This is a genomic window from Allobosea sp. P4_C6 (genome assembly GCF_056402015.1).
In genome coordinates this window covers 53,841-163,110 of the sequence record NZ_JBFUIF010000008.1, presented here as the reverse complement: position 1 = coordinate 163,110, position 109,270 = coordinate 53,841, and the positions used below count along the sequence as shown (strand labels likewise).

The window sequence follows — 109,270 nt, the reverse complement described above, 5'->3', positions numbered from 1 at the left end:
AGCGATGTCGGTCTGGACATGCTTCAGCCTCCCATCCGTCCGCCTGCCGCGACACGGCGAGGCTGTGTCTGCAGGGGCAGGCGCGGCTCGGGCGCCATCGGGGCCGGCATCGCCCGGCGCGCATGCTGCGGCTCAACCCAGCGGGGCGCAGTTGTCGGGCGGAACGCATCGACGATCTCGCTCAACATCGCGACCTGCCCCGCGAGTTCGCCCGCGGCCTGCACGCCGCGCCCTGCCAGTTCGGCATTCTGCCGTATACCCTTGTCCACCTGAGACACGCTTCGGTTCACCCCACCCATGCCGTGGGCCTGCTTGGCGCTCACGGCTGAAATCTCGGCAACGGTCGTGGACACGCTGTTCACAGCGGCGACGATGCGGCCGAGCGTCTCGCCGGTCTCACGCACCAGCCCCACGCCTTCCGCGACCTGCCCGTTCGACGTTGCGATCAGGCCCTTGATGTCCTTGGCCGCCTGCGCCGAGCGTTGCGCCAGGGACCTCACCTCGGACGCGACCACGGCGAAGCCCTTGCCGGCATCGCCGGCACGCGCCGCCTCGACCGCCGCGTTGAGCGCCAGCAGATTGGTCTGGAAGGCGATCTCGTCGATCACCCCGACGATCTCGGAAATCCGCAGCGAGGAACTCTCGATCCGCTCGATCGCCCCGGCCGCCCGCGCCACCACGCTCTGGCCTTCCCGCGCCACGCCCATCGTGGTGCCGGCGAGATCGCTCGCCTCCCGCGAATGCGCGCTGCTGCGCCCGACCGATGCGGCGATTTCCGCCGCCGCGCCCGAGGCCTCGCCGAGATCCACGGCGATCTGGTCCGTGCGCATCGCGAGATCGGCGGCGACTGTGTTGACGTCGATGGCGGCGTGGGAGATCGACCCGGCGGTGGCGCGGATCATCTCGATCCGTTCGCCGAGCACGCCGAGCGCCTCGTTGATATCGTGCTGGATCTGGCCAAGCCGGCCCCGGTGGATGCCGCCCATGCGGCGCGTCAGATCACCCTCCGACAGCCCCTCGGCCACCTCGGCGATATCGGCGAAGGCATTGTCGAGCAACTCGTTGATCCGGTTCATGCCTCCGGCCATCCGGGCGAGCACCTCGGATTTGCCCTGCGCGCCGACGCGGCGCGAAAAATCGCCATCGAGGGCCGCCTCGATCAGCTGCGAGACCTCGGCTGCGGCGGCCAGTTCGTCGGTCAGCTCCTGCCACTCGACAGCGGTGCCGAGACTGCGGCCCTCCCCGCCTTCGATGGGCGTCAGCGCCAGGCAGATCGTCCGACGTCCGAGCGTCAGGCGGACGGACTGGCCGGCGGCGAGGCGATGCTCCCCGCGCACCCGCTCCATCACGCGCCCGAGCATGTCCTTGGCCGAGCATCCCGGGAAAGCGGCGCGGAAATCCTCCTGCGCCTCGGCGAAGAAGCGCAGAAGGCCCTTGCTGGCGTAGATGATCCGGCCTTCCGGATCGCAGATCATGACGTTGGCGCGGCCATGGTCGAGCGCTGCGCGCAGCCGCACGGCCTCCTGCCCCTGCTCGTGCAATGTGGCGAGTGCGCGCGACAATTCGGCTGCCTCGCCCGAGCCGGTCGCCGCCGGCAGCGCCCACTCACCGGCCTCCGCCAGGCGCGTCGCGGCACGCGAGACACCGGCCACGGAGCGGGTCGCGCCCCAGGCGGCGAGGCCACCGAGCAGGGCCACGGCGGAGACGCTCAGAGCCGCCATGACGGGCGTGCCTGTCGAGGCCGCGTAATAGGCGAGCCCGCCGGCAAGTGCTGCCGAGCCGGCCGCGGTCAGCGGCTGGCTGACCGAGAGTCGTGAAAAGGGGCCGAGCGCGCTGCCCATGGGGTCCGATCGTTTCTTGTTCTGGCCCGCTTGGACGCTACGCTCGGGCTTGTTCAAAAAGATGCTCAGGCAGCCCGGCTGGTCTTGAGCAGCGCTTCGCCGCCGCCGTCCCGGATCACCGCCGCCAGATCGAGCAGCGCCACGATGTCGCTGTCGAGCAGGACGAGGCCTTCGATCAGGCCATGCTCGTCGCGCTCCAGATCCGGCGCCGGGCGCACGGCCGAGACCGGCACGTCGACGATGTCAGAGACCGAGTCGACCAGCAGGCCCGCCGTCTTGTCCTCGACGTCGACGACGACGATGACATGCGTGGCGGAGGCATCGGTCACGCCCATGCCGATCGCGGTGCGCAGGTCGTAGACAGCCAGGATCACGCCGCGCAGATTGAGCACGCCGCGCACATGCGGGGCCGCATGCGGCAGCGGCGTCGTCGCCTGCCAGCCCTTGATCTCGCGGACCATGCCGACATCGATGCCGAAGGTGCGGTCGCCGACCTTGAAGGTGACGATCCGGCGCGCAGCCGATTCAGGCTGTGCGGACGAGAAGTGCTTTTCGCCGAGTTGGAGGGTCATGGTCATCCAGCCATTTTGAGGTCAGATTGAGGGTTCCGGCCGCCGGAAGCGGCGAGCCGCAGCATGGAGTCGATATCCAGGATCAGGGCGACGAGGCCGTCGCCGAGGATCGTCGCCGCCGAGGCGCCGTTGACCGCCCCGTAATTCGCTTCGAGGCTCTTCACCACGACCTGCTGCTGACCGACGATCTCGTCTACCGCGATGCCGACATTGTTGCCGCGTTCGGTCTCGGCGATGATGACGATGTTCTCGTTGGTCGTCCCCATCGAGCCCATCACGTCGCCCAGCCGGTAGAGCGGCGTCACCTCGCCGCGCCAGCGCAGCACTTCCTGGCCGAAGGGCAGCCGCTCGATCGGCGTCGACGCCAGATGCTGCGTCTCGATGACCGAGGCGATCGGGATGACGTAGCGATCGTCGCCGCAGCGGATCACCATGCCTTCCAGCACGGCGAGCGTCAGCGGCAGGGCGAGCGTGAACTTGCAGCCGCGCCCCGGCTCGGAATCGACGCTGATGCGCCCGCCGAGCGATTCGACGTTGCGGCGCACGACGTCCATGCCGACGCCGCGGCCCGAGATGTCGCTGACGGCTTCCGCCGTGGAGAGGCCAGCCGCGAAGATCAGCTGGTCGATCTCCTCCGGCTGCAGCCGCTCGTCGGCTCCGACGAGGCCGCGCGACTTGGCTTTCGCGAGCAGCCTGTCGCGGCCGATGCCGCGGCCGTCATCCGTGACCGAGATGACGATACGCCCGGCGCGATGCTCGGCGATGAGCTTGATCGTGCCTTCGGGGCTCTTGCCCGCGGCGATGCGGTCTTCCGGCGTCTCCAGCCCGTGATCCATCGAGTTGCGGATCATGTGGGTCAGCGGGTCGGCGAGCTCCTCGATGATCGTCTTGTCGACCTCGGTGTTCTCGCCTTCGAGCACGAGGCGCACTTCCTTGCCGAGCGTCTGGGCCAGTTCCCGCACCAAGCGCGGCATGCGCTGGAACACGGCCTTCACCGGCTGCGCGCGCACCGCCATGACATGGTCCTGCAGCTCGCGCGTCTGGCGCGACAGGGTCAGGATGCCCTCGGCGGTCTTGGCATGGACGTCATAGGGCAGCGAGCGCACGCATTCGACCAGCATCGACTGGGTGATGACGATCTCGCCGACGAGATTCATCAGCTTGTCGATGCGCTCGAGATCGACGCGCACGCTGACCGCCTGGCGCTGGCGCGTCGACTGATCATTGGCGGGCGCCCGCGGAGCGGCGCGAGCGGCAGCCGCCTCAGCCACAGGAGCCGGCGCGATTGCTGCCGCAACCGGCGCCACTGCCGGCACTGGGGCAACGTCGGGCTGACTCGCGGGCTCGGGAGATGCGCCGAGCTTCGCCAGGATTGCGGACAGATCCGCGGCCACGGAGCTCGATACCTCGGAGATTGCCGCGGCAGGCTCGGAGGCGGGCGTCGCTTCGATGGCCGGAGCCGTCGCGAGCATCTGGATCTCGAATTCCTCGTTGGCGAGGCTGAAATCGAAGCGGCCGTGCAGTTCCTCGACGGAAAGCTCGGTCTGCAGATCGACCTCGAAACGCATCCAGCAATCGGTGACGTCGAGGCTCTCCAGCGGCGGCACCTGGCTCAGGTCGCAGCGGATCGCGACGACATCGTCGACTGGCAACGAGCCGAGCACGACGCGCGGCTCTATCACGCGGCGGAACAGGTCGGTCTCCGGCACGATGCGCAGGCGAACGTTCTGTCCCGGCTTCACGGCGGCAGGCGCAGCCGCCACGGGCTCGTCGTCCCAGCCGTCATCGGCGGAGGCGGGCGCGGCGGTCTTCGCCTCGACCATGGCGAGCAGGTTGCCGAGCGCAGCGATGCCAATTGGGGCATCGTTGTCCGCGACAGGGGCGGCAGGCGCCGGAGCGGCGGCAGGTGCGGGTGCGGCAACGGGTGCCGCCACCGGGGCCTGCGGCTCCTTGCCGACCTGTTCAAGTGCGGCCAGCAGATCAGGCCGCTCGGTCGCGGGCTCGTCGTTGCGCGCCGCGGACACCAGATCGGCAACCGCATCGGAGCAGCGCAGGAAGAGCGAGAACGGCGCATCCTCGATCGCGACGCGGCCCGACCTCAGATGATCGAGCGAAGCCTCGAAGACATGCGCGAAGCCCACCAGCTCGGTGCAGCCGAAAGCGCCGGCGCCACCCTTGATCGAGTGGATGGCGCGAAAAGCGGCATTGACATCCTCAGGATCGGTCGAGCCCTCGTCGAGCGCCTGGAGCTTCAGCTCCAACGCCCCGTGAAGCTCTTCGCATTCCTGGAAGAAGGTCTGCTTGAGTTCTGCCAACGGATCCATCGGCCAACTTTCAGTTCTGGTAGCGCGCGACGAGGCCGAGCAGCGTATTGGGCTCGAACGGCTTGACCATCCAGGCGCTGGCGCCGGCGCGCCGGCCCTCGGCCTTGATCTCGGCGCCGTTTTCGGTCGTCAGCACGATGATCGGGGTGTTCTGGCCGGCCGGCCGCGAGCGGCAGGCGCGGGTGAACTCGATGCCGTCCATGATCGGCATGTTGAGGTCGGTGATCACGAGATCGGGCTTGAACTGGTCGAACTTGTTCAGCCCGTCCTCGCCGTTCTCGGCCTCGGCCACCTCGTGGCCGGCATTGCGCAATGTCAGGCTCAGCAGGCTGAGCAGGGTCTTGGTATCGTCGATGGCCAGGATCTTCATGCCTGTCACTCCAGAACGAGAGCGCTGTGAGCGGCATCGAAGCCGATCGCCCGCAAGGATTCGCGGCATTCCGAGGAAGCCGCCTTGAGCGTGACCGAAAGCCCCCGCGCCTTGGCGCTGGAAGCTGCGGAATGAAGGAGCTGGACCCAGAGGCTCGGCAGCGGGCCGGCCTCGGCGCATTCGACAGCGACGCTCTCCTTCTGCTCAAGCGCGACGAGCAGCTGGTTACGGAACGTCGCAGCCTCGGAACGACCGAGGAAGGGCGGAAGCGAAACGGTTATGACCATGAAGGGCGACCCAGGATTGCTCCCGGAGCATCGCAACAAACTGGTAAAAACTTCGCTAAATGCTGAGCTGCTCGTCAACACTCGTGTCGCTTTCACGACATTTGCGAGGCGATGCGGCGGGGATCAGAACATGCTGTTGCTGATGGCGCGCGGCACGAGCGTGATCTTGCCGTTCGCTTCCCGGTATTTCCGGGGCATGTTGATGATGCCCGACAGGTGCAGCCAGAGGTTGTTCGGCGAGATCGGCTTGGTGATGATCTCATGCGCGCCGAGCTTCGCCGCCTGCAGGACCGATCGGCGGTCCGGCCGTTCCATCATCACCAGCACCGGCGCCTTGGCGAAGGGCGAGGTCTTGAAGGAGCGGATGGCGGCCAGGCATTTGACGCTGCCGCCATCGGGAATGTCCCAGTCGAGGATGACGATGTTCGGCTGCTTCTGCAGGAACGTCGTCGCCGCCGACGACAGGTCCGAGGCCTCGAAGATGCGGTTGAGCTGCGTCTGATACAGCATCGTGCGGATGAGCCGCCGGTAATGCGGGCTCGGGTCGATGAGCAGCACCGACAGGTTCGGGAAGGATGGCGCGATATGCATGGCGCTGACTCGGAACTCGCTTACTCAACTCCGCGGGCCGGCATGGAATAGGCTAGACCTTCAGCCCGAACCGGAAACCGCCCCAGTGCCGACCCTTCACCAGGATCGGCGCCGACAGGTCTTCCATCACCAGGAACTGTCCGCCGCCCATGTCCCGCCGATAGCTTTGCAGCAGGAAGGGCTTGCGATTACGCGCTGCGGCAAGCCCCGTCCGGTCGTCGAAGATGCGCCGGTTGCGGCAATTGGCGTTGTTCCACACGGGATCGCCGCCCTGAGCCTGCGAATATTTGCGGTTATGCGTCGGCAGGAAGCCGTTCCGGTCCACCGCCGCGCAGAACACGATACGCCCGTTCAAGGTCAGCAGCTTTTCCTGCAACGGCGGCAAGAGACGGTCGGTCAGCGCGACGAAGCGCGTCATATGCTGGACCGGATCGGAGCCCTGTATCGGCCGATAGGCCTCGTCGAACAGGTCGGCCAGCGTCACCTCGCCGCGCGTCAGCGCCGCCTCGAACATCTCGCCGATCGTGCCGGCCGTCTCCATCACCGTCGCGATCAGCTCCGACTGCGCGGTCCTGACGCCCGAGGCGGCGATCGATCCGAGAATGCCCTCGCTGATCGCGACCAGCGCCTCGGTGCGCTGCACCGCCTGCTCCAGGATATCGGTCGAGGCATCGACCCCGGCCACCAGCCCGGCGAGGTCATGCCCCGCCTTGGCGCAGGCCTCGGCATTCTCCCGCGTCGGCCGCGATACCGCCTCGATCTCGCCGATCAGCTCGACGACCGAACGGCCGAAGCTGTCGAACTCGCTCATCTGCTGCGAGATCGTCCGGCTGCCCTCGCGGGCGCGCTGCGCGGTCTGCGCGGTCTCCTGGCTGCGGCGCGAGAGCGCGTTGACGGCCTTGACCAGCAGGTCGAGCTGGGCGGCGCTCGCCGCCGTCGCCTCGCGGGTCTGCTCGGCCAGCGCCTTCACCGCGGCGGCGATCACCGCGAAGCCCTTGCCAGCCTCGCCGCTGCGGGCGGCCTCGACGCCGGCATTGATCGAGAGGAGCTGGATTTCGCGGGTGATGGATTGGATCGCATCGCTGGAGGCGCGAGCCTTGTGGGCATCGCTGACCGCCTGCGCCAGCGCCTGCGACATCGACTGCGCCTCCTGCGACAGCGTCTCGATATCGGTCTGTGCCGCGTTGAGGCCGAGCTTGACCGAGCCGGTCACCCGCTCGAGGCCGCTGCGCACTCCGGAAGCCGCGGCCTGCGCGCCCTCCGCCGCCTGCCGAATCGCATGGTTGGCGCGCGAGACCTGCTCGACGGCGCCGACGACTCGCCTGAGCCCGGTGGTCTGGGTCTCGAACTGCTGGGTCACGTCCCCGATTCGGCCAGAAACATCGGTGATTTCGGCGCTGAGCTTGCCGAAGCGGTCGGCGATCTCGCGCACGGCACGCTCCGCGCCCGTCTCCACAACCGCGCGCGCCGGCGCGTCGAGAGATGGCGCGACCTCGGCGAACGGGGCGTCGAGGATCGGCAGATCGGCCTTGAGAGCCAGTGCGTGCATGCGAGGCGTTCCCTGAACCGACGGAATTCCTTCCAGACCGTAGTAAAACGCGGTAAACCGCTGGTTAAGAAGGCATTCCGGACGTTAAAAGCAGTCTGGCAACCGGCAGGCCCGTCACATGGCGGCCCGTCGGCGGCCCGGTGGACTGCCGTCGATCCGGGAGGCGGCACCGTGTCGGAACCCTCTCGACCTTCGAACGTAGACCCAACGATCATCACCGCCGGCGGTCGCCGGCGATGCCAGCCACGAAGCTTCACACTGGAGAACGTCATGACAGAGTTTTCGGTCTTCTCGCGCCGTGCCGTTCTCGGCTTCGGCATATCGGCCCTGACCGCAGCCGCCGCGCCGAAGGTCTGGGCGCAGGCCGCTGCGCCGGCCGCGCCGACCGGCCCCTTCTCGCTGCCGAAACGTGCTTACGAGGCCAATGCGCTCGAACCGCATATCGACGCGGCGACCATGGACATCCACTACAACCGCCACCATGCGGCCTATGTCGCCGCGCTCAACAATGCGGCCAAGGACAATGGCGTCATCGCCAAGGCCTCGGTCGGGGAACTGCTCGCCGATCTCAACCAGCTGCCCGAGAACCTGCGCACGCTCGTGCGCAACAATGGCGGCGGCCATGCCAACCACACCATGTTCTGGGAGGTGATGGGCCCGGGCGCCGGCGGCGCACCGACGGGCGACGTCGCCGCAGCGATCACCAAGGACCTCGGCGGGTTCGACAAGTTCAAGGCCGATTTCGAGGCGGCGGGCCTGCGCGTCTTCGGCTCGGGCTGGGTCTTCGTCACGGTCGACAAGGACGGCAAGCTCGCGCTGCTCGCCAAGCCGAACCAGGACAGCCCGATCATGGAGAAGCAGATGGTGCTCTTCGGCAACGACGTCTGGGAGCATGCCTATTACTTGAAGTACCAGAACCGCCGGGCCGACTACCTCAAGGGTTGGTGGAACGTGGTGAACTGGGCGAAGGTCAACGAGCGCTACGCCGCTGCCAAGGCCGGCAAGCTCGCGATCTGAACCGCAGCGGACAGACCCGTTTCAAGCAGCAAGAAAAGCGCCTGCGCGCGGCCGGTCGGCTGCGCGCAGGCACAAGGTCATCCTCAGGATGCTCGGGATCAGGCGACCCCGACGCTGCCGTAGACCATGCGGCCGCGATGGAAGGTGGCGCTGCGCTCCGGAATGCGCGCGACGGCCTCGGCCGAGCAGCTGGCCGGGACCAGCGTGAAGGCGGCATCGTCGCCGGCCTTGGGCCAGGCCCGCTTGCCGCTGTCGTCGAGCGGCAGTACGCCGCCGGTCGCTATGGCCATGGCGCGCGACAACCGGAACTCGTCGCTGCCCCGGTAGATCTGCGCGTAGAGGTTCGCCTTCTCCAGCATGTCGCCCTTGCCGAAGGGCGACCAGTGATCGACGACGCTGTCGGTGCCAGTCATCACGAAGACGCCCTTCTCGCTCAGCTGCGGCAGCGGCATCGTCAGGCTTCCCAGCGGCACGGTCGAGGCGATGGTCATCTGCTGCGCCGCCATGCGCCCGATGGTCTCCGCCAGCGCGCCGGCAGGCAGCGTGGTCAGAGCGAAGGCGTGGCTGATCGTCACCTTGCCGCGCAGGGCCGGGCTCTTCTCCACGGTGTCGATCATGTAGTTGACCGCCGCGACGCCGGCCGGATTGGTCTCGTGCAGGTGGATATCGACGCCCTTGCCGGTGTCGAGGGCGATCTGGAACATGGCGTCGAGCGACTTCTCCATCGCGCCGTCGACATTGGTCGGGTCGAGCCCGCCGACATAGGCGACGCCCATCTTCATCGCCTCCCGCATCAGGCCGTCGACCTTCGAGAGCAGCAGCCCGTGCTGCGGGAAGGCGACGATCTCGCATTCGAAGTCGTCGCGATGGTTCTCCAGCGCGCGCTGGAGATGCTCAAGGCTTTTGAGGCCGCTGACCGGATCGATGTTGCAATGGCTGCGGGCCACCGTGGTGCCCTTGGAGTGCAGCAGGGCGATCAGCGCCTCGGCACGCTGCTGCGAGGTCGGCAGCAATTGCGGAATCAGCTTCTCCTCGCGGGCGATCATGTCGAGGATCGTCTTGCCCTGCCGCGGCAGCGGCGCCTGCCATGGGCCACTGTAGAAGGTCTTGTCGAGATGGATGTGCATGTCGCGCATCGCCGGCAGGGCGAGCTGGCCATGGGCCTGGTAGCGGGGCACGCCGACAGGCAGGGTCGCTCCGGCCGGATGCAGCGCGGCGATCTTTCCGGCCTTGATCTCCAGCGTGTAGAGCGCCGTGCGCGTGCCGATGACGACCTCGCCGTCGCGCTCGAAGCCTTCCTCGAGCCGCACATCGGTGAGGCAGTAGTGCTGGTCCGTCAGTGAGCCGACACCGGCTTCGGACACCGGCCGTGCCGGGGTGGCCGCAGCCGGCGCGGCCTGGGCGGCGCCGCTCGCCAGTCCGGCGACGGCATAGGCGGTGGTGAGTTTTCCGGTCTGGCTGAGAAAGGCCCGTCGGCTGTGGTGATGCCCGGTTTCCATGGCTTTGTCCGTTGCCTCGCTGGTTGCGTTTCCGCCCCTGAATTACGCTTGGGCAGCTCGGCTTGGCAGCGATATTTGCCAATCCTGGCTATTCGAAACGGCAATACTGCGTGCCGGCAGCATCTCGCTCACCAATCCAGCCGGCAGAATCCGGCCAGCCGCTCCGCCAGCACGATGGCGGCGGCGGGCGCGTTGTCGCGATAATAGAGCGCCAGCTCGAAATCCGTGATCTCCGGCAAGCCTTCCGCCGTTCCCAGCGTTCGGTGGCCGGGCAGGCGGCAGCTCGCGGGCAGCAAGGTCACGCCCAGCCCGGCAGCGGATGCGGCGGCCAGCGCCGCGAGGCTGGCGCTGCTGTAACCCACGCGCCAGCGGATACCGAGGCCGTCGAGCGCCTGGCAAAGCTCGTCGCGGTAGAGCCCGTTGAGCGGGAAGACGACGAGCGATACCGGCGCGCGTTCGATGGCGGGGTGAGCCAGGCTGTCCAGCCACAGCAAGGGCTCCTGCCGGGCGGCACGGGGCGGCTGGCGCCGGCGCTGCTTGACCAGGATCAGGTCCAGCTCCTCGCGGTCATAGGCGCTGCGCAGGTCGGCGCTGAGGCCGCTGGTGACATCGAGCCGCAGATGCGGCTGCTCGCGGCTGAACGCGGCGAGCAGGTCGACGGTGGGCACCGTGAAGTCCTCGGGCATGCCCAGCCGCAGAACGCCGTCGCGCCAGATGCCGGTCAGCGCGTCATGCGCCTCCTCGTTCAGCGCGATGATGCGCCGCGCGTAGCTCAGCAGCCTGCCGCCCTCCTCAGTCAATTCCACCTGATGCGAGGATCGCTCCAGCAACGGCTTGCCGAGCAGATCCTCCAGTCGCCTGACCTGCTGGCTGACGGTGGATTGCGAGAGGGAGACGCGATCGGCGGCGCGGGTGAAGCTCAGGGTCTCGCACACCGCGACGAAGCTGAGCAGCAGCTGCGGGTTGAACATCGGATAGCGATTCATGCGCCCGCCGCCTGCAGCACCTCGCCGAAGATATTGGTGGGCCGGGCCGGACTCGAACCGGCACCGGCGCTGTTATGAGCAGCGAGCTCTAACCATTGAGCTACCGGCCCGTCACTCGCCTAGCATCGCCCGAGGCCGGCAAGCAAGGCGGGAGGGGCACATCCAAAAGGAAAAGGCCTCGCGGCACGCCGCGAGGCCTCATGTTCGTCCGAGCTTTCAAGCGGATCAGGCCGCCGTCGCCATGTCCGACCGGCCCTGATGACCGGCGGCATGCCCCTCGCGGAAGGTGAAGCGGGCGATGTGCTCGGTCAGCGCGCGGGTCTGCTCGTCGGTCAGCGCCAGTGCCGCGTTGGTCTCCTCGACGAGCGCCGCGTTCTGATGCGCCATCGTACCGATGCCGTCGATCTCGGTGTTGATCGCCGAAACGTCGGTGGCCTGGTTGCGGGCGGTCTGCGAGATGCCGTTCATCAGCCCCGTCAACTCGTTCACCGAGGAGACGATCGCGCCGAACATGGCCGAAGTCTCCTCGACCAGGCCGACGCCGACCTTGACGTCGCCATGCGCGGCCTCGACCAGCTTCTTGACGTCGTTGGACGCATCGGCCGAGCGCTTGGCCAGGCTGCGCACCTCGGTCGCCACCACCGCGAAGCCCTTGCCGGCGTCGCCGGCGCGAGCCGCCTCGACCGCGGCATTGAGCGCCAGCAGGTTGGTCTGGAAGGCGATCTCGTCGATCATCGCGATGACCTCGGAGATCTTGCTCGACGACTGGCGGATGCGCTGCATCGCCTGCAGGGCCGAGGCCACCACCTTCTCGCCCTGCTGCGCGCGTTCCTCCGCGCCCTGCGCCATGCCGGTCGCCTGGGCCGCCTCGGTCGCAGTCTTCTTCACCGTGCCGGCGAAGGCGCCGAGCTGGTTCGTCGCCATCGAGACGGCGTTGCTCTCCTCGCTGGTGCGCTCGGCGAGATCGGTCACGCCGTCGAGGATCTCGCTGGTCGCGCTGCGCACCGCCGAGACGGTCTCGGCAAGCCGCGCAAGCGTGCTCTCGAACTCCTCGGCAAGCGCGTTCGTGCCGTCCTTGAGCTCGGCGAAGGCGCCCTGATACAGCCCCTCGATGCGGGCCGAGAGATGCCCCGCCGAGAGCTCCGCCAGAACCTCGCAGGTCTCCGACAGACCGGCGCGCACCGTCTCCAGCAGCGTATTGACCGAACCGGCAAGCGCATTGAGCTCTGCATCGGCGAACTGCGCCGAGACCCGCTGGCTGAAATCGCCGGCCGCGGCGGCAGCCACGACCACGCCGAAGGCCTCGCCCAGCTCCTGCATCATCTGCTGGCGCTGCTCCTGCGCCCGGGCCTGATCCTCGATCTTGGCGACCTCGGCGGCGCGCAGCGCCACCGCATTATCCCGGAAGAGCAGCACACTCTTCGAGATGTCGGAGATCTCGTCATTGCCCTTGGTGTCGACCGCCGTCTCCAGCGCGCCGTCGGCGATGGCCCGCGTCGCCGACCAGAGGCGGTTGAGGCGACCCACGATCATCGGCCGGACATAGAACAGCGACAAGGCCAGCGCGATCAGCAGCGAGCCGAGCCCGATCCCGCCGAGCCAGAGCTTGCTCTGGTCGATCAGCGAGGAGGTCGCCTCGCCCGAAGAGACAGCCTCGCCGCGTGCGGTGCCGACAAGCTCGTTCACCTGGCTGCGGACGGCCTCGGCCGCGACATGGGTCTGCTTGAGGCCGGTCTCGATCGCGGCGCGGGTTGCGAGATCGCGCTCGCGGATCGCGATCAGCCCGCTCTGGCCTTCGCCGAGGTCGATCACGGCGTTGACCGCCTGGCCGCGCGCCGCATTGGGCTGCAGCTTCTGCGCCGCGGAGAGGAAGCCGCGAACCTGCCCGAGGATGGCGCTGAAGCGCGCCTTGGCGTTGTCCAGCTTCTCGCGGTTTTCGATCTGCGAGATTTCGCGCAGCAGGCCGACGAGCTCGCTCACCTGGAGCTGGAGCGCCTGGGCCGTCTGCAGCGCGGCGAGGTCCTTGTCGATGATGTTGGCCAGCGCTTCCTCGACCTCCTTGCCGGTGAGCTGCGTCGCGCTGGCGATGTTCATCTTGACGTTGAACTGCGCATCGCCCGTCTCGAAATCGGCGAGGGCGGTGAAGCCTTCGCGCGCCTTCGAGAGCTGGCCGAGCGCCTCGCCCTGCTCCGATGCATTGCGCAGGCGATCGCCGGTGAGGTCGTTGATGTCGTTGATCTGGCGCGACAGCATGTCGATCGCCGCCTGGGCCTTCGCCTTGTCGACCTTGCCCTGATCGGCGATGCGACGCAGCAGGTCCATCTGGCGGGCCTCGACCTTGTCGAGCTCACCCGTCAGCGTCGAGCGCTGCTGCACCGTCTCGACCTCGCTGAAGCGCGCCGCCAGCGCCGTCGACTGCGTGGCCGCCTGCGAGAGCTCGAGCGCGAGCTCCACGACAGGCATCTTCTGCCCGACGAGGTTGGCGAGCGTCTGGTCGACGCGGTCGTAGGAGAACCACGCGACCGAGGAGGAGACGAGGGTCAAGGCGGTCATCATGCCGAGGGCGGCATAGATCCGGGTTGCGATGCCGATCCGCAACGGCGCGCCCTCACGCGTGGGCTTGGCTTTCGTCATGAAGTCGTACTCCGGATATCCGCAACGCTGGAGAAGGAATTCAAGGGAACGGGGTCTACCAGGCCGCTGCCGGGCCACGACGGTTCGATCGCGTCATAGCAATGGGAATCCCCGCCCTCCCCTGGCCTGACGGCCAGGCGGCTGGTTCCGCACGCGGCATCGAATGGACATGGAATCCCCCGGCCGGGTCCCTCCCGGTCTGTGGAGCGCAGCATTGTCCAAGCGCGCTTAAAGAACGCTTAAAAGTGGATTCTTTTGAATCACATTGTCCGAGGGCGGCTTCACGCCCTGTTAGGAATTCGGGCGCCCCTCAATCCCCGGCCGGCTTCGGCACCGGGCGCGGGCGGCCCTCCTCGTCGATGGCGACGAAGGTGAAGGTCGCGTCGGTGACCTTCTCGTGCAGGGTCGTGCGGAAGCGCTTGGCCCAGGCCTCGACATGGATCCGCATCGACGTCCGCCCGACCGACTCGATCTCGGTGTAGACGCTGAGCACGTCGCCGACTTTCACAGGGTGAATGAAGGTCATCGCCTCGACCGCGACCGTGACCACGCGCCCCTGCGCCTGGTCGACGCCGGCGATACCGCCCGCCTGGTCCATCCGCGACATCACCCAGCCGCCGAAGATGTCGCCATTGGCATTGGTATCGCCCGGCATGGCGATGGTCCGCACGGTCAGCGTGCCGCGCGGCTCGTCTTCATGGCGCTGGTCGGCTTTGGTCATGGGTATCCTGCAAGGCATGCGGGGAGATCCGCAGTGCGATGATGGCGAGGCTGCCGCCGGCAGGCAAGTGACCCGAACCCTTTGCCTCGCCCGGCGTTACCGGCGACAATCGCCGAGGCCCCGCCAACGAGGATCGCCGCCATGCCCAGCCCCGCGCCGTCCAGCCCGGAACCAATGATCTGCATCTCGTTGCGCTATGCCGACGCCCCGCGGATGTATGACTGGCTGATCGAGGCCTTCGGCTTCGAGAAGCACGCCGCCTATTATTCGGAGGAGGGCAAGACCCTGCTCCACGGCGAGCTGCGGATGGGCGGCAGCTACATCATGCTGGGCTCGTCCGAGGGCAACGAATTCGGCAAGCTCGTCTCGCGGCCCGCCGAGCTCGGCGGCACCACAGCCTCACCCTATATCGCGACCGACGATATCGATGCGCGCTGCGAGCGCGCACGCAAGGCCGGCGCCGAGATCTGCATGGAGCCGACAGACCAGCCCTATGGCAGCCGCGACTTCATCTGCAAGGACCCGGAAGGGCATGTCTGGTGCTTCGGCACCTATCGTCCCGGCGCGCCGACGAGCTGAGCCGGCGACGAGGCCCGCCGCGACCGCAGCATCAGCCAGCAGACCACGCTCAGATTGACGAGGTTCCAGGCGAGCCCGTTCAGGAAGGCCATCCGGTACGAGCTGAAATAGTCGAAGATGACGCCGGACAGATAGCCGCCGACCGCCATGCCGAGAACCGTCACCGACATGACCAAGCCGATGCGCACGCCGGCCTGCTTCGCCGGCAGGTATTCGCGGATGATGACGGCGTACATCGGCACGATGCCGCCCTGGAACAGCCCGAAGATGGCGCTGACGACATAGAGCGACTGCAGCCCGTCGAACCAGAGATAAAGGAAGAGCGCGACGCCCTGCATGAGGGAGCCGAGCGCCAGCGTCGCCACGCCGCCGATCCGGTCCGCGATGAAGCCCGAGCCGATGCGGCTGACGATGCCGAGAAGCATCATCAGCGAGAGCATCTCGGCGCCGCGGGCGACGCCGTAGCCGAGGTCGCCGCAATAGGCGACGATATGGACCTGCGGCATCGCCATCGCGACGCAGCAGGCGAAGCCGGCGACGCAAAGCAGCAGCTGGAGCTGTCCGGCGCTGAGGCCGAGATCGCCGCGCGCGCCCGCGCTGTGCGCCTCGGCCGCCGCGAGCGTCGCGGCTGCCGGCTGGCGGCGGAAGAATGGCGCCAGCGGCAGCATGATGACGAGCGCCGCGACGGCGATACCGAAATGGGTCGCGCGCCAGCCATGATGGGCTAGTCCCCAGGTGATGATTTGCGGCCAGACCACGCCGGCGAGATAGCTGCCGGACGCGCCGCAGACCACGGCGAGCCCGCGATGCCGGCGGAACCAGTGCGACAGGTCGGAGATCAGCGGCGAGAAGCCCGCCGCGCTGCCCATCCCGATTAGCAGCCCATGCGCCGCCGCGAACTGCCAGAGCGAATGCGACAGGCCCGCCGCGGTGTAGCCGGCGGCGAGCAGCAGCGCGCCGGCGATGATCGGCACCGAGATGCCGTAGCGGTCGGCGACGCGGCCCATGACGATCTGGCCCACGCCGAAGCCGAGCATCGCGCAGGTATAGGGCAGCGAGGCGCCGGCCCGCAGCGTGTCGAACTCGCCCTGCATTGCCGGCAGCACCACCACGACCGACCAGGAGCCGACGCAAGCGACGGTGCCGACCACCAGCGCGACGGCGAGGCGCAGCCAGGCATAAGGAGAATCCGGTTGGTAGCGGTCGGCAGGCTGGGACATGTTTCCTCGGCAGCCACTCGTTCGGAGGTGACTCTTCTACCGGCAGCTTTAGCGCCTGAGGCGGGCCGGACAAGCGCACCGGAGGCAGGGCGGCCGCGCGGTCGCGGCAGGTTGGCCTGCCGGGGCGGCGCTTGACGATGCTCCGCGTTGACGGGGCACCGGAGCGGCAGGAGCGTGCGACATGGCGAGGATCTGCATCTACGGCGCCGGACTGGTCGGCTGCTATCTCGGTGGGCGCCTCCTGGCTGCCGGCGGCGATATCCGCTTCATCGGCCGCCCCGCCATCGGCGATGTGCTGCGGCGCGACGGCCTGACCGTCTCGCATTACGACGGCCGCAGCTGGCATGTGCCGCCGGAGGCGATCGTCTTCGGAACCGATGCGGCGATCGCCAAAGATTGCGACCTCGTCCTCGCCACGGTGAAATCCGGCGGCACGGCCATAGCGGCGCGGGATCTGGCCGCAACCTCGCGGCAGGCCGGCCGACGGAGATCGACTGGATCAACGGCGAGATCGTCCGGCAGGCCGGGACGCTCGGGCAGGCGGCGCCGGTCAATGCCCGGCTCTGCGACCTCGTCCACGCCGCAGAAATGGAAAATCCGCGGCCCTCATGGACCGCGGATGCGCTTTTCGGGGAATTGCGGCGAGCCGCCGCTGTCAGGCAGCGCGGCGCTCGTGGCGGCCTTCCCGGACCTCCTCGATGATCTTGGCGACGAAGGCCGGCAGGTCGTCCGGCTTGCGCGAGGTAACGACGCCCTTGTCGGTGACAACCTCGCTATCCTCCCAGCTCGCCCCGGCGTTGATGAGGTCCTGCTTGATCGTCTTGTAGGACGTCATCTTGCGGCCCTTGGCGATGCCGGTATCGATCAGCAGCCACGGGCCGTGGCAGACGGCGGCGACCACCTTGCCCTGCTCGAAGAAGGACTTGATCAGCGCCAGCGCCTTGTCGTTGCCGCGCAGCGTGTCGGGGTTCATCTGCCCGCCCGGAAGCACGATCGCGTCGTAATCCTCGGCCTTCGCCTGGTCGAGCGTCCGGTCGACCTTGACCGGCCGGCCCCAATCCTTGTTCTGCCAGCCCCTGATCTCGCCCGCCTCGGGCGAGACGATATCGACGGTGGCGCCGGCCTTCTGCAGGGCGGCATGCGGCACGTCGAGCTCAGACTGCTCGAAGCCATGCGTTGCGAGGATGAGAATCTTCTTTCCGGCCAGATCGGTCATGGCGTTCTCCTGATCGTTGGATGTGATCAGGAAACCGATGGGCCGCGGAACCGTTCCCCGGAAAAAAGGTCGCGGGGGGCGCAAAAGCGCTCAGCGGAAGATGCGCTCGCCTTCCATGTCGACGATCTGCTGGCCCTTCACCAGCGTGAAATCGGCTGCCTCGGCCTGACCCGGGAAGCGGTCCGCGCGGATGAAACGATGGCTCTTCGTCTCGCCGTCGACCACCTTCTCGATCACGCCGCAGAGCTGGTACTGCCCGGCCTCCTGATAGGGCGTGGCATGGATGGTGAAGCCGTTGTGCTCGATGCTCTTGACGGGACCTGCCGGCTTGTCGTCGGCAGGCTTGCGGCCGCCGAACAGCGATTTCAGGAAGGACATGCGGCGCTCTCCTCCGGCCGGTGATCTTCAGGAGCGGAGCAGTAGCCCCCTCGCCGGCCGCTGCCAAGTCGAACCCGCCTGTATCCGGCAAGACCAGCGTGAAAGCGGCTTGGCAGCGCCGGCCCGATCGACTATGGAGCCGCGATCGGGCTTCGAACCCGTTCGTAAGCGTCTCACGTCAGGCAACGCATCCCTTCGGCTCACGGCCGCATCAGGATGCATCCGAACGGCCTGCCACTTGCGAAAGCCTGATCCATGTCCCGTCCTACCCTCCGCTGCCTCCCCGCCCGCTACGCCGGCGTGGTGATGCCGTTTGTCCTGTCGGTGATGATGACCTTCGTCGTCTCCGGCATCTCGACGTTGAAGGCGCTCGGCCTCACCGCCGAGTTCCTGCAGACCTGGCCCGCCTCCTGGGCGCTGTCCTGGCTCGTCGCCTTCCCGACGTTGATCCTGGTGCTGCCCCTGGTCCGGCGCCTCGTCGCGCTGGTCGTCGCGCCGCCGGCCTGAGCGCGCCTCAGGCCGAGAGTTGGAGCGCCACCTCGCGCCGATGCGGCCGCGCCCGGTGTTCGAACAGGTAGATGCCCTGCCAGGTGCCGAGCGCGAGGCGGCCGCCCATCACCGGGATCGACAGCGAAACCGGCGTCAGCGCCGCCTTGATATGGGCGGGCATGTCGTCGGGCCCTTCCGCGCGATGGACGAGATAATCCATCGCCGGATCGTCGGCAGGCGGCACCAGCCGGCGGAAGAAGGCGTCGAGGTCGCGCTGCACGTCCGGGTCGGCATTCTCCTGGATCAGCAGGGAGCAGGAGGTATGGCGCACGAAGAGCGTCAGCAGCCCGCTCTCCTCCCCGCTCGCACGCAGGAAGGCGACGCCGCGGTCGGTGAACTCGTTAAGCCCCGGCCCGCGCGTATCGACCGTCAGGATCGCTTGTCGCGACATCGCCGCGTCAGCGCTCGGTCAGCGCGAGCTTGGCGCCCAGCGCCACGAAAGCGGCGGCGAAGCTGCGCCTCAGCCACGCCATCACCGCCGGACGGCCGATCACCCGGTCGCGCATCGCCGCGGCAAAGAGCCCGTAGAGCGCGAAGACGATGAAGGTCATCGCCATGAACACCCCGGAGAGCTCCAGCATGCGCGCCAGCGGGCTCGGCTCGCCCGCCGCGATGAACTGCGGCAGGAAGGCGACGAAGAAGATCGAGAGCTTGGGATTGAGCAGGTTGATCGCCAGCCCGTCGCGCTGCACGCGCCAGGCCGAGCGCGGATCGGCCCTGGTCTCGACCTTGAGCGCGCCATGTTCCCTGAGCGTCTGCCAGGCCATGAACAGCAGATAGGCGACGCCGGCGTATTTCACGATGGCGAAGGCAAGCGCGCTGGCATGGAGCAGCGCCGCGATGCCCATCATCGCCGCGATCAGATGCGGCACGATCCCGAGCGTGCAGGCGAAGGCCGCGAGCACGCTCGCCCGCGAGCCGCGCGTGAGGCCCGCCGCGATGGTGTAGAGCGCGCCGGTTCCGGGCGAAGCCACGATGATGAGCGAGGTCAGCAGGAACTCTGGGGACATAGTGCCTCCGGACAGCTGGGAGGCGCAGGAAGCCTTTTCCTGCCGGGAAGATCAAGGCCTCGCCGCTTCGCTGAAGGCGGGGGCAAGGCGTGGGAACAATTGCTGGCGCTACAGCGGACGCTCTGAGCCCGTCACCTTTCGAGGTGGACGGCGTCAGCGCGCCTGCCAGAAATAGAGCTGGCCGGAATGGTTGTTGCCGACCAGCCGCTGCTCCTGCGCGACGATGTTGGTGCCATCGAACAAGTCCCAATGGTCGCCATTCGTCCATTGCAGGAACAGGAAGGAATATTTCTTGTCGCCGGTCGTCTGGTAGCAATTCTCCAGATAGAGCACGCCCTTCCGACCGAGCACCTTGGGTGAGACGTCCTTGCAGACACCCTCGATATCGGGCTGGCCATGGGCGCGCTGGACGCGCGGCAGCAGTTCCGAAGCCCGGATGAAGAGTTTCTGGCTCAGCCCATTGAGGGGCTGTCCTGAGCCGGGCAGCACCCCGGGACGTGGCCCGCCTGCCAGTGGCGGCGCTCCCTGGAAGGATGATTTGAGATCCGCATTCATGATGGTCTGGATCGTCGCGTCATCCTGCGACGGCGTCAGCTTGAGCGTATAGCCCATACAGATCGCGCAGCGATTAGTGGCGTCGCCGATCGCGTTCTTCGCCCAGGGGCGGACCGTGGCGAAGCGCTCCTGTAGCGCGTCATAGGTGAACGGGAGCACGGGCAACCTCCGGGAGCGCAAGGCAGCGTTGTCGATGATCGACCGCCTGCTCAATCATTGAGTGGCGGCAGACTGACCAGCCGCGGGCCCGGCGGCATCCTTCGTTCACAGGAGGACTGATCCGGCGTTCGCTTCGGAGCGCGCCAAAAGAAAAGCCCGCCTCCACAGCATGGAAGCGGGCCTTGTTCTCGAGCGGCCTGCGGCGACGCAGGCTCTCGCGATCAGTTGTCCAGGAAGCTCCGCAGCTTCCGGCTCCGGCTCGGATGCTTCAGCTTCCTGAGCGCCTTCGCCTCGATCTGGCGGATGCGCTCGCGGGTGACGCTGAACTGCTGGCCGACCTCTTCGAGGGTGTGGTCGGTGTTCATGCCGATGCCGAAGCGCATGCGCAGCACGCGCTCCTCGCGCGGCGTGAGCGAGGCCAGCACGCGCGTCGTCGTCTCGCGCAGGTTGCTCTGGATCGCCGCGTCGATCGGCAAGATCGCGTTCTTGTCCTCGATGAAGTCGCCGAGATGCGAATCCTCCTCGTCGCCGATCGGCGTTTCCAGAGAGATCGGCTCCTTGGCGATCTTCAGGACCTTGCGCACCTTCTCCAGCGGCATGGCCAGCTTCTCGGCCAGTTCCTCCGGGGTCGGCTCGCGGCCGATCTCGTGCAGCATCTGGCGCGAGGTCCGCACGATCTTGTTGATCGTCTCGATCATGTGGACGGGGATGCGGATCGTGCGGGCCTGGTCGGCGATCGAGCGGGTGATCGCCTGCCGGATCCACCATGTCGCATAGGTCGAGAACTTGTAGCCGCGGCGGTACTCGAACTTGTCGACCGCCTTCATCAGGCCGATATTGCCTTCCTGGATCAGGTCGAGGAACTGCAGGCCGCGGTTCGTGTACTTCTTAGCGATCGAGATCACGAGGCGCAGATTGGCCTCGATCATTTCCTTCTTCGCCTGCCTTGCCTCGCGCTCGCCCTTCTGGACCATCAGCACGATCTTGCGGAATTCCTGGATCTCCAGCCCGGTCTCGGAGGCGAGCGTGTGCACCTCCTCGCGCAGCTGCTTGATGCGCTCGAGCTCCGACCCGACGAATTCCTTCCAGCCGCGCGAACCCAGCTTGGAGACGCGAAGCACCCATTTCGGATCGAGCTCGCCGCCGACATGCTGCTTGAGGAAGTCCTCGCGGCCGACGCCATAGCTCTCGGCGAGGCGCAGCAGGCGCGTCTCGTGGCCGATCAGGCGCTTGTTGATGTCGTAGAGCTGCTCGACCAGCGCCTCGATGCGGTTGTTGTTGAGCGAGAGCGACTTCACCGCGGTGATGATGTCGTCCTTGAGCTTCTTGTATTTGCGGTCCTGCGACGGCGAGAGCTTGGTGTTCTCCAGCCGGTTGGCGATGTCCTGGTCCTGCAGGCGGCGCAGCTTCTTGTAGTCGTCGGCGATGGCGTTGAAGGTCTCGAGCACGCGCGGCTTGAGCTCGGCCTCCATGGCCGAGAGCGACACGTTGTTCTCGAGGTCGTCATCGTCCATCTCCGGCGGGGTCTCGCCCTCCGGGGTCTCGGCCTGCTCGGCTTCCTCGGCGCCTTCCTCTCCCGGGATCGCGTCGGGGTTCTTCCCGTCCGGGCCGGCATAGGTCGCCTCGAGATCGATGATGTCCCGCAGCAGGATCTTGCCGTCGACGAGCTCGTCGCGCCAGATGATGATAGCCTGGAAGGTCAGCGGGCTCTCGCAGAGCCCGGCGATCATCGCCTCGCGGCCGGCCTCGATGCGCTTGGCGATGGCGATTTCGCCCTCGCGGGAGAGCAGCTCGACGGAGCCCATCTCGCGCAGATACATCCGCACCGGATCGTCGGTGCGCTCGGTCGGCTCGAGGTTGCGCTTGGTCTCGGTCGGCAGCGTCTGCCGCGAGGCCTCGACGAGATCACCGCCCTCGACCTCGTCGTCGTCGCTGCCGGCGGCCTCCTTGCGGTTGGCGCGCTCCTCGCCGGCCGCTTCCGGGTCCTCGTTGTCGACGACGTTGATGCCCTGCTCGCTGAGCTGGCCGAGCACGTCCTCGATCTGCTCCGAGGAGAACTCCTCCGAGGGCAGAACCTCGTTCAGTTCATCATAGGTGACATAGCCGCGCTTCTTCGCGAGCTTGATCATCCGCCGTACGGCCTGATCGGTAAGATCGAGCAACGGGCCGTCGGTAGTCGGGGGGGCATCCGGCGCGACCTGATCGGTCTTTTCCCGTTCGCTCGCTTTTGTCGCCATCAATAGYGCTCCGCATTCGTGCGCCGGACATGGCCGAGGCAGCCATATACCGACGCATAAAAGGGCGGCGCGACCGCAGACCCGGCGCGCTCACCCACCCAAATCACTGCTCGCAGATGGCACCAGACGTCGTTGACGAATCGTGAACCACCCGACACCTTGCGCGCATCAAACGGGCAACCGCCATTCGCTGGGCTATCAATCTTCGGACATGGCCTCGGTGCCGTCGATTGTCTCGAGGCGGGCCTTAACGTCCTTGATCCAGGCGAAATTGGCTTCGGTCGCGTCGTCAGCCAATGCGCGCTCGGCTGCTCTCAACTCGCTATTTAGCGTCCGCGCGCGATGATGCAAGACGATGGCCTGATGAATCGAGTCGAAAACCGATTCTGGATCAGCATCTTGCGCGAGTTTAAGYCGTTCGGCCGGCCCCGTGACCGCCATCAGCTGGTTGCGCGCCTCCTTGACCCGCGGCTGGGTCAACCGATTCGCAAGCGTCTCGCGGTCGAGCGTCTCCTCCACCGCATCGAGCAGCGCCTGCCGGAAGCGCTCGGCCGCCGATCCGTCGAGCGACATCTCCGCGATATCGTCGGCGCAACGCAGGATGAGATCGGGGTGGCTCGCCAGCGCCAGCAGGATAAAGGCCTCGCGCTGGTCCTCTCCCCGCATCTTCGCCACGATCCGTGACTGGGTCAGCGCGCTCGAAGCCTTGAGCGGACCTGCAAGCCAGGGCGGCACCTGCCGGGCGCCTCCCCGCATCGGCCCGCCCCGGCTGCCGCGCTGAAAATTGCCCTGTCCGCCACCACGCTCGGGCCGCGCCGGAGCGGCGCTGGCGAAGAGCTGGCTCAGTCGCTCGTCCATCTCGCGGCGGTAATGCTTGCGGGTCGTCTCGTCGCGGATCTGGCCCAGCGGCTCCTTCAGCCGCCGCTCGAAGGCGGCGCGCCGTTCCGGCGTATCGAGCGGCCCGGCCTCGACCTCGCGCTGCCAGAGCATGTCGACGAGCGGCCGCGCCGCCGCGACCACCTCGGCGATGGCCTGGCGTCCGCCCGAGCGGGCGAGATCGTCAGGGTCCTGGCCATCCGGCAGCAGGGCGAAGGAGAGCGACTTGCCCGGTTCGAGCATCGGCAATGCGATGTCGATCGCGCGGCTCGCGGCCTTGCGGCCCGCCTTGTCGCCGTCCAGGCAGATCACCGGCTCGTCGGCCATGCGCCAGAGCAGGCCGAGCTGATCCTCGGTCAATGCCGTGCCGAGCGGCGCCACCGTCTGCGGAAAGCCCGAGAGCGACATGGCGATGACGTCGACATAGCCCTCGACCACAATGACCTGCCCAGTGTCGTGCGAGGCCTTGCGGGCATTGTGGTGGTTGAACAGCAGCGAACCCTTGTGGAAGAGCGGCGTCTCCGGCGAGTTCAGGTATTTGGCCGCCACCTCCGCGCTCATCGCCCGGCCGCCGAAGGCGACGACGCGTCCGCGCGAATCGTGGATCGGGAACATGATGCGATCGCGGAAGCGGTCATAGGGCACGGCGATCTCCTCGCCATGCACCAGGAGCCCCGCCTCCATCATCAGCTCGGCCGGCACGCCCTTGCCGGCCAGATGGTCGCGCAGCGCGAAACGATCGACCGGGCCGTATCCCAGCCGAAAGCGCGTGCGCGCCTCGCCGTCGAGCCCGCGCGTCGAGAGATAGCGCCGGGCCGCGCCGCCACGCTCGCCCATCAGCTCGGCCTCGAAGAACTTCGCCGCGATCTCGACGACCTCGTGCAGCCCCTTGCGCTTCTCCTCCTGGACCTGCGCTTCCTGCGTGATCTTCGGCAGGATGACGCCGGCCTCGGCCGCGAGCTTCTCGACGGCCTCCGGGAAGGAGAGCCCCTCGGTCTCCATCACGAACTTGAAGATGTCGCCGTTCTTGCCGGAGGAGAAATCGAAGAAGGACGCCTTCTGGTCGTTGACGAAGAAGGACGGTGTCTTCTCGGCGTTGAACGGCGAGAGCCCCTTCCATTCCCGCCCCGCCTTCTGCAGGCGCACGCGTTTGCCCACGACCGCCGAGACAGGCAGCCGCGCCTTGATCTCCTCAAGGACGGAGGGCGGGAACTTCATGGCGTCCTGTCTGGACCCTTCGCAGCCCTGTGCCAACCGGCAAGTCTGCCTTTCCCGGCCTTATCGGCCATATCCACAGCGCGCCCCATCTGGTAAAGAAAATCGCGAAAAAGGAAGAAAGCGATGGCGCTCAACATCAAGGATCCGGAGACCGAGGAGGCCGTGCGCCTGCTCGCGCGCCGCCGTGGCCTCAGTCTGACCGAGGCAGTGCGCCAAGCCGTCAGGAGCGAGCTCGACAAGGACGAGCTATCAGACGCGGAGAAGACGCGGCGGATAGCGGAGGCCTGGGCGCGGATGGAAGAATTCTACAAGAAATATGGCATCAAGCCGGCCCAACGCTCCATGACCAAGCAGGAGATGGACGACATCATCGGCTATGATGAGAACGGTATGTGGTGAATATCGTTGTCGATACCTCTGCCGTTGTCGCCATCATCACCTTGGAAACCGAGGCCAGAGCCTTTTCTGCCGGCTTGGCCTCGGCAACGCGACGAGTCATGACCAGCGTCAACCTCCTTGAAGCACGGCTGGTCCTCAGCTTCGCCAAGGGTATGCCGCCGGAGACCGTTTCCGACTTCGTAATGCGGGAACGCATCGACATCGTCCCCTTCGACGCAGCCCTCTCCGATCTCGCCTTCGAAGCCTATGGCCGCTACGGCAAGGGCCGCCACGCCGCCCGCCTCAACATGGGTGATTGCGCCGCCTATGCGCTGGCGAAGGCACGCGGCTGGCCCCTGCTCTACAAGGGCGACGACTTCTCCGAAACGGATATCGAGCGGGCCTGAGGCCCGCCCGCTCCTGCCGGCTCAACCGCCCAGCGCCGCCTTCACCATCGGGCTGGCCTTGCCGAAATCCATCTGGCCGGCATGGGTCGCACGCAGGATGCCGATGACCTTGCCCATGTCCTTGACGGCGGTCGCGCCGCTCTCGGCGATGGCGTTGTCGATCGCAGCCTTCACCTCCTCGTCGGACATCTGCTTGGGCAGGTAGGAAGAGATCACCGCGACCTCGGCGCGCTCGCCATCGGCGAGCTCGGGGCGGGCGTTGGCGTCGTAGATCGCGATCGATTCCTGGCGCTGCTTGATCATCTTCTGGAGCACGCCGAGGATCTCGTCGGCCGTGGCTTCGCCCTTGCCGGCGCCGCGCGCCTCGATGTCCTTGTCCTTCAGCGCCGCCTGGATCAGGCGGATCGCGCCGACCCTGCCCTTCTCGCCGGCCTTCATCGCTTCCTTCAGATCGCCGGTGAAGCGCTCGCGCAGGCTCGTCATCTCGTTGTTCCTTTTTCTCTTGTGCGGCCTGCACCAACCTTGATTGACGGGCAGCGCCCGGCTCTTTAAGGCTCGCGTTCCAGACCGGCGGAGTGGATTGCCACAGCCCCGCCCCCGCTTTCTGCCGCTGGCGCGGCCTGGACCGAGACATAGACATGACCGCTTCCGAAGGAAACCCCGCCGATAGCGGCTGGACCGAACCGCGCGCGACCGCGCTCCTCGTGCTAGCCGACGGCACGGTGCTGGAAGGCTTCGGCCTCGGCGCCGTGGGCGAAGCGCCGGGCGAGGTCTGCTTCAACACGGCGATGACGGGCTATCAGGAAATCCTGACCGACCCGTCCTATGCCGGGCAGATCATCACCTTCACCTTCCCGCATGTCGGCAATGTCGGCGTGAACGACGAAGACACCGAGACCGTCAACGCCGCCGCCTCTTCCGGCGTGCGCGGCTGCGTGCTCCACGCCGTCATCACCGAGCCGTCGAGCTGGCGCTCCAACCGGCATTTCGACGCCTGGCTGAAGGCCCGCAACATCGTCGGCATCTGCGGCGTCGACACCCGCGCGCTCACCGCGCTGATCCGCGACAACGGCATGCCGAACGCCATCCTCGCCCACAGCCCGGACGGCGTGTTCGACATCGAGCGACTGAAGAAGCAGGCGGCAGGGCTGCCCTCCATGGCCGGGCTCGATCTCGTTCCGCTCGTCACCGCCGCCCAGCGCTATGACTGGGACGAGACCCCCTGGGTCTGGCCGGCCGGCTACGGCAAGCGCGAAGCGGCGAACTACAAGGTCGTCGCCATCGACTACGGCGTGAAGCGCAACATCCTGCGCCTGCTCGCCAAGGCTGGCTGCGACGTCACGGTCGTCCCTTCGACCGCCAGCGCCGAGGACATCCTCGCCCTGAACCCCGACGGCATCTTCCTTTCCAACGGCCCGGGCGACCCGGCCGCGACCGGCGAATATGCGGTGCCGGTCATCAAGGAACTGCTCGACAGGAAGGTCCCGACCTTCGGCATCTGCCTCGGCCACCAGATGATGGCGCTCGCCATCGGCGGCCAGACCATGAAGATGAAGCAGGGTCATCATGGCGCCAACCACCCGGTGCAGGACAAGACTACCGGCAAGGTCGAGATCGTCTCGATGAACCACGGCTTCGCCGTCGATCCCGCGAGCCTGCCGGCCAATGCGGTCGAGACCCATGTCTCGCTCTTCGACAGCTCGAACAGCGGCATCGCGCTGACCGACCGCCCGGCCTTCAGCGTCCAGCATCACCCGGAAGCTTCCCCCGGTCCGCAGGACAGCCACTATCTCTTCAACCGCTTCATCGATCTGATGGCGGCGGAGAAGGGCAAGAAGGCGGCCTGAGGGCCGCCACTGTCGACGGAGACGGGCATGATCCACCAGTTGCGCATCTACGAGATCTTCGAGCGCAACAAGGCGGCGTTCCACGCCCGCTTTCGCGACCATGCCGCACCTATCATGGCGCGGCACGGCTTCCGGATCATGGCTATGTGGGAGACGGCGAGCGCCGGGCGCATCGAATTCGCCTACATCCTCGCCTGGCCCGACAGCGAGACGAAGACGCGGGCCTGGACGAGCTTCATGGCCGATCCCGAATGGATCGAGATCAAGCGCGTGACCTCGCTGCAGCATGGCAGCCTGGTCGGTGCGATCGAGGATCGCATCATGAGGCCGACCGACTACTCGCCGAAGCTCGGTTGACAGCGCCTCGCCTTCGGCGCTTTAAGCAGCTCATGACCAGCCTGATGGCCCTTCAGCAGAGCTATTACACCCCGTCCTCATAGAGGCGGTGGCATTCCCATGTTCAACCGCCGCGCTGGCGGTTGAATTCAGGCAAGTCACCCGGCATCGCGGCTCCCCACCGGACCAGAGCGATGCAATCCAAGATCAAGACCATCACTTCCATCGGCATCATGGGCTTCGGCGCCTTCGGCCGCCTGATGGCTCGTCATCTCCAGCCGCATTTCGCGCTCCGCATCTGCGACCCCGCTCATCCACCCTCGCCCGATACGACCGGCAAGGGCCTGCGGCCGGCGACGATCAGTGAAATCGGCAGTTGCGACCTCGTTGTCCTCGCCGTGCCCGTCGCGGCGACCCCCGAGGCGGTCGCGGCGCTTAGGCCCCATCTGAAGGCCGGCGCGATCGTGCTCGATGTCGGCTCGGTCAAGATCGGCCCGGCGCGCGTGCTCGCGGAAGGCCTGCCCGGGCATGTCGAGATCATCGGCACGCATCCGCTCTTCGGCCCCCAGAGCGCCCGCAACGGGCTTGCAGGACTGAAGATCGCGCTCTGCCCGATTCGAGGCAGCAGCACGCCACGCATCGCCGCCTTCCTGCGCCATGTCCTCAAGCTGAAGGTCATCGCGACCACGCCTGACGCCCATGACCGCGAGGTTGCGATGGTGCAGGGCCTGACCCATCTCATCGCCAAGATCCTGGTGCGGATGGAGCCATTGCCGCAACACATGACCACCGCGAGCTTCGACCTGCTGATGCAGGCTACGGAAATGGTCCGACACGATGCGCCGAACGTCTTCATGGCGATCGAGCGCGCCAATCCGCATGCCAAGGCGGTGCGCGACCGCTTCTTCGCGCTGGCCGAGGAGATGCGGATGTTTCTGGAGAATGGCCGTCAGGACATGGTCCAGACTGAACCGGCCCTGCCTCACAAAGTCGCAGACGCGGTACCGGCCTAGCCTTCACCGCCCGCCCCGCCGACAATACGGGAAACCTCGAATGTCCCAGCGATGACCGACAACCCCCTCACCCATCCGGGCGCCGCCCACCCCGATCTGCGCGAGCCGATGATCGGCCTGCTCGTCCGCACGTTCTACGAGCGGGCGCGGCAGGACGACGTGATCGGCCCGGTCTTCGCGGCGGCCGTCGAGGATTGGGACGACCATATCGCCAAGATCACCGATTTCTGGAGCAGCGTGATGCTGCGCACCGGGCGCTACAACGGCCGGCCGATGCGCCCGCATCTGATCCTCCCGCTGGAGGGCCGGCATTTCGACCGCTGGCTCGACCTGTTCGAGGCGACGGCACGGGAGGTCTGCGAACCGGAGATCGCGGAGGCCTTCATCGTCCGGGCGCGGCGCATCGCAGACAGCTTCGAGATGGCCCGCGCCAGCCAGCGCGGCGAATTTGCTGCGCCCCGGCATAGCTTGCGATAGATTCAGTCCGTCATTCTCGGGCTTGACCCGAGAATCTCATGACAGGCGCAGGAGCCTCATCTTCCGGAGATGCTCGGGTCAAGCCCGAGCATGACGCGGATCACGCCGCCCTCGCCTCGCGGCTTAAGAATGCCTCAATGTCAGCCGGCGCCGCGCCGGCCTCGCCTGCGATCCGCTCGGCCAGCGCCGCCGCGGAAGGCCTCAACGTCCCGAACGGCCGGTCGAGCCAATAGGAAACCGGGTTCAGCGCCTCGCGCTCATCCGCCCGGACGATCCGCCCGGCCGCCAGTTGCTCGCGTGCCAGGGGCGGACGCGCCAGGGCGATGCCGAGGCCATGGGCGGCGGCATCGAGCACCAGATTGTAATCCTCGAAACGGCGGTCCTGCGGGCGCGGGCGATAGTCCAGCCCCTGCGCGGCGAACCAGGCCTTCCAGCCGGCAGCGTCGGAATCATGGATCAGAGGCTGGGCCAAAAGACGCTCCGGCGCGCCCACGCCAATGGCCGCCGCAAGCTGCGGCGAGGCGATCGGGAAGCACCATTCCTCGAACAGCTTGAGCGAGAGCCGATCCGGCGCCCCGCCCCGCCCGCAACGGATGCCGAGATCGACGCCCTCCTCCTCGAAATCGACCCTGCGGTGCTCGACCTGCAGCACGATGCGCAACGAGGGCATCCCCGCCTCCAGCACCGCGAGGCGCGGCATCAGCCAGAGCGAACAGACCGAGGGCGGCGCGCTGACGCGCACCACCGAGGCGCCGCGTACCTCGCGCCAGCGGTCGGAGGTGTCGGCGATCAGCGCGAAGGCTTCCTGCGTGCGCTGGAGCAGGCGCTGCCCCTCCGGCGTCAACGAGACACCGCGTGCCTGCCGCAGGAAAACGCGCAGGCCCAGCCAGTGCTCGAGCTTGGCGATCTGCCGGCTGACGGCGCCATGCGTCAGGTTCAGCGCCTCGGCGGCGGAAGAGAAGCTGCCGGTGCGGGCGGCCGCCTCGAAAGCGCGCAGCGTGTCCAGCGGGGGCAGGTTCGAGCTGTGATCCATCCTCACAGCTCATGCGCGAATTGTTCGTTTGTCAATCAGCTCGCCGAGGCGTCTATCGAGAGCAACCTTTCGTCACCGATGGATCGACGCCATGTCCTCCTCAAGTTGCACGTCACCCGCACTGGCCACCCCGAGCACCCGTCTCGACCCGACGCTGGTCTTCACCGTGACCTTCACGGTCCTGGCCTGGGCCTCCTCCTTCCCGGCGATCCGTGCCGGGCTCGCCGGCTTCGGCCCGGCCGAGATGGCCTCTTTGCGCTTCGCGCTCGCCGGCGTGCCGGCCGCGCTCTTCCTCATCGCGACGCGGGCCAAGCTGCCCGAGCGCGCCGATATCTGGCGCTTCCTCATCGGCGGCGTGATCTTCATCGCGGGCTATGCGCTGTTGCTGAACTTCGGCCAGCGCGTGGTGCCGGCCGGCCCCGCCGCCTTCATCATCAACACCAATCCGATCATGACGGCGGTCCTCGCCATGATGATCCTGGGCGAGCGCTTCAGCCTGACCGCCTGGCTCGGCACGGCGCTCTCCTTCGCCGGCATCGGCGTCATCGCGCTCGGCAAGGGTCTCGACGTCGAGATCGGGATGAGCGTGCTGCTGATCCTTGGCGCCGCCTTCTGCAACGCCATCACCACGGTCGTGCAGAAGCCGCTCTTCGCCCGCTATAAGCCGCTCCAGGTCGCGGCCTGGAACATGGCGATCGGCGGCTTCGTGCTCCTGCCCTTCCTGCCATCCGCCATCTCGCAGGCTCAGGCCGCGCCGGCCGTCTCCTTCTGGTCGGTGGTCTATCTCGCCGTCGTGCCGAGCCTGATTGCCTACGGCACCTGGGCCATCACCCTCTCGCGCCTGCCGGCTGCCCGCGCGTCCAACTTCCAGTACGCCGTGCCGCCGATGGCGATGCTGATCGGCTTCCTCTGGCTCGGCGAGGTGCCGACGCTGTTCGGACTGATCGGCGGCGTCATGGCGCTGGCGGGTGTCGTGGTGGTCAATCTGAAGCGCTGAACCCGCTCGGCGCTCGGAAAACCGCCGTCATCCCGGGCAAGCGCAGCGCAGACCCGGGATCCATCGGAGGGCTCTGCGCTCGACGATGGATCCCGGATCGGCGCCGCTTCGCGGCTTGTCCGGGATGACGTTTCGCGGGTGGAAAGGGCGCCGCGACAGAGCAGCCTCAAAACCCCTTCGCCTCGAGTGCCTTCTCCTCATCCGCGATGTAGTCCCGGATGACCGGGACGGCGCTCTTATGCGGGCCCAGCAGCAGCTGGAACACCATGTCACCGCCGATGTCGAAGGAGATCGAGCAGGCGCAGAGGTAGAACTCCCACATCCGGGCGAAACGCTCGCCCATCATCGCGACCACCTCCTCGCGCCTCGCCATGAAGCGCTCGCGCCAGGCTTCCAGCGTCCAGTGGTAGTGCCGCCGCCAGAACTCGCAATCGGACGACCAGAGCCCGGTCTGTTCCACCGCCCCGAACACCTCCGACAGCGCCGGCGCATAGCCGCCGGGGAAGATGTACTTTTCGAAGAAGGGGCCGGTGAAACCGGGCGGCCCGGCGCGGCCGATGCAGTGGACGAGCGCGATCCCGTCCGGCGTCAGCAGATCGCGGATCTTCTCGAAATATTCGAGATAATGCGCGAGGCCGACATGCTCCATCATCCCGACCGAGACGATGCGGTCGAAGCTGCCGGTCAGCTCGCGATAGTCCTTGTTGATGAAAGTCACGGCATCGCCGACGCCGGCCGCCTCGGCGCGCTTCTGCGCGGCGGCCATCTGGTCGGGCGAGACGTTGAGGCCGGTCACCTTCGCCCCACAGGCCTTGGCCAGATAGATCGCGAGTTCGCCCCAGCCCGAGCCGATGTCGAGCACGCTCATGCCGGGCTCGATGTTCAGCTTGGCGGCGATGTGCCGGAGCTTGGCCTTCTGCGCTTGTTCGAGCCCCACGTTCGGCGAATGCCAGTACGCGCAGGAGTACGTCATCGTCTCGTCGAGCCAGAGCCGGTAGAAATCGGTCGGGATGTCGTAGTGATGCTTGACCTTCTTGCCGGCGACGCCGAGCGGGTTGTGCATCTGCCAGCGCCTGACCTTGAAGCGAACCTGCCGGATAGCCTTCTGCAGCGGGTGCTTGCGCATCTCCTTGCGCTGCATCCAGAACAGCGTCAGCAGATCGTGGATCGTGCCTTCCTCGAAATCGATCCGCCCGTCCATGTAGCCTTCGGCCAGCGCAAGCTCGGGATTGAGGAAGAGTTCGCGCTCGATACGGTCGTCATGGAAGCGGACCGTGACGGCCGGCGCCATCTTGCGCACGCCGGCGAACAGCATCTCCGCCGGCCCCGGGCCGAAGATGTGACGCTTCCCATCCGGCGTGATGACGGTCAAGCGCCCCTGCCGGATGAACCGTTTGAGCAGCCGCGGCAGCAGAAGCATCGATTCCCCCTTGAACGCCATCTTGAGTCGGGTGGCGCCTCCACGAGTTAAGCGGAAACGGATGGGTGCCGAAACCCCTGCCTGTTGCGGAGCCGCCCTGCTTGCGTTTAGTCATCGAGGACGGCTGCATTCGGCCCGGAGGATCGAACCTACCCATGTCCTGGCGCGATTTCTGGAACGGCGAGCATTCGATCTACGTCTCGCCGCGCCACAAGGCCCTGCATTACCGCGCCATCGCAACCGACCTGATCGGCCACATCCCGGCGCCCAACGGCGTCGTGCTCGACCATGGCTGCGGCGAGGCGCTGGATGCCGGCCGCGTCGCCTCGGCTTGCGGCAGGCTCTATCTCTGCGAAGCCGCACCCAACGTCCGGGAGAAACTGCGCGCCCAGTTCGGCCGCAGGGAGAACATCACCGTGGTCTCGCCGGAGGAGGTCGAGGCCCTGCCCGAGGCGACGCTCGATCTCGTCGTCGCCAATTCGCTGGTCCAGTATCTCTCCCGCGACGAGCTGAAGGCACTGCTCAAAACCTGGCGCGGCAAGCTCAAGCCGGGCGGCGCGCTGGTGATCGCCGATGTCATCCCGCCGGATGTCAGCCCGCTCACCGACGCCTCGCAGCTGCTCGCCTTCGCCTGGCGCGGCGGCTTCCTGACTGCGGCGCTCGCCGGCCTGGTCCGCACCGCCTTCTCCGATTACCGCAAGCTGCGCGCGCAATACGGGCTATCGACCTACACGCCGGAAGCCGTCACCGAGCTGATCCGCGAGGCCGGATTCACGACGATCGAGCGACCCGCCAATTTCGGCCACAACCCCCACCGCATGACCTTCAAGGCGACGAAGTCCGCGTGACCGACGAAAGCGCAGGTCCGAGCCGGTAACCGCGCGGAGTTGTACTAAAGTTCCGTAGCTGAAATCTGCCGGACATCTTGATCTGGCGAAATAAATATGGCTTTGAGCGCGGCTTGCCCGAACGGCGCGAGATCTCCGTGCAGGAACACTTCGTCTGTCCCTATTGCGATGCCGCGCTCAACAGGGGCGTGCTGTCGTGCCGGTGCTGCGGACGGGACCTCACCCCCGTGCTGCCCCTGCTGCGCCGTCTCGATACGCTCGAGGAGCGGCTTGCGGCCTTCGAGAAGCGGGCCGAGGAAGACCGTGCCGCGCTCGCCGCCCGGCCGGCTCCGGTCGCCGAAACCGTGGACTCCGAGCCTGCCGAGGCCCAGCATGCGGCCGCGCCGACCGTTCCGCATGGCACGCGGCGGCGCTTCTGGGTTCTGCCCTTCGGCCTGGTGCTGCTGCTGCTGGCCTATTGCGGGGTCGTGCTCTGGCTCGATCTGCCGCTCTGGGCGCTGCGCCTCGCTTCGATCGCGATCCCCTTCCTCACCGGCCTGATCTATTTCGGCATCCGCCCCCGGCTGATCGCCTTCGATATCGGCATCGCGGCCGCCTTCGCGATTTTTTCTGTCGTGACAATGAACGCGTTGCTTGGTTGGCACGACAATATACCGCTCCTTCCGCAGGGGCCGGCAGCCTGGCGCGAGACTTCGTTCTACGCGCTGAGCATCGGCGCCTCCATGTTCTCGGGGATGTTGCTGCGCGTGACGCAGGCTGCGCTTGCCGCGCGTGGCCTCGTCTCGCTGCCGGAACTGCGCAAGGGGCTGCTGGCCGTGCATGGCAAGGTGCCGATGGAAACGTTGAAGACCATCGAAACCACCATCCTGATGGCCGGCACCGCCATTTCTGCCATCGCCGGCCTCGTCGCCGCAATCCTGGGAGTGAAATAGGAACGATGATCATGACTGTGCTCGTCCGGCACATTATGCCTGCCGTTCTCGCCGTTGCCGCCACGCTGACGGCCGCGCAGGCCGCCGACCCCGTCCAGCTCATCACCCGCGAGGAGGCCGGTCTCCCGACCGCCGCCAAGGCGGCGGCGAGCACGCGCAACCTCACCCGCGGCCCGGGAATCGATACGCTGCCGACGCCTGACAAGGGCGTGGACGGCAAGCCCTTCCGCCTTGCCGTGCGCTTCATGCCGAGCAACGGCGTGCCGATCGACCCCGGCACCGTTCGCGTCTTCTACCGCCGCCAGCCCCCGGTGGACATCACCGAGCGGATCAAGCCCTTCATCACCCCGGCCGGGATCGACGCTCCTTCCGTCATCGTCCCGAGCGGAAGCCACGTCATCGAGATCGAGGCGACCGACAAGGAAGGCCGCATCGGCCGCAGGCAGATCACGCTGACGGTCGATCCGCCGAGGTAGAGGAAGCTGGCGGGTGGCGGCCCTTTACGCCGCCCGATCGGCGAAGCTGAAGAACTTGTGGCCGAGGAACGAGAAGACCATGACCACGCCCGTGGTGACGATCTGCATCGGCAGATAGGGCAAGCCGGCCCGCGTCACGAACAGATGCATCAGGATGCCGGTGAGCACGAAGCCGCCGGCCGCGATCACGGCGAAGCGCCAGCCGGCCTGCGCATGGCTGCGCGTCGCATCGAAGGTCATCCAACGATTGAGCGTGTAGGAGACTAGCGCGCCGACGACGAAGCCGGCGAGCGTGGCCGGCACGGGGTCGATTCGGCCGAGCTCGACGAGCCCGATCAGCACGCTGTAATGCGCGACGGCCGTCAGGCCACCGGCGATGACATAGGCCACGAGCTGGCGGAGCTGGCGCGGATAACGGCGAAACGGCATCCGCGCTTCCTAGAGCATTTTCGAGCGAAGTGGATACCGCTTCGCGTGAAGACAACGCGATAAAACAAAAGGCTGGGGGCTGGCCCGCTCAGCCCGCGTCGCTGCCGGCGAGATTGGCCGGCAGGCCGCCGACCGGCATGTCGAGCCCCTGCTTCAACGTGTCGAGATGATATTCGCGGATGCGCCCGTTGGTGGGATCGCTGACGAAGGCGCTGCCGCCGATCACGGCGAGGCCAGGCGTCGGCGTTTTCGCGCCATAGGCGCAATCGAAGGCCGCGACGGCGTCGAAGGAAGCGATCTCCTTCCAGGCCGGCGCGACCGCGTACACCCTGAGCTTGCCGTCCGGCGTCAGGTTGGCGAGGCGGTTGCCGGTGCTGCTGAGTTCGAACTGGCAGGCGGCCTGCCCGCCGGGGATCGCAAGCACATCCGCCGTCGAGAGCGCCTTGGCGTCGGGGTCGATCCGCAGCAATGCGTCATAGGGCGCCTTCAGCCCGTAATTGCCGACGAGATGGCGCCCGCCGTCGCGGGATTTGAGCGCGCTGATGCGCCGCTCGTCCGGATAGGCCAGCTTGCGCGCGCTCCATGCGGCCGCGGTGCCCTTGCCTGTTTTCGAGAGCACCAGCAGCTCGCCGCCGTCGCCCTCGGCGCAGCCGAAGAGGTGCCGCCCGCCGCGTGCCGGCGCATAGCCGTGATAGAGCTTGCAGGAGGCATCGGCCCGCGCCGGATCGTTGAAGCCCGCGATCCGCTTCCAACCGCCGTCCTTCTGTGAGGGCTTGCCCTGCTCCAGGACCTCGAAGCCGTTGGGGCGCGGCGAGGCGCTGCGGTCGTCGCCCTTGGCATAGGCGGGGTTGGGCACCGAGATCAGCCATTGCCGGGCACCGAGCGGCACGGCGATGCCATGCTGCGGGGCGGGGCTCGGCCAGACCGTCACCGCCGGATCGGACTTCGCGAGGCTGTCGATCCCGACCATCACGACGCGTGGCTCGCTCTTGCCCTCCCAAGGGCGCAGGCCGTCATAGAACAGCGCGAGCTGTCCCTGCCCGGAGATGACATGGGCCGGCCGGTCGCCCTTCGTCATGAAGTCGATGAGCTTCGGCTCGGCCTTGTCGAGATCGACATGGTCGCCATGCGATTCCGCGATCAAGCCGGTATCGAGGATGCGCAGTGTCCCCGCCTCGTCCCCGGTCTTCACCACGACGAAGCGGCCGCCGGATACGCCTGCAAAACCCGGATTGGCCTTCGGCACATCGAAGCTGTGCGTGACCTCGCCGCTGTCGAGATCGAGGATGCGGACGACCGGCTTGTCGTGATCGGCGAAGACGAGGCGCCCGCGCAGCGGCGCATGGTCATGCGCCTGCACGGCGGAAGCGAGCAGGCAGCCGGCGAGGCCGAGGCCGACGGCTTGAAGGCGAAGAGAAGTCACGAGGAGGCTCCGTCCAAACGAAATAATGCAATACTATAACATTACATCATCATCGAAAGAGCTCAACCCGTGCACGGTGTCGATCAGTGGACAGCTCGCAAGACGGGGGCGTCCCGGCGGATGGCACGCCCCTCGCTCTGCGTCTTGGTCGTCGCCAGCCCCCAGCAGGCTCAGGCCCGCACCTCGAACACCATGTTGAACGGCGTCTCGGTCGCGCGCCGGAAATGCGAGAAGCCGGCATCCATGGCGACCTTGCGCAGCCGCATCTCCCCGGCCTGCGCCCCCAGCCCCAGCCCCACCTCCTGCGAGAGCGAAGCCGGTGTGCAGATCATGGTCGAGGCACCGTAGAAGATCCGCCCGACGGGATTGAGGTTGTCCTTGAGATGGTCGTGCGCGAAGGGCTCGACGATCATCCAGCTGCCGTCCCGCGCCAGCGATTCCCGCACATGCTTTCCGGCGCCGACCGGATCGCCCATGTCATGCAGGCAATCGAACATGGTCACGAGATCGTACTTCCTCTCCGGGAAGTCCTTGGCCGAGGCGCGCTCGAAGACGATGCGGTCGCCCACGCCGGCCCTGTCCGCCGCCTCGCGCGCCCGCTCGATCGACGGTCCGTGATAGTCGAAGCCATAGAACCGCGATTGCGGGTAGGCCTGCGCCATCAGGATGGTCGAGGAGCCGTGCCCGCAACCGACATCGGCGACGGTCGCGCCATCCTTCAGCTTGGCTTCCATGCCGCCCAGCGCCGGAATCCAGCTGGCGATCAGATTCGCGTTGTAACCCGGCCGGAAGAAGCGCTCGGTGCCCCGGAACAGGCATTTGCTGTGCTCGTGCCAGCCGAGGCCGGCGCCGCTGCGGAAGGCCTCCTCGACCTTCGGCTCGTCGACCCACATCGACTGCACGATCTCGAACGCGCCGGCGAAGAAGGCGGGACTGTCTTCCTCCGCGAAGGCCATGGCCTGTTCCGGCGAGAGGCTGAAGCTGTCGCTGCCCTCGTCGTAATCGACATAGCCGGCCGAGGCCTGCCCGGCGAGCCATTCGCGCAGATAGCGCTCCTTGAGGCCCGTCTTCGTGGCCAGTTGCTGGGAGGTGACGGGCTCGCCGTCGGCCATCGCCTTATAGAGGCCGAGCTGGTCGCCCAGCACGATCAGAGCGCCGGTGACGGAGGCTCCGACATCGCCGACGAGACGTCCTACCAGGGCATCGAGTTTCTGAGGGTCGGCTGCACGCATGGCCATGCTCCTCGGGTTAGGGCGTGGCCGGTGCTTCTCGCGCGATCCGGCTCGACGCCATCGCGGAAGCCATGAACGCTAAACCCGTGGAAAGGCCTGTCAACGAGATAAAATCTGACCTTGCGTCTACCCGCCGTCCGAAAGCCAATCGGACCCGAGGCGCGGCAGGTTCGGATCGCGCCGCGCCGTCTCCACAACGCTGTCGAGCAGCCCCGGAAAGCGCTGGTTCAGCTCGTCGCGCCGGATGCTGAGATAGCGCGAGGTGCCCTCCACCCGCATGCGCGTGATGCCAGCCTCGCGCAGCTTCCCGAAATGGTAGGACAGGAGAGAGGGCGAGGCGAAGGCGGTGAAGTGGCTGCAGCGCGCCTTGTCGACCTCGCTGACATCGGCGAGCGCCACGAGGATGCCGAGGCGGATCGGATCGGCCAGCGCCGCGAACACGTCGGCGGGCGCGACATCCTCGATATCGGGATGGAAAACCGGCTTCATGTCCTCCGAGATAGGCGATGCCACCGCTCCTGACAATATTCAATATTTGTTGAAATTACCCTTGCGGTCAGTGATGCGCGATCTTAAAATTCAACGGTCATTGAAATTTTGAAGCTCGCCTTCGAAACAGCGATCATCCGCAAGGATCAGTCCCATGGATACGCGCCTTCTCTCGCTCGCCGGCGGCGCCTTCGCCATCGGCACGGGCAGCCTGATCGTCACCGGCATCCTGCCCCATCTCGCCTCCGGCCTCGGCGTCTCCGTCGATGCCGCCGGCCTGCTCATCTCGATCTTCGCCCTCGCCTATGCGATCGGCTCCCCCATCCTCTCGACCGTGCTCGGCGACGCCGACCGCAAGACGGTGCTGGTCGGCGCGATGACGGTGTTCGGCCTCGCCAATCTCGGCGCTGCCTTTGCCAGCGATTTCTGGGTGGTGATGGGCGCGCGGATCGTGATGGCGCTCGCTGCCGGCGTGTTCATGCCGGCTGCCAACGCCGTCGCGGTCGCGGTCTCCGCGCCGGAACGGCGCGGCCGGGCCATCGCGCTCGTCACCGGCGGCATGACCGTCTCGCTGATTCTCGGCATACCCATCGGCACCGCGGTCGTCGGCTTTGGCGGCTGGCACCTCGCCTTCCTGATCGTGGCGCTGTTCAGCGTGCTCTCGTTGGCGGGCCTTCTCGTCAAGCTGCCCAAGGGCCTGCCGCGCGGGACCAACACGCTGCGCGAGCGCCTCCAGGTCGCGGGGCGCAGCAACGTGCTGCTGGCGCTGGCCACGACGATGCTTTGGACCACAGGCGCCTTCGTCCTCTACACCTACATCGCGCCCTTCCTGACCAACCATGCCGGCATCGCCGGGCCCTGGCTCGCGGTGACCCTCGTCGTCTCAGGCATCGGCTCGGCCATCGGCAACCAGCTCGGCGGCATCGCCAGCGACCGCTTCGGTCCCGAGCGCACGCTCACCGTCGTGCTGAGCGTGCTGGCGCTGGCGCTGCTGACGGCCTCGCTGATCGCGGTCGGCCTGCCGCCGGCGCTCGCGATCTACCCGATTCCCTTCGTGCTGCTGGTGTGGAGCGCGGCCGGTTGGGCCGGGCACCCCTCGCAGATATCGCGGCTCGCCGCGATGGCGCCGGACGCGGCCGTGGTCGCGCTCTCGCTCAACGCCTCCGCCCTGTATTTCGGCATCGCGACCGGCGCGGCGCTGGGCCAGCAGGTGATGCGCCATGCCGGGACCTGGCCGCTCGGCTTCGTCGGCGCGGCCTGCGAGGTCGCGGCGCTCGCCGTGCTCTTCGTCGCGATGCGCCGCAAGCGCCGCGTGCCGCGTCCGCTGGAGATCGATCTCACCATGCCGGCACCACGGCCTGTGCGTTGATCGGGGGCGGAAGCGGTTTTAGCTTCCTTCCGCCGCCTTGCCCGTCTATAGCGAGCGCCTAGCATTCATTCAGACGCTCGCCAGGCCTCCGCTCGCCCGATCGGACCGGCCTTGCGCGCGCCCGCAAGACCGGTCGAGATCATGCCCAAGCGCACAGACATCAAGTCCATCCTGATCATCGGCGCCGGCCCCATCATCATCGGACAGGCCTGCGAGTTCGACTATTCCGGCACCCAGGCCTGCAAGACGCTGAAGGCCGAGGGCTACCGCATCGTCCTGGTCAACTCGAATCCGGCGACGATCATGACCGATCCGGATCTGGCCGACGCGACCTATGTCGAGCCGATCACGCCGGAGATCGTCGCCAAGATCATCGAGAAAGAGCGCCCGGACGCGCTGCTGCCGACCATGGGCGGCCAGACCGCGCTGAACTGCGCGCTCTCGCTCAAGAAGATGGGCGTGCTGGAGAAGTTCAACGTCGAGATGATCGGCGCCACGGCCGAGGCCATCGACAAGGCCGAGGACCGCGAACTCTTCCGCGAGGCGATGACCAAGATCGGCCTCGACACGCCGCGCTCGCACCACATCAAGACGCTCGGCCAGGCGCTCGACGCGCTCGAGGATATCGGCCTGCCCGCCATCATCCGCCCCTCCTTCACCATGGGCGGCACCGGCGGCGGCATCGCCTACAACAAGGGCGAGTTCATCGACATCGTCGAGCGCGGCATCGACGCCTCCCCGACCAGCGAAGTCCTCATCGAGGAGAGCGTGCTCGGCTGGAAGGAGTACGAGATGGAGGTTGTCCGCGACAAGAAGGACAACTGCATCATCGTCTGCTCGATCGAGAACTTCGATCCGATGGGCGTCCACACCGGTGATTCGATCACGGTCGCCCCGGCGCTGACGCTGACCGACAAGGAATACCAGATCATGCGCGACGCCTCGCTGGCGGTGCTGCGCGAGATCGGCGTCGAGACCGGCGGCAGCAACGTGCAGTTCGCGATCGATCCTGCCACCGGCCGCATGATTGTCATCGAGATGAACCCGCGCGTCTCGCGCTCCTCGGCGCTGGCCTCCAAGGCGACCGGCTTCCCGATCGCCAAGGTCGCGGCGCGCCTCGCCGTCGGCTACACGCTCGACGAGATCGAGAACGACATCACCGGCGGCGCGACGCCGGCCTCCTTCGAGCCGACCATCGACTACGTCGTCACCAAGATCCCGCGCTTCGCCTTCGAGAAGTTCCCGGGCTCCGAGCCGACGCTGACCACGGCGATGAAGTCGGTGGGCGAGGCCATGGCCATCGGCCGCACCTTCCAGGAAAGCCTGCAGAAGGCCCTGCGCTCGCTGGAAACCGGCCTCGACGGGCTCGACGAGATCGAGATCGACGGCTTCGGCCATGGCGACGACCGCAACGCGGTCAAGGCGGCGATCTCGACGCCGACGCCGGACCGCATCCTCCACGTCGCCCAGGCCATGCGCTTCGGCTTCAGCGACGAGGAAATCCACGAGAGCTGCAAGATCGATCCCTGGTTCCTCGCCCAGATGCGCGGCATCGTCGAGACCGAGGAGAAGATCCGCAAGTTCGGCCTGCCACAGACGCCGGGCGCCTTCCGCCAGATCAAGGCGATGGGCTTCTCCGACAAGCGTCTCGCCGCAGTCTCGGGCAAGAACGAGACGGAGGTGCGCGCGCTGCGCCACGCGCTGGAGGTGCGCCCGGTCTACAAGCGCATCGACACCTGCGCGGCCGAGTTCGCCTCGCCGACCGCCTATATGTATTCGAGCTATGCCATGCCCTTCGCCGGCAAGGTCGCGGACGAGGCCAACCCCTCCGACCGCAAGAAGGTCGTTATCCTCGGCGGCGGGCCGAACCGCATCGGCCAGGGCATCGAGTTCGACTATTGCTGCTGCCATGCCTGCTACGCGCTGCGCGACGCCGGCTACGAGACCATTATGGTCAACTGCAACCCGGAGACGGTCTCGACCGACTACGACACCTCCGACCGGCTCTATTTCGAGCCGCTGACGGCGGAGGACGTGCTCGAGATCCTCGATACCGAGAGGCGGAACGGCACGCTGCTCGGCGTCATCGTCCAGTTCGGCGGCCAGACGCCGCTGAAGCTCGCCAATGCGCTGGAAGAGGCGGGCATCCCGATCCTCGGCACCTCGCCTGATATGATCGACCTCGCCGAGGACCGCGACCGCTTCAAGCGCCTGCTCGACAAGCTGCACCTGAAGCAGCCGAAGAACGGCATCGCCTACTCGGTCGAGCAGTCCCGCATCATCGCCGGCGAGCTTGGCCTGCCCTTCGTCGTCCGCCCCTCCTACGTGCTCGGCGGCCGCGCCATGGCGATCATCCGTGACGAGGTGATGTTCGAGGACTACCTGCTCGGCACCCTGCCCTCGCTGATCCCCTCCGAGGTCAAGGCCAAGTACCCGAACGACAAGACCGGCCAGATCAACACGGTGCTCGGCAAGAACCCGCTGCTGTTCGACCGCTACCTGTCGGATGCGATCGAGGTCGATGTCGACTGCCTCTGCGACGGCAAGGACGTCTTCGTCGCCGGCATCATGGAGCATATCGAGGAAGCCGGCATCCATTCCGGCGATTCGGCCTGCTCGCTGCCGCCGCGCTCGCTCAGCCCCGAGACCCTCGCCGAGCTGGAGCGCCAGACCAAGGCGATGGCGCTCGCGCTCGATGTCGGCGGGCTGATGAACGTCCAGTACGCCATCAAGGACGGCGACATCTACGTGCTCGAGGTCAATCCGCGCGCCTCGCGCACCGTGCCCTTCGTCGCCAAGGTCATCGGCCAGCCGATCGCCAAGATCGCCGCCCGCATCATGGCCGGCGAGGCGCTGGCGGGCTTCGGCCTGAAGCCGTCGAAGCTCGACCATGTCGGCGTCAAGGAAGCCGTCTTCCCCTTCGCGCGCTTCCCCGGCGTCGACGTGCTGCTCGGCCCGGAGATGCGCTCGACGGGGGAGGTCATCGGCCTCGACCGCTCCTTCGACACCGCCTTCGCCAAGAGCCAGCTCGGAGCCGGCTCCAAGGTGCCGGTCAAGGGCACCGTCTTCGTCTCCGTGCGCGACGACGACAAGCCGCGCATCGTTGCATCGGTGCGCATCCTGGCCGATCTCGGCTTCCGCATCCTCGCCACCGGCGGCACGCTGCGCCTGCTGCAGGAACAGGGCATCGACGCGGCCCGGATCAATAAGGTTCTGGAAGGCCGGCCGCATGTCGTCGACGCGATCAAGAACGGCGAGATCCAGCTGATCTTCAACACCACCGAAGGCCCGCAGGCACTTGCGGATTCCCGTTCGTTGCGGCGGACGGCCCTCTTGCACAAGGTTCCCTATTATACCACCTTGGCCGGAGCGATCGCCGCGGCGGAGGGCATAAAGGCCTATTGCAGCGGCGATCTCGAAGTACGATCGTTGCAGTCATATTTCGAACGCGCGGCCTGAGGCCGTACGCGGCGGAGTAGAGAGACGAAGCGGAAGCGCGGGGACGCCGGCAGCCGATTTGCCGCTGGCGAGCCGCGCTTTCGGAGCTTATGGGACGGAAAGAATGGAAAAGGTTCCAATGACCGTGGGCGGCTTCGCCGCTTTGGAAGCGGAGTTGAAGCACCGCCAGCAGGTCGAGCGTCAGCGCATCATCACCGCCATCTCCGAGGCACGCGCCCTCGGCGACCTCTCCGAGAACGCCGAGTATCATGCGGCGAAGGAAGCGCAGTCGCTGAACGAGGGCCGCGTCCAGGAACTCGAATCGCTGATCGGCCGCGCCGACGTGATCGACGTGACCAAGCTCGGCGGCGACACGATCAAGTTCGGCGCCACCGTCAAGCTGATCGACGACGATACCGAGGAAGAGAAGAGCTACCAGATCGTCGGCGAGCCGGAATCGGACGTGAAGTCCGGCAAGGTTTCGATCGGCTCGCCGATCGCGCGCGCGCTGATCGGCAAGAAGGTCGGCGATTCCGTGCAGGTCAACACGCCCGGCGGCGGCAAGTCCTACGAGGTCGTCAGCATCGCCTTCCGCTGACGCAGAGCGTCATACTCGGGCCTTGGCCCGGGTATGACGCCTCCTCCCTAGCCCGCCAGTACCACCTTTATCGCCTTAATGATGCCGTCCACGGCGACGCTCGCCAGGATGAGGCCCATCACCCGGCTGATGACGCTCGCCCCCGCATTGCCGATGATCGCGATGATGCGCGACGCGCAGAACAGCAGCACGAGCAGCATCGCGAGGATGATGACGATCTGCACCACGGTCTCGGCCTGCTCTGCGAGGCTGATCTTGGAATTGTCCGTGACCGTCATGACAGTCAGCATCGCGCCGGGGCTGGCGATGCTCGGAATCGCCAGCGGATAGACCGCCTTCTCCAGATCGGCGGAGCGCAGCAGCTTCTGATCTTCCTCCAGCTTCGATTCGCCGAAGATCATCGTCAGCGCGAACAGGAACAGTACGATGTTGCCGGCGATCTGGAACGAGCTCAGCTCGATATCCATCGCGGTCAGCAGGACCTGGCCGAGCAGCACGAAGAACAGCAGCACCAGGAACGCGACCAGCGTGCCGTGCAGCGCGATCCGGCGCGCCGCGGCGGCGCTCAGGCCGGCGGTCACGGCCAGGAAAACCGGCAGCGTGCCGATCGGGTCGATCACGACCCAGAGCTTTATGAATTCCGTCAGCCAGCGTTCCATGCAATCCCCCTTCGATACCGCTCAATAGAACAGGCTGCGGCGGCAGCCCATATGCGGCCGCCGTCGATACCGCTTGGCAACCATGATCGGCAGATGATGGCGCGCGGGCCGGCAGCCATGGACTATCGCTGCTTCGCTCCTACATTGAAGCGACGAGCCTCTGGAGATCCCGGCCATGATCACGCGTCGACATTTTCTGGCTTCCTCGCTCGGCGCCGCGGCGCTGGCTGTGTTGCCGGGCGTTTCGTCCGCTCTCGCTCAGGCCGCGCCGATCGGCTCGATCAAGATCGAATTCGCTCCGACCGTCACCCACGCCTGGGGCGCCAACATTGCGATCGTCAGAAGCGAGCTCGAACGCACGCTCGTCGACCTGCTCGGCCCCTCGCTCCAGCGCGGAGCCGGCACGCGCCTCGTCGTCAACATCAGCAGCGTCTGGCTGGCGAGCTATGCCGGTGGCGGCGGTGGCGGCAAGCCCAGCGATGGCGGCGCCAGCAACGACTATCTCGAGAGCATCGCGACGCTCTATGATCGCAGCGGCCGCGAGCTCGCGAGCTATCCGATCCTGTCGACCGAACTCTCGGGCGGCGCCGGCGCCTGGTATCTGCCGGATGTCGACCAGCGCCGGCTGCGGGCGCTCGCGCGCAACAACGCCTACTGGATCAAGCGCTACGTCGGCTGAAGCCTCAGCCGAACGGTACGATCGGCTCGTCCTTGACCCGGTCGAGCGCGAGCGCGGTGCGCACGTTGCGGACATTCGGCAAGGCCGTGAGTTCGCCGACGAAATCCTGGAACGCCTTCAGATCCGGCGCCACGCATTTCAGCACGAAGTCGATGTCGCCGGAGAGCGTCCAGCACTCGCGCACCGTGGACCAGTCGCGGATACGGCTCTGGAAGGCGGCGAGATCGGCCTCGGCCTGGCTCGCCAGATGCACGAAGGCAAAGCAGACGACCTCGAAGCCCAGCTTCCGCTCGTCTAGATCGGCATGGTAGCCGCGGATCAGCCCGGCTTCCTCCAGCGCGCGCACGCGCCTCAGGCAGGGCGGCGGCGAGATGCCGACGCGGCTCGCCAGCTCGACATTGGTCATGCGCCCATCGGCCTGGAGTTCCCGCAGGATGCGCAGGTCGATATCGTCGAGTTTCGGACGCACGAAGATCCCCGGAGGCAAAATATCCTCAAAGTAAAGCCGCGCTGGTGTAGACGGCGGCGACGGGCGATACAAGGCGCATGCCGCAGACGCAGACAGCCATGCACGAGAATCCGAAGCCGACCGTCTGGGTCCTGACCGACGGCAAGGCTGGCGACGAGCTTCAATGCCTTGGTGTCGCCGAGCGGCTGGGCGTTTCGCCGGAGATCCGGCGCGTGAAGCCCCGCAAGCCCTTCGCCTGGCTGATGCCGCGCGGGCCCATCGACCCGCGCGAGGCGCCGGATCGGCCGGGAAGCCCGCTCCGCTCGCCCTTCCCCGACATCGCCATCGCCTCCGGCCGGCGCGCCGTGGCCTATCTGCGCGCGCTGAAGAAGGCCTCGAACGGCGCGATCTACACCGTCTTCCTGAAGGACCCGCGCACCGGAACCGGCGCGGCCGACCTGATCTGGGTCGCCGGGCACGACCAACTGCGCGGCGACAACGTGCTGGTCACCACCACCTCCCCCCATCGCCTGACGCCGCAGAAGCTCGCAGCCGCGCGCGCCGTGCCACCCGCGACCATCGCTGGCTTGTCAGCTCCGCGAGTCGCGGTGCTCGTCGGCGGCGACAGCCGGCACCATCGCTTCACGGCGGCAGACATCGAGCGCTTCGCCGGGCAGCTCGATGAATTGGCCCGATCGGGGGCGGCCCTGATGGGTTCCCCCTCCCGGCGCACCTCGCCAGCCCTCGCCGCCGCCGTCGCCGCCGTCTTCGCCCGCCATGGCGGCTGGTGGTGGGACGGCTCCGGCGAAAACCCCTATCCCGCCCTCCTCGCCAACGCCGACGCCATCGTCGCCACCGCCGACTCGACCAACATGATCGGAGAGGCCGCCGCGACCGGCTCCCCCGTCCTTGTGTTCGAGCCACAGGGCGGCCACGACAAGATCGCCGCCCTGATCGCTGGGCTGGAACATGAGGGGGTTGTGCATCGCTTCTGTGGACGCCTTGAAGGCGAACGCTACGAGCCGATAGACTCCACGCCGATCATAGCCGATGCGATATGGCAGGGCTGGCAGCGCCACCGGGCCGATTTCGGCCTGACGGACGGTTGAGCCCGGAGGCTCTTGTTTCGGCGCCGCGCCGGCGTATCTGACGGAACGAAGCTGCGGACCACGACCGCAGGAGAGGAATTGAGACGATGGCCCATACCCACGCCCGCGTCATGATCGTCGGCTCCGGCCCGGCCGGCTACACCGCCGCCATCTACGCCGCCCGCGCCATGATGGAGCCGGTGCTGATCTCCGGCCTGCAGGCAGGCGGCCAGCTGATGATCACCACCGATGTCGAGAACTATCCCGGCTTTGCCGACGTCATCCAGGGCCCCTGGCTGATGGAGCAGATGCGCGCCCAGGCCGAGCACATGGGGACGAAGATGGTCACCGACCATATCGCCCGCGTCGATCTCTCGCAGCGCCCCTTCCGGCTCTGGGGCGATGGCGGCGAGACCTATTCCTGCGATGCGCTGATCGTCGCCACCGGCGCCCAGGCGAAATGGCTAGGCCTGCCCTCCGAGCAGGCCTTCCAGGGCTTCGGCGTCTCGGCCTGCGCGACCTGCGACGGCTTCTTCTTCCGCAACAAGGAAGTCGTGGTCGTAGGCGGCGGCAACACGGCGGTAGAGGAAGCGCTCTACCTCGCCAATCTCGCCAGCAAGGTCACGCTGGTGCATCGCCGTGACAGCCTGCGCGCCGAGCGCGTGATGCAGGAGCGCCTGTTCAAGCATCCGAAGATCGAGGTCGTCTGGGACAGCGCCATCGCCGAGATCTGCGGCGGGACGCAGCCGCCGAACGTCACGCATCTGCGCCTGACGAACATGAAGACAGGCGTCGAGAGCGAGCTGAAGGCGGACGGCGTGTTCATCGCCATCGGCCACAAGCCGGCCACCGAGCTCTTTGCCGGCCAGCTCGCCATGAGCGAATCGGGCTACCTCGATGTCGAGCCTGGCACGACCCGGACCAATGTCCCCGGCGTCTTCGCGGCCGGCGATGTCACCGACGAGCATTACCGTCAGGCGGTCACGGCGGCTGGCCTCGGCTGCATGGCCGCGCTCGATGCGGAACGCTGGCTGGCGGCCAGCGCATTGGACCGTCGCGAAGCTGCGGAATGAATGGTTCGGCGCAACCTATCACCAATTCTGATAGGTTGTGTCACCAGATTCAGTGCGAATAATAGGTGCTACCTGCCACACAGACATTGACGCACAAGCGCTTTATCCCGCATCATGCATAAAACGCATAACGGGGGAAGCGCGGTGGATTGGGACCGCATTAGAATATTTTATACGGTCGCGGAGTCAGGCAGCTTTACGAAAGCTGGCGATGTTCTCGGCTTGAGTCAATCAGCCGTCAGCCGGCAGATCGGTGCGCTCGAGCGTGAGCTGCGCGCGCCCCTGTTCCACCGGCATACGCGCGGTCTGATCCTCACCGAACAGGGCGAACTGCTCTGGCGGGCGGCCCGCGAGATGACCCAGCGGCTGGAGCGCACGCGCTCGCAGCTCTCGGAGACGCGCGAGCATCCCTCCGGCGAGCTCAAGGTCACCGCCACGCGCGGCCTGGGCGGCCATTGGCTGACGCCTCGCCTTGCCGAGTTCCTGGATCTCTACCCCGACATCAGGGTCGAGCTCATCCTGACCGATGAGGAACTCGACCTGTCGATGCGCGAGGCCGACATCGCGATCCGCCTGCGCCAGCCGCAGCAGCCGGACCTGATCCAGCGCAAGCTCTTCACGGTGCACTTCCACGTCTACGCCTCGCCGGCCTATGTGAAGCGCTTCGGCGAGCCGAAGAGCTACGACGATCTCGACAACCACCGCATCCTGTCCTTCGGCGGCACCTCGCCCTCCTATCTGACGGCGGTGCACTGGCTCGGCACGATGGGGCGCGACCAGCGCAACCCGCGGCCGATCCATCTGACGGTCAACAACATCACCGCGATGAAGCGCGCGGTGGATTCGGGCGCCGGCATCGCCGTGCTGCCGGACTACCTGATCGAGACTGGCTCGCCGCTCGTGCAGCTCATGCGCGAAACCGAGATGCCGCAGCTCGAGAGCTATCTGGTCTATCCGGAAGAGATGAAGTCTGTGGCCCGCGTCCAGGTCTTCCGCGACTTCCTGATCCAGAAGGCCCAGCGCTGGACCTACTGACAAGTCGGACCACTCGAATACATGAATCGGGCGCCTCAGGGCGCCCGATTGCTTTTTGGCTGTTTTGTGACCACTGGCGCACTTCGCATGCGCCAAATTCGAACAGCACCGTCCGAAATCGCTTTTTAACCGCGGGAATTCGACTGCGAGAGGGCCTTAGCAGCCTCTCCGTGCCGGCCGCATCCTGCAATGAACGCATATTTCTCAATCATTTAGGCTCAAATTCGCGCCATCTGCCCTTAGTTCATGCAGCCAGCGCATGGCGGACCCAAGCTATGTTGCATTGCAAAACGGCAAGTCATGCTCGATATTGTACTCACGGTTGTTCGGAACGGGCTCCGCAATCTCCTCCCGGCGTTGAGTTCGTTTCAGCCGTTCCCCTCTGAGATGTTTGGCGTTTCGCCAGATGTTTCAAACTTTCAAGGCCGGCTCCCCTCGGGGACGCCGGCCCTTTTTTTGTCCATTCCAGTATTCCTGATCGACCGCGGCGCTGCGCCTCGGAGGCCCGACAAAAGAAAAGGCACCGCCCATAAGCGGTGCCTTCCGATTGCGTGCGGCGGTCTCGTCGCTCAGGCGGCGAGCTTGCCGGCGATTTTGGCGAAACCGTCGAGGAAGCCCTGCAGGAAGCTGCGCGTCCCCTCGTTGGTGATCTCGTGGTTGGAGTCGATCAGCTCTTCCTTGAAGGTGATGAAGACCTGCCCGCCGACCACGACGCCGGCGAGGTTGGTCATGATCATCCGCAGTTCGTTCTGGGCGACGGCGGTGCCGACGGCGCCGCCGCTCGTGCCGGTCACCGCCACGGTCTTGCCGGCCCAGGAATTCTTGCCATAGGGGCGCGAGGCCCAATCGATCGCATTCTTGAGCGCGGCCGGGATCGAACGGTTGTGCTCGGGGGTGACGATCAGGATGGCGTCAGCTGCCTCGATCTCTCGCTTCAGCCGCAGCGTCGGCTCGGGGCGGTCGGCTTCCAGGTCCTGGTTGAACAGGGGAAGATCGTCGATCCGCACGAAGGAGGGTTCGAAGGCATCCGCTCCCAGCTTGGCCAGAGCCTCCGCCAGCTTGCGGTTGATCGACTCGCAGCGCGTGCTGCCGACGACGATGGCGAGCTTCAACTTGGCCATGGTATTCCTCGTTACTGGGCGGAAAGTGCCGCGACAGTAGAGGCCTCGGCGATCCCGGAGCAAGCCGGTCGCCTGCAAGGGCACCATTGCAGCAATTCAAGCGCGAAGGCCGAGTTTCCACCCAGCCGCATTACTGCCGCGGCGGCCGGGCAGCGAGCGGCAGCGCGTCGAACAGGCTGGGCTCGGCGGTGGTGCGCGCCTTCTCGATCGTCAGAATCCTGAGCTTGGTTTCGACGCCGCCATCGGCCGAGAAACCGCCCGTCTTGCCGCCGGCCGCGAGAACGCGGTGGCAGGGCACGATGATCGGCCACGGGTTCTGGCCGAGCGCCACGCCGACGGCCCGCGCCGCGCCGGGATCGCCGATGCGAGCCGCGACCTCGCCATAGGTCAGCGTCTCGCCAGGCGGGATGGCGAGCGCGACCTCATAGACCTTGCGGTTGAAATCCGAGACCGCCTCGATCGCGATCGGAAGGTGCGAGAGATCGCGCGCCTCGCCGGTCAGCAAAGCCCGGATCGATGCCACGGCATCGGCGACGAAGCTCTCCGCCCCGGCCTCCTCGGCCTCGGGAAAGCGCCGCGCCAGCCGCCGACGCGCCGCCACCTCGTCGCCTTCCGGCAGTTGCGCCCCGATGAACCGCTCGCCTTCCCAGGCCAGCGCGCAGGTGCCGATCGCCGTCTCGAAGAGATGGAAATGCTGGGTGGCGATGGTCGCTCTCCCGGTCCGCTGCGTGGACGGAACTGATCTAGCATGCCGGATAGCGGCCAGGGCACCCGAAAGCTGGCAGCAGAGGCCGGCTCACATGAAGAGCTTCTCGCCCTCCAGCCCCTTGTAGAGCCCTGCGACCTGCTCGCCATAGCCGTTATAGATCAGAGTCGGCCGCCGGTCGCGCGAGCCCAGCACTTGCTCGCTCGCCTGGCTCCAGCGCGGATGCGGCACCGCCGGGTTCACATTGGCCCAGAAGCCGTATTCCGAGGCCTGAAGCCCCTCCCAGAAGGTCTTCGGCCGCTCCGCCACGAAGCTGATCTTGCGGATCGATTTCACCGATTTGAAGCCGTATTTCCACGGCGTGATCAATCGGATCGGCGCACCGTGCTGCGTCGGCAGCGGCTTGCCGTAGATGCCCGTCACCAGCAGCGGCAGCTCGTTCGTCGCCTCCGCGATGGTCAGCCCCTCGGTATAGGGCCAGGGATACCAGCGCTGGCCCTGGCCGGGCGCCACGCGGGGGTTCAGGAAGGTCTCGAAGCGGATATACTTCGCTGAAGAGAGCGGCTTGGCGAGCGCGACAAAGGATTTGAGCGGGATTCCGGTCCAGGGCACGGCCATCGCCCAGGCCTCGACGCAGCGGAAGCGGTAGAGCCGCTCTTCCAGCGGCAGCTTGCGCACGAGATCGTCGAAGCCGATCTCGAAGGGCTTCTCGACCATGCCATCGACCTGGATCGACCAGGGACGCGTCGCGAGCCGCCGCGAGGCGTCCACGATGTCCTTCGACATACCGAATTCGTAGAAGTTGTTGTAGTTCGCGGCGTCCTCCTCAGCCGTCAGCGCCACATCGATCTTGTAGGCCTCGTTGCGCTTGGCCGGATAGAGATCGAGCGTCGGATCGGGCGTCTGCGCCATCGCGCTTCCCGGCAGCGCAGCCCCCACGATCAGCCCCGCCCCTGCGCCAATCAACTGGCGGCGGTTGAGGAAGGCGCCCTCCGGCGTGGCCTGGCTTTCCGGCATTTCCCAGCCGGCACGGCGCTTGATCAGCATGACGGACATACTCCGTTTCGATGGCCGCTGTTAGGCCACGAAAGCGGGGTCACGGCAATTCACGAGGGGGAGAGGTTTCCCCAGCCGGTCATGGTCGGGCTTGACCCGACCATGTCTGGAAGAATTTGGCTGGTTTACGAGATGGTCGGGTCAAGCCCGACCATGACGCAGATATTCTCAGCCCCGCGCTTCCAGCGCCTTGATGATCGCCTGGCCCATCTCGCTGGTCGAGACGGCGTTGGCGCCCGGTGCGGCGATGTCCTTGGTGCGGGTGCCCGAGCCGAGCACGTCGGCGATCGCGCCTTCGAGCCGGTCGGCTGCCTCGCCGGCGCCGAACGAATAGCGCAGCGCCATGGCAAAGGAGCCGATCATCGCGATCGGGTTGGCAAGGCCCTTGCCGGCGATGTCCGGCGCAGAGCCATGGACGGGCTCGTAAAGCGCCTTGCGCTTGCCGGTGGCCGGGTCTTCCGCGCCCAGCGAAGCCGACGGCAGCATGCCGAGCGAGCCGGTCAGCATCGCCGCGACGTCGGAGAGGATATCGCCGAAGAGGTTGTCGCAGACGATGACGTCATACTGCTTCGGCCAGCGCACGAGCTGCATGGCGCAATTGTCGGCGAGCACATGCTCGAGCTCGACATCCGCATATTCGGCGGCATGGAGCGCGGTGACCGTCTGCTTCCAGAGCACGCCGGTCTTCATAACGTTGTGCTTCTCGGCCGAGGAGACCTTGTTGCGGCGGGTGCGCGCCAGTTCGAAGGCGACGCGGCAAATGCGCTCGATTTCCGGGGTCGTGTAGATCTGGGTGTCGACGCCGCGCTTGGAGCCGTCCTCCAGCGTGACAATCTCCTTCGGCTCGCCGAAATAAACGCCGCCGGTGAGCTCGCGCACGATCAGGATGTCCAGGCCTTCGACGACCTCGGGCTTGAGCGACGAGGCCGAGGCTAGCGCCGGGTAGCAGATCGCCGGGCGCAGATTGGCGAACAGGCCGAGATCCTTGCGCAGGCGCAGCAGCCCGGCTTCCGGCCGGTGCTGGTAGGGCACATCGGCCCATTTCGGCCCGCCGACGGCGCCGAAGAGCACGGCGTCGGCATCCTGCGCCAGCTTCATGTCGCCTTCCGAGATCGCGGCCTTGTGCGCGTCATAGGCCGCGCCGCCAACGAGACCCTTCTCGATCTCGAAAGAGCCGAGGCCCTGCTTGCCGAACCAGGACACGATCTGTTCGACCTGGCCCATCACCTCGGGGCCGATGCCGTCGCCGGGGAGCAGCAGGAGCTTGTGGGTTGCCATGATCGTGAAGCCTCGTGTCCAGGTCGTTTCCTGCGCAGGCTGATAGGCGGCGGGGCGCCGCCATGCAAGCCGAAGCCCCGCAGAGCCGCCACGCAAAAAGCCCGCCCCTGTCGGGGCGGGCCTTCTTGACCGTCAGGCCGCGAGTGCCGCTCGCGACGCGGCGGTCACTCGATGATCTGGATGACGCGGCGGGTGCTGGGCTCGACCAGCACGGCGCGGTCGTTCACCACGGTATAGCGGTAGTTGCTGACGCCGTATTCGGCCGGCACCTCGCGATAGACCACGCCCTGCTGCGGCAGCACCGTGCCGACTGCGAGCGGCTGGGCGTAGGTGAAGGAGGTCGGGCGCTGCGTGATGACGTATTCCTTGAAGCGCGGCGCAAGCTCGCTGCGCATCGACGGCGCTTCCGGCAGGCCGTTGGGCTGGCCCTGGCCCTGCGCCATGACGGCGGCGGGCAGCAAGACGAGGCCGGCGGCGAAAACGATATTCCTGAGCATCTGGATGTCCTTCATCTGCGACGAAGCCGAAGGTCGCCCTTTGCTATCCCTATGCTCGAAGAACGGCCCGGCCGGCATGAGGTTCCGCAGAAAATGCGAAAGCCGGGGATGCCCGCCCGAGGAGGCGCTCAGCTCCGCAGCCGCGCCGTCACCTCGATCTCGACCTTCATTTCCCGCTTGAGCAGCCCGGCGATGACATAGATTCCGGCGGCCGGCCGGATTTCGCCGAAGACCTCGCCGCAGACGCCGAGCACCGGCTCGCAATAGCTGCGGTCGGTGACGAAATACTGGGCCCGGACGATCTGCGACAGCGACGAGCCGGCCTCATCCAGCACCGCCCCGATCGTGCGGAAGATGTTGCGGGTCTGCTCGGCCGGATCATCCGGCATCGCCATGGTGACGTAGTCATAGCCGGTCGTGCCGGAAACGAAGACCAGGTCGCCGTCGATCACGGCCCGCGAGTAGCCGAAGGAGCGCTCGAAGGGCGAACCGGTGGAAATGAGGCGGCGCATGGCCAATTCTCCAAGAACCAAAGCGGGTCATCCCGGACGACCGAAGGAAGACCCGGGATCCATGCCTGAAGATTCCCCGAAAGGCTCAGGCATGGATCCCGGATCGGCGCCGCTGACGCGGCTTGTCCGGATGACCAGCCATTCATGCAGCATGGCCGCGGACGCCACCCGTTTTCTGGAAAGCTGCGCCTGGAACCTGCTGATTTTGACATGGAACCACGCCGTCATTCCGGGGGGCCGTAGGCCCGAGCCCGGAACCCAGAACCGACACCCTCTGCCGGAAGGGCGGCTGGGCTCCGTTTCCTTGCCGACACGCCGCATCGGTTCTGGGTTCCGGGCTCATTGCTTCGCAATGCCCCGGAATGACGGCGGAGTTCCAGATCCATCAATGCGTCTAGACCCGCCCGCCCTTCAGCGCGCGCAGCACCTTCTCTCCGGGCCGGCCGGTCTGCGGCATGCCGATCTTTCCCTCGATCTCCTTGATCGCGGCCCGCGTCAGCGCGCCCACCGCGCCATCGGGCTCGCCGACATTGTAGCCGCGCGCGATCAGCAGGCGCTGCAGCTCGCGCCGCTGCTCGCGCGACAGCGGCAGATCGTCGGTCGGCCAGTCGCCCTGCACGCCCGGCCGGCCGCGCAGCCGGTCGGACAGGAGGGAGATGGCGAGAGCATACGAGTCCGCGCCGTTGTAGCTGTAGGCGGCGTCGTAGTTCTTGAAGACGAGGAAGGCCGGTCCGTTGCGGCCGGCCGGCATCAGCAGGCCGGCATTGCCGGTGCCGTTCAGCGCCGAGCCGTCGTATTTCACGATGCCACGCGCTGCCCAGGTCGAGACGGGATGCTTCGGGTTGCGCCCGGTCGGCCCGGAATAGCCGTCCGGCACGCGCACCTCGTAGCCCCAGGTCGCGCCGGTGACCCAGCCGGCCTTGGCCATGAAGTTCGCGGTCGAATGCAGCGCGTCGGGAATGGAATCGACGAGATCGCGCCGGCCGTCGCCATCGCCATCGACCGCGAGGCGCAGATAGGTCGAGGGGATGAACTGGGTGTGGCCGAAAGCGCCGGCCCAGGAGCCGAACAGCCGCTCGGGCCTGACATCGCCGCGCTGGATGATCTGCAGCGTCGCGATCAGCTCGCCCTTGAAGAAGGCGTTGCGGCGCGGCGCCAGGCAGGCGCCGGTCGAGAGCGCCTGCACGAGCGGCATCTTCCCGCGCGCCTTGCCGAAATCGCTCTCGACGCCCCAGACGGCGGCGATGGTGTGGCGGTCGACGCCGAAGCGCTGCTCGGCCGCCGCCAGCGTCGAGGCGTGCTGGCGCATCATCGAGCGCCCTTCCGCGACCTTCTCGTCATCGACCAGCGTGCCGAGATAGTCCCAGATCGGCGTCTTGAACTCCGGCTGGTTGTTCATCGCCTCGATGACCTTCATGTCCGGCTCGACGCCGGCCATGGCCCGATCGAAGGTCGCGCTCGATACGCCCTTGGCCGCAGCCGCCGAACGCAGGCCGGCGAGGCAGGATTGGAAGTCCGCTTGAGCCGGGGCGGCGGAAGCAAGCAGGACGAGTGGCAAGGCCAATGTGATTGCGCGCATGGGTCTCCACCGAATCGCATGAATGACGCGAAGCTAGGCCGCTGTGGTTAATGGAGGTTAACGATCGAGAGTGGCGGCACGAAGAAGCGAATTCGGCTATGGGAAAACCACCATCCCTCCCGCGATTCGCCCGCCATGTCGCCAGCCGCCATCGAGCTCCTCGGCTTCGCCGCAGCCACGCTGACCAGCCTGTGCTGGCTGCCGCAGGCCTGGCGCACCATCCGCACCCGCGACACCCGCGCGATCTCGCTGTGGACGCAAGGGCTTTTTGCCGCAGGCACCGCGCTCTGGCTGAGCTACGGCATCCAGATCCTGTCCTGGCCGGTCATCGCCGCCAACGCCCTCACCCTTCTCCTCGTTCTCGTCATCATCTCGATGAAGCTTCGCTTCGGCTGAACGCCGGAACCGTTGCGCCGAACGCCCGTTGTCAGCCGTCGCCCAAACAAGCCGTCGCGAAGAGAGCCCCCCGGCATGCCCTCCCTGACCACCGCCCATATCCTGCCGATCGCGATGCTGTTCGGCTCCAACATCTTCATGACCTTCGCCTGGTACGGGCACCTCAGCTACAAGAGCACCGCGATCTGGCTCGCCATCCTCGCGAGCTGGATGATCGCACTGCCGGAATACATGCTGGCCGTGCCGGCCAATCGCGTCGGCTCGGCCGTCTATTCCGCCGCCGAGCTCAAGACGATGCAGGAAGTCATCACGCTCACGGTTTTCGCCGGCTTCTCGGTGTTCTGGCTCAAGGAGTCCTTGACCTGGAGCCATGCCGTCGGCTTCGCCCTGATCGCGGCCGGCGCCTTCTTCATCTTCCACGCCAAGGCCTGAGGACGCGACCTCCGGCCGATATCTCCAACGACAAACCGACCAGGAATACCTGCCTTGAACAAGACGGCACTGATCCTCTGCGGCCTCCTGCTCGCCCCGGCGGCGGCGATGGCCGGCCCGACCTGCAGCCCGAGCAGCGAGCGCGCGCGCATCCTCTCCGCCGCCTCGCCGAACGCGATCCACCGCAACTGGCAGGGCGGCAAGCATCTCGGCTATGGCTGGTCGCTGCAGGTCGAGCGCAGCACGCATGACGCGGCTGGCACCGAATACTATGTCGGCGACCTCTACGATCCGGACGGCCAGCTCGCGACGCGGAAGGTATTCGCCGTCGAGAGCGAGTGGGATTGCGGGCCGTAAGACGCCCCCGCAGAGCGTCATTCTCGGGCGAAGCCCTCGGGTCCGTTCTTCGATCGGCCCAAGGATAAACTCCGCGGAGACCTGAGAATCTCCGGCAATATGAGGCTGGAGGAGCCTCTTTCGGCGAGAGATGCTCGGGTCAAGCCTGAGCATGACGCGCCTTCATGCTCACCTGGCCGGTCGCACCCTCAGGATCTTGCCGTTGGCATCGTCGCTGAGCAGGTAGAGGAAGCCGTCCGGCCCCTGCCTGACATCGCGGATGCGCTCGCCGATCGTGGTCAGCAGGCGCTCTTCGCCGGTCACCTTTTCGCCCTCGGTGGAGAGCCTGACCAGCATCTGGCCGGCGAGCGCGCCGACGAAGAGCGAGTTCTTCCAGGCCGGCCAGACAGGACCGGTGTAGAAAGCGGCGCCTGACGGCGCGATCGACGGGTCCCAATAGAACAGCGGCTGCTCCATGCCGGGCTTCGCCGTGCCCTCGCCGATCTTCGTCCCGGAATAATCGATGCCGAAGGTGATGACCGGCCAGCCATAGTTCAGCCCGGCCTTCGGCGTGTTGACCTCGTCGCCGCCGCGCGCGCCATGCTCTGCCGTCCAGAGCTGGCCGCTCTCCGGATGCAGTGCCGCCCCCTGCACGTTGCGGTGACCGATCGACCAGATTTCCGGCGCCCAGCCCTGCTTCTTGGGATTATCGGCCGGCGCGCCACCCTCCGGCCTGATGCGGATGACCTTGCCGAGATGGTTGGCGGGGTTCTGCGCCTGGTCGCGCTCGCTGTAACGGTCACCCACGGTGACGAAGAGCGCGCCCGTCCGGTCGAAGACGAGGCGGGAGCCGAAATGCATGTTCGAGCTGATCGTCGGCATCTGCCGGAAGATCACCTCGACGCCGGTCAGGGCGGTGCCCTGCTCGTTCAGCTTCCCCCGCCCGACGCTCGTGCCGTTGCCGCCCGAGCGCGGCTCGGCGAAGGAGAAGTAGACGAAGCGGTTCCGTGCGAAGGCGGGATCGAGCGTCACGTCGAGGAGCCCACCCTGCCCGCGCGCCATCACGCTCGGCACGCCCGTGACTGGCCGCGACAGCTTGCCGTCGGTCTCCACGATCCTGAGCCGGCCCGGCCGCTCGGTGACGAGCATGCGCCCGTCCGGCAGGAAGGCGAGACCCCAGGGGTTTTCCAGCCCGCTGGCGACGGTCTCGACGACGAGTTCGCCTGCGCTCGACGGAAAGCGCTGCTGGGCTATGGCGGATTGCGACAGGAACGCCCCGAGCGTCCCCGTCGCAAACGTCAGTCCCGCAAACACAAACCGCATCGTCGTCTCCCATCCATCGTCCGGCCCTGCCAGAGATAGAGGTCAACGTCGCGGATCACCAAGCCGTTGCGACGAGCTCACGACGAAGTGAGGCGTTTACGGCGACGAAAGGGCACCTTCGTTCCGGGCGCGCCACTGAGACGGCCTGCCCGGAACGGCGGGGGAGATACCGCTTATTCCGGCTTCACGCCGGCGTCGGCGATGATCTGCTTCCAGGTCGCGATTTCCTGGATGTGGTAGGGCTTGAACGCGGCGGGATCGCGCACCTTGAGCGTGAAGCCGAGCTTCAGGATGGCATCGCGGGTCGCCGGCTTGTTCAGCGAGGCGATGACGGCCTTGGACAGCGTGTCGAGCACGTCATCCGGCGTCTTTACGGGAGCGAAGAAAGCCGCCCAGGAATCGGCATCGGCATTGCTGACGCCCTGCTCGCGCAGCGTCGGAATATTCTTGGCGCTCGGGTTGCGCTCCGGGCTTGCGATGGCGAGCGCCCTCAGCGTGCCGGCATTGATCTGCTCCAGCACGCTCGGCAGCGTCGAATTGGCAATGTCGATGCGGCCGGCGATGATCTCCTGCACCAGCGGCGCGGCGCCCCTGAACGGCACATGCGTCATCTTGATGCCGGTGCGCTGCATGAACAGCTCCATCGCCAGATGCGAGCCGGAGCCGACACCGGTCGAGCCGTAGTTGAGCTTGCCCGGATCGGCCTTGGCGAGCGCGATCAGCTCCGGGATGGTCTTGGCCGGCAGGTCGTTGCGGACGACGAAGGCGTGCTCGAAGGCGCCGACGCCGGCGAGCGGCGCGAAATCCTTGACCGCGTCGTAGCCGGGCTCCTTCAGCAGGAACATGTTGTTGCCATGCGTCTGGTTGTTGCCGAAGACGATCGTGTAGCCGTCGGGGGCAGCATGAGCGACGGCACGCGTGCCGACCGCACCCGAGGCACCGGCCCGGTTGTCGACGACGACGTTGTGCCCGAACGCGACCGTGAGGTCTTGCGCCACGAAGCGCGCGATGGCGTCGGTCGGCCCGCCCGCCGGATAGGGCACGACCAGGGTGATGACCTTGCTGGGGAAGCTCTGGGCCCGGGCCACAGACGGAGCGAGGACGGCGCCGGCCATCAGGCCGAGCGTGGAACGGCGGGTCAACGACATGAACTTCCTCCCGGACGCCCGCCTGTATGGCGGTGCTGATTTCGCGGCAGATTTACGGGCAAAGGCGACATGCGTCCAGCGCCAGATATGCGCCGGCTAAAGCAGGGTAGCCTGCGCCATGAACAGAGGAGGACAGCCGATGACGGTACGCATCGAGAGGCAGGGCAAGGTCGCGACGGTCGTCCACAGCCGGCCGGAAGCGCGCAACGCCATGGACCCCGAGAGCGCCGAGGCGCTGACACGCGCCTTCCTCGAACTCGACGGCGATGAGGAGACCGCCGCGATCGTGTTCTGGGGCGAAGGCGGCGCCTTCTGCGCCGGCTGGGACCTGAAATACGCCCAGGCCTTCACCGATGCCGAGCGTTTCGAACGCGAGATCGTCGAGAGCCTCGCCTTTCCGCCCGCCGGTGCGGAGCCGCGCGGCCCGATGGGCCCCTCGCGATTGGAGATGAGCAAGCCGCTGATTGCCGCGGTCGAAGGCCCTGCCGTGGCCGGCGGCATGGAGTTGGCGCTGTGGTGCGACGTCCGCGTGATGGCGGAGGACGCCTATTTCGGCGTCTATTGCCGACGCTGGGGCATTCCGCTGATCGATGGCGGCACGGTCCGCCTGCCGCGCCTCGTCGGCCAGGGCCGCGCGCTCGAGATCATCATGACCGGCCGGAAGGTCGAAGCCGACGAAGCCCTGCGCATCGGCCTGTGCGAGAAGGTCGCGCCAAAGGGGCAGGCACGCGCCGTCGCGGAGGCGATGGCACAGGAGATCGCGCGCTTCCCGCAGGGCGCCGTCCGCGCCGACCGCGCCAGCGCCATCGCCGGACATGGCCTGAGCGTCAGGACCGCGCTCGAACAGGAATGGAAACAAGGCGTCCACACCATCACGACGGAAGGCGCGGCCGGTGCCGGCCGTTTCGCCGCCGGGAAGGGACGCGGCGGCGATTTCTCGGAAATCTGACGCGTCAGGGCGCGAGCCCGGCCCGCTTCAAGCGCTGGATCGCGAGGTCGAGCGCCTGCAGGAAGGCTGAGCGATCCTTCGGCGAGAACGGCTTCGGCCCGCCGCTGGCCGCGCCCATCGCCCGCAGGTCCTCCATCATGTCCCGCGTCGCCAACGCCATGCCGATCGAGGCCTCTGTGAACGGTTTGCCGGTCGACCCGATGACGTCGGCGCCAGCCTTGATGCAGCGATCGGCCAGCGGGATGTCGGCCGTCACGACGATCGACCCGCGTCCGACGCGCTCGGCGATCCAGTCATCGGCCGCATCGAAGCCGCCAGAGACCGTCACGCGTTCGATCCATGGCTCGCGGGGCACGTTGATGAAGCTGTTGGCGACGACGAAGACCTTGACCCGGTGGCGCTCGGCGACGCGGTAGATCTCCGGCTTCACCGGGCAGGCATCGGCATCGACATAGATCGCGATGGTTGCGGCTGTGCTCGTCATTCCCCGGCCTTCGCATGCTCGGGCTGCGGGATCAAACGGCGGAAATTCATGACGCTTCTGCAAAACATCAAGCAGTTGCGCTTGCGATCATGGCCGGCAGGTCATAGACCACGCGCGCGCCTGCTGCGGCGCATCCTTTCCGCTCCCCGGAGATCAGTCCCATGGCCTTTCTTGCCGATGCCCTGAAGCGCGTGAAGCCCTCAGCGACCATCACGATCACGCAGAAGGCCCGCGACCTGAAAGCCCAGGGCAAGGACGTGATCTCGCTCTCCGTCGGCGAGCCCGATTTCGACACGCCGGACAATATCAAGGAAGCGGCCATCGCCGCGATCCGGCGCGGCGAGACCAAGTACACCCCGGTCTCCGGCATCCCGCAGCTGCGCGAGGCCGTCGCCCGCAAATTCAAGCGCGAGAACGGCCTCGACTACAAGGCGAGCCAGACCATCGTCTCGACCGGCGGCAAGCACGTCATCTACAACGCGCTGCTCGCCACGCTGAACCCCGGCGACGAGGTGATCTGCGTCTCGCCCTACTGGGTCAGCTATCCCGAGATGGTCGCGCTCTGCGGCGGCACGGCGACCTTCGCCGAGACCTATCTCAAGAACGACTTCAAGCTGCAGCCGGAAGACCTCGAGAAGGCGATCACCCCCAAGACCAAGTGGGTGATCCTGAACTCGCCGTCGAACCCCTCGGGCGCCGCCTACAGCCACGCCGAGATGAAGAAGCTCACGGATGTGCTGATGCGCCATCCCCATGTCTGGATCCTGACCGACGACATGTACGAGCACCTCGTCTATGGCGACTTCCAGTTCGTCACGCCGGCGCAGATCGAGCCCGCCCTCTACGAGCGCACGCTGACCATGAACGGCGTCTCGAAGTCCTATGCGATGACCGGCTGGCGTATCGGCTACGCCGCTGGCCCGCAGCAGCTCATCAACGCCATGGACCTGGTCCAGGGCCAGCAGACCTCGGGCACCTCGGCGATCTCGCAATGGGCCGCGGTCGAAGCTCTCGACGGCACGCAGGATCACATCCCGGTCTTCAGGAAGGCGTTCGAGCGCCGCCGCGACCTCGTCGTTTCCATGCTGAACCAGACCCGCGGCCTGAAGTGCCCGGTGCCGGAAGGCGCCTTCTACGTCTATCCCGACTGCTCGGAGCTGATCGGCAGGAAGCTGCCGAGCGGCAAGGTGATCGAGACCGATGAGGATCTCGTGATGGGCCTGCTGGAGACGGAAGCCGTCGCGGCCGTGCACGGCTCCTCCTTCGGTCTCGGCCCGAACTTCCGCATCTCCTACGCCACCTCGGACGAGAAGCTGGAAGAGGCCTGCCGCCGCATCCAGCGTTTCTGCGCCGAGCTGCGCTGAGACGATGGCGACCGGCGCCGCAACGCGCCGAATCTTTCTGGCCGGGAGCCTCGTGCTCCCGGCCTCTTTCGTTTTCGGGCAGAGCGCGAACACCCTCTCCCCGCGCGAAGCGTTTGAAGCCGCTCAGGCAAAGCGAATCCTGCTGATCGATATCCGCAGCGCGGAGGAATGGGCCGATACCGGCCTGCCGCAGGGCGCCCTAGCGTTCGATGCCGATGCGCCGGCCTTCGAGGTCCGCCTCGCCGGGCTTCGCCTCGACAATCCCGGCAAGCGCATCGCGCTGATCGACCGCACCGGCGCGCAGGCCGTGGCCGTCGCGCAGAAGCTGGCCGGACGCGGCTGGCGCGATCTCGCGGCGGTGCGGGGCGGCGTGCTTGGGCCGGGTGGGTGGCTGGCCGAGAAGCTGCCACTGACGCCGCCGTAGAATCCTTCTCCCTTCGGGGAGAAGGTGTCTGCGAAGCAGACGGATGAGGGCCGTCATCGCCGGCCTTGCCTCATCCGTCAGCGCTTCGCGCTGCCACCTTCTCCCCCGCGGGGAGAAGGATTCAACAGGTCCGGCCTTCTCTCCCGCGTGATCGTCTCCGCCTGCTGGCGTCGCCATTTCGCGATGCGGGCATGGTCGCCGGAGAGCAGCGCCTCCGGCAGGCCCCTGCCTTCCCATTCGCGCGGGCGGGTGTAGTGCGGATATTCGAGCAGGCCGTTCTCGAAGCTCTCGTCCTCGCCCGAGGCTTCCTTGCCCATCACGCCGGGAATGAGGCGCACGCAGGCATCGAGCAGCGTCAGCGCCGCCATCTCGCCACCGGAGAGGATGTAGTCGCCGATCGAGACCTCGATCAGGTTGCGCCCCTCGATGACGCGCTCGTCGACGCCCTCGAAGCGCCCGCAGATGATGACGAGGCCGGGGCCATCAGCCCATTCGCGCACTTGGCGCTGCTGAAGCGGCCGCCCGCGCGGAGACATCAGCAGGCGCGGGCGTTCATCCTCGGCCGGCACGGCGGCATCGATCGCCGCCGCCAGCACGTCGCAGCGCAGCACCATGCCGGCGCCGCCGCCGGCCGGGTTGTCGTCGACATTGCGATGGCGGCCGATGCCGTGCTCGCGAATCTGGTGCGCATCGAGCGCCCACAAGCCCTTGCGCAGCCCCTCGCCCGCCAGCGAGATGCCCAGCGGGCCCGGAAACATCTCCGGGTAGAGCGTCAGGATCGAGGCATGGAAGGGCATGGCTTAGTCCAGTCCAGCGTTTGAAAAACCGCCGTCATCCCGTGCGAAGCGAAGCGCAAACGCGGGATCCATGCCTGAGCGTAATCGAAAAGAGTTCAGGCATGGTTCCCGGATTGGCGCGGCTGCGCCGCTTGTCCGGGACGACACACCGATTGGAAGCTAACTGAAGCGCAGTGCCGGCAACCCGTCCAGCGCCGTGAAATCGCGAACCGAGGCGATCAGGTTGCCATAGGCCGCGAAGCCGCCGGCATCGAGCATCGTGAGCAAGGCGATGGCGCGCATGCCGGCGCGATGCGCGGCCTCGACACCCAGCGGCGCATCCTCGAAGACGATGCAGTCGGCGGGCTGAACCTTCATGCGCTCGGCCGCGGCCAGGAACATGTCCGGATGCGGCTTGCCGCGGAAACCCTGGCTCGGCGAGACGATGGTGGCGAAGCGCTGGCGCAGGCCGAGCGTGTCGAGCACCACCTCGATATTCGCTGGCGGCGCGGCGGTCGCCACCGCCATCGGGATGCCGGCCGCTTCGGCGCGCGCGATCAGGTCGAGGAAGCCGGCGTTTGCGGCGACATGCGGCAGGTAGGCCTCCCGATAGAGCGCCTCCTTGGAATCGCTCATCGCGTCCAGCTCGGCGACGGCCGCCTGCGGGAAATAGGAGGAGATGATCTCGTTGCCGGCCATGCCGGCAGTGCGCGCGGCAAAAGTGTTGCGGTCGAATGGCAGGCTGTTGCTGACGTGCCAGCTTTCCCAGGCATCGTCATGGAAGCGCATGTTGTCGACGATGGTGCCGTCCATGTCGAAGATCAGCGCGCGGGCCGGCTTATCGCTTGGCATCATCTGGTTGACCGTCGTCGGGTTCGAACAATCCAGCCGGCGGCTCGGCCTCGATCCGCCTTGCGGCGATGTCGATGCGCGGCACGACAGCTTTGGTGAAGGGTATCAGCACCGAGCGCCCGTCCGGCGTCTCGACATCGAGCAGGTCGCCCGCGCCGTAATTCTCGACCGTCGTGACGGTTCCGAGCGTCGCCCCATCGGGGCCGATGACGGTGCAACCGATCAGATCGGCATGCAGGAACTCATCCTCATCCTCGCTCGCGGCCAGCTTGTCGCGCGCGACGAGCAGCTCGACGCCGTTCAGCGCTTCCGCCTGCTCGCGGGTCGTCACGCCCTTGAGCCGAGCGACGACCACCTCCTTGGCGGGGCGGACGTCATCGATCTCGTAGGTTCGGCCCTTGCGGTCGACCAGCGGGCCGTAACCGGCGATCGCGAGCGGATCGCCGGTGAAGGTCTTGATCCTGACCTCGCCGCGCACGCCATGCGGCGCGCCGACGATACCGAGCAGGATGAGTTGATTGTCAGACATGGCTCGTCATTCCGGCCAAGCCGCAAAGCGGCGCAGCGCCGGAATCCATCGAAGGGCGGTGACGCTCTACGATGGATTCCGGGTCTCCCTTCGGTCGCCCGGAATGACGGAGCCCCGTCTTCAAGACAAGCTCACGCCTCGGCGGAGGCTTCGGCGGCCGGGGCAGCAGCCTTCTCGGCCTTCTTCTCGGCGCGCTCCTTGGCCTTCTCGCCCGGAACGGCCTTGTTCGGGTTGTTGCGGGCCGGGCGCTTGGCGATGCCGGCGGCATCGAGGAAGCGCAGCACGCGGTCGGTCGGCTGGGCGCCCTTGGCGAGCCAGGACTGGACCTTCTCGAGGTCGAGAACGACGCGCTCGGCCGAATCCTTCGGCTTCATCGGATCATAGGAGCCGATCTTCTCGATGAAGCGGCCATCGCGCGGCGAGCGGGCGTCGGCGACGACGATGCGATAGTAGGGGCGCTTCTTGGCGCCGCCGCGGGTCAGGCGAATCTTGAGGGACATTGTCTTCTTCCTTTGGTTTGAAGTTTGAAGTCGTGTTGAATGGTGAAGGCTACTTCTTCTTGCCGAACGGTCCGCCCAGCCCGGGCAGCCCGCCGCCGCCGAGGCCCGGCAGCTTCGGCATCATGCCGGCCGGGGGCGTGATGCCCTTCGGAAGCCCTGGGAAACCGCCAGGGGGCATCGACGGCAAGCCACCGCCCGCGCCGAGCTGCTTCTGCAGTTCGGCGAGCTGGGCAGGATCCATCTTCGACGGGTCGGGCATGCCGGCGGGAAGACCGCCGCCGAGCCCAAACATGCTGCCGAGCTTGCCGAGCATGCCGCCCTTCTGCTTGCTCATCATTTTCATGGCGTCGGCCATGCCGCGATGCATCTTGAGCAGCTTGTTGATGCTCTCGGCCGAGGTGCCGGAACCGGCCGCGATGCGCTTCTTGCGGCTGTTCTTGAGCAGGTCGGGGTTCTTGCGCTCGGCCGGCGTCATCGAATCGATCGCGGCGATCATGCGCTTGAACATCTTGTCGCCGACGCCCGCGCTGGCGAGCTGAGACTGGGCCTGCTTCATGCCGGGCAGCATGCCCATCACGCCGCCGATGCCACCCATCTTCTCCATCTGCTGAAGCTGCGCGCGCATGTCGGAGAGGTCGAACTGGCCCTTCGCCATGCGCTGCGCAGTCGCCTGCGCCTGCTCGGCATCGATCGTCTCGGCCGCGCGCTCGACGAGGCTGACGATATCGCCCATGCCGAGGATGCGGTTCGCGACGCGCGAGGGATGGAAATCCTCGAGCTCGCCGACCTTCTCGCCGGTGCCGACCAGCTTGATCGGCTTGCCGGTGACGGCGCGCATCGAGAGCGCCGCGCCACCGCGCGAATCGCCGTCCATGCGGGTCAGCACGATGCCGGTGAGGCCAACGCGGGCATCGAAGGCGCGCGCGGTGTTGACCGCATCCTGGCCGGTCAGCGCATCGGCGACCAGCAGCACCTCGTGCGGGTTCGTCGCGGCCTTCACCTCGGCGACCTCGGCCATCAGCGTGTCGTCGAGCGTGACGCGGCCGGCGGTGTCGAGCATGACGACGTCGTAGCCGCCCAGCCGCGCCGCCTCGATGGCGCGCTTCGCGATCTGCACGGCCGACTGGCCGGCGACGATCGGCAGCGTCTGCACGCCGACCTGGGTGCCGAGCACCGCGAGCTGTTCCATGGCGGCCGGGCGTCGCGTATCGAGCGACGCCATCAGCACCTTCTTCTTGTTCCGCTCCGTCAGCCGCTTGGCGATCTTCGCGGTCGAGGTCGTCTTGCCGGAGCCCTGCAGACCCACCATCAGGATCGGCACCGGCGGCACGGCGTCGAAGCCGATGCCCTCGCCCTCCCCGCCGAGCGTGTCGATCAGGACGTCGTTGACGATCTTGATGACCTGCTGGCCGGGCGTGATCGACTTCAGAACCTCGGCGCCGACGGCCCGCTCGCGCACCTTGTCGGTGAAGCTGCGGACGACCTCGAGCGCGACGTCGGCCTCCAGCAGCGCACGGCGAACCTCGCGCAGCGCGGCGTTGACATCCTCCTCGGTCAGCGCACCCCGGCGGGTCAGCCCCGAGAGGATGCCTGAGAGTCTGTCGCTGAGCGTGCCGAACATGCGGACCTGCCTGCTTGCCTCAAGAAGCCTTCACGGCCGAGCCTCATCGCCAAACGGTTTCGCGCCCGAGGGCGCAGACGCGCTGTCGGGCGTTGACCTCCGGGCTCATGGAAGCGCTAGGCGCGGCCCGGTCGGCGGATGTGGTTTCGGCGATGTCGGCGAAACGAATGCGGTCTTAAAGCCGAAGACCATGGCGAAAGTCAAGTTTTGGGGGAATGCGTGCCGGCTGGCCGCACCCCCTGGTTGCAATTTCATGCGCGCTGCCGCATTCCTGTGCCCAGTCCTGCGTCTTCCAGACCGGGCCGATCGCCGGGGGATTCTAGTCCGCAAGGCCTTCTGCCGGGTTATCGACGGCGCGCGGTGCGGCTGAGGTCTTTCGGCCCCAGAAAGGCCCATATCGGGCGGCATCGCTCGCCTCCCTGTTCGCAACGATGCTGGTCCATGAAACGCTCCTCCGTCCTCGCTCTCCTGGCCCTGTCCTGTCTGCTCGCGGCCTGTGCCGGCGGTCCGCGCCAAGACGGTCCGCCGAATCCCAGGACAGTCGAGAAGATCGCCGCCGTCTCGCTCGATCCGGCATCGGCGGGGCGCATCCTCAACGCCTATCGCGCCAGCAACGGCCTCGGCCCGGTCAAGCCCGATCCGCGCCTGATGGCGATGGCGCAGCGCCAGGCCGATGCGATGGCCGCGCAAAATGCGCTCTCGCATGATGCCGGCGGCAGCTTCGGCGCGCGCGTGCAGGCTGCGGGCATCGACAGCGCCCGGGCGGCCGAGAATCTCGGCGGCGGCTACTTCTCGACCGAGGAAGCCTTCGCCGGTTGGCGCCAGTCCTCTGGCCACAACGCCAATCTCCTGATGAAGGAGGCGACCCGTTACGGTATCGCCCTCGCCAAGGATCCGCGCACGAGCTACGGGGCCTGGTGGGTGCTGGTGGTCGCCGCCGACCCCGAGCGGCGCGTCACGCTCGACACCGGGCCGCTCGTACCCGTCCAAAGGCGTTGACGAGCGAAATTCCGAGATGACAGGCCGTGGCCCTTGCGGCTAGCAATGACGTCCTTTTCAAAGAGGATACATACTGCAATGGCCAAATTGTCTGGAATAGCATTCGCTCTAGCTGCCCCGTTGCTGATCGCAGGCGTGACTGTGGGTCAGGCACAGCCTTGCGTGACGAATTTCAACTCTGCCGGCGTGCCGATGGTCTCGCAGATTACCTACAAGACCTGGGATCTCTTCAAGAAGCCGCCGGCCGCTGTGCTGCCCGCGATCGCCAGGGCGATCCAGGCCGATGGCGACTTCATGGACATCCGCACCGACAAGGCCAGCGGCACGATCTCCGCGATACAGGAGGTGACCGGCTCCGGCCGTCCGCAGCTCCTGAAAGTGACCACGCGCAAGCAGCCGACCGGCACGCGCGTCGACATCGCCTTCACCGTGCAACCCGGCCAGATGTCGCCGGAAGGAGCTGTCCGGACAGCCCTCTGCGACTTCCTCGACAGCGCGCGCTGAGCCATCGCGAGCCCGAGAACACGGGGCTCGCCGAAAACGCCGGGCACCGATTTCCAATCCTGGGGCCCGGCTCTTTACAAGAGACCGCATTTGGTGATGGCTCTGGTTTTTACGGAGCCTCCCATCATGACCTTCGAAGCCTGGGCCGCCTTCGCCGCCGCCACCGCCGTCCTCCTGGTCATTCCCGGACCGACGATCCTCCTCGTTATCTCCTATGCGCTCGGCCAGGGCTGGCGCACCGCCTTCCCGATCGCCGTGGGCGTCGCGCTCGGCGATTTCACGGCGATGACGCTCTCCATGCTCGGCATCGGCGCCTTGCTCGCCACCTCCGCCATGGTCTTCACCGCGCTGAAATGGATCGGCGCTGCCTATCTCATCTGGCTGGGCATCAAGCTGTTCCGGGCCGGCGGCACGCTCGACGCCAAGCCGCGAGAGGATGCCGCCCCCGCCTGGAAGATGCTCGGCCATGCCTGGCTGGTGACGGCGCTCAACCCCAAGAGCATCACCTTCTTCGTGGCCTTCCTGCCGCAGTTCCTCGACACGAAGGGCGATTTCTGGACGCAGATGCTGATCTTCGAGGCGACCTTCATCGGCCTCGCCTTCGCCAATGCCATGGGCTACGCGCTGGTCGCCTCCCGCGCCCGCGCCGTCGTCAGCGATCCCCGCGCGATCGGGCTCTTCAACAAGGCCGGCGGCACGCTGCTGATCGGCGCCGGCGTCGCGACGGTGGCGATCCGCTCCGGCAGCAACTGAACGAACGGCCTCCGCGACCATGACGGCGAAAGACCTGTCGACGCTCGGCTTCTACGCCGCCGAGGCGGAAGCCTACGCCGCGCGGAAGCGCGAGCCGGAGCACCGACGGATCGATCTTTTCGCCAGGACGCTACGCCCCGGCGCCCGCATCCTCGAGCTCGGCTGCGGCGGCGGCCAGGACAGCGAGGCGATGCTGGCGCGGCTTCGACCTGTTTCCGACCGATGGTTCGCCGGAGCTGGCACAACAGGCCGAGCAGCGGCTCGGCCGCCCGGTCGGTGTGCTGCTTTTCGAGCAGTTGGACGAGGTCGAGGCCTATGACGGCATCTGGGCGCATGCCTGCCTTCTGCATGCGCCGCGCCCGGCCCTGCCCGGCATCATAGACCGCATCCATGACGCCTTGCGGCCGGGCGGAATCCTCTATGCCAGCTTCAAGGCGGGAGAGGCAGAGGGGCGGGACGGTCTCGGGCGCTATTTCAACTATCTCTCGACCGACGAGTTGCAGCTGGCCTTCGGCGAGAAGCCTCGCTGGCAATCTCTGCGGATCGAGGAAGACATGGGTTCGGGCTATGACGGCATGGCCGCGCGCTGGCTTCACGCCTTGGCGATCAAATCGCAGGAGGCTTGACGCTGCGTCGCGGCGTCCTACTTCTCCTTGGCCATGAACCGTCGCAAGCTTCTCTCATTCCTCGGCCTGGGTGCCCTGCTGGCCTCGACCGGCGCGGCCTGGGCGGCGATCTCCCGCTCCCGCAATCCTTATTATCAAGGCCCCGTCAGCGACCATTTCGACGGTGTCCTCTTCAGCGACGGGCGCACCGTCAGCAAGGGTCTGCTCGACGTGCTGCGCTGGCAGACCGGCAAGCGCGAGCGCGAGGCCTTCCCGCTAGCCTATGGCACCCCACCGCAGGACAAGCCGCCGGCCCGCGTCGACGGCGCCCGCATCGTCCATCTCGGCCACGCCTCGTTCCTCTATCAGGTCGGTGGCCTCAACCTGCTGATCGACCCGGTCTATTCCGAGCGCGCCAGCCCCTTCTCCTTCATCGGGCCGAAGCGGGTGAATGCGCCCGGCGTCGCCTTCGACGACCTGCCGGCGATCGACGCCGTCCTCATCACCCACAACCACTACGACCATCTCGATATCGAGACGCTGGCACGCCTCCACCAGCGCGATCGGCCGCGCCTGATCATGCCGCTCGGTAACGACTCGATCGTCAGGGCCCGCATCCCGGATGCACGCACCGAGGCGCATGACTGGAACGAGCGGCTGCAGCTCTCCGATACCGTCGCGGTCACGCTGGTGCCGAGCTACCACTGGTCGGCGCGCGGCGCCTTCGACCGGCGTATGGCGTTGTGGTGCTCCTACATTATCGAAGCTGCGGGCACGAAGATCTTCCACATCGGCGATACCGGCTATCACGACGGTTCGCTCTATGAGCGGCTTGGCCGCGAGCACGGGCCGTTCCGCCTCGCCGTGCTGCCGATCGGGGCCTACGAGCCGCGCTGGTTCATGTCCGACAACCACATGAACCCGGACGAGGCCGTGAAGGTGATGCTGGCGCTCCGCGCCGAGCAGGCGATCGGCCATCACTGGGGGACGTTCCAGCTCACCGACGAAGGCGTAGAGCGCCCGCCCGCGGCGCTGAAGGCCGCGCTGGCTGAGGCCGGGCTGCCGGAAGAACGCTTCAGGCCGATGCGGCCGGGGCTGAGCTGGATAGGGTAGGCGCCGCGCCGTCATTCCGGGGCATCGCGCAGCGATGAGCCCGGAACCCGGAAACGATGCGCTTTCCGCAACAGTCCTCGATCGCAAGGGCCCTTCCGATGGGCGGCTTCGGTTCTGGGTTCCGGGCTCACGCCTTCGGCGCGCCCCGGAATGACGCGCCGGAAACTCAGCCCCTATTTCGGCTGCACGTAGACGTTGATTTCGAGGTTCGGATCGCCGGGATCGTTGAGCTCGCTGACATATTCCTCGAGGAAGGAATCCTTCACGACAATGCTCTTCGCTTCGAGATAGGCGGTGATCGTCTCGTAGGTCGAGTCGATGTCGTCATAGGGCGCCTGATGCAGGAAGCGGAACGCGCGGCCTGCCGGTGACGTCCCCATCCTGAAATCGGGGCTGAGCGAGGGCGCCTGTCCACCGGCGGGAATTGCGACCGGCAGCATCGCATCGAAGCGGAAGCCGTCATCGGTCGTCTCGACGAAGAGCGTGAGCGGGCGCCCGGCGACCGCCAACCCACTTCTCTGGGCCTCGGCGCGCAGGGCCTTGAAGCTGTCCGCCAGCTTCTGGAACCCCTGGTCCCAGGTCGCCTGGCCCGACATCGTCAGGACAGGCTTGGGCGCGAGAGTCACCTCGGCGACATCGCTGCTGTCGGAGCCCTTGCCCGCCAACGTCGCATTGGGATCGGGCACACCGGTCTGCTGCTGCGACGGAGCCGGCGGAAGCGGCTGGCCCGGCGCAGGCAGGGTCGGCGGCGGCTGCACCGGCTGCGGCTCTAGCGGCATGGATGGTGCCGGCTGGACAGGCTGGGGCGTCACCGGCCCGGGAAGCGAAGGAGCAGGTTGTACCGGCTGCGGACCGGGCTGCGCCTCGGGGACAGCAGTCGGCGGCGTCTGAGCCGGAGCCGAAGGCACTTGTGCAGGCGAAGGAGCCTGCGCGGGGGCAGCGCCGGGCGGCGGCGCGAGCGGCGCTGACTCGACGGGGCTCGGCGGGGCCACGCGCCCCTGCGCCAAAGCCATATTGCTGGATACGCTCGCCATGCCGGCGAACGCCAGAACACAAATCCGGGAATACCGCCGAGAATCACGCATTGTCACGGCCCTGAGTTTCACGCGATTCGCGCCCTTGGAGCGCAGCATAGAATGTCCACCTTCTCGCAGGAACGGGGATGAGGGTGGCTTTTTCACGTCGCCTCGGCCATAGACCCCGTATTCATGGGACGTGTGACCAAATGAACGCTCTGGCTCATCGCCGGTTCCTGAAAATGAACGGGCTCGGCAACCAGATCACGGTGCTCGACCTGCGCGGCACCAGGCATCGCGTCAGCGAGGCCGAGGCCCGCGCCATCGCCTCCGAGCCCCGCGCCCGCTTCGACCAGCTGATGGTGCTGCACGACGCCGTGACGCCCGGCACGGACGCCTTCGTGCGCATCTACAATACGGACGGTTCCGAGGCCGGCGCCTGCGGCAACGGCACGCGCTGCGTCGCCTGGGCGATGATCGCCGATCCCGAGATGGGCGATCCCGCGAAGAGCCGCCTTGCCCTACAGACAAAGGCCGGCCTGCTGCCCACGATCCGCGACGGCGAGACCCTATTCACCGTCGACATGGGCGCGCCGCGCCTGGCCTGGGACGAAATCCCGCTGGCCGAGCCATTTGAGGATACCAGCCGCTTCGAATTGCAGATCGGCCCGATCGACAACCCGATCCTGCACACCCCCTGCGCCGTGAATATGGGCAACCCCCACGCCGTCTTCTTCGTCGAGGACCCCTACGCCTACAATCTCGAGCAGATCGGCCCGCTGCTCGAGAACCACCCCATCTTCCCCGACCGCGCCAATATCGAGCTCGCGGCGGTGAAGGCGCCCGATCACATCGTGCTGCGCGTCTGGGAACGCGGCGCCGGCATCACCCAGGCCTGCGGCTCGGGCGCTTGCGCGGCGCTGGTCGCGGCCGTCCGGCGCGAACTTTCCGCCCGCAAGGCCACGGTCAGCCTGCCGGGCGGCGACCTCACCATCGAATGGCGCGAGAGCGACGGCCATGTGCTCATGACCGGCCCGGTCGAGTTCGAATGGGAAGGCACGCTCGATCCGGTGCTGTTCGCGAGCGCCGCCTGATGCCGCTGGAGGTCGTCACCTTCGGCTGCCGCCTCAACATCGTCGAGAGCGAGGCGCTGAAGCTCCAGGCGGATGCCGCCGGGCTGAAGCACGCCGCCATCGTCAACTCCTGCGCCGTGACCGCCGAGGCGACGCGGCAGGCGCGGCAGGCCGTGCGCCGTCTCAAGCGCGAGCAGCCCGACCGCCCGGTCATCGTCACCGGCTGCGCCGCCCAGATCGAGCCCACACGCTTTGCGGCGATGCCGGAGGCGGATCGGGTTCTCGGCAATGACGAGAAGCTGCGCCCGGAAAGTTGGGCCGCGCTTGTCCGCTCGAACAGCCTCGGGAACGCCGATGCTCCGGCCGAGGACAAGCTCGACGTCGGCGACATCATGGCGCGCACGACGCTGCGGGCGCCGGTGACGGGCCGCTTCGCCGGCCATACGCGCGGCTTCGTCCAGGTCCAGAACGGCTGCGACCACCGCTGCACCTTCTGCGTCATCCCCTTCGGCCGCGGGAATTCGCGCTCGCTGCCGGCGAGCGACGTGATCGCCCAGTGCCGCCGTTTGGTGGAGGCAGGCGCACAGGAGATCGTGCTGACCGGCGTCGACCTCACCAGTTACGGGCGCGACTTGCCGAATGAGCCGACATTGGGCGCGCTCGCTCGGGCGATCCTGAGGGCCCTGCCCGAGCTGCCGCGCCTGCGCCTTTCCTCCATCGATGCCGTCGAGGTCGACGACACATTGCGCGATCTGCTCGCGACCGAAGCGCGGCTGATGCCGCATCTGCATCTATCGCTGCAGGCCGGCGACGATCTCATCCTCAAGCGCATGAAGCGCCGCCACAGCCGCGAAGATGCCGTCCGCTTCTGCGCCGATATCCGCGCCCTGCGCCCCGATATCGTCTTCGGTGCTGACCTCATCGCCGGCTTCCCGACCGAGGACGAGGCGATGTTCGCCCGCTCCGTCGCGCTGGTCGAGGAATGCGGGCTGAGCTTCGTCCATGTCTTCCCTTATTCCGCCCGCCCCGGAACGCCGGCGGCACGCATGCCGCAATTGCCCGGCTCGGTGGTTGCCGAGCGGGCGGCGCGTCTGCGGATGGCGGCGGGCGCCGCGCATGAGCGGCACCTCGCCGAGCGCGTCGGGCGGCCGCTCAGCGTCCTGACCGAGCGCGGCAACACCGGCCGGGCCGAGGATTTCACCCTGGTCCGTTTCGATCGCGACATCGCGGCGGGCGAGATCGTGGCGGTGACCGGCCACGCGGCCGATGGGAAGGCCCTTCTCGCGGCATAGCTTCTTAATTGAAACGCATGTCATCCCGGACGCAGCGAAGCGGAGATCCGGGATCCATGCCTGAACCTTCAACGGAAGCGCTCCGGAATGGATCCCGGGTCAAGCCCGGGATGACGGCGTGGTTCCGTACAAGATCAGCGCGCTATGATTTTGGCGAATGGGAGTAGCCGCCCCGGTCGCCGATGGGAGGGAGGAGGAGAGACCGGGGCGGCGGAGCCTTGCCGAAGCGGCGGGCCCGGACATTAGACGCGGCAGCGCCGAAAAAGGTTCAAATCTTCAAGCAACCGCGGAGCCGCGCACGCGCTGCACCTGATTATTGCAGTAACCGCGCGGATTCCAGACAATTTCGAGAGGCTGGCTGTTGCCGGCAACGTCGTGCGCCCGCGCCATGATCACGAACGGGCCGGCCCGCTCGGCGGAAATCTCCGTCTCGAAGCGCCGCCAGGCAAAGACCCCCTCGCCCGGCTGCAATGGTATCTCCTGCCAGCTCTCGCCGCCGTCGCTGGAGAGCTGGACCGAAGCGAGCGGAATGGCGCCGCTCCAGGCAAAGCCGCCGACCGTCAGACGCTCGCCGGATTTGACACTGAAGCCATCGACGGGCGTCGTGATCAGCGATTTCACCGGCATATCGGTGATCACCGCGAAATTCGCCGGTTCGAGTGCATCGCCCGGGCGCATCGGCTGGATCGGAAGCCGGTAATCCGTCCCGCGCATCTTCTCGCCGTCATGCTCGATGGGGCGCAGGCTGACCCGGTCGAGCCATTTCTGCCAGGCCGAGCCGGGATAGCCCGGCGCCACGATCCGCAGCGGGCCGCCATGCAGGCGGGGCAGCGGCTCGCCATTCATCGCGAAGGCGATCAGCGTCTCCGGGGCCAGCGCCTTGGCCATCGGCAGACCGCGCGAGAGCGCAGCTTTCTCCGGCTTCCCGATCTGCCGGTCGGGCGCATGATGCGCGGTATAGACGGCGCTCGGCTTCGGCCCCGCATGTTCGAGCACATCCGCCAGCCGCACGCCGGTCCAGCGCGCGCAGCCGACGGCGCCGAGCCGCCATTGCAGCCCGTCCGTTGCCGGCGAGAACTGCGAACGGCCATTGCCGGCGCATTCGAGGACGGCGGTGACCGTGACCTCCTCGAAGCGCTGGCGCAGCCCCGCGACGGTCCAGACGGTCGGCCGCTCGACCTCACCGTCGATCGTCAGCGTCCACTCGCGCTCGTCGCCGATCTCGGGCAATTCGCCGTTGTTGCGGATGAAGAAGGAATCGATCGGCGTGATCGACTCGTCGAGCAGCGCGAGCCCCGGCTCGGCGTTCAGGGCCTCTTCCTCGTAGACATGGAGCCCGGGCTTCAGCCGGCGCAGCAGCGGTAGTTCGACGAGACGACGAGGCAAACGGCGATCTTCTCCGTGGCGGACCCGCGGCGGCGATTCAGCCCCGCGGCGGCCGGCACAGAAGACACATTGTTCCCCCGGCTGTCGACCGCCTCGCGCGTCGCAGCCTCTCAGCGCTTGGCGACGACCTCTTCGCGGAGCGCCCGCCGCAGCACCTTGCCGACATTGGTCTTCGGCAGGGTCTCCCGGAAGAAGATCTGCTTGGGCACCTTGTAGCCGGTCAGATTCTCCTTGCAGTAGGCGCGCAGCTCATCCGCCGTCAGGGTCTGGTCCTTGCGCACGACGAAGGCCGTGACCGCCTCGCCCGAATGCTCGTCGGGCAGGCCGATCACCGCCGATTCCAGCACGCCCGGATGCGCGGCGAGCACGTCCTCGACCTCGTTCGGATAGACGTTGAAGCCGGAGACCAGGACCATGTCCTTCATCCGGTCGACGACCTTGACCTGACCGTCCGGCAGCATCACGCCGATGTCGCCGCTGCGGAAATAGCCGTCAGCCGTCATCGCCTTGGCGGTCTCGTCCGGACGGTTCCAGTAACCCACCATCACCTGCGGCCCGCGGATGCAGATCTCGCCGGCCTCGCCCAGCGGCATGTCGCTGCCCTCGGCGTCGCGGATGGCGATCTGCGTGGAGGGGATCGGATAGCCGATGGTGCCGCTGAACTCCTGGATGTCGGGTCGGTTGATCGTCGCGACCGGCGAGGTTTCCGAGAGCCCGTAGCCCTCGATGATCGGCCGCCCGGTCACGGCCTTCCAGTGCTTGGCGACAGCGGCCTGCGTCGCCATGCCGCCGGCGACGGCGAAGCGCATCTCGGTGAAATCGACGTCCTTGATCTCCGGATGGTTGGCGAGGGCGTTGTAGAGCGTGTTGACCCCGGAGAAGAGCGTGAAGCGGCTCGCCTTCAGCGTCTTGATGAAGCCGGGAATGTCGCGGGGGTTGGCGATCAGCAGGCTCTTGGCGCCGATCCGCAGCAGGAACATGCAGCAACAGGTCAGCGCGAAGATGTGGTAGAGCGGCAGCGCCGTCACCATGACGTGCTGATAGTCGCTGCGGCCGAGCGGCGGCTCCAGCATCCACTCCAGCCACAGGCCGGCCTGCTGGACATTGGCCGCGACATTGCGATGCGTCAGCGTCGCGCCCTTGGCGATGCCGGTCGTGCCGCCCGTATACTGCAGAAACGCAACATCCTCCGGCGCTACGGCCACGGGCGTCATCGCCGCACCGCCGTGGAGGATCTGCTGGAGAGGAATCGCTTCGGGCAGGTTGAACGGCTTGACCACCTTCTTGATCCGCCGCGCGACGAAATTGACGATCTTGCCCTTGAAGCCCATCAGATCGCCCGCCGTGGCGATGACGACGGAGTCGATCTTCAGGTTCGGCTTCGCCTCCTCGACGACATGGGCAAAGTTCTCGATCACCACGAGCACCCGCGCGCCGGCGTCGTTGACCTGATGGGTCAGCTCGCGCGCCGTGTAGAGCGGATTGACGTTGACCACGGTGAAGCCGCCGAGCAGCGTGCCGAAGATCGCCGCCGGATAGGCCAGGATGTTCGGCATCATCAACGCGACGCGGTCGCCCTTCTTCAGCCCCTGCGCCTGCAGCCATCCCGCGAACGCCTCGGCCGCGGCCTGCGTCTCGGCGAAGGTGATCGTCTTGCCGAAGCTCTCGAAGGCCGGCCGGCTGCCATAGCGCGTGCAGGCGGAGCGGATCAGGTCGGCCAGCGTCCCGATCTTGGCTTCGTCCAGCTCCGGCGGCACCGCCGGCGGATAATGCGCAAGCCACGGGCGTGAATCAGTCTTGGCCTGCGTGGCGCCGATCGCGTTCATCGTCCCTCCCTCTCACCCGGTTACCGGCCTGTGGCCGGCTCCGAGCCTTGTCATCGTCATAGAGTGCGGAACGGCGGGCGAAGGCGCAAGCGCCGGCTATCCGCCCCGCAATGTTCATATATAAACTGTTCGAAAGAGGCGAAAGCAAGCAAAACCGGAAGCCGCACGGCTTCCGGTTCGGCTTTCTCGCGAAAGGCGCGGGCGTCAGCGCCCCTGGGCCACGGCCAGAGCGTGGGCCGAGACGACCGCCTCCGCAGGTTTGCCCGCAAGCTCGGCCAGATGATCGAAGCGAGCGCTGAAGGAGCCAACACCGGAGGTGGCCGAGCGCAGCTCGACGATCAGCCCCATCATCTCGGCCTCCGGAACCAGCGCCCTGATCTGGTCCCAGCCGCGCCAGCCGGGCCGCGTGTCATAGCCCAGGATCTGCCCGCGCCGGGCGGAGATCAGCGCGGAGGCGCGCGACATCGCCTCCGAGGGAATGACCACATCGACGGACAGGATCGGCTCGAGCAGAACGGGCTTCGCCTGCGGCATCGCCTCGTTCATCGCCAGCCGCGCCGCCTGCCGGAAGGCCATGTCGGAGGAATCGACGGTGTGGTAGGAGCCGTCGGTCAGCGTGACCGCGAGATCGACGACCGGGAAGCCGAGCGGCCCCTTGTCGCAGAAATCCCGCATGCCGGCCTCGACCGAGCCGATATACTGGCGCGGCACCACGCCACCGGCGATCTTGTCGACGAAGCGGATGCCCTCCCCGCGCGGCAGCGGCGCGACCTCGATCACGACATCGCCATACTGGCCATGGCCGCCGCTCTGCTTGCGGTGCCGGCCCCGTGCGCCGGCCTGGCCGCGGATGGTTTCGCGGTAGCCGACCTGCGGCGGCCGGCTCGCCACCGCCACGCCATAGCGGCCCGCGAGCTTCTCCAGCGCGACACGCAGATGCATCTCGCCCTGGCCGGACAAGCGGGTCTCGCCGAGCTCCGGCACCTGGGTGACCGAAAGCGCCGCATCCTCCTCGGTCAATCGCTGCAGGGCGGCCGCAAGCCGGACATCGTCCTTGCGTTCCTTCACCGCGATCGCGACGGCATGGACCGCCTCGGGCGGCGCGATCGCGCTGACGACGCTTGCACGCTGCTTGCCGAGCATGAAGGAATCGCCGGTCTCGATCCCCTCCAGCTTGGCGAAGGCCGCGACCTCGCCCTCCTCGGCCGCGGGCTTGCGGCTCTGCTCCGCGCCCTTCAGCGCCAGGACGCCGGCGATGCGGGCCTCGACCCCGGCAGACGAGGTCACGACATCCCCTTCGGCCAGGCGCCCGCGCATGACCCGCGCCAGCGAGAGCTTGCCGCCCTGGCTCGAATGCCAGGTCTTCATCACCTGGGCGAGCGGCGGTCCCTCCGGCAGGATACCGGTCCGCCCACGCGTCTCGGCCAGGCCCGGCGCCTCGTGGCGGAGCGCCTTGAGCAGCCGCGTCACGCCATTGCCGCGTTCCGCCGCGCCGATCAGCACCGGCACGACATGGCGATGCTGCAGCTCGCGGGCGAGATCGTCGAAGATGCGGTCGCGCGGCGGCTCCATGTCGCCGAGCAGTTCCTCCATCAGTTCGTCGTCGTAATCGGCGAGCCGCTCGAGCATGGAGAAACGCGCTTCCTTCTCGCGGTCGCTCTCGTCGATCGCCAGCGGCACGACCTCGCTCGGCGCATGCTCGCGATAGATGAAGGCCCGCTCCAGAGCGAGATCGATGAAGCCGACGGCGATGCCCTTTTGCCAGATCGGGATCTGGCGCAGCAGCAGCGGGGTGCGCGACGCCCGCTGCAGGATGCCGAGCGTCTCGCGCACACGGCGCGAGGCCGTGTCGATCTTGTTGAGGAAGAGGAAGCGCGGAATGTCGGCCTCCTCGAGCTCGCGCAGCACGAGCTCCAGCGCCGGCGCCTTGCGGTCATCCGCCTCGCAGACCACGACGGCGGCATCGACCACCGGCAGGACATGCCGCATCTCGTGCAGGAACTCGACCGAGCCGGGACAATCGATGAAATGGAAGATGTCGCCGAGGAAATCGACCGTCGCGACGCTGGGCTCCGTGCTCATCTGGTGGGCGCGGGCCTCGGGCGCGGCATCGCCGACCGTATTGCCGCCCTTGACGGAGCCCGTGCGCGAGAGCGCGCCGCACCGCATCAGGATGCTTTCGAGCAAGGTGGTCTTGCCGCTCTGAAAGGGGCCGACGATCGCGATGCATCGCGGCCCCGCGCGTCGGGTGCCGCGGGCTTCGTCTCCCTTGCCGTTCTGTGCTGCCATGACGTCCTCCTGCGGGTTGGGCCGCGTGGAGGGCTGGAGCCCGTTCCGGCGCGGCTGGAGGCCGGCGCGGCGGGAAAGCGAAGCCGAGACGCCGGTCGGGCGGCGGTCGCACCGGCCCGAGCAGGTCGGGCGGCCGTCGAGAGGCTATCGTGCAGGAAGGTTCGCGCCGTTCCGCGGTCGGTGCAAGGGAATTGTCTGCTGCGCTGCGACGATGCGGAGGAGACGACAGGGCGTCATGCGCGGCCTCACGGCTGCGACAGGCGCTCGGCATCCGGCAGTTTCCAACTCTTGTCGAAGAGCGGCTTCTCCGGTCCGTAAAGCCGGAACAGCAATTCGAACTTGCGGTTCGGGTCGGTCGGCACCCAATTCGCTTCCTTGCCGGCCGGCGCCTGTGGACCGAAGAACACGTCGACCGAACCATCCGGATTCTTCTGCACCCCGGGGCCGATCGAGGCGAGGCTGGCCCGGTTCATGTTCTTGACGAGGGCGTGGGTTTCCCGGTCGTAGACCGTCGCCGACCAGTATTGCTTCACCGGCGCGTTGGGCGGCACGGTCAGCCTGTAGCTGGCGCCGCCGTCGAACGGGTTGCCGTCCTTGTCCTTGTTTGCCATCAGGTAGAACTGCGCGGTACCGATCCGCTTGATGCCGGTGAAGCCGAGCGTATAGGTCACGCCGCGCGCATCGACGGGATAGAGGTCGATATCGGCGTAGCCGTTCTGGACCGCCTTGATGACCTCTGGCATCGCGGCTGGAAACCAGCGGATACCCTGGTTGATGACGGGGAACCCGGCCTCGTAGCGCTGCGAGAGCAGCGCGCGGGCTTCCCTGGCGCCCGCCTCGAGAGCGTCCTGCGTCTTCGCATCGGGGGTGAAGGGCTTGCCCTTCTCGATGCCGAGCGTCTTGAGCTGGTCGATCATCGCCCGGTCGCGCTGCAGCCAGGGTTCGTTCTGCACGACGCGGTCGAGGTTGCGATAGAAGCTGGCGTCGTACTTGATCGTCGAGTCGAACATCACGTCATAGGCGTCGACGAAATTCGTCGCCGGCGGGCTCGCGGCGCGCGACAGCGGGTAGATTCTGACCTGCTTGCCATAGGCGACCGATTTCGCGATGTCCGCCGCGCTGTGGCTCGGCAAATTGGCGCGCAGCAGTGCAAAGCCGCTATAGCTGTCGGACGGCAGATGGAAATAGCCTGCCGGAACCCTGCCCTTGTAGCCCGGCGGCGTGATCAGGTACTTGCCGCCTGTGCCCCTGTCCGCCCCTTCCGGCGGCATCCTCGAGCGGCATCTGCCAGATGGTGACGATGTTGCCGGCGATCGATCCACCCTTTGCCGGAGGAATCTGGATGACGACCGGGCCGTCCTTCACGTTCCAGAACGACATGAAGTAGATCGAATCCGGGTTCGGCGTCAGCGTCTGGTTCTTCCAGTTCACCGGCTGCGACCAGAAGACGATATCGTTGGGCTTCGCCTTGGTCTTGCTGAGAGCCTCCTGAAGCATCAGATCGGTATTGACCGCAGGCATGGCCCAGATCATGGCCTCTGTCGCACGCCGTTCGACGCTGCGGCGCGCCAGCTCGTCCGCAGGGACTGTCTGAGCTTGAACCGCAAGCCCGTGCAGGGCCAGCATCGCGCCACCAAACCAGCTTAACCGCATCGTCCTCTCCCGCGCAAAGGCTTGGATCGGCAACTTCGCACGCCTCCCCGACCTGTCGATGCTGTAACGGTTACAAGCGCATCGCCCGCGCGCCGCTTTGGGGATGATGCGGGGCAATGGCCTGCCGCGCCGCGACAGCGGCTCCTGCGCACGCCGCCGAACGGCAAACTGTTCAGGACCGAATAGGCGGGAAACTGGACCGATCCACCGAGGCCACAGTCCGTCAGGCCGGATTGCCGGCGCGATAATGGGCCACCAGCGCATTGGCATGGCCGTGCCCCATCGTGTGCTCCGCCTTGAGCACCGCGACCATCTCGGAATGCTTCTTCTCCTTCATCCCATCGATGATCGAAAGCCAATGATCGATCGACTGGCCGTAGGTCTTCTCGATAGAGGGGAAATACGAGCCAGGGCCTTTGACCTTTTCGGCAGACATCTTGACCTCATTTCCTTTTTTGCTCAGCCCCGCCTGTGCGGCAACACGAAGACCGCCGGATGAAGACACAACCGACCTCGCCTACAGGTTCCGTCGCTCGCCGCGCAGCGTGGCGAGACCGATGCCGACCGCGTCGAAGCCGCCATCGACGGCCAGCACCTGCCCGGTGATGTAGCTCGCCTTGTCCGAGCACAGGAAGAAGATCGACTCGGCCAATTCCTCCTCCCGCCCGTAGCGGGCGAGCGGAATGGCGTCGCGATAGTCGGCGCGGATCTCGGCGCTGTGCACGGCCTTGGCCATCGCGGTCTCGACAGGGCCCGGCGCGACCGCGTTGACCCGGATGCCGAGCCCCGCGAGCTCCGCCGCCTGCTGCTTGGTCAGATGCGCCAGCCCCGCCTTCGAGGTGCCGTAGGCGACGCGCAGGGTCGAGGCGCGCAGGCCGGAGATCGAGGTGATGTTGACGATGGCGCCGCCGCCATGGTCGGCCATCAGCGGCGCGGCGAGCTGCGTCGCCAGGAACGGGCCGGTGAGATTGACCGCGAGCACCCGCTGCCACTCCTCATAGGTCGTTTCCAGCAGCGGCTTGAACACCGCGGTTCCCGCGTTGTTGACGAGCGCATCGAGCCGCCCGAAACGCTTGGTCAGCCCGGCGAAGGCCGCTTCGAGCTGCGCGGGCACGGCCACGTCGCAGGGCAGCACCAGCGTCCGCTCCGGCTCGGCGATCTCCGCCGCCGCTCGCTCCAGACCGGCCCCGTCGATGTCGAGCAGCCCGACCTGCCAGCCTTCGGTCAGGAAGCGCTTGGCGGTGGCAAGCCCGATGCCGCGCGCGGCGCCGGTGACGAGGGCGGTCTTCGTGGTCGTCTCGGTCATGGCCTGTCGTCCCGCTGGTATCTCGGTTCCGGCAAGGCTATGCATATCGCCATTGTCGCCAACAAGCGGTTCCTCGCCGGCGCGCTTTGCCGGCATTGCCGCTCGACAAATGCACGGGTGTCCTGTATGGCCCCGCACTCAACTGAAAACAGCGCGCCGTAACGCCCGCGTGTCCACACGCGAACACGGCCATGGAGAGACCCATGAACATCATCGAACAGCTCGACCAGGAGCAGATTGCCAAGCTGAGCGAGGGCCGCGAGATTCCGCAGTTCCAGCCCGGCGACACCGTGCAGGTCAACGTCAAGGTCAAGGAAGGCGAGCGCAGCCGCGTCCAGGCCTATGAGGGCGTCGTGATCGCCCGCAACGGCGGCGGGCTCAACCAGAGCTTCACCGTCCGCAAGATTTCCTATGGCGAGGGCGTCGAGCGCGTCTTCCCGCTGTTCTCGCCGAACCTCGATTCGATCAAGGTCATCCGCAAGGGCAAGGTGCGCCGCGCCAAGCTCTATTACCTGCGCGATCGCCGCGGCAAGTCGGCCCGTATCGCCGAGCGCGTCGATGCCAAGCCCGCCAAGGGCCAGAAGGCCGCCGGCAAGTAAGCCGCAGCCTCAGCGCGAGAAGATTGGAACGCGGTCCTTCGGGACCGCGTTTTTTTGTTGCCTGGAATGGTCCCCGGAATCTGCCGGCGTCGCACGGAGACGCGCCGTCATCCCGGKCTTGACCAGGAATCCATGCCGGAGCGCTTCCGGTCGAGGTTCAGGCCTGGATCCCGGATCTCCGCTTCGCTCCGTCCGGGATGACACGCTCGCCGACGCATCAACCCCAAGACATTCTAAAAACGCATCTCAAGGCTCAGTTTTGTCGGTTGATATGCGTCCTAGTCAGATATAAGTATGCCAATCATTAGCATGCTACTTATGTTCGCCCTATGGATCACGCACAGCTTCAGGCCGCCTTCACTGCCGAGCTCGCTTCCGTCAACCGGAAGCTGAGGGCGCTCGTCGACGAGCGTGCCCGCGGCATGGGGCTGACCCTTGCCCGCGCCCGCCTGCTGATGGAGCTCGCCCGCGAGGACGGCCCGATTCAGTCCGATCTCGCCGACTTGCTCGACATCGAGCAGCCGACGCTGGTGCGTCTCCTCGACGGTCTCGAGCGCAACGGCATGATCGAGCGCCGAGCCGTCGAGGGCGACCGGCGCGCGCGCCGCGTCTTCCTGACCGAGACAGCTCGCGCCCAGGCGCAGGACATCCTGAACTTCCTCGCCGAACTGCGCGCCGGCATCCTGCAAGGCATCGCACCGGCCGAGCTGGAGACCGCGCTCGACGTCCTGCGCCGTACCTCGCGCAACATCGTCGCCGGGCGGAGCGCCGCCCCATGAGCGCGACCGAAACGACGATCGCTCCCACCGCCGCGCCTCCGGCCGGGCTCACCATGCCGCCCGCCCGCGCCCTCGCCTACATGCTCGCTTCGGTGACGCTGGCGATGACGCAGCAGATCGGCCAGAACATCGTCAACACGAACGTCTACCAGATCCAGGGCGAGCTCGGCGCCACCATCGCCGAGACCAACTGGCTGATCGCCGCCTATATGGCGCCGAACGTCTCGCTCTCGATCGCGCTGATCAAGATCCGCATGCAGTACGGACTGCGCAATTTCGCGGAGATCAGCCTCGCCGGCTTCGTCCTCGCGGCGCTGCTCAACTTCTTCTTCGTCCACGATTTGCAATCGGCCGTGATGGTCCGCTTCATGAGCGGCATGGCGGCGGCGCCGATGTCCTCGCTCGCCTTTTTCTACATGATCGAGCCCCTGCCCCCGCAGAAGAAGCTCACCGTAGGCATCTCGCTGGCGCTGACCAACACCACGCTCGGTATCCCGGTGACGCGGCTGATCTCGCCCTGGCTCCTCGATATCGGCGGCTTCCATGGCCTGACCCTGTTCGAGGCGGGGCTCGCCATGGTCGCCTTCGGCTTCGTCTACGCGCTGCCGCTGACCTCGCCGCCGCGGGTGAAGTGGATCGGCCCGCTCGATCTCGTCAGCTATCTGTTCATCGCGATCGGCTTCGGCTCGATCGCGATCGCGCTCAGCCTGGGCCGGATCTACTGGTGGTTCGAGGCGCCCTGGCTCGGCTGGCTCCTTGCCTGTGCGGTCGTCTGCCTGATGCTGGCCGCGATCATCGAACTGCACCGCGAAAGCCCGCTCATCGATATCCGCTGGCTCACCAGCCCTGCGACGCTGCATTTCGCCGGTGCCTTGCTTCTGCTGCGCGTCGTCCTGGCGGAGCAGACGGTCGGCGCCTCCAACTTCTTCCAGGCGCTCGGCATCCAGAACGAGCAGACCCTGTCGCTCTACGGCGTGATCCTCTGCACGATCCTGGCGGGAGGGCTGACCTGCGCGCTTTTGCTGCGCCCCGGCCGCGAGAACTGGTTCTATGGCACGGCGCTGGCCTGTGTCGCGCTCGGCGCCTGGCTCGACAGCGGCGCCACCAGCCAGACCCGGCCGCACGACATCTATCTCAGCCAGGCGTTGGTCGCCTATGGCTCCGCGCTGTTCCTGCCGGCGGCGATGGCACAGGGGCTCGGCGGGGCGATCGCGCGCGGGCCGATCTACATTCTGAGCTTCATCACCGTCTTCCTGTTCACGCAGAGCATCGGCGGCCTGCTCGGCTCGGCGATCTTCGGCAGCTTCATCACCCTGCGCACCAGCTTCCACTACCATGTGCTGGCCGAGCGTTTCGCGATGTCCGACCCGCTCGTCGCCCAGCGCATCAGCCAGCTCGGCGGCAGCTACGGCCATGTCCTGACCGACACGACGCTGACGCGGGCCGAAGGCGTGACGCTGCTCGCCCAGCAGGCGACGCGGGAGGCGACCGTGCTCGCCTATAACGATGCCTTCCTGCTGATCTCGCTGATCGCCGGCCTGGCCTTGGCCGGCCTCCTCCTCCACCTTGCCGTCCTGCGCTTCAGGGCGCGCTTCACCACCGCCCCTGCCCCGGCAGCCGGCTGACCCAACGTATCGACCATGACCCGCGTCTTCCGCTCCGTCTCGACCTATATCGCCCTGGCCATCGGCCTCGCCGGCCTCGCCGTGATCCTCTACGCATGGCGGCTGCCGCCTTTCGCCAGCGCCATCGAGACCACCGAGAACGCCTATGTGCGCGGTCAGGTCACGATCATCGCGCCGCAGCTCGCCGGCTATGTCGCAGAGGTGCCGGTGCAGGATTTCGCGACAGTGAAGCAGGGCGACCTGCTGCTGCGCATCGATGACCGCATCTTTGCGCAGAAGCTGGAGCAGGCCCGCGCCAGCCTCGCCGCCCAGCGCGCCGCACTCGCCAATTCCGAGCAATCCCGCGCTGCGGCCGAGGCGCGGCTGCGCGCCAGCGAGGCGAATGTCGCCAGCGCCGAGGCCGCGCTACGCACCGCCGAGGCGAATTGGGGCCGCATCGAGCCGCTGCGCGAGCGCGGCGTCGTCAGCCAGACCAGCACCGACCAGAGCCAACAGGCCCTCGACCAGGCCCGCGCCGCGATCGCCGCCACCAACGCCGCCGTCGACGTCGCCCGGCAGGACATCCAGACGGCGATCGTCAACCGCCAATCATTGGAGGCGGCGGTCCAGGGCGCCGAGGCCGCCGTCCATCTCGCCGAGATCGACCTGCAGAACACCCGCGTCACCGCCCCGCAGGACGGGCGCCTCGGCGAGGTCTCAGCCCGGCTCGGCCAATATGTCTCGGCCGGCACGCAGCTCATGTCGCTCGTGCCCGCGCAGATCTGGGTGATCGCCAATTTCAAGGAGACGCAGCTGCCGGGCATGCGCGTCGGCCAGCCGGTGAGCTTCACCGTCGATGCGCTGCGTCATGCCAGGCTGACCGGCAGGATCGAGCGCTTCTCGCCGGCGGCAGGCTCCGAGTTCAGCATCATCCGGGCCGACAACGCCACCGGCAACTTCATCAAGATCGCCCAGCGCGTGCCAGTCCGCATCGCCGTCGATCCGGGCCAGCCCCTGGCGGAGCAGCTGACGCCCGGCATGTCCGTCGTCGTCAGCGTCGATACCTCGCGGCGCTGAGCGCGGAGCCTCAGGCCAGCGTTGCAAGCCGCTCCAGCAGAAGCCGCGCATCATCAGCGTTCTGATAGAGGCCGAAGCCGAGGCGCAGCCGGTCGCCGCGCAGGTCGACGGTGATGCCTGCACGCGCCAGCCGCTCGTGCCAGAGCGGCGCATCGCCGTGGCGGAAGGTCAGGAAATTGCCGCGCGCCGGCTCGGAGAGCGGCAGGACGAGGTTCTCGGGCGCGAGCACGCCGCAGGGCCGGCGCTCCAGCCCCTCGACCACGATCGCCTGCAGGGCGTGCGCATGGGCATGGATCGCCGCCGCGTCGAGCCCTTCCGCGTCGAGCCAGTCGAACACCGCACCCATGCGATAGAGCCCCGAGGGATCGAAGGTGGCGCCCATGAAGCGCCAGCCGTTCTCGGCATAGCCGACGCCGCCCTGCGGCCCGGAAAGCGCGCCGAAGGAGGCATACCAGCCGGTGTCGCGCGGCCGCGTCGCGAAGCCGGGCGGGCAGTGCATGAAGCAGGCTCCCTCGCCCGCCATGGCGTATTTGTAGCCGCCGGCGATGTAGAAGGCCTTGTCGGCGATGGCCGAGAGATCGGTCGGCCGTGCCAGGAAGCCGTGATAGCCGTCGATGACGACGAGCCGGTCCGGCGCGCCGACCCCGGCGACCAGCCCTTCCAGATCGGTCAGCGCATAGCCGGAGTTGAACTGCACCTGGCTGACGAAGACCATGTCGGGATTGCCAGCCCTCGCCGCCGCGACGAGCCGCTCCGTCAGGCCGGCGAAGGGCTCGGCCGGCACGACGGTGAGCTCGATCAGCCCCTCCTCCGCCAGCCGCTCGATCTGCCGGCGGAATGAATGGAACTCGGCGTCGCTCGTCAGGATGCGCGGCCTGCGCTCGCGCGGCAGGCAGGAGAGCAGCCGGTTGACGAATTCATGGGTGTTGTTGGCGGGAACGAGCCCTTCGATGCCTGGCAGGTGGAGGCGTTTCGCCACGCCCTGCGCCACCTTCCGCCAGACCGGGCCAAGAACCTCCTCCCACTTGCCGTCGACGAGGCGGGCGGCATCGTCCCAGCAGCGCAAATGCGCCTCGCGGGTGACGTCGGGCCAAAAATGGTGGCTGTGAGCGGCGAAATGCAGCTCGTCCGGCCAGTTTCGGCGGAAATGCGAGAAGGCGGCAGTGAGGTCGAGGGGCGGCCGGCCGAGCGCCGCGGGAATATTCGTCGCCTGATCGGTCGCCATTGTCATGTCCCGTCAGCCTTGTTCGCGCGGCAAAATACTTTAAGCTTAAAATATATGGCGCCTTCCCTTCGTCAAGGCGCATGGCAAGCGAGGGCAGAGCGATGGGCACCGGCACAGGGGATCATCAGAGCCGCGTCGAACCGGGCATGCAGACCGACTTCAAGGAGCGCATGGACTACGCCTCCTATCTCGGCCTCGATCTCCTGCTCGCGGCGCAGAAGCCGCTGAGCGACGCGCCGGACGAACTGCTTTTCATCACCATCCATCAGATACAGGAACTCTGGCTGAAGCTGGCCGCGCATGAGCTCGACGGCGCCACCGCAGCGATCCGGGCCGACCAGCTGCAGCCGGCCTTCAAATCGCTGGCGCGGGTTTCACGCATCCAGTCCCAGCTCGTCAGCGCCTGGGACGTGCTCTCGACCATGACGCCGGCCGACTACCTCGCCTTCCGCGACGCGCTCGGCCAGTCGTCGGGCTTCCAGTCCTACCAGTACCGCGCGCTGGAGTTCCGCCTCGGCGCCAAGGACCCTCGCATGATGGCGATGCACCGGCACGATGCCGGGCACCATGCGCATCTGCAGGCGCTGCTGGAGGCGCCGAGCCTCTATGACGAAGCCCTGCGCCTGCTCGCCCGGCGCGGCCTGCCGATCCCGGCCGACTGCATCGAGCGCGACTGGAGCGTGCCGCATGTCGCGAGCGATGCCGTGAAGGCGGCATGGCTTACGATCTACCGGGACACGCCGCGCTACTTCGATCTCTACGAGCTCGCCGAGGAACTGGTCGACGTCGAGGACCAGTTCCAGCAATGGCGCTTCCGCCACATGAAGACGGTCGAGCGCATCATCGGCTTCAAGCCGGGCACCGGCGGCTCCAGCGGCGTGAAATTCCTGAGGACCGCCCTGGAGCGCTCCTTCTTCCCGGAACTCTGGCAGCTGCGCAGCGAGCTCTGACGCGGCCACTGCCAGCTCTCCGGCCGCCCCGGCGCCTCTGCGTCACATTGATGACATGGCTGCGATGGCGTCGATTGTCCGGCTTCATTGGAACTGCTACATAGTGCCCATGTCGCCGTGTGAGCATCAGTTCCAGCGCTTCTGCGCCGTGCAGGGAGAGGGCCATCTGCCGCCCCTGCCGACGACGCAGGATTTTGTCGCGCTGGATGATCATGCCCGCCTGCCGTGGCGCTTCTTCGGCCGCTTCACAGCCTCCATCGCCGCGGGCCTTACCAGCGCCTGAGACCGGCCGCTCTCGCGGCCGGCGACAGGCGCTTGACCCAACGCGTCGGAATGACCGGCGCGGCGATGCACCGAATTTCCAAGTCACAGTTTTAAAGACCGAGACCAAGCCATGACTGCGTCAACAGGCCCCCGCACGCTCTACGACAAGATTTTCGACGATCACGTCATCGACCGGCAGGATGACGGCACCTGCCTGCTCTACATCGACCGCCACCTCGTCCACGAGGTCACCAGCCCGCAGGCGTTCGAAGGCCTGCGCATGACCGGCCGCAAGGTCCGCAGCCCCGAAAAGACGCTTGCCGTCGTCGACCACAACATCCAGACGACCGACCGCTCCAAGGGCATCCAGGAAGAGGAAAGCCGCATCCAGGTCGAGGCGCTCGCGAAGAACGCCAGGGACTTCGGCGTCGAGTATTTCAACGAGCTCGACAAGCGCCAGGGCATCGTCCACATCGTCGGCCCCGAGCAGGGCTTCACCCTGCCCGGCACGACCATCGTCTGCGGCGACAGCCACACCTCGACGCATGGCGCCTTCGGCGCGCTCGCCCACGGCATCGGCACCTCCGAGGTCGAGCATGTGCTGGCCACGCAGACGCTGATCCAAAAGAAGGCGATGAACATGCTCGTCCAGGTGGACGGCACGCCTGCGCCCGGCGTCGGCGCCAAGGACATCACGCTCGCCATCATCGGTGAGATCGGCACGGCCGGCGGCACCGGCTCGGTGATCGAATATGCCGGCGAGGCCATCCGCGGCCTGTCGATGGAAGGCCGCATGACGGTCTGCAACATGTCGATCGAGGGCGGCGCGCGCGCCGGCATGGTCGCGCCGGACGAGAAGTCCTTCGCCTATCTCAAGGACCGCCCGAAGGCGCCGAAGGGCTCAGCCTGGGAGGCCGCCGTTCGCTATTGGGAGACGCTGTACACCGAGGACGGCGCGCATTTCGACCGCGTGGTCACGCTCGACGCCGCCAACCTGCCGCCCATCGTCTCCTGGGGCACCAGCCCGGAGGACGTCATCTCGGTCACCGGCGCCGTGCCCGATCCGGAGCTGATCGCCGACGAGGTCAAGCGTGCCTCGAAGAAGCGCGCGCTCGAATATATGGGCCTCTCCGCCGGCACGAAGATGACCGAGATCCCGCTCGACGTGATCTGGATCGGCTCCTGCACCAATGGTCGCATCGAGGATCTGCGCACGGTCGCCAAGATCGTCGAGGGCAAGAAGATCCATGAGAGCCTGGACTACGCCATGATCGTGCCGGGTTCGGGCCTGGTGAAGATCCAGGCGGAGCTGGAAGGCCTCGACAAGATCTTCCTCGCCGCCGGCTTCGAATGGCGCGAGCCGGGCTGCTCGATGTGCCTGGGCATGAACCCCGACCAGCTCAAGCCCGGCCAGCGCGCCGCCTCGACCTCGAACCGCAATTTCGAGGGCCGTCAGGGCTATCGCGGCCGCACGCATCTGGTCTCGCCGGCCATGGCGGCAGCGGCGGCCCTGACCGGCCATTTCATCGACGTCCGCACCCTGGGCTGAGCGGCAAACGCGGGGAGCCGATCATGACGAACGATCCCCGCGGAGCCTCTCGGGAGGCCGAGGCCAAGGCGGCGCTGGAGCGGGTCAAGCGCGACAGCGAAACCGTGCTCGGCTCCTCGATGAACCGGGCGGCACAGCATTTCTCGGGCGCCGACGCGCCCGATGGCGACAGAATCGAGCTCTGGGGCCGGCGCATCGGCCGCACGCTCTCGCTGCTGGGCGTCGTCGTGCTGGCCTGGTGGCTCGGCCATCAGCTGAAGGTTTGGTGAGACAGGTTATGGACGCCGTGGCGACGAGAAGCACGGAGATCGACTGGGACGGAGCCAAGGCGCCGTCGCAGGACGCGTTCGAGGTGCTGGCGCAAGCCGCCTTCGACCGCCTGCCGGAGGAGTTCCGCGCCTTGTGCTCGGACGTGATCTTCAACGTCACGGAGTTCCCGGAGGACGACGTGCTGAAGGAGTTGGAGGCGGAGAGCCCGTTCGACCTGCTCGGCCTGTTCAGCGGCGTCGGCCTGCCCCAGCAGGGCTTCGGCCCGCAGACGGGCCAGATGCCCAACACCATCCATCTCTATCGCAGGCCGATCCTCGACTACTGGGCCGAGCATGACGAGAGCCTCGGATCCATCGTCACCCATGTCATGGTCCATGAGATCGGCCACCATTTCGGCTTCTCCGACGAGGACATGGAAGCCATCGAAGCCGGAGCGCTGGACGATGCTGGATGATTTGATCCGCCATCTGCCCAATCTGGCGCTGGTCTATTCGGCCTTCTTCCTGGCGGTCGCCAGCCCCGGCCCGAGCAACCTCGCCGTGATGGCGACGTCGATGGAGCGCGGCCGCAGCGCCGGCGCCACCCTGGCGCTCGGCGTCACCGCCGGTTCCCTGACCTGGGGCGTTCTCGCCGCCATCGGCGTCACCGGCTTGGTCGTGGCGCATCCCGGCGCGCTCTACGCCATCAAGATCGTCGGCGGCGTCTACCTGCTGTTTCTGGCCTGGCGTTCGGCGCGATCGGCGTTGCGCGTCGACATGCCACCAGCAAGGGCCGCCGTTCCCGGGCATCGCGCCTTCCTGCGCGGCTATCTCATGCATCTCACCAATCCCAAGGCGATCCTGAGCTGGACGGCGATCATCGCGCTCGCCCTGCGGCCGGATACGCCGCCGGTCGTGCTCTACGCCATCATCGGCGGCTGCATGCTGATCTCGCTCGCGATCAACCAGTTCTACGCCGTGCTGTTTTCGACGGCCTCGATGATCGCGGGCTACCGCCGGATTCGTCGCCGGGCCGAAGCCTGCCTCGCCGCCTTCTTCACCTTCGCCAGCTTTAAGCTGCTGACCTCGCAGCTCTGAAACCCTCATCGTCATACCGGCAAGAACATCGCAAAAAGGCCCATCGGAGTTTCCGCCATGCAGCCCTTCACCACCCTGACCTCGACCCCCGCGCCCATGAAGGTGGTCAATGTCGACACCGACATGATCATCCCGAAGCAGTATCTGAAGACGATCAAGCGCACCGGCCTCGGCACCGCGCTGTTCTCGGAGATGCGCTACAAGGAGGACGGCTCGGAAAACCCCGATTTCGTGCTGAACCAGCCGGCCTATCGCAAGTCGCAGATCCTGGTCGCCGGCGACAATTTCGGCTGCGGCTCCTCGCGCGAGCACGCGCCCTGGGCCCTGCTCGACTTCGGCATCCGCTGCGTGATCTCCACGAGCTTCGCCGACATCTTCTACAACAACTGCTTCAAGAACGGCATTCTGCCGATCAAGGTCACGCCCGAGCAGCTCGACGCCCTCTTCGACGACGCCGAGCGCGGCTCCAACGCCACGCTGACCATCGACCTCGAGAAGCAGACGATCCAGGGGCCGGATGGGGGCACGATCACCTTCGAGCTCGACCCCTTCCGCAAGCACTGCCTGCTCAACGGCCTCGACGATATCGGCCTGACCATGGAAAAGAACGCGAAGATCGACGCGTTCGAGGACAAGCTGAAGCAGCGCGAATGGGCCTGACCGGGCTCCGCTGAGCCCAAGCGAAAGGCCGCCGCTTCCTGCGAAGCGGCGGCCCCTGCGAATGGTCGTCGCGATCGCCCGCCTCTACATCGCCGGTAGAGCGGCGACGTCTCGTACCGGCGCGCTGAGACCGGCGACCTTCCCGACCATCGTAGCCTTGCCCGTGGCGAGATCCACCTTGTGGAGTGCGCCATCCGCCAGCAGCCAGCCCGTATTCGCGCCGTCCGCCCCGGTCTCGATATCGAAGGCGATGGCCTTCGCCGTCACGCCGAGCTTGCCGACCGCGCCGAGCATGCCGTCATTCGGCGGCGCCTGCTTGATCAGCCCGCCGATCTTGCCGTCGATGTCGTAGAGCGCCGTCTCCTTGGCGCCCTTCATCGAGTTGGTATAGGCGCCGGCCACGATCATCGGCGCCTCGCCCTTGTGCATGTCGGTCTCGGCGAATTTCAGCTTGCCGTCGACGGTCGTCTTGCCGTCCTCGACATTGACGCGGAGATTGGTGCCGTCAGAGCCGATGACGCGCAGTCGGTCGGCGGCGGGGTTGAAATCGACGGTCGCCATGGCATCGGCGGCGAGCACGGTGTCCATCTTCGACTTCATCGTCGCCTTGCCGGCGGTATCGACCGTGTAGATCGTGCCGTCCGTCGCCAGCGCATAGAGCATGCCGTCGGCCGGGCGCACGTCGATGCCGGCGATCTTGCCGTCGATGCCGGTGACCTTCATCGACTTGCCGGCCTTCATCGTCGCCGTGTCGATCATGGTGAGGGTGTTGTCGCCGCTCAGCGCCGCAAGCGTTCCCGCCTGGGCCAGCCCGGCCAGCGAGCCGGCGCTCAGGATGGTCGTGGCCGTCAGCGCGATGCGCATTATCCTGGTCATGTCGTCGTCCTCCGCTTGTGTTTCGCGGCGCCGCCGGGCCTGTCGGAGGCTCGCGGCGCTCGGAGGGGTTAGACGCCAGGGGAGTGCCCGGATGCGCCGGGAAAAATAAAGAAAATCGCTGCATCCATGATCGTTTCCAGCGTGTAACCTTTCGCTGGACCGTGCCGAGGCGCGGCTGGCCGATCAGGGAGACGAGGATGGCGGGCGACGCCGCGCGACCGGAAATGACGATCGCGATCGAACAAGCGCTCCTCGCCTGCGCCGGCGGCGATAAATCGGCATTGAAGCGCATCTACGAGGCCGAGTCGCCGCGTATGGTCGGTGTGGCCCTGCGCATCCTGAAGCGCCGGGCGCTGGCGGAGGAAGCGGTGCAGGACAGTTTCATCCTGATCTGGCGATATGCGGCGCGGTTCGATCCGCAGCGCGGCAGCGGCCTGACCTGGATCTACGCCATCCTGCGCAACCGCTCGCTCTCGATCCTGCGCGATGAGAAGCGCACCGAAACGAGCGACAGCCCGCTGGCCGAGGACACCCCGAGCGAGGAGGACGATCCCGAAACCGTCATGGCCAAGCTCTCCGACGCAAAAGCCCTGCAGGGTTGCCTGGAGGCGCTGCCGGCCCAGCGACGCGGCATGGTGCTGCTCGCCTTCGTCCAGGGTCTGACCCATGGCGAGATCGCCGGGCGCCTGGGCATGCCGCTGGGCACGGTGAAGTCCTGGATCAGGCGCTCGCTGATCACGCTGAAGGAGTGCCTCGGATGAGCCCGGTCTCCGGCATGATCCCGACGCCTGAGGACCGCGACGCGCTCGCAGGCGAATATGTGCTCGGCCTGATCGAGGGCGTCGACCGCGAGCGCTTCGAGCAGCGCCTCGACAACGACAGCGACCTGTCCCTGGCCGTCGCACGCTGGCAGGCCCGCCTCGCGCCGATCGATGCCACTGCCCCGGCCATCCCGCCCTCGCCTGCCTTGTGGCCGGCCATCGAGGCAGCGATCGCCATGGCAGCGCAGCCCGGCCGTCGGCCGGCAGCCCAAACGCGCAGCCGCTTCGCCGGTTGGTGGGAAAGCTTGCCGGTCTGGCGCGGCGCAGCGCTGGCCGGCGCGTTCGCTACGCTCCTGCTTGCGGCGGGCCTGATCGGCGCGCTCGACCGGGCGCGGCGCCAGCCGGTCATGATCGCGGTGCTGCTCACGGACACGAGCGTGGCCGCCGCCGTGGTCAACACCTTCGCCGACGGTCGCGTCGAGATGGTGCCGCTACAGAACATCGCGGTTCCCGAAGGCAAGGCGCTCGAGATCTGGACGCTGTGGGATCGCGCGGTCGGCCCCCGCTCGGTCGGGCTCATCGATCGCGCCCGCAGCACGCCGCTGCGGCTGGATCAATTGCCTCTGGGTCGCGACCAGCTCTTCGAAATCACGCTGGAACCGTCGACAGGCTCGCCGACAGGCCGCCCGACAGGCCCCGTCATCGCGAAGGGTACGACGGCGCAGGCTTTGTGACGGATGAGTCGACGTTTGGAAGCGGCCATCCGGATGAAGGCTGCTGGCCCGAGTCGCGCCTCGAATATGTTTGCTTCCGGATGTCGCCGTCGTGCCTGCCGTGATGTGACAGCGAAACCCGGTGTGTCGATATGCCTTCGTAGATTGTCCCCAGGGACAGCTTTCAGCTTGAAGGTCGTACGAATAGTAGGCGAAAAGCCGAGCTGTCCGAAGAGGACGTCCGGCGCTGGTTCCGGAATGCAACAATGGAGTTCGCTGTGCTGAAACGATGTGTCACCGTGGTGTTCATCCTGCTCGGGCCGGTCGGTTGTGTCACGCAAGATACCGTTCCCAGCAAAAGAGCGGATGGGCCTGCCTACACGCAGCCTGGCGTTGGCGCGCCTGCTCGCCAGACCGACATGTTTGGGAATGCCTTTCGCTAGTCGAAGAGCGGCGAAGGCGACTGCGCAACTCTGATCCGTCAGGTGCGGCAGGCCGGCTTTCCAGGCGGCGCCATCACTCAGCGATCCGAACGAGGCGATTTGCGCTTATGCCGCGTACCCTTAGCCGCAAGCAGCGGCGTTCGCTTGGAGCCTGCTGCGTTTTCGTGGAAGCGCCGGTCATCCCGGACGGAGCGAAGCGCAGATCCGGGATCCATGCCCGACGATCCGTCCGACAGGCTCTGGCATGGATCCCGGGTCAAGCCCGGGATGACGGTGTGGTTCCGTACAAAATCAGCAAGCTTTAGAGCCAGTCCGCCAGCGCTTCCCACTCAAATAAGACGTCGCCCGAACGCGCTAAACCACCACCGTGATCGTCTCCGCCGCGCGTGTCAGTCCCGTATAGAGCCAGCGCGCCCGGTGCTCGCGGAAGGCGAAGCTCTCGTCGAAGAGCACGACGTCGTCCCATTGCGAGCCCTGCGATTTGTGCACCGTCAGCGCGTAGCCGAAGGTGAACTCGTCGGTGTGCTTGCGCAGCTCCCAGGGGATTTCCTCCTCGGTGCCGTCGAAGAAATTCGGCATCACCGACACCTTCACCGCCTTGGCGCCGGTGTCGTCCTCCGGCGTCACCCGCATGGTGACGAGCCCCTTCTTCGAGGTCTTGATCTCCTGCACGATCCAGGAGCCCCCATTGAGCAGCCCCTTGCTCTTGTCGTTGCGCAGGCAGACCAGCTTCTCGCCCGCGACCGGGCTGTTGTCGGTGCGGCCCATCAATTGGCGGATGCGGGCATTGTAGTTGCGCCGCGTCTTGTTCATGCCGACCAGCACCTGGTCGGCACCCATGACGATCTCGGGATTGATCTCGTCGCGCCGGATCACCCGGCTCGGGCCGTACTCGCCGAGTTCGAGCCGCCCGCCCTCGCGCACGATCATCGACATCCGCACGATCGGGTTGTCCGCCGCCTGGCGATGGACCTCCGTCAGCATCACGTCTGGCTCCTGCTCGGTGAAGAAGCCGCCGCCCTTCACCGGAGGGAGCTGGGCGGGATCTCCGAGCACCAGCACCGGCGTGCCGAAGGAGAGCAGGTCGCGCCCCAGATCCTCGTCGACCATGGAGCATTCGTCGATGATGATAAGCTTGGCCTTGGCGGCCGCGCTCTCGCGGTTGAGCACGAAGGTCGGGCTCTCCTCCTCGACGCCGCGCGAGCGGTAGATCAGCGAATGGATGGTCTGCGCGCCATCGCAGCCCTTGTTGCGCAAGACGAGCGCAGCCTTTCCGGTATAGGCGGCGAAGACGACCTCGCCGTCGACCGCCTCGGCGATATGGCGCGCCAGCGTGGTCTTGCCGGTGCCGGCATAGCCAAACATGCGGAAGAGCTGAGGCTCGCCGGCCTGCAGCCAGCGCGCAACGGCGGTCAATGCCGCATCCTGCTGAGGCGACCAGCTCATCGTAATGGGACCGTCGAAGAAGGCATGGCGCAGATGGGGCCGAGTCGCGCGCCGAAGGCAAGCGCGACGATGCGGAAACAGCTCAGGCCGCGCGCAGGCGCCGCACGAAGGCACCGGCCTCCACCTGCAGCGCATGAATCCGCCGGTCGAGCTTGCCGGCACTCGCGGCGCCCATATCGGCCTGCCCAACAGTCTGCAGATTGGCGGCCGCGATCTCGCTCATCGCGATCGCCGCCGTGGCGGTGACGTCGGAGATGCGCCCCACAGTCTCGCCGAGCGAACCCAGCAGTTCGACATGCGAATTCACCATCGTCGCGATCTCGGTTCCAGTCTGCTCGACGGCGGCAACGCTCGTTCCGATGGACGAGACGGCTCCCGCCGCATGGGAAAGGGCTTCCTCGGCCTGCGCGATACGACCCACGATCCGTGCAGCCGCCTCAGAGGCCTGGTTCGCCAGCGTCTTCACCTCGGCGGCGACCACGGCGAAGCCGCGGCCATGGGTGCCGGCCCGCGCCGCCTCGATCGTGGCGTTGAGCGCCAGCATGTTCGTCTGCCGCGCGACCGCCTCGATGATGCCGACGACATCGCGCATCTGGGCGGCATTCTCGGTCAGCCGCGTCACCAGCGCGTGGGTCCCGGCCGCTTCATGCGTCGCGGCGGTCGCCATCTCCGAAACCCGCCTCACCTCGGCATTGATCTGGCCGATGACATATTCCATGCGCAGCGCGGCCTCGCTGGAGCGACGCGCTTCGATGCCGGCTCCGTCGACGGAGCCCGCCGCGGTCTCCGTGCTCCTCGATACCTGATGGACCCGTACCGCCGCGTCCTGCAGCGCCATGCGCAGCACTTCGCTCTCCCTGCCGATCTCTCCGAGCAGGAGGCCGAGCCGCGCTTCGAACTCGTCGGCGATGCGGGCAAGCTCCGCGCTGCGCATCTGCTCATGGCGGCGCGCGTCGCCTGCTTCCGCCTCGCGCGTCACCAGCGTCGCCCGCACCTCGCTGAACTGGCGCACGATGCGGGCGAGCTGGCCGATTTCATCGGCCCGCCCGCGATAGGGCACCTCGATCACCTGATCCGATGCCGCGGCCTGCCCGATCGCCGTCATGAGGCTTCGCAGCGGCCGCGTCAGGTGGCTGCGCAGAAGCAGCAGCGCCGCCAGTCCACCGGCGAGTGGCAGCAGGCAGGCGAACAGGATGGTCCAGAGCCGGACATTGCCGGCGCGCTCCCCGGCACGGGCTGCCGTCTCGGCCGCACGGCGCGCAAGCTGGTCGCGCAGGGCCGATGTCGTGATGATGATCTGGTCGACATTGGTCCGTGCTTCATCGGCTCCCGCTTCGAGGAGGGCGGCCTTCGCCGAAACGCGGCGGCCGATATCGACGATGCCGCGCTGAAAGGCGATGAAGGTCCGGATCCGGGCGTCGAGCGTCGGGTTGGCCTCGCGTAAGGCGACAGGCAAGGAGGAGATCAGATGCGCGCGGGCCGCGTCGACCAGCTCGACGGCGCCGTCGAGCCGCTCCAGCATCGTCTCGACCTCCCGCTTGGGCATGTCGGCGTCGACACTGCTGGGCAGGGCTGCGGCTGCGACGCGGCTGGAAAGCAGCGAGGCGCTGCTGGCCAGTCCGATATCGGCGAAGGCGGCGGCATCGATGCGCCGGGCCTCGTCGAAACCCTGCAGCGCGCTGACGAGGCCAAGCGCCCCGGCGAGGCTCAGCAGCGCGAAGAATGCCATGATCTTCGCCGTCAAACCCAGTCGTCGCATGGTCGTCACCGTCTCGTAGCCACGGCCCGTTTCGCAGACGCGAACGAACGGGAGGTTAACAGCAGCTTCATATTACAACAAAATCAACAACTTAGCCGATTACATAAACTTGCACCTCCTGGCGCGGCGCCTGCTTTGTCAGCGGCGTTGCCCACGGACGAGAGGCAGCCTAGCTTCGCACGATGAGACCACGCGCGACCCGGATTCTCCTGCTCTGCCTCGGCTTGGCGCTCGCGGCCTATGCAGCCTTCGTCCTGTCGCCCTGGCCTTCGGCCCTGCTGACCCGAATGGCTTTCGCCTACGGTGCTTCGAGAACCAATGCGGCCCTGGCCAAGCACGTTCCGGCCTCGCTTCGCGAGCGACTCGATATTCCCTACGGCAAGGCCGAGGAGGCGCGGCTGGATGTCTACCTGCCGCAGGGCGGTGCCCAGCCCGGCCGTCCGACCATCGTCTGGGTACATGGCGGCGGCTTCGTCGGTGGCGACCGGAAGGATGTCGGACCTTACCTGAAGATCCTGGCCGGGCGCGGCTATCCGGCCGTTGCCGTGGGCTACACCCGCGCGCCGACCGCCCGCTACCCCGAGCCCGTGCTGCAGGTGAACGAAGCGCTCGGCTTCCTGCAGCGCGAGAGCCAGCGCCTCGGCCTCGATCCCTCGCGGATCGTGCTCGCCGGCGATTCCGCCGGCGCGCATATCGCGGCCCAGCTCGCCGCCGGCCTGACCGGAAAGGACTATGCCGAGCTGCTCGGCCTCAAGCCCACCGTCGGGCCCGCCACCCTGCGAGGCGTCGCGCTGTTCTGCGGGGCCTTCGACCCGACGGCGCTAGACTTGTCAGGGCCGTTCGGAAGCTTCATCCGCTCCGTACTCTTCGCCTATTTCGGGGTGTCGAACCCGCTGGAGAGCGACCGCATCACCGAAGCCGCGGTTCCGCGCTATGTGACGGAAACCTTCCCCCCGAGCTTCATCACGGTCGGCAATGGCGACCCGCTGGCGCCGCAATCGGTGGTGATGGCTCAGGCTCTGCAAGACCGCGGCGTCAAGGTCGACACGCTGTTCTTTCCGCCCGAGACCGAGCCGAAGCTGCCGCACGAATACCAGTTCGACCTCGACAGGCCCGAAGGACGGCAGGCGCTGGAGCAGCTGACGGGTTTTCTCGGCAGGCTGAGGAATTGAACTCCCGGATACGACAATCATGCACGTTACCGTGAACGGGGTTCGCCTCTACGTCGATACCGAGGGAGCTGGGCTGGTCCCGGACGGGCCTCGAATGCGCGAGACGCCGACACTCGTGCTGCTTCATGGCGGCCCGGGCGCTGACCATAGCCTCTACAAGCCCGCTTTCTCTGCTCTGCGCGACATCTGCCAGATCGTCTACTACGACCATCGCGGCTGCGGACGCAGCGAAGACGGACCACGAGACCTGTGGACGCTCGCCCAATGGGGTGACGACGTTAAGGCGCTTTGCGACGCGCTCGGCATCAACAAGCCGATCGTGCTCGGAACCTCCTTCGGCGGTTTCGTCGCCCAGGCTTATGCGACGCGCCATCCGGGCCATGCCGCAAAACTGATCCTCGTCAGCGCGGCGGCAAAGGTCGATTTTCAGCAGATCTATGCGGCCTTCGAACGGTTCGGAGGCGCGGAGGCGGCGGCTGCGGCGCGAGCCTATTGGTCAGCCCCGTCCGACGCGACCCGCGCGGCCTATCGAGAGGTCTGCGTCCCGCTCTACGCGCCTCGCAACCAGAGGCATGACGGGTTGTGGGTTGCCCGCGCCATCATGCGCAACGAAACTGGCGTCCACTTCAACGGTCCCCGCAACGAGCACGGCCGCTTCGACTTCAGGGATGCGCTCGCGCGCGTGTCCTGCCCGGTTCTCGTCATGGCCGGAGACAAGGACCCGATCACACCGATCGCCTTCAGCGAGCAGATCGCGGCAAGCCTCCCACCTGAACAAGTCCGCTTTCAGCGCTTCACCGATTGCGGCCACGGTATTCTCGCCGACGATCGGGATGGCGCCTTACAGGCGATCCGCGACTTCATCCTCGCATAGAGCGAAACCCGTTCTGCCTACAGTATCAGCCTGAGTAGCGGCCGCCCCGGCTTCTGCCGGGCCACCTCGACGAAGCCCGCGCGCAGGAACACGCTTTCCGGCCCGACATAGAGCCCCTCCGCGCTGCGCTTGTCCTGGTTATCCATGGCAGCCGCCTCGATCAGCCGCGCGCCGCTGTCCCTCGCGAACGCAACGGCTCCATCAACCAGCGCGCCGGTGACGCCCTTGCCGCGAAATCCCCTGCGCACGAAGAAGCAGGAAGCCGCCCAATTGCTGATGTCCTCGGCCGCCGCGTCCGGCAGCGGCGTCGAGGCGCGGCGCGGATTGTTCCATTCAGGGATATGCGCCCGCGGGCCAATCTGCAGCCAGCCCACGGCCTTGTCCTCCGCATAGGCCAGCACGCCCGGCGGCGGCCCGTCCCGCACCCGCTCCTCGAACAGCCGGCGCGCTCCCTCGCCGAGCAGAGGCTTGCGCAGGCGCTGCGGCATGCGGAAATGGTTGCACCAGCAGCCATAGCAGGGGCCCTGCGGGCCGAAGAGGTCCTCCAGATCGCCCCAGCGCTCCGGCGTCAACGGCCGCACGGCAAAGCTGGCATCACCCATCGCGAACCTCTCGTTTCGGCGACTGCGAAGGGACTGGACACCCGTTCGGCATCGGCAGATCACTAGGCGATACACCCGGAGGCCCGCGCCATGTCGCTCGAAGTCTATGCCGCCTATCTGCTCGCCTGCATCGTCATCATCATCGTTCCCGGTCCGACGGTCACGCTGATCATCGCCAACAGCCTGAAGCACGGTACCCGCGCTGGCCTCCTCAACGTGGCAGGAACCCAGGCCGGCCTCGCGATCATGGTCGTCGTCGCCGGCATCGGCCTCAGCTCCGTCATCGCAGCGCTCGGTCACTGGTTCGAGTGGCTGCGGCTGGCGGGCGCCGCCTACCTGATCTGGCTGGGCTGGAAGATGTTCCGTTCAGCCGGCGCAGACCTCGACGGCAGCGCCCCGACCAAGGCGCCGCGCGGCGGCTTCTTCCTGCAGGGCGCGCTGGTGGCGCTCAGCAACCCCAAGACGCTGCTGTTCTTCGGTGCCTTCTTCCCGCAGTTCCTCGACCCGGCGCGCGACCACGTAACCCAGATCGCGATCATGGGCGCGACCGCGCTGGCCTTCGCCGCGCTCAGCGACAGCGCCTATGCCGTGCTGTCCGGCCGCGCCGGCCATCTGCTCTCGCAGCGGCGCGTCCGGCTTCTGTCGAAGTTCAGCGGCGGCCTGTTGGTCGGCGGCGGCCTCTGGCTCGCCTCGACGCGGGCGAGTTGAGCAGACGCCGCCCTTACCAGGCGATCTTTTCGCCCGTGTAGTCGCGGAAGCTGTTGGTCTCGGCCATGCCGGAGGCGTCGATGGTGAGGATCAGCCCGCCTGCGCTTTCGGCAGGGGTGATGTCGGCCCCGCCGCCGCCCATGTCGGTCTGGACCCAGCCCGGATGGAACAGCAGCACGCTGACATTGCGCTCGCGCACCGCGTTGCCGAACACGACCATCGCCATGTTCACCGCAGCTTTCGACGAGCGATAGATCAGCGCATTGCCGGGATTGGCGGCGATCGAGCCCATGCGGCTGGAGATCGTCGCGATCTTGCGCGCCTGCCCGGCCTCTATATTGGGTAGGAAGGCCTGCGCCACCCGCACCGGCGCATAGACATTGACCTCGAAGACCTCGCGCCATTCGTCGAAATCGACATCGAGCCCGCTCTGCCGGTCGCGCGGGCCGTAGAGGCCGGCATTGTTGAGGAGAACATCCACCGGGCGCCCCGCCAGCGCGTTCTTGGCGGCCGCCACGCTCTTGTCGGAGGTGACATCGAGTTCGAGCGGCGTCAGCGCCCCGGCATGTTCGGCTGCGAGATCGCCCAGCGCCCCGCCCCGGGGGTTGCGCGCCGCGGCGACGACATGGTCGCCTCGCCGCAGCAATGCGTTGGTGAGCGCGAGCCCGATGCCGCGATTGGCACCGGTGATCATCCAGGTCTGGGGCATGTCCGTCTCCATGGTCGAGAGACGGAGCTAAGCCTCAACCCTCGGCTTTTCCATAGCCCCCGGCCGTCGGCGTGATCACCGTCACCGCTTCCCCGGCCTGCAGCAGCGTCTGGTCGGACGGCTTCAGCTCCTCGATCGCGCCGGAAAGCCTGCGCACCAGCGTCTTGCCGAGCTGGCCGGGCTCGCCGCCCTTCACGCCGAAGGGCCTCACCTTCCGGTGCGAGGCGAGGATCGCGCAATCCATCGTCTTGAGAAAACGGATGGTGCGGCTGGTGCCGTCGCCCGCCGTCCATTCGCCCTTGCCGCCGGAACCGGCGCGGATGTGGAAATCCTCCAGCACGACGGGGAAGCGCGTCTCCAGTATCTCCGGATCGGTGAGCCGCGAATTGGTCATGTGGACATGCACGCCCGACGTGCCGTTGAAGCCCGGCCCCGCCGGCGAGCCCGAGCAGATCGTCTCGTAATACTGATACTGGTCGTTGCCGAAGGTGAGGTTGTTCATCGTGCCCTGCGAGCAGGACATCGCCTGGAGCGCCCCGAACAGCGTGTTCGTCACCGCCTGCGACACCTCGACATTGCCCGCGACGACGGCCGCCGGATAGCGCGGTGCCAGCATCGAGCCCTCCGGCACGACGATTTTGATCGGCCTGAGGCAGCCGGCGTTCATAGGGATGGCATCGTCGACCATGACGCGGAAGACATAGAGCACGGCGGCGCGGGTGACGGGCGCCGGCGCGTTGAAATTGTCCGGCCGCTGCTCGGAGGTGCCGGTGAAATCGACCGTTGCCTCGCGCTTCTCGCGGTCGATGGTGATCTTCACCTTGATCGCGCAGCCCTGGTCCATCGGGTAGGTGAATTCGGAATCGTGCAGCTTGGTCAAAAGCCGCGCCACGCTCTCGGCCGCATTGTCCTGCACGTGGCCCATATAGGCCTGCACGACATCGAGGCCGAAGGAGCCGATCATCTTCTTCAGCTCCGCCACGCCCTTCTCGTTGGCGGCGATCTGCGCCTTCAGGTCGTTGACGTTCTGCACGACGTTGCGCACCGGATAGCGCGCCCCGGTCAGGAGCTTGACGAGGTCTTCCTCGCAGAAGCGGCCCTGATCGACGATCTTGAAGTTGTCGATATAGACGCCCTCTTCCTCGATGTTCGTCGCCAGCGGCGACATCGAGCCCGGCGCCGTGCCGCCGACATCGGCATGGTGGCCGCGGCTCGCCACCCAGAACAGGATGTCCCTGTCCTCGGCATCGAAGACCGGCGTGCAGACCGTGATATCCGGCAGATGCGTGCCGCCATTATAGGGCGCGTTGAGGCAATAGACGTCGCCCGGCTTGATGACCGGATTGTTGGCGATCACCGTCTCGACCGAACGATCCATCGAGCCGAGATGCACCGGCATGTGCGGCGCATTGGCGACGAGCGCGCTGGTCTGGTCGAACACTGCGCAGGAGAAGTCGAGCCGCTCCTTGATGTTCACGGAATAGGCGGTGTTCTGCAGCGTCACGCCCATCTGCTCGGCGATCGACATGAACAGGTTGTTGAAGATCTCGAGCATCACCGGATCGGCCTTGGTGCCGATCGCCGCCAGCTGCACCAACGCCTTGCTACGCACGAGGACGAGATGGTCCTTGGCCGTGAGTTTGGCGCTCCAGCCATCCTCGACGACGACGGTCTGGTTGGGTTCGATGATGATTGCCGGCCCCGCGACGCTCTGGCCGGGCCTGATCGCTTCGCGCCGGACGATGGCGGCATCGTGCCATTCGCCCTTGGAGAACAGCCGCGTGCGCTCGGCGATCGCCGGCTCGCCAGCCTCTTCCGCGACTGAGGCCTCCTCGAACTTGGCGCCGCCACCGACCGCCTCGACCTCGACCGCTTCGACGACCAGCGCCTTGGTCTCGTCCATGAAGCCGAAGCGCGCCTTGTGCGCAGTCTGGAAGGCCTCCTGCATCGCAGCCCGTGTCCCAGCCGGGACCGCGATCGCGGTGTCGGTGCCGGCGTAACGGATATGGGCTCTGGTATGGATGGCGATGTCGCCCGCGGCCACACCCTGCCCCGCGACCTCCGAACGGGTCTCGGCAGCGAGCTTCCCGGCCACGGCCTCGATCGCTGCTTTCGCCTCGCCATCGAGCGGGACATCCAGCGCCGCCGTCCGCGTCGAGCGGATTTCGGCGAGGCCCATGCCATAGGCCGAGAGCAGCCCGGAGAAGGGATGCAGCAGCACCGTCTTGATGCCGAGCGCATCGGCGACGAGGCAGGCATGCTGCCCGCCGGCACCGCCGAAGGAATTCAGCGCATAGCGGGTGATGTCGTAGCCGCGCTGGACCGAGATCTTCTTGATCGCCTCGGCCATGTTGGCGACCGCGATCTGGATGAAGCCGTCCGCGACCTCCTCGGCCGAGCGGCCGTCACCGACCTCCGCCGCAAGCGTCGCAAACTTGGCCCGCACCGTCTCGACGTCGAGCGGCGCATCCTGCTTCGGCCCGAAGATCGCCGGGAAATAGGACGGGATCAGCTTGCCGACCATGACGTTGGCGTCGGTCACCGCGAGCGGCCCGCCGCGGCGATAGGCGGCCGGACCGGGATTGGCGCCGGCCGAATCCGGGCCGACGCGGAAGCGCGCGCCGTCATAGTGGAGAATGGAGCCGCCGCCGGCCGCGACCGTATGGATCAGCATCATCGGCGCGCGCATGCGCACGCCGGCGACCTCGGTCTCGAAGGCGCGCTCATACTCGCCGTCGAAATGCGCGACGTCGGTCGAGGTCCCTCCCATATCGAAGCCGATCACCTCGGCGAAGCCGGCCGAGCGGCCGGTCTCGGCAAGACCGACGACGCCGCCGGCAGGGCCCGACAGGATCGCATCCTTGCCCTGGAACAGCTCGGCGGCGGTGAGACCGCCCGAGGACATCATGAACATCAGTCGCGCGCCGGTGCGGGCGACATCGAGTTCCTCCGAAACCTGCTGCACATAGCGGCCAAGGATCGGCGAGAGATAGGCATCGACCACGGCGGTGTCGCCACGCCCGACCAGCTTGATCAGCGGCGAGACCTCATGGCTGACGGACACCTGCGGAAAGCCGATCTCGCGGGCGATGCGCGCCGCCGCCTGCTCATGCGCCGCATAGCGATAGCCGTGCATGAAGACGATGGCGACGGCGCGAAAACCGGCATCGTACTGCGCCTGCAGCGCCGCGCGGACCGTCGCCTCGTCAAGCGCGTGCTCGATCGTGCCGTCGGCGAGCACACGCTCCTCGACTTCCAGCACGTCTTCATAGAGCTGCTCCGGCTTGACGATCTCCTTGGCGAAGATGTCGGGCCGCGCCTGGTAGCCGATGCGCAGCGCGTCGCGGAAACCCTTGGTGGTGACGAGCAGCGTGCGGTCGCCCTTGCGCTCCAGCAGCGCATTGGTGGCGACGGTCGTGCCCATCCTGACCTCGCCGACCGCACCGGCAGGGATCGCCTCGCCCGCCTTCAGACCGAGCAGGTCGCGGATTCCCTGAACGGCCGCGTCGCGATAAGCGCCGGGATTTTCGGAGAGCAGCTTCCTGGCATGGAGATTGCCAGCCGGATCACGTCCGATCACGTCGGTGAAGGTGCCGCCGCGATCGATCCAGAAGTCCCAACACGCCGCCGACATCAGACGTTCTCCCCACCGTCATGCCAGCGACGGATCACGCTGACGTTTTATCGATAAATCGTCGATGAGTTATTGACAAGACAATTTCGGCGGCTACCATCCCGATTGTGGCTGGAACATGGCTGAGGGGCCGGGCCGGCACGAAAGCGGAGAATGCGACGATGCGAGCAGTCCTGGCAATCGGGCGCTCATGCGCCACTCACCGGCGGGAGCGGCGCGCGCCATGATTCGCCGCACGCTCGACGCGCTCTACCTCTGGGCCGGCTACGCGGCCGGGGTCTTCCTCATCCTGATCTTCGTGCTGATGATGCTGATGTCGATCGGCCGCGAGATCGGCCTCAACATCCCCGCCGGCGACGATTTCACCTCTTGGTGTATGGCGGCGATGGCCTTTCTCGGGCTCGCGCACACCTTCAAATCCGGCGACATGATCCGCGTCGGATTGCTGATCGACCATTTCAAGGGCCGCAAGCGCTGGTTCTTCGAGGTGTTCTCGCTGGTGCTCGGCCTCGGCTTCTCCGGCTTCTTCGCCTGGCATGCCGCAGTGATGACCTGGCAGTCCTGGGAGTTCAACGACATCGCCGGCGGCGTCGTGCCGATGCCGCTCTGGATTCCGCAGCTCGGCTATTCCGGCGGCCTCGTCATCCTCTTCATCGCGATGGCGGACGAGTTCGTCCATGTCGTGATCCGCGGCCAGGAGCCGCGCTACGAGAAGCCGCCCGCGCAATCCGACGAGGAAATCGTCGAGCGCGCCATGGCGAGCGGAGTGTAACGCCATGGCGATGATCGAGATATCCGGGCTTCTGCTCCTGCTGCTCGTCGTCTTCCTGGCCGGCGGCGTCTGGATCGCCATCTCGCTGATGGCCTGCGGCTGGGTGGCGATGCAGTTCGTCGGCGGCGGCATCCCGGCCGGCTCCGTGCTGGCCACGACGATCTGGGGCAACAGCGCCTCCTGGACGCTGGCCGCGCTGCCGCTCTTCATCTGGATGGGCGAGATCCTCTACCGCACGAAGCTCTCCGAGGAGATGTTTCGCGGCCTCGCGCCCTGGCTCAACTGGCTGCCGGGCCGGCTGATGCACGTCAACGTGCTCGCCTGCGGCATCTTCGGCTCGGTTTCCGGCTCCTCGGCCGCGACCTRCGCCACCGTCGCCAAGATCGCCCTGCCGGAGCTGAAGAAGCGCGGCTACAACGAGAAGGTCGCGCTGGGCTCGCTGGCCGGCGCCGGCACGCTCGGCATCCTGATCCCGCCCTCGATCACCATGGTGGTCTATGCGGTGGCGGCCAACGTCTCGATCATCCAGATCTTCCTCGCCGGCTTCCTGCCGGGCCTGCTCGTGATGGTGCTCTATTCCGGCTACATCGCCATCTGGCACATGCTGAACCCCAGCCAGTCGCCGCCGCCAGAGCCGAAGATGAGCCTGCGCGAGAAGCTGCGGGAATCGGCGCAGCTCGTCCCCTGCATGCTGCTCATCCTCCTCGTCTTCCTGTCGCTGCTGCTCGGCTGGGCGACCGCGACGGAATGCGCCGCCTGGGGCGTGCTCGGCTCCTTCGGCATCGCCTGGTGGTCGGGCACGCTGACCAGGGAGGCGTTCTGGCAGAGCGTGATGGGCACGACCCGGATCACCTGCATGATCATGTTGATCCTGGCCGGCGCCTCCTTCATGTCGACCTCGATGGCCTATACCGGCATTCCGGCGGCGCTGGCCGCCTGGGTCGACAGCCTGCACCTGTCGCCCTACGCGCTGATCGCGGCGCTGACGGTGATGTACATCGTGCTCGGCACGGCGCTCGACGGCATCTCGATGATCGTGCTGACCACCGCGATCGTCATCCCGATGATCAAGACCGCCGGCTTCGATCTGGTCTGGTTCGGCATCTTTCTCGTGCTGATCGTCGAGATGGCCGAGGTCTCGCCGCCGGTCGGCTTCAACCTCTTCGTCCTGCAGACCATGTCCGGCAAGGATTCGAATACGGTCGCGCTGGCGGCGCTGCCGTTCTTCTTCCTGCTGGTCGCCGCCGTCGCGATCATCACCATCTTCCCGCAGATCGTGATGGTCTTGCCCCAGATGGCCTTTCCGCCTCAATGATACCGCATCAAAACCAAGGGAACGGAGACAAGACCATGCATCGCAAGGACTTCATCAAGGGCCTTCTCGTCGCCGGCGTCGCCGCCGGGGCGCTCGCCTTCGGCTCGTTCGGTGCGGCGGCGCAGACCAAGTGGAACCTGCCCAACGCCTATCCGGCGGATAACCCGCACACGGAAAACCTCGTCCTCTTCGCCAAGGATGTCGAGGCGGCCACCGGCGGCAAGCTGTCGATCACGGTCCACGCCAATGCCGCGCTGTTCAAGGCGCCGGAGATCAAGCGCGCCGTCCAGACCGGCCAGGCCCAGATGGGCGAGATCCTGATGTCGATCCATGAGAACGAGGATCCGGTCTACGGCATCGACGTCGTGCCCTTCCTGGCCACGAGCTTCGCCGACTCGCGCAAGCTCTACACAGCCTCCAAGGCTGCGATCGAGAAGAAGCTCGATTCACAGGGTATCAAGCTGCTCTTCATGGTCCCCTGGGCACCGCAGGGCGTCTACGCCAAGAAGGACATCAACACGATCGAGGACATGAAGGGGCTGAAGTGGCGCTCCTACAATGTCGGCACCGCCCGCCTCGGCGAATTGCTCGGCATGCAGTCCGTGACGATCCAGGCGGCCGAGCTGCCGCAGGCGCTGGCGACCGGCGTCGTCAACTCGTTCATGTCGTCCGGCGGCACCGGCTACGATTCCAAGGTCTGGGAGTCGCTGACGCATTTCTACGACACGCAGGCCTGGATCCCGAAGGATGCGACCTTCGTCAACAAGGCGGCGTTCAACGCCCTCGACCAGGCGACGCAGGACGCGATCCTGAAGTCTGCCGCCGCTGCCGAGGAGCGCGGCTGGAAGATGTGGCAGGAGAAGGCCGGCTGGTATCTCGACCAGCTCAAGGCCAAGGGCATGAAGGTGCAGGCGCCCTCGCCCGAACTGGCCGCGGGCTTCAAGAAGGCCGGCGACACCCTGACCGCCGACTGGCTGAAGAAGGCCGGCGCCGATGGCCAGGCGATCGTCGACGCCTATAAGAAGATGTGAGGCGGGCCAACTCGCCACAGGTCAAATCGAGATAGCGGTCATCACGGGCGACCGGAGGGAGACCCGGGATCCATGCCGGAACGGTTCAGGCATGGGTCCCGGATCGGCGCCGCTATCGCGGCTTGTCCGGGATGACCGCGCGTTTTTATTCAGGATAATGGAGCGCGATGACCTCTCCCGCCCCCGACCACC

At 66.9% G+C, this 109,270-nt stretch carries 111 protein-coding genes, 1 tRNA gene and 3 pseudogenes (2 of these 115 only partly in view); 55 read left to right on the top strand and 60 right to left on the bottom strand.

Annotated elements, in window-relative coordinates:
- The 8 genes from AC1DVA_RS08530 to AC1DVA_RS08495 form a co-directional block, all read right to left on the bottom strand.
- Positions 1 to 20, bottom strand: the 5' portion of a protein-coding gene (locus AC1DVA_RS08530; RefSeq protein WP_265054217.1) for a CheR family methyltransferase. Its footprint begins 859 nt before the window's first position; only the first 20 of its 879 coding nucleotides appear in the window; the start codon lies at positions 18 to 20; its stop codon lies off the left edge, out of view.
- Positions 21 to 23: 3 nt separating this feature from the next.
- Positions 24 to 1,841, bottom strand: a complete 1,818-nt coding sequence (locus tag AC1DVA_RS08525; RefSeq protein ID WP_265054218.1) for a methyl-accepting chemotaxis protein — start codon at positions 1,839 to 1,841, stop codon at positions 24 to 26.
- Positions 1,842 to 1,906: 65 nt separating this feature from the next.
- A complete protein-coding gene (locus AC1DVA_RS08520; RefSeq protein ID WP_265054219.1) occupies positions 1,907 to 2,419 on the bottom strand; it encodes a chemotaxis protein CheW in 513 nt (170 codons plus the stop codon).
- Positions 2,416 to 4,737: a chemotaxis protein CheA gene (locus AC1DVA_RS08515; protein WP_476805597.1), complete on the bottom strand. Its 2,322-nt coding sequence runs from the start codon at positions 4,735 to 4,737 to the stop codon at positions 2,416 to 2,418. The genes AC1DVA_RS08520 and AC1DVA_RS08515 overlap by 4 nt, the downstream gene beginning before the upstream one ends.
- Positions 4,738 to 4,747: 10 nt before the next feature.
- Complete coding sequence (locus AC1DVA_RS08510) at positions 4,748 to 5,107, bottom strand: response regulator (RefSeq protein ID WP_265054221.1); 360 nt, start codon at positions 5,105 to 5,107, stop codon at positions 4,748 to 4,750.
- Between the two features lie 5 nt (positions 5,108 to 5,112).
- On the bottom strand, positions 5,113 to 5,394 hold the full coding sequence (locus AC1DVA_RS08505; protein WP_476805596.1) for an STAS domain-containing protein: 282 nt from the start codon (positions 5,392 to 5,394) through the stop codon (positions 5,113 to 5,115).
- Positions 5,395 to 5,517: 123 nt separating this feature from the next.
- Entirely contained in the window at positions 5,518 to 5,985 is a 468-nt protein-coding gene (locus AC1DVA_RS08500; RefSeq protein WP_265054223.1) for a response regulator, read from the bottom strand.
- A 52-nt stretch (positions 5,986 to 6,037) separates the two neighbouring features.
- The gene (locus AC1DVA_RS08495; protein ID WP_476805595.1) at positions 6,038 to 7,534 is read right to left on the bottom strand and encodes a methyl-accepting chemotaxis protein; all 1,497 of its coding nucleotides are present in this window, start codon (positions 7,532 to 7,534) and stop codon (positions 6,038 to 6,040) included.
- A 270-nt stretch (positions 7,535 to 7,804) separates the two neighbouring features.
- Between AC1DVA_RS08495 and AC1DVA_RS08490 the strand changes: the two genes are divergently transcribed.
- On the top strand, positions 7,805 to 8,551 hold the full coding sequence (locus AC1DVA_RS08490) for a superoxide dismutase (RefSeq protein WP_265054225.1): 747 nt from the start codon (positions 7,805 to 7,807) through the stop codon (positions 8,549 to 8,551).
- 98 nt (positions 8,552 to 8,649) lie between these two features.
- Here AC1DVA_RS08490 and AC1DVA_RS08485 read toward each other — a convergent pair whose 3' ends face one another.
- From AC1DVA_RS08485 to AC1DVA_RS08465, 5 genes are all read right to left on the bottom strand, one after another.
- Complete coding sequence (locus AC1DVA_RS08485) at positions 8,650 to 10,050, bottom strand: amidohydrolase family protein (RefSeq protein ID WP_265054226.1); 1,401 nt, start codon at positions 10,048 to 10,050, stop codon at positions 8,650 to 8,652.
- Positions 10,051 to 10,178: 128 nt separating this feature from the next.
- A complete protein-coding gene (locus AC1DVA_RS08480) occupies positions 10,179 to 11,036 on the bottom strand; it encodes a LysR substrate-binding domain-containing protein (RefSeq protein WP_265054227.1) in 858 nt (285 codons plus the stop codon).
- A 34-nt stretch (positions 11,037 to 11,070) separates the two neighbouring features.
- Positions 11,071 to 11,146 (bottom strand) — tRNA-Ile (locus AC1DVA_RS08475).
- A gap of 115 nt (positions 11,147 to 11,261) precedes the next feature.
- Positions 11,262 to 13,670, bottom strand: a complete 2,409-nt coding sequence (locus AC1DVA_RS08470) for a methyl-accepting chemotaxis protein (RefSeq protein ID WP_265054228.1) — start codon at positions 13,668 to 13,670, stop codon at positions 11,262 to 11,264.
- A 310-nt stretch (positions 13,671 to 13,980) separates the two neighbouring features.
- The gene (locus tag AC1DVA_RS08465; RefSeq protein WP_265054229.1) at positions 13,981 to 14,391 is read right to left on the bottom strand and encodes an acyl-CoA thioesterase; all 411 of its coding nucleotides are present in this window, start codon (positions 14,389 to 14,391) and stop codon (positions 13,981 to 13,983) included.
- 141 nt (positions 14,392 to 14,532) lie between these two features.
- Here AC1DVA_RS08465 and AC1DVA_RS08460 point away from each other — a divergent pair, with 141 nt between their 5' ends.
- Positions 14,533 to 14,970, top strand: a complete 438-nt coding sequence (locus tag AC1DVA_RS08460; protein WP_265054230.1) for a VOC family protein — start codon at positions 14,533 to 14,535, stop codon at positions 14,968 to 14,970.
- Here the strand turns inward: AC1DVA_RS08460 and AC1DVA_RS08455 are convergent.
- Positions 14,943 to 16,190, bottom strand: a complete 1,248-nt coding sequence (locus tag AC1DVA_RS08455) for an MFS transporter (RefSeq protein WP_265054231.1) — start codon at positions 16,188 to 16,190, stop codon at positions 14,943 to 14,945. The two genes, AC1DVA_RS08460 and AC1DVA_RS08455, sit on opposite strands and share 28 nt — an antisense overlap.
- 181 nt (positions 16,191 to 16,371) lie before the next feature.
- On the opposite strand from AC1DVA_RS08455, the pseudogene AC1DVA_RS08450 reads away from it, so the two are divergent.
- Positions 16,372 to 16,641 (top strand): annotated as a pseudogene (locus tag AC1DVA_RS08450) (2-dehydropantoate 2-reductase N-terminal domain-containing protein); the annotation flags it as partial.
- Positions 16,587 to 16,892: a ketopantoate reductase C-terminal domain-containing protein gene (locus tag AC1DVA_RS08445; protein WP_476805594.1), complete on the top strand. Its 306-nt coding sequence runs from the start codon at positions 16,587 to 16,589 to the stop codon at positions 16,890 to 16,892. The pseudogene AC1DVA_RS08450 and the gene AC1DVA_RS08445, both read left to right, overlap by 55 nt.
- Here AC1DVA_RS08445 and AC1DVA_RS08440 read toward each other — a convergent pair.
- Together AC1DVA_RS08440 and AC1DVA_RS08435 are read right to left on the bottom strand one after the other, a co-directional pair.
- Positions 16,846 to 17,406, bottom strand: a complete 561-nt coding sequence (locus AC1DVA_RS08440) for a type 1 glutamine amidotransferase domain-containing protein (RefSeq protein WP_265054233.1) — start codon at positions 17,404 to 17,406, stop codon at positions 16,846 to 16,848. The genes AC1DVA_RS08445 and AC1DVA_RS08440 overlap by 47 nt on opposite strands.
- A 90-nt stretch (positions 17,407 to 17,496) precedes the next feature.
- Positions 17,497 to 17,784 (bottom strand): HlyU family transcriptional regulator, encoded by a 288-nt coding sequence (locus tag AC1DVA_RS08435; RefSeq protein ID WP_265054234.1) that lies wholly within the window; start codon positions 17,782 to 17,784, stop codon positions 17,497 to 17,499.
- Between the two features lie 255 nt (positions 17,785 to 18,039).
- On the opposite strand from AC1DVA_RS08435, the gene AC1DVA_RS08430 reads away from it, so the two are divergent.
- Complete coding sequence (locus AC1DVA_RS08430; RefSeq protein ID WP_476805593.1) at positions 18,040 to 18,291, top strand: DUF2798 domain-containing protein; 252 nt, start codon at positions 18,040 to 18,042, stop codon at positions 18,289 to 18,291.
- Positions 18,292 to 18,298: 7 nt separating this feature from the next.
- On the opposite strand, the gene AC1DVA_RS08425 is transcribed toward AC1DVA_RS08430, so the two are convergent.
- The 5 genes from AC1DVA_RS08425 to dnaG all read right to left on the bottom strand — a co-directional run bounded on the left by AC1DVA_RS08425 (position 18,299) and on the right by dnaG (position 24,388).
- The gene (locus AC1DVA_RS08425) at positions 18,299 to 18,724 is read right to left on the bottom strand and encodes a secondary thiamine-phosphate synthase enzyme YjbQ (RefSeq protein WP_476805592.1); all 426 of its coding nucleotides are present in this window, start codon (positions 18,722 to 18,724) and stop codon (positions 18,299 to 18,301) included.
- A 7-nt stretch (positions 18,725 to 18,731) separates the two neighbouring features.
- Positions 18,732 to 19,343, bottom strand: coding sequence for a LysE family translocator (locus tag AC1DVA_RS08420; protein ID WP_476805591.1), 612 nt, complete (start codon positions 19,341 to 19,343; stop codon positions 18,732 to 18,734).
- A gap of 153 nt (positions 19,344 to 19,496) precedes the next feature.
- The gene (locus tag AC1DVA_RS08415; protein WP_476805590.1) at positions 19,497 to 20,057 is read right to left on the bottom strand and encodes a hypothetical protein; all 561 of its coding nucleotides are present in this window, start codon (positions 20,055 to 20,057) and stop codon (positions 19,497 to 19,499) included.
- 221 nt (positions 20,058 to 20,278) lie between these two features.
- Positions 20,279 to 22,294, bottom strand: coding sequence for an RNA polymerase sigma factor RpoD (rpoD, locus tag AC1DVA_RS08410; protein ID WP_265054239.1), 2,016 nt, complete (start codon positions 22,292 to 22,294; stop codon positions 20,279 to 20,281).
- Positions 22,295 to 22,492: 198 nt separating this feature from the next.
- The gene (gene dnaG / locus AC1DVA_RS08405) at positions 22,493 to 24,388 is read right to left on the bottom strand and encodes a DNA primase (RefSeq protein WP_265054240.1); all 1,896 of its coding nucleotides are present in this window, start codon (positions 24,386 to 24,388) and stop codon (positions 22,493 to 22,495) included.
- 123 nt (positions 24,389 to 24,511) lie between these two features.
- On the opposite strand from dnaG, the gene AC1DVA_RS08400 reads away from it, so the two are divergent.
- Both AC1DVA_RS08400 and AC1DVA_RS08395 read left to right on the top strand, forming a co-directional pair.
- Entirely contained in the window at positions 24,512 to 24,787 is a 276-nt protein-coding gene (locus AC1DVA_RS08400; RefSeq protein WP_265054241.1) for a type II toxin-antitoxin system VapB family antitoxin, read from the top strand.
- Complete coding sequence (locus AC1DVA_RS08395) at positions 24,781 to 25,173, top strand: type II toxin-antitoxin system VapC family toxin (RefSeq protein ID WP_476805589.1); 393 nt, start codon at positions 24,781 to 24,783, stop codon at positions 25,171 to 25,173. The genes AC1DVA_RS08400 and AC1DVA_RS08395 overlap by 7 nt, the downstream gene beginning before the upstream one ends.
- 21 nt (positions 25,174 to 25,194) lie before the next feature.
- On the opposite strand, the gene AC1DVA_RS08390 is transcribed toward AC1DVA_RS08395, so the two are convergent.
- Positions 25,195 to 25,656, bottom strand: a complete 462-nt coding sequence (locus AC1DVA_RS08390) for a GatB/YqeY domain-containing protein (protein ID WP_265054243.1) — start codon at positions 25,654 to 25,656, stop codon at positions 25,195 to 25,197.
- Between the two features lie 155 nt (positions 25,657 to 25,811).
- On the opposite strand from AC1DVA_RS08390, the gene carA reads away from it, so the two are divergent.
- From carA to AC1DVA_RS08370, 4 genes are all read left to right on the top strand, one after another.
- Positions 25,812 to 27,020: a glutamine-hydrolyzing carbamoyl-phosphate synthase small subunit gene (carA, locus tag AC1DVA_RS08385; RefSeq protein WP_265054244.1), complete on the top strand. Its 1,209-nt coding sequence runs from the start codon at positions 25,812 to 25,814 to the stop codon at positions 27,018 to 27,020.
- A gap of 27 nt (positions 27,021 to 27,047) precedes the next feature.
- A complete protein-coding gene (locus AC1DVA_RS08380; protein WP_265054245.1) occupies positions 27,048 to 27,377 on the top strand; it encodes an NIPSNAP family protein in 330 nt (109 codons plus the stop codon).
- Between the two features lie 173 nt (positions 27,378 to 27,550).
- Complete coding sequence (locus AC1DVA_RS08375) at positions 27,551 to 28,369, top strand: prephenate dehydrogenase (RefSeq protein WP_265054246.1); 819 nt, start codon at positions 27,551 to 27,553, stop codon at positions 28,367 to 28,369.
- A 51-nt stretch (positions 28,370 to 28,420) separates the two neighbouring features.
- The gene (locus tag AC1DVA_RS08370; protein WP_265054247.1) at positions 28,421 to 28,846 is read left to right on the top strand and encodes a group III truncated hemoglobin; all 426 of its coding nucleotides are present in this window, start codon (positions 28,421 to 28,423) and stop codon (positions 28,844 to 28,846) included.
- Between the two features lie 100 nt (positions 28,847 to 28,946).
- Here the strand turns inward: AC1DVA_RS08370 and AC1DVA_RS08365 are convergent, their stop codons facing one another.
- Positions 28,947 to 29,879 (bottom strand): LysR substrate-binding domain-containing protein, encoded by a 933-nt coding sequence (locus AC1DVA_RS08365; RefSeq protein WP_476805588.1) that lies wholly within the window; start codon positions 29,877 to 29,879, stop codon positions 28,947 to 28,949.
- A gap of 91 nt (positions 29,880 to 29,970) precedes the next feature.
- On the opposite strand from AC1DVA_RS08365, the gene AC1DVA_RS08360 reads away from it, so the two are divergent.
- Positions 29,971 to 30,876: a DMT family transporter gene (locus AC1DVA_RS08360; protein WP_265054249.1), complete on the top strand. Its 906-nt coding sequence runs from the start codon at positions 29,971 to 29,973 to the stop codon at positions 30,874 to 30,876.
- A 166-nt stretch (positions 30,877 to 31,042) separates the two neighbouring features.
- Here the strand turns inward: AC1DVA_RS08360 and AC1DVA_RS08355 are convergent, their stop codons facing one another.
- Positions 31,043 to 32,296, bottom strand: a complete 1,254-nt coding sequence (locus AC1DVA_RS08355) for a class I SAM-dependent methyltransferase (protein ID WP_476805587.1) — start codon at positions 32,294 to 32,296, stop codon at positions 31,043 to 31,045.
- Positions 32,297 to 32,451: 155 nt separating this feature from the next.
- On the opposite strand from AC1DVA_RS08355, the gene AC1DVA_RS08350 reads away from it, so the two are divergent.
- The 3 genes from AC1DVA_RS08350 to AC1DVA_RS08340 all read left to right on the top strand — a co-directional run bounded on the left by AC1DVA_RS08350 (position 32,452) and on the right by AC1DVA_RS08340 (position 34,552).
- Complete coding sequence (locus tag AC1DVA_RS08350; RefSeq protein ID WP_265054251.1) at positions 32,452 to 33,144, top strand: class I SAM-dependent methyltransferase; 693 nt, start codon at positions 32,452 to 32,454, stop codon at positions 33,142 to 33,144.
- A 137-nt stretch (positions 33,145 to 33,281) separates the two neighbouring features.
- Complete coding sequence (locus tag AC1DVA_RS08345; protein ID WP_265054252.1) at positions 33,282 to 34,076, top strand: hypothetical protein; 795 nt, start codon at positions 33,282 to 33,284, stop codon at positions 34,074 to 34,076.
- A gap of 11 nt (positions 34,077 to 34,087) precedes the next feature.
- A complete protein-coding gene (locus AC1DVA_RS08340; protein WP_476805586.1) occupies positions 34,088 to 34,552 on the top strand; it encodes a hypothetical protein in 465 nt (154 codons plus the stop codon).
- A 24-nt stretch (positions 34,553 to 34,576) separates the two neighbouring features.
- On the opposite strand, the gene AC1DVA_RS08335 is transcribed toward AC1DVA_RS08340, so the two are convergent.
- The 4 genes from AC1DVA_RS08335 to AC1DVA_RS08320 all read right to left on the bottom strand — a co-directional run bounded on the left by AC1DVA_RS08335 (position 34,577) and on the right by AC1DVA_RS08320 (position 38,125).
- Entirely contained in the window at positions 34,577 to 34,981 is a 405-nt protein-coding gene (locus AC1DVA_RS08335) for a GtrA family protein (protein ID WP_265054254.1), read from the bottom strand.
- A gap of 88 nt (positions 34,982 to 35,069) precedes the next feature.
- Positions 35,070 to 36,404 (bottom strand): hypothetical protein, encoded by a 1,335-nt coding sequence (locus AC1DVA_RS08330; RefSeq protein ID WP_476805585.1) that lies wholly within the window; start codon positions 36,402 to 36,404, stop codon positions 35,070 to 35,072.
- A 170-nt stretch (positions 36,405 to 36,574) separates the two neighbouring features.
- Positions 36,575 to 37,636, bottom strand: a complete 1,062-nt coding sequence (locus tag AC1DVA_RS08325) for a class I SAM-dependent methyltransferase (RefSeq protein WP_265054256.1) — start codon at positions 37,634 to 37,636, stop codon at positions 36,575 to 36,577.
- 126 nt (positions 37,637 to 37,762) lie between these two features.
- A complete protein-coding gene (locus AC1DVA_RS08320; protein WP_265054257.1) occupies positions 37,763 to 38,125 on the bottom strand; it encodes an ArsR/SmtB family transcription factor in 363 nt (120 codons plus the stop codon).
- Between the two features lie 154 nt (positions 38,126 to 38,279).
- Between AC1DVA_RS08320 and AC1DVA_RS08315 the strand changes: the two genes are divergently transcribed.
- The 3 genes from AC1DVA_RS08315 to greA all read left to right on the top strand — a co-directional run bounded on the left by AC1DVA_RS08315 (position 38,280) and on the right by greA (position 43,530).
- Positions 38,280 to 39,494 (top strand): MFS transporter, encoded by a 1,215-nt coding sequence (locus AC1DVA_RS08315; protein ID WP_476805584.1) that lies wholly within the window; start codon positions 38,280 to 38,282, stop codon positions 39,492 to 39,494.
- Between the two features lie 141 nt (positions 39,495 to 39,635).
- Positions 39,636 to 42,953, top strand: a complete 3,318-nt coding sequence (gene carB, locus AC1DVA_RS08310; RefSeq protein WP_265054259.1) for a carbamoyl-phosphate synthase large subunit — start codon at positions 39,636 to 39,638, stop codon at positions 42,951 to 42,953.
- A gap of 103 nt (positions 42,954 to 43,056) precedes the next feature.
- Positions 43,057 to 43,530 (top strand): transcription elongation factor GreA, encoded by a 474-nt coding sequence (gene greA / locus AC1DVA_RS08305; RefSeq protein WP_265054260.1) that lies wholly within the window; start codon positions 43,057 to 43,059, stop codon positions 43,528 to 43,530.
- A 47-nt stretch (positions 43,531 to 43,577) separates the two neighbouring features.
- On the opposite strand, the gene AC1DVA_RS08300 is transcribed toward greA, so the two are convergent.
- Positions 43,578 to 44,189 (bottom strand): MarC family protein, encoded by a 612-nt coding sequence (locus AC1DVA_RS08300; RefSeq protein ID WP_265054261.1) that lies wholly within the window; start codon positions 44,187 to 44,189, stop codon positions 43,578 to 43,580.
- A 175-nt stretch (positions 44,190 to 44,364) separates the two neighbouring features.
- On the opposite strand from AC1DVA_RS08300, the gene AC1DVA_RS08295 reads away from it, so the two are divergent.
- The gene (locus AC1DVA_RS08295; RefSeq protein ID WP_265054262.1) at positions 44,365 to 44,868 is read left to right on the top strand and encodes a twin-arginine translocation signal domain-containing protein; all 504 of its coding nucleotides are present in this window, start codon (positions 44,365 to 44,367) and stop codon (positions 44,866 to 44,868) included.
- Between the two features lie 4 nt (positions 44,869 to 44,872).
- Here the strand turns inward: AC1DVA_RS08295 and AC1DVA_RS08290 are convergent, their stop codons facing one another.
- Positions 44,873 to 45,337 (bottom strand): Lrp/AsnC family transcriptional regulator, encoded by a 465-nt coding sequence (locus AC1DVA_RS08290; RefSeq protein ID WP_265054263.1) that lies wholly within the window; start codon positions 45,335 to 45,337, stop codon positions 44,873 to 44,875.
- Positions 45,338 to 45,414: 77 nt separating this feature from the next.
- On the opposite strand from AC1DVA_RS08290, the gene AC1DVA_RS08285 reads away from it, so the two are divergent.
- The 3 genes from AC1DVA_RS08285 to AC1DVA_RS08275 all read left to right on the top strand — a co-directional run bounded on the left by AC1DVA_RS08285 (position 45,415) and on the right by AC1DVA_RS08275 (position 48,512).
- Positions 45,415 to 46,425, top strand: a complete 1,011-nt coding sequence (locus AC1DVA_RS08285) for a mitochondrial fission ELM1 family protein (protein WP_265054264.1) — start codon at positions 45,415 to 45,417, stop codon at positions 46,423 to 46,425.
- Positions 46,426 to 46,511: 86 nt separating this feature from the next.
- Positions 46,512 to 47,477, top strand: a complete 966-nt coding sequence (gene trxB, locus AC1DVA_RS08280) for a thioredoxin-disulfide reductase (RefSeq protein WP_265054265.1) — start codon at positions 46,512 to 46,514, stop codon at positions 47,475 to 47,477.
- Between the two features lie 144 nt (positions 47,478 to 47,621).
- Positions 47,622 to 48,512 (top strand): LysR family transcriptional regulator, encoded by an 891-nt coding sequence (locus AC1DVA_RS08275; protein WP_061969317.1) that lies wholly within the window; start codon positions 47,622 to 47,624, stop codon positions 48,510 to 48,512.
- Between the two features lie 569 nt (positions 48,513 to 49,081).
- On the opposite strand, the gene AC1DVA_RS08270 is transcribed toward AC1DVA_RS08275, so the two are convergent.
- The 7 genes from AC1DVA_RS08270 to AC1DVA_RS08240 form a co-directional block, all read right to left on the bottom strand.
- Complete coding sequence (locus tag AC1DVA_RS08270; protein ID WP_476805583.1) at positions 49,082 to 49,633, bottom strand: NADPH-dependent FMN reductase; 552 nt, start codon at positions 49,631 to 49,633, stop codon at positions 49,082 to 49,084.
- Between the two features lie 130 nt (positions 49,634 to 49,763).
- A complete protein-coding gene (locus AC1DVA_RS08265; protein WP_265054874.1) occupies positions 49,764 to 50,339 on the bottom strand; it encodes a methylated-DNA--[protein]-cysteine S-methyltransferase in 576 nt (191 codons plus the stop codon).
- A 90-nt stretch (positions 50,340 to 50,429) separates the two neighbouring features.
- Complete coding sequence (gene msrP, locus AC1DVA_RS08260) at positions 50,430 to 51,386, bottom strand: protein-methionine-sulfoxide reductase catalytic subunit MsrP (RefSeq protein WP_476805582.1); 957 nt, start codon at positions 51,384 to 51,386, stop codon at positions 50,430 to 50,432.
- Between the two features lie 177 nt (positions 51,387 to 51,563).
- Complete coding sequence (gene leuB / locus AC1DVA_RS08255) at positions 51,564 to 52,673, bottom strand: 3-isopropylmalate dehydrogenase (RefSeq protein ID WP_265054268.1); 1,110 nt, start codon at positions 52,671 to 52,673, stop codon at positions 51,564 to 51,566.
- Between the two features lie 164 nt (positions 52,674 to 52,837).
- On the bottom strand, positions 52,838 to 53,170 hold the full coding sequence (locus AC1DVA_RS08250; protein WP_265054269.1) for a DUF1236 domain-containing protein: 333 nt from the start codon (positions 53,168 to 53,170) through the stop codon (positions 52,838 to 52,840).
- Between the two features lie 128 nt (positions 53,171 to 53,298).
- A complete protein-coding gene (locus AC1DVA_RS08245; protein WP_265054270.1) occupies positions 53,299 to 53,682 on the bottom strand; it encodes a RidA family protein in 384 nt (127 codons plus the stop codon).
- Positions 53,683 to 54,076: 394 nt separating this feature from the next.
- Positions 54,077 to 55,261, bottom strand: coding sequence for a lytic murein transglycosylase (locus tag AC1DVA_RS08240; protein ID WP_265054271.1), 1,185 nt, complete (start codon positions 55,259 to 55,261; stop codon positions 54,077 to 54,079).
- Between the two features lie 135 nt (positions 55,262 to 55,396).
- Here AC1DVA_RS08240 and AC1DVA_RS08235 point away from each other — a divergent pair, with 135 nt between their 5' ends.
- The 3 genes from AC1DVA_RS08235 (at position 55,397) to AC1DVA_RS08225 (ending at position 56,446) form a co-directional block, all read left to right on the top strand.
- Positions 55,397 to 55,657: a SemiSWEET family sugar transporter gene (locus tag AC1DVA_RS08235; protein ID WP_265054272.1), complete on the top strand. Its 261-nt coding sequence runs from the start codon at positions 55,397 to 55,399 to the stop codon at positions 55,655 to 55,657.
- A 75-nt stretch (positions 55,658 to 55,732) separates the two neighbouring features.
- A complete protein-coding gene (locus AC1DVA_RS08230; RefSeq protein WP_265054273.1) occupies positions 55,733 to 56,089 on the top strand; it encodes a DMT family protein in 357 nt (118 codons plus the stop codon).
- Between the two features lie 54 nt (positions 56,090 to 56,143).
- Positions 56,144 to 56,446, top strand: coding sequence for a hypothetical protein (locus AC1DVA_RS08225; RefSeq protein ID WP_265054274.1), 303 nt, complete (start codon positions 56,144 to 56,146; stop codon positions 56,444 to 56,446).
- A 168-nt stretch (positions 56,447 to 56,614) separates the two neighbouring features.
- On the opposite strand, the gene AC1DVA_RS08220 is transcribed toward AC1DVA_RS08225, so the two are convergent.
- Positions 56,615 to 57,748: a PQQ-dependent sugar dehydrogenase gene (locus AC1DVA_RS08220; protein ID WP_265054275.1), complete on the bottom strand. Its 1,134-nt coding sequence runs from the start codon at positions 57,746 to 57,748 to the stop codon at positions 56,615 to 56,617.
- A gap of 173 nt (positions 57,749 to 57,921) precedes the next feature.
- Positions 57,922 to 58,896, bottom strand: coding sequence for a Bug family tripartite tricarboxylate transporter substrate binding protein (locus tag AC1DVA_RS08215; RefSeq protein ID WP_265054276.1), 975 nt, complete (start codon positions 58,894 to 58,896; stop codon positions 57,922 to 57,924).
- A 139-nt stretch (positions 58,897 to 59,035) separates the two neighbouring features.
- Between AC1DVA_RS08215 and AC1DVA_RS08210 the strand changes: the two genes are divergently transcribed.
- Positions 59,036 to 59,845 (top strand): crotonase/enoyl-CoA hydratase family protein, encoded by an 810-nt coding sequence (locus tag AC1DVA_RS08210; protein ID WP_476805581.1) that lies wholly within the window; start codon positions 59,036 to 59,038, stop codon positions 59,843 to 59,845.
- A gap of 4 nt (positions 59,846 to 59,849) precedes the next feature.
- On the opposite strand, the gene AC1DVA_RS08205 is transcribed toward AC1DVA_RS08210, so the two are convergent.
- On the bottom strand, positions 59,850 to 60,329 hold the full coding sequence (locus AC1DVA_RS08205) for a YaiI/YqxD family protein (RefSeq protein ID WP_265054278.1): 480 nt from the start codon (positions 60,327 to 60,329) through the stop codon (positions 59,850 to 59,852).
- A gap of 161 nt (positions 60,330 to 60,490) precedes the next feature.
- On the opposite strand from AC1DVA_RS08205, the gene AC1DVA_RS08200 reads away from it, so the two are divergent.
- Complete coding sequence (locus AC1DVA_RS08200) at positions 60,491 to 61,693, top strand: pyridoxal phosphate-dependent aminotransferase (protein ID WP_265054279.1); 1,203 nt, start codon at positions 60,491 to 60,493, stop codon at positions 61,691 to 61,693.
- Positions 61,694 to 61,745: 52 nt separating this feature from the next.
- Complete coding sequence (locus AC1DVA_RS08195) at positions 61,746 to 62,117, top strand: rhodanese-like domain-containing protein (protein ID WP_265054280.1); 372 nt, start codon at positions 61,746 to 61,748, stop codon at positions 62,115 to 62,117.
- A 77-nt stretch (positions 62,118 to 62,194) separates the two neighbouring features.
- Here the strand turns inward: AC1DVA_RS08195 and trmD are convergent, their stop codons facing one another.
- The 5 genes from trmD to ffh form a co-directional block, all read right to left on the bottom strand.
- Positions 62,195 to 62,914 carry a tRNA (guanosine(37)-N1)-methyltransferase TrmD gene (trmD, locus tag AC1DVA_RS08190; RefSeq protein ID WP_265054281.1) on the bottom strand — a complete coding sequence of 240 codons (720 nt, stop codon included), beginning with the start codon at positions 62,912 to 62,914 and terminating at the stop codon, positions 62,195 to 62,197.
- Between the two features lie 159 nt (positions 62,915 to 63,073).
- The gene (locus AC1DVA_RS08185) at positions 63,074 to 63,748 is read right to left on the bottom strand and encodes an HAD family hydrolase (RefSeq protein ID WP_265054282.1); all 675 of its coding nucleotides are present in this window, start codon (positions 63,746 to 63,748) and stop codon (positions 63,074 to 63,076) included.
- A complete protein-coding gene (gene rimM, locus AC1DVA_RS08180) occupies positions 63,732 to 64,274 on the bottom strand; it encodes a ribosome maturation factor RimM (RefSeq protein ID WP_265054283.1) in 543 nt (180 codons plus the stop codon). Before rimM ends, AC1DVA_RS08185 begins: the two co-directional genes overlap by 17 nt.
- Positions 64,275 to 64,405: 131 nt before the next feature.
- Positions 64,406 to 64,774: a 30S ribosomal protein S16 gene (gene rpsP / locus AC1DVA_RS08175; RefSeq protein ID WP_265054284.1), complete on the bottom strand. Its 369-nt coding sequence runs from the start codon at positions 64,772 to 64,774 to the stop codon at positions 64,406 to 64,408.
- 49 nt (positions 64,775 to 64,823) lie between these two features.
- Positions 64,824 to 66,395 carry a signal recognition particle protein gene (ffh, locus tag AC1DVA_RS08170; protein ID WP_265054285.1) on the bottom strand — a complete coding sequence of 524 codons (1,572 nt, stop codon included), beginning with the start codon at positions 66,393 to 66,395 and terminating at the stop codon, positions 64,824 to 64,826.
- 441 nt (positions 66,396 to 66,836) lie between these two features.
- On the opposite strand from ffh, the gene AC1DVA_RS08165 reads away from it, so the two are divergent.
- The 5 genes and pseudogenes from AC1DVA_RS08165 (at position 66,837) to AC1DVA_RS08145 (ending at position 70,369) form a co-directional block, all read left to right on the top strand.
- Positions 66,837 to 67,394 (top strand): CAP domain-containing protein, encoded by a 558-nt coding sequence (locus tag AC1DVA_RS08165; protein ID WP_265054286.1) that lies wholly within the window; start codon positions 66,837 to 66,839, stop codon positions 67,392 to 67,394.
- A gap of 162 nt (positions 67,395 to 67,556) precedes the next feature.
- The gene (locus tag AC1DVA_RS08160; RefSeq protein ID WP_265054287.1) at positions 67,557 to 67,898 is read left to right on the top strand and encodes a hypothetical protein; all 342 of its coding nucleotides are present in this window, start codon (positions 67,557 to 67,559) and stop codon (positions 67,896 to 67,898) included.
- A gap of 126 nt (positions 67,899 to 68,024) precedes the next feature.
- Positions 68,025 to 68,651 carry a LysE family translocator gene (locus AC1DVA_RS08155; RefSeq protein WP_265054288.1) on the top strand — a complete coding sequence of 209 codons (627 nt, stop codon included), beginning with the start codon at positions 68,025 to 68,027 and terminating at the stop codon, positions 68,649 to 68,651.
- A gap of 19 nt (positions 68,652 to 68,670) precedes the next feature.
- A pseudogene (locus tag AC1DVA_RS08150) lies at positions 68,671 to 69,277 on the top strand (class I SAM-dependent methyltransferase).
- A 33-nt stretch (positions 69,278 to 69,310) separates the two neighbouring features.
- The gene (locus tag AC1DVA_RS08145) at positions 69,311 to 70,369 is read left to right on the top strand and encodes an MBL fold metallo-hydrolase (RefSeq protein WP_265054875.1); all 1,059 of its coding nucleotides are present in this window, start codon (positions 69,311 to 69,313) and stop codon (positions 70,367 to 70,369) included.
- 173 nt (positions 70,370 to 70,542) lie between these two features.
- Here AC1DVA_RS08145 and AC1DVA_RS08140 read toward each other — a convergent pair whose 3' ends face one another.
- Positions 70,543 to 71,148, bottom strand: coding sequence for a GyrI-like domain-containing protein (locus AC1DVA_RS08140; protein WP_476805580.1), 606 nt, complete (start codon positions 71,146 to 71,148; stop codon positions 70,543 to 70,545).
- A 446-nt stretch (positions 71,149 to 71,594) separates the two neighbouring features.
- Here AC1DVA_RS08140 and dapF point away from each other — a divergent pair, with 446 nt between their 5' ends.
- On the top strand, positions 71,595 to 72,479 hold the full coding sequence (gene dapF, locus AC1DVA_RS08135; protein ID WP_476805579.1) for a diaminopimelate epimerase: 885 nt from the start codon (positions 71,595 to 71,597) through the stop codon (positions 72,477 to 72,479).
- Complete coding sequence (gene mtaB / locus AC1DVA_RS08130; RefSeq protein WP_265054291.1) at positions 72,479 to 73,750, top strand: tRNA (N(6)-L-threonylcarbamoyladenosine(37)-C(2))-methylthiotransferase MtaB; 1,272 nt, start codon at positions 72,479 to 72,481, stop codon at positions 73,748 to 73,750. The genes dapF and mtaB overlap by 1 nt, the downstream gene beginning before the upstream one ends.
- Before the next feature lie 276 nt (positions 73,751 to 74,026).
- On the opposite strand, the gene AC1DVA_RS08125 is transcribed toward mtaB, so the two are convergent.
- The 7 genes from AC1DVA_RS08125 to AC1DVA_RS08095 all read right to left on the bottom strand — a co-directional run bounded on the left by AC1DVA_RS08125 (position 74,027) and on the right by AC1DVA_RS08095 (position 82,210).
- The gene (locus tag AC1DVA_RS08125) at positions 74,027 to 75,136 is read right to left on the bottom strand and encodes a sulfite oxidase (RefSeq protein ID WP_265054292.1); all 1,110 of its coding nucleotides are present in this window, start codon (positions 75,134 to 75,136) and stop codon (positions 74,027 to 74,029) included.
- 110 nt (positions 75,137 to 75,246) lie between these two features.
- Positions 75,247 to 76,962, bottom strand: coding sequence for an AMP-binding protein (locus AC1DVA_RS08120; RefSeq protein ID WP_476805578.1), 1,716 nt, complete (start codon positions 76,960 to 76,962; stop codon positions 75,247 to 75,249).
- A gap of 204 nt (positions 76,963 to 77,166) precedes the next feature.
- On the bottom strand, positions 77,167 to 79,251 hold the full coding sequence (locus tag AC1DVA_RS08115; protein WP_265054294.1) for an elongation factor G: 2,085 nt from the start codon (positions 79,249 to 79,251) through the stop codon (positions 77,167 to 77,169).
- Between the two features lie 245 nt (positions 79,252 to 79,496).
- The gene (locus tag AC1DVA_RS08110; RefSeq protein WP_476805577.1) at positions 79,497 to 80,522 is read right to left on the bottom strand and encodes a DUF1214 domain-containing protein; all 1,026 of its coding nucleotides are present in this window, start codon (positions 80,520 to 80,522) and stop codon (positions 79,497 to 79,499) included.
- Positions 80,410 to 81,021 (bottom strand): DUF1254 domain-containing protein, encoded by a 612-nt coding sequence (locus AC1DVA_RS08105; RefSeq protein ID WP_476805576.1) that lies wholly within the window; start codon positions 81,019 to 81,021, stop codon positions 80,410 to 80,412. The genes AC1DVA_RS08110 and AC1DVA_RS08105 overlap by 113 nt, the downstream gene beginning before the upstream one ends.
- 106 nt (positions 81,022 to 81,127) lie before the next feature.
- Positions 81,128 to 81,340, bottom strand: coding sequence for a DUF4287 domain-containing protein (locus AC1DVA_RS08100; protein WP_476805575.1), 213 nt, complete (start codon positions 81,338 to 81,340; stop codon positions 81,128 to 81,130).
- Between the two features lie 81 nt (positions 81,341 to 81,421).
- Complete coding sequence (locus tag AC1DVA_RS08095) at positions 81,422 to 82,210, bottom strand: SDR family NAD(P)-dependent oxidoreductase (RefSeq protein ID WP_265054297.1); 789 nt, start codon at positions 82,208 to 82,210, stop codon at positions 81,422 to 81,424.
- 203 nt (positions 82,211 to 82,413) lie between these two features.
- On the opposite strand from AC1DVA_RS08095, the gene rplS reads away from it, so the two are divergent.
- From rplS to AC1DVA_RS08075, 4 genes and pseudogenes are all read left to right on the top strand, one after another.
- Complete coding sequence (gene rplS / locus AC1DVA_RS08090; RefSeq protein WP_265054298.1) at positions 82,414 to 82,809, top strand: 50S ribosomal protein L19; 396 nt, start codon at positions 82,414 to 82,416, stop codon at positions 82,807 to 82,809.
- Positions 82,810 to 83,138: 329 nt separating this feature from the next.
- Complete coding sequence (locus tag AC1DVA_RS08085; RefSeq protein WP_265054299.1) at positions 83,139 to 83,588, top strand: MarR family winged helix-turn-helix transcriptional regulator; 450 nt, start codon at positions 83,139 to 83,141, stop codon at positions 83,586 to 83,588.
- On the top strand, positions 83,585 to 85,213 hold the full coding sequence (locus AC1DVA_RS08080; RefSeq protein WP_265054300.1) for an efflux MFS transporter permease: 1,629 nt from the start codon (positions 83,585 to 83,587) through the stop codon (positions 85,211 to 85,213). The genes AC1DVA_RS08085 and AC1DVA_RS08080 overlap by 4 nt, the downstream gene beginning before the upstream one ends.
- Before the next feature lie 15 nt (positions 85,214 to 85,228).
- Positions 85,229 to 86,334, top strand: a pseudogene (locus AC1DVA_RS08075) (HlyD family secretion protein).
- On the opposite strand, the gene AC1DVA_RS08070 reads toward AC1DVA_RS08075, so the two are convergent.
- On the bottom strand, positions 86,280 to 87,494 hold the full coding sequence (locus AC1DVA_RS08070) for a cysteine desulfurase (protein ID WP_265054301.1): 1,215 nt from the start codon (positions 87,492 to 87,494) through the stop codon (positions 86,280 to 86,282). The pseudogene AC1DVA_RS08075 and the gene AC1DVA_RS08070 overlap by 55 nt on opposite strands.
- Positions 87,495 to 87,595: 101 nt before the next feature.
- Here AC1DVA_RS08070 and kynA point away from each other — a divergent pair, with 101 nt between their 5' ends.
- From kynA to leuD, 7 genes are all read left to right on the top strand, one after another.
- Positions 87,596 to 88,444, top strand: coding sequence for a tryptophan 2,3-dioxygenase (gene kynA / locus AC1DVA_RS08065; RefSeq protein ID WP_476805574.1), 849 nt, complete (start codon positions 87,596 to 87,598; stop codon positions 88,442 to 88,444).
- Between the two features lie 64 nt (positions 88,445 to 88,508).
- A complete protein-coding gene (locus AC1DVA_RS08060) occupies positions 88,509 to 88,727 on the top strand; it encodes a hypothetical protein (RefSeq protein ID WP_265054303.1) in 219 nt (72 codons plus the stop codon).
- A 111-nt stretch (positions 88,728 to 88,838) separates the two neighbouring features.
- Positions 88,839 to 90,257, top strand: coding sequence for a 3-isopropylmalate dehydratase large subunit (gene leuC / locus AC1DVA_RS08055; RefSeq protein ID WP_265054304.1), 1,419 nt, complete (start codon positions 88,839 to 88,841; stop codon positions 90,255 to 90,257).
- Positions 90,258 to 90,280: 23 nt separating this feature from the next.
- The gene (locus AC1DVA_RS08050) at positions 90,281 to 90,526 is read left to right on the top strand and encodes a hypothetical protein (RefSeq protein WP_265054305.1); all 246 of its coding nucleotides are present in this window, start codon (positions 90,281 to 90,283) and stop codon (positions 90,524 to 90,526) included.
- Between the two features lie 17 nt (positions 90,527 to 90,543).
- Positions 90,544 to 90,981: a metallopeptidase family protein gene (locus AC1DVA_RS08045; RefSeq protein WP_476805573.1), complete on the top strand. Its 438-nt coding sequence runs from the start codon at positions 90,544 to 90,546 to the stop codon at positions 90,979 to 90,981.
- Positions 90,971 to 91,603, top strand: a complete 633-nt coding sequence (locus AC1DVA_RS08040; protein ID WP_265054306.1) for a LysE family translocator — start codon at positions 90,971 to 90,973, stop codon at positions 91,601 to 91,603. Before AC1DVA_RS08045 ends, AC1DVA_RS08040 begins: the two co-directional genes overlap by 11 nt.
- Before the next feature lie 57 nt (positions 91,604 to 91,660).
- Positions 91,661 to 92,263, top strand: coding sequence for a 3-isopropylmalate dehydratase small subunit (gene leuD, locus AC1DVA_RS08035; RefSeq protein ID WP_265054307.1), 603 nt, complete (start codon positions 91,661 to 91,663; stop codon positions 92,261 to 92,263).
- Positions 92,264 to 92,347: 84 nt separating this feature from the next.
- Here leuD and AC1DVA_RS08030 read toward each other — a convergent pair whose 3' ends face one another.
- Positions 92,348 to 93,139 carry a DUF4394 domain-containing protein gene (locus AC1DVA_RS08030; protein ID WP_265054308.1) on the bottom strand — a complete coding sequence of 264 codons (792 nt, stop codon included), beginning with the start codon at positions 93,137 to 93,139 and terminating at the stop codon, positions 92,348 to 92,350.
- Between the two features lie 197 nt (positions 93,140 to 93,336).
- Here AC1DVA_RS08030 and AC1DVA_RS08025 point away from each other — a divergent pair, with 197 nt between their 5' ends.
- A complete protein-coding gene (locus AC1DVA_RS08025) occupies positions 93,337 to 93,900 on the top strand; it encodes a sigma-70 family RNA polymerase sigma factor (protein ID WP_265054309.1) in 564 nt (187 codons plus the stop codon).
- The gene (locus AC1DVA_RS08020) at positions 93,897 to 94,634 is read left to right on the top strand and encodes an anti-sigma factor (RefSeq protein ID WP_476805572.1); all 738 of its coding nucleotides are present in this window, start codon (positions 93,897 to 93,899) and stop codon (positions 94,632 to 94,634) included. Before AC1DVA_RS08025 ends, AC1DVA_RS08020 begins: the two co-directional genes overlap by 4 nt.
- Positions 94,635 to 95,410: 776 nt before the next feature.
- Here AC1DVA_RS08020 and AC1DVA_RS08015 read toward each other — a convergent pair.
- Positions 95,411 to 96,502 carry an ATP-dependent DNA helicase gene (locus tag AC1DVA_RS08015; protein WP_265054311.1) on the bottom strand — a complete coding sequence of 364 codons (1,092 nt, stop codon included), beginning with the start codon at positions 96,500 to 96,502 and terminating at the stop codon, positions 95,411 to 95,413.
- 82 nt (positions 96,503 to 96,584) lie between these two features.
- Positions 96,585 to 98,231: a methyl-accepting chemotaxis protein gene (locus AC1DVA_RS08010; RefSeq protein ID WP_476805571.1), complete on the bottom strand. Its 1,647-nt coding sequence runs from the start codon at positions 98,229 to 98,231 to the stop codon at positions 96,585 to 96,587.
- A gap of 212 nt (positions 98,232 to 98,443) precedes the next feature.
- Between AC1DVA_RS08010 and AC1DVA_RS08005 the strand changes: the two genes are divergently transcribed.
- Positions 98,444 to 99,433, top strand: coding sequence for an alpha/beta hydrolase (locus AC1DVA_RS08005; protein ID WP_265054313.1), 990 nt, complete (start codon positions 98,444 to 98,446; stop codon positions 99,431 to 99,433).
- Between the two features lie 19 nt (positions 99,434 to 99,452).
- A complete protein-coding gene (locus tag AC1DVA_RS08000) occupies positions 99,453 to 100,307 on the top strand; it encodes an alpha/beta fold hydrolase (protein ID WP_265054314.1) in 855 nt (284 codons plus the stop codon).
- Positions 100,308 to 100,324: 17 nt separating this feature from the next.
- On the opposite strand, the gene AC1DVA_RS07995 is transcribed toward AC1DVA_RS08000, so the two are convergent.
- Positions 100,325 to 100,909 carry a GNAT family N-acetyltransferase gene (locus tag AC1DVA_RS07995; protein WP_265054315.1) on the bottom strand — a complete coding sequence of 195 codons (585 nt, stop codon included), beginning with the start codon at positions 100,907 to 100,909 and terminating at the stop codon, positions 100,325 to 100,327.
- Between the two features lie 90 nt (positions 100,910 to 100,999).
- On the opposite strand from AC1DVA_RS07995, the gene AC1DVA_RS07990 reads away from it, so the two are divergent.
- Positions 101,000 to 101,617: a LysE family translocator gene (locus tag AC1DVA_RS07990; RefSeq protein WP_265054316.1), complete on the top strand. Its 618-nt coding sequence runs from the start codon at positions 101,000 to 101,002 to the stop codon at positions 101,615 to 101,617.
- Positions 101,618 to 101,630: 13 nt separating this feature from the next.
- Here the strand turns inward: AC1DVA_RS07990 and AC1DVA_RS07985 are convergent, their stop codons facing one another.
- Complete coding sequence (locus tag AC1DVA_RS07985; protein WP_476805570.1) at positions 101,631 to 102,326, bottom strand: SDR family oxidoreductase; 696 nt, start codon at positions 102,324 to 102,326, stop codon at positions 101,631 to 101,633.
- Between the two features lie 34 nt (positions 102,327 to 102,360).
- On the bottom strand, positions 102,361 to 105,960 hold the full coding sequence (locus AC1DVA_RS07980; RefSeq protein ID WP_265054318.1) for a hydantoinase B/oxoprolinase family protein: 3,600 nt from the start codon (positions 105,958 to 105,960) through the stop codon (positions 102,361 to 102,363).
- Between the two features lie 223 nt (positions 105,961 to 106,183).
- Between AC1DVA_RS07980 and AC1DVA_RS07975 the strand changes: the two genes are divergently transcribed.
- The 4 genes from AC1DVA_RS07975 to AC1DVA_RS07960 all read left to right on the top strand — a co-directional run.
- Positions 106,184 to 106,732 (top strand): TRAP transporter small permease, encoded by a 549-nt coding sequence (locus tag AC1DVA_RS07975; RefSeq protein ID WP_265054319.1) that lies wholly within the window; start codon positions 106,184 to 106,186, stop codon positions 106,730 to 106,732.
- Positions 106,733 to 106,736: 4 nt separating this feature from the next.
- Positions 106,737 to 108,047 (top strand): TRAP transporter large permease, encoded by a 1,311-nt coding sequence (locus AC1DVA_RS07970; RefSeq protein ID WP_476805569.1) that lies wholly within the window; start codon positions 106,737 to 106,739, stop codon positions 108,045 to 108,047.
- A 35-nt stretch (positions 108,048 to 108,082) separates the two neighbouring features.
- Positions 108,083 to 109,078, top strand: a complete 996-nt coding sequence (locus AC1DVA_RS07965; protein WP_476805568.1) for a TRAP transporter substrate-binding protein — start codon at positions 108,083 to 108,085, stop codon at positions 109,076 to 109,078.
- 167 nt (positions 109,079 to 109,245) lie between these two features.
- Positions 109,246 to 109,270: the beginning of a winged helix DNA-binding protein gene (locus AC1DVA_RS07960; RefSeq protein WP_265054322.1), read on the top strand. The gene runs 500 nt beyond the window's last position; only the first 25 of its 525 coding nucleotides appear in the window; its start codon is at positions 109,246 to 109,248; the stop codon falls past the right edge of the window.

Bases quoted from the DNA above. Each gene is read 5' to 3' on its own strand.
- AC1DVA_RS08525 (WP_265054218.1), bottom strand. From the start codon at position 1,841: ATGGGCAGCGCGCTCGGCCCCTTTTCACGACTCTCGGTCAGCCAGCCG.
- AC1DVA_RS08520 (WP_265054219.1), bottom strand. From the start codon at position 2,419: ATGACCATGACCCTCCAACTCGGCGAAAAGCACTTCTCGTCCGCACAG.
- AC1DVA_RS08515 (WP_476805597.1), bottom strand. From the start codon at position 4,737: ATGGATCCGTTGGCAGAACTCAAGCAGACCTTCTTCCAGGAATGCGAA.
- AC1DVA_RS08510 (WP_265054221.1), bottom strand. From the start codon at position 5,107: ATGAAGATCCTGGCCATCGACGATACCAAGACCCTGCTCAGCCTGCTG.
- AC1DVA_RS08505 (WP_476805596.1), bottom strand. From the start codon at position 5,394: ATGGTCATAACCGTTTCGCTTCCGCCCTTCCTCGGTCGTTCCGAGGCT.
- AC1DVA_RS08500 (WP_265054223.1), bottom strand. From the start codon at position 5,985: ATGCATATCGCGCCATCCTTCCCGAACCTGTCGGTGCTGCTCATCGAC.
- AC1DVA_RS08495 (WP_476805595.1), bottom strand. From the start codon at position 7,534: ATGCACGCACTGGCTCTCAAGGCCGATCTGCCGATCCTCGACGCCCCG.
- AC1DVA_RS08490 (WP_265054225.1), top strand. From the start codon at position 7,805: ATGACAGAGTTTTCGGTCTTCTCGCGCCGTGCCGTTCTCGGCTTCGGC.
- AC1DVA_RS08485 (WP_265054226.1), bottom strand. From the start codon at position 10,050: ATGGAAACCGGGCATCACCACAGCCGACGGGCCTTTCTCAGCCAGACC.
- AC1DVA_RS08480 (WP_265054227.1), bottom strand. From the start codon at position 11,036: ATGAATCGCTATCCGATGTTCAACCCGCAGCTGCTGCTCAGCTTCGTC.
- AC1DVA_RS08470 (WP_265054228.1), bottom strand. From the start codon at position 13,670: ATGACGAAAGCCAAGCCCACGCGTGAGGGCGCGCCGTTGCGGATCGGC.
- AC1DVA_RS08465 (WP_265054229.1), bottom strand. From the start codon at position 14,391: ATGACCAAAGCCGACCAGCGCCATGAAGACGAGCCGCGCGGCACGCTG.
- AC1DVA_RS08460 (WP_265054230.1), top strand. From the start codon at position 14,533: ATGCCCAGCCCCGCGCCGTCCAGCCCGGAACCAATGATCTGCATCTCG.
- AC1DVA_RS08455 (WP_265054231.1), bottom strand. From the start codon at position 16,190: ATGTCCCAGCCTGCCGACCGCTACCAACCGGATTCTCCTTATGCCTGG.
- AC1DVA_RS08440 (WP_265054233.1), bottom strand. From the start codon at position 17,406: ATGACCGATCTGGCCGGAAAGAAGATTCTCATCCTCGCAACGCATGGC.
- AC1DVA_RS08435 (WP_265054234.1), bottom strand. From the start codon at position 17,784: ATGTCCTTCCTGAAATCGCTGTTCGGCGGCCGCAAGCCTGCCGACGAC.
- AC1DVA_RS08430 (WP_476805593.1), top strand. From the start codon at position 18,040: ATGTCCCGTCCTACCCTCCGCTGCCTCCCCGCCCGCTACGCCGGCGTG.
- AC1DVA_RS08425 (WP_476805592.1), bottom strand. From the start codon at position 18,724: ATGTCGCGACAAGCGATCCTGACGGTCGATACGCGCGGGCCGGGGCTT.
- AC1DVA_RS08420 (WP_476805591.1), bottom strand. From the start codon at position 19,343: ATGTCCCCAGAGTTCCTGCTGACCTCGCTCATCATCGTGGCTTCGCCC.
- rpoD (WP_265054239.1), bottom strand. From the start codon at position 22,294: ATGGCGACAAAAGCGAGCGAACGGGAAAAGACCGATCAGGTCGCGCCG.
- AC1DVA_RS08400 (WP_265054241.1), top strand. From the start codon at position 24,512: ATGGCGCTCAACATCAAGGATCCGGAGACCGAGGAGGCCGTGCGCCTG.
- AC1DVA_RS08390 (WP_265054243.1), bottom strand. From the start codon at position 25,656: ATGACGAGCCTGCGCGAGCGCTTCACCGGCGATCTGAAGGAAGCGATG.
- carA (WP_265054244.1), top strand. From the start codon at position 25,812: ATGACCGCTTCCGAAGGAAACCCCGCCGATAGCGGCTGGACCGAACCG.
- AC1DVA_RS08380 (WP_265054245.1), top strand. From the start codon at position 27,048: ATGATCCACCAGTTGCGCATCTACGAGATCTTCGAGCGCAACAAGGCG.
- AC1DVA_RS08375 (WP_265054246.1), top strand. From the start codon at position 27,551: ATGCAATCCAAGATCAAGACCATCACTTCCATCGGCATCATGGGCTTC.
- AC1DVA_RS08370 (WP_265054247.1), top strand. From the start codon at position 28,421: ATGACCGACAACCCCCTCACCCATCCGGGCGCCGCCCACCCCGATCTG.
- AC1DVA_RS08365 (WP_476805588.1), bottom strand. From the start codon at position 29,879: ATGGATCACAGCTCGAACCTGCCCCCGCTGGACACGCTGCGCGCTTTC.
- AC1DVA_RS08360 (WP_265054249.1), top strand. From the start codon at position 29,971: ATGTCCTCCTCAAGTTGCACGTCACCCGCACTGGCCACCCCGAGCACC.
- AC1DVA_RS08355 (WP_476805587.1), bottom strand. From the start codon at position 32,296: ATGCTTCTGCTGCCGCGGCTGCTCAAACGGTTCATCCGGCAGGGGCGC.
- AC1DVA_RS08350 (WP_265054251.1), top strand. From the start codon at position 32,452: ATGTCCTGGCGCGATTTCTGGAACGGCGAGCATTCGATCTACGTCTCG.
- AC1DVA_RS08340 (WP_476805586.1), top strand. From the start codon at position 34,088: ATGACTGTGCTCGTCCGGCACATTATGCCTGCCGTTCTCGCCGTTGCC.
- AC1DVA_RS08335 (WP_265054254.1), bottom strand. From the start codon at position 34,981: ATGCCGTTTCGCCGTTATCCGCGCCAGCTCCGCCAGCTCGTGGCCTAT.
- AC1DVA_RS08325 (WP_265054256.1), bottom strand. From the start codon at position 37,636: ATGCGTGCAGCCGACCCTCAGAAACTCGATGCCCTGGTAGGACGTCTC.
- AC1DVA_RS08320 (WP_265054257.1), bottom strand. From the start codon at position 38,125: ATGAAGCCGGTTTTCCATCCCGATATCGAGGATGTCGCGCCCGCCGAC.
- AC1DVA_RS08315 (WP_476805584.1), top strand. From the start codon at position 38,280: ATGGATACGCGCCTTCTCTCGCTCGCCGGCGGCGCCTTCGCCATCGGC.
- carB (WP_265054259.1), top strand. From the start codon at position 39,636: ATGCCCAAGCGCACAGACATCAAGTCCATCCTGATCATCGGCGCCGGC.
- greA (WP_265054260.1), top strand. From the start codon at position 43,057: ATGGAAAAGGTTCCAATGACCGTGGGCGGCTTCGCCGCTTTGGAAGCG.
- AC1DVA_RS08300 (WP_265054261.1), bottom strand. From the start codon at position 44,189: ATGGAACGCTGGCTGACGGAATTCATAAAGCTCTGGGTCGTGATCGAC.
- AC1DVA_RS08295 (WP_265054262.1), top strand. From the start codon at position 44,365: ATGATCACGCGTCGACATTTTCTGGCTTCCTCGCTCGGCGCCGCGGCG.
- AC1DVA_RS08285 (WP_265054264.1), top strand. From the start codon at position 45,415: ATGCCGCAGACGCAGACAGCCATGCACGAGAATCCGAAGCCGACCGTC.
- trxB (WP_265054265.1), top strand. From the start codon at position 46,512: ATGGCCCATACCCACGCCCGCGTCATGATCGTCGGCTCCGGCCCGGCC.
- AC1DVA_RS08270 (WP_476805583.1), bottom strand. From the start codon at position 49,633: ATGGCCAAGTTGAAGCTCGCCATCGTCGTCGGCAGCACGCGCTGCGAG.
- msrP (WP_476805582.1), bottom strand. From the start codon at position 51,386: ATGCTGATCAAGCGCCGTGCCGGCTGGGAAATGCCGGAAAGCCAGGCC.
- leuB (WP_265054268.1), bottom strand. From the start codon at position 52,673: ATGGCAACCCACAAGCTCCTGCTGCTCCCCGGCGACGGCATCGGCCCC.
- AC1DVA_RS08250 (WP_265054269.1), bottom strand. From the start codon at position 53,170: ATGCTCAGGAATATCGTTTTCGCCGCCGGCCTCGTCTTGCTGCCCGCC.
- AC1DVA_RS08245 (WP_265054270.1), bottom strand. From the start codon at position 53,682: ATGCGCCGCCTCATTTCCACCGGTTCGCCCTTCGAGCGCTCCTTCGGC.
- AC1DVA_RS08240 (WP_265054271.1), bottom strand. From the start codon at position 55,261: ATGCGCGCAATCACATTGGCCTTGCCACTCGTCCTGCTTGCTTCCGCC.
- AC1DVA_RS08235 (WP_265054272.1), top strand. From the start codon at position 55,397: ATGTCGCCAGCCGCCATCGAGCTCCTCGGCTTCGCCGCAGCCACGCTG.
- AC1DVA_RS08230 (WP_265054273.1), top strand. From the start codon at position 55,733: ATGCCCTCCCTGACCACCGCCCATATCCTGCCGATCGCGATGCTGTTC.
- AC1DVA_RS08220 (WP_265054275.1), bottom strand. From the start codon at position 57,748: ATGCGGTTTGTGTTTGCGGGACTGACGTTTGCGACGGGGACGCTCGGG.
- AC1DVA_RS08215 (WP_265054276.1), bottom strand. From the start codon at position 58,896: ATGTCGTTGACCCGCCGTTCCACGCTCGGCCTGATGGCCGGCGCCGTC.
- AC1DVA_RS08210 (WP_476805581.1), top strand. From the start codon at position 59,036: ATGACGGTACGCATCGAGAGGCAGGGCAAGGTCGCGACGGTCGTCCAC.
- AC1DVA_RS08205 (WP_265054278.1), bottom strand. From the start codon at position 60,329: ATGACGAGCACAGCCGCAACCATCGCGATCTATGTCGATGCCGATGCC.
- AC1DVA_RS08200 (WP_265054279.1), top strand. From the start codon at position 60,491: ATGGCCTTTCTTGCCGATGCCCTGAAGCGCGTGAAGCCCTCAGCGACC.
- trmD (WP_265054281.1), bottom strand. From the start codon at position 62,914: ATGCCCTTCCATGCCTCGATCCTGACGCTCTACCCGGAGATGTTTCCG.
- AC1DVA_RS08185 (WP_265054282.1), bottom strand. From the start codon at position 63,748: ATGATGCCAAGCGATAAGCCGGCCCGCGCGCTGATCTTCGACATGGAC.
- rimM (WP_265054283.1), bottom strand. From the start codon at position 64,274: ATGTCTGACAATCAACTCATCCTGCTCGGTATCGTCGGCGCGCCGCAT.
- rpsP (WP_265054284.1), bottom strand. From the start codon at position 64,774: ATGTCCCTCAAGATTCGCCTGACCCGCGGCGGCGCCAAGAAGCGCCCC.
- ffh (WP_265054285.1), bottom strand. From the start codon at position 66,395: ATGTTCGGCACGCTCAGCGACAGACTCTCAGGCATCCTCTCGGGGCTG.
- AC1DVA_RS08165 (WP_265054286.1), top strand. From the start codon at position 66,837: ATGAAACGCTCCTCCGTCCTCGCTCTCCTGGCCCTGTCCTGTCTGCTC.
- AC1DVA_RS08155 (WP_265054288.1), top strand. From the start codon at position 68,025: ATGACCTTCGAAGCCTGGGCCGCCTTCGCCGCCGCCACCGCCGTCCTC.
- AC1DVA_RS08145 (WP_265054875.1), top strand. From the start codon at position 69,311: ATGAACCGTCGCAAGCTTCTCTCATTCCTCGGCCTGGGTGCCCTGCTG.
- AC1DVA_RS08140 (WP_476805580.1), bottom strand. From the start codon at position 71,148: ATGCCGCTAGAGCCGCAGCCGGTGCAGCCGCCGCCGACCCTGCCTGCG.
- dapF (WP_476805579.1), top strand. From the start codon at position 71,595: ATGAACGCTCTGGCTCATCGCCGGTTCCTGAAAATGAACGGGCTCGGC.
- mtaB (WP_265054291.1), top strand. From the start codon at position 72,479: ATGCCGCTGGAGGTCGTCACCTTCGGCTGCCGCCTCAACATCGTCGAG.
- AC1DVA_RS08120 (WP_476805578.1), bottom strand. From the start codon at position 76,962: ATGAACGCGATCGGCGCCACGCAGGCCAAGACTGATTCACGCCCGTGG.
- AC1DVA_RS08115 (WP_265054294.1), bottom strand. From the start codon at position 79,251: ATGGCAGCACAGAACGGCAAGGGAGACGAAGCCCGCGGCACCCGACGC.
- AC1DVA_RS08110 (WP_476805577.1), bottom strand. From the start codon at position 80,522: ATGCCGCCGGAAGGGGCGGACAGGGGCACAGGCGGCAAGTACCTGATC.
- AC1DVA_RS08100 (WP_476805575.1), bottom strand. From the start codon at position 81,340: ATGTCTGCCGAAAAGGTCAAAGGCCCTGGCTCGTATTTCCCCTCTATC.
- AC1DVA_RS08095 (WP_265054297.1), bottom strand. From the start codon at position 82,210: ATGACCGAGACGACCACGAAGACCGCCCTCGTCACCGGCGCCGCGCGC.
- rplS (WP_265054298.1), top strand. From the start codon at position 82,414: ATGAACATCATCGAACAGCTCGACCAGGAGCAGATTGCCAAGCTGAGC.
- AC1DVA_RS08085 (WP_265054299.1), top strand. From the start codon at position 83,139: ATGGATCACGCACAGCTTCAGGCCGCCTTCACTGCCGAGCTCGCTTCC.
- AC1DVA_RS08080 (WP_265054300.1), top strand. From the start codon at position 83,585: ATGAGCGCGACCGAAACGACGATCGCTCCCACCGCCGCGCCTCCGGCC.
- AC1DVA_RS08070 (WP_265054301.1), bottom strand. From the start codon at position 87,494: ATGGCGACCGATCAGGCGACGAATATTCCCGCGGCGCTCGGCCGGCCG.
- kynA (WP_476805574.1), top strand. From the start codon at position 87,596: ATGGGCACCGGCACAGGGGATCATCAGAGCCGCGTCGAACCGGGCATG.
- AC1DVA_RS08060 (WP_265054303.1), top strand. From the start codon at position 88,509: ATGGCGTCGATTGTCCGGCTTCATTGGAACTGCTACATAGTGCCCATG.
- leuC (WP_265054304.1), top strand. From the start codon at position 88,839: ATGACTGCGTCAACAGGCCCCCGCACGCTCTACGACAAGATTTTCGAC.
- AC1DVA_RS08050 (WP_265054305.1), top strand. From the start codon at position 90,281: ATGACGAACGATCCCCGCGGAGCCTCTCGGGAGGCCGAGGCCAAGGCG.
- AC1DVA_RS08040 (WP_265054306.1), top strand. From the start codon at position 90,971: ATGCTGGATGATTTGATCCGCCATCTGCCCAATCTGGCGCTGGTCTAT.
- leuD (WP_265054307.1), top strand. From the start codon at position 91,661: ATGCAGCCCTTCACCACCCTGACCTCGACCCCCGCGCCCATGAAGGTG.
- AC1DVA_RS08030 (WP_265054308.1), bottom strand. From the start codon at position 93,139: ATGACCAGGATAATGCGCATCGCGCTGACGGCCACGACCATCCTGAGC.
- AC1DVA_RS08025 (WP_265054309.1), top strand. From the start codon at position 93,337: ATGGCGGGCGACGCCGCGCGACCGGAAATGACGATCGCGATCGAACAA.
- AC1DVA_RS08020 (WP_476805572.1), top strand. From the start codon at position 93,897: ATGAGCCCGGTCTCCGGCATGATCCCGACGCCTGAGGACCGCGACGCG.
- AC1DVA_RS08015 (WP_265054311.1), bottom strand. From the start codon at position 96,502: ATGAGCTGGTCGCCTCAGCAGGATGCGGCATTGACCGCCGTTGCGCGC.
- AC1DVA_RS08010 (WP_476805571.1), bottom strand. From the start codon at position 98,231: ATGGCATTCTTCGCGCTGCTGAGCCTCGCCGGGGCGCTTGGCCTCGTC.
- AC1DVA_RS08005 (WP_265054313.1), top strand. From the start codon at position 98,444: ATGAGACCACGCGCGACCCGGATTCTCCTGCTCTGCCTCGGCTTGGCG.
- AC1DVA_RS08000 (WP_265054314.1), top strand. From the start codon at position 99,453: ATGCACGTTACCGTGAACGGGGTTCGCCTCTACGTCGATACCGAGGGA.
- AC1DVA_RS07995 (WP_265054315.1), bottom strand. From the start codon at position 100,909: ATGGGTGATGCCAGCTTTGCCGTGCGGCCGTTGACGCCGGAGCGCTGG.
- AC1DVA_RS07990 (WP_265054316.1), top strand. From the start codon at position 101,000: ATGTCGCTCGAAGTCTATGCCGCCTATCTGCTCGCCTGCATCGTCATC.
- AC1DVA_RS07985 (WP_476805570.1), bottom strand. From the start codon at position 102,326: ATGCCCCAGACCTGGATGATCACCGGTGCCAATCGCGGCATCGGGCTC.
- AC1DVA_RS07980 (WP_265054318.1), bottom strand. From the start codon at position 105,960: ATGTCGGCGGCGTGTTGGGACTTCTGGATCGATCGCGGCGGCACCTTC.
- AC1DVA_RS07975 (WP_265054319.1), top strand. From the start codon at position 106,184: ATGATTCGCCGCACGCTCGACGCGCTCTACCTCTGGGCCGGCTACGCG.
- AC1DVA_RS07965 (WP_476805568.1), top strand. From the start codon at position 108,083: ATGCATCGCAAGGACTTCATCAAGGGCCTTCTCGTCGCCGGCGTCGCC.